Source organism: Kitasatospora sp. NA04385 (assembly GCF_013364235.1).
Lineage (GTDB): Bacteria > Actinomycetota > Actinomycetes > Streptomycetales > Streptomycetaceae > Kitasatospora.
Genome location: NZ_CP054919.1, coordinates 2,235,452 through 2,349,670, shown reverse-complemented (window position 1 = coordinate 2,349,670; position 114,219 = coordinate 2,235,452). Strand labels below are relative to the sequence as shown.

The following is a 114,219-nucleotide window of genomic DNA, read 5'->3' as shown; positions in this document are numbered from 1 at the left end:
GGGAGCCCCGCAGTGCTGACCGTCGATTTCTCCCGCTTCCCGCTCGCCCCCGGCGACCGGGTGCTCGACCTGGGCTGCGGCGGCGGCCGGCACGCGTTCGAGTGCTACCGGCGCGGCGCCAACGTGGTCGCCCTGGACCAGAACGCCGAGGAGATCGCCGAGGTCCGCAAGTGGTTCGCCGCGATGGAGGAGGCCGGCGAGGCCCCCGCCGGGGCCAGCGCCACCGCCGTGGAGGGCGACGCGCTCCACCTGCCCTTCGAGGACGGCACCTTCGACCGGATCATCATCTCCGAGGTGATGGAGCACATCCCCGACGACGAGGGCGTGCTCGCCGAGATGGTCCGCGTCCTCAAGCCCGGCGGGCTGCTCGCCGTCACCGTGCCCCGCTACCTGCCCGAGAAGATCTGCTGGGCGCTGTCCGACGAGTACCACGAGGTCGAGGGCGGCCACATCCGGATCTACAAGGGCGACGAACTCGTCGGGAAGGTCCGGGAGGCCGGCCTCACCCCGTACGGCACCCACCACGCGCACGCCCTGCACGCCCCCTACTGGTGGATCAAGTGCGCGGTCGGCGTCGACAACGACAAGGCGCTGCCGGTGCGCGCCTACCACCGGCTGCTGGTGTGGGACATCGTCGGCACCCCCGTCATCTCCACCCTCACCAAGGCCGCCGAGAAGGCCCTCAACCCCGTCCTCGGCAAGTCCTTCGTGGTCTACGCCAGCAAGCCGCACGAGCTCGAGGCCCGCGCGTGACGGCCGCCGTCCCCGCCGCCCTGCTGCTCGACGGCGTCCTGGACGCCGCGCAGGCCGCCGACACCGTCCGCTCGATCCTCGCCCACCAGCAGCCCGACGGCGCGATCCCCTGGTTCCACGGCGGCCACCTCGACCCCTGGGACCACACCGAGGCCGCGATGGCCCTCGACACCGCCGGCGAGCACGCCGCCGCCGAAGCCGCCTACCGCTGGCTCGCCGACCGGCAGAACCCCGACGGCTCCTGGTACGCCGCCTACGCCTACGGACAGCCCGGCACCGCCGACGGCACCGCCACCGACCTCGCCCGCGAGACCAACTTCTGCGCGTACGTCGCCGTCGGCGCCTGGCACCACCACCTGTCCACCGGCGACGACGGCTTCCTCGAACGGATCTGGCCCACCGTCAGCCGCGCCCTCGACCACACCGTCCGGCTCAGCCTCCCCGGCGGCGCCATCGCCTGGCGCCAGGACGAGGACGGCACCGCCGCCACCGAAGCGCTGCTCACCGGCTCCTGCTCGATCCTGCACGCCCTGCGCTGCGGACTCGCCGTCGCCGACCACCTCGACCGGCCGCAGCCCGACTGGGAGCTCGCCGCCGGACTCCTCCGGCACGCCATCGCCCGCCACCCCGAGCGGTTCCTCGACAAGGGCCGCTACTCCATGGACTGGTACTACCCCGTCCTCGGCACCGCCCTGCGCGGCCAGGACGCGGAGCGCCGGATCGCCGCCGACTGGGACCGCTTCGTCGTGCCCGGCCTCGGCGTCCGCTGCGTCAGCGACCGCCCCTGGGTCACCGGCGGCGAGAGCGCCGAACTCGCCCTCGCCCTGTGGGCCGCCGGACAGTCCGACCGGGCCGTCGAGATCCTCCGCTGGATCCAGCACCTGCGGCACGAGGACGGCTCCTACTGGACCGGCTACGTCTACGAGGACCACGCCGTCTGGCCCGAGGAGCGCACCACCTGGACCGCCGGCGCCCTGCTGCTCGCCGTCGCCGCCCTCGGCGGCGACCACGCGACGGTCAGCGTCTTCGGCGGCGAGCACCTGCCGGCGGGGCTGGCGGTCAACGACTGCTGCTAGACGGGCGGTCCCGAAGCCGGCCAGCGGCCGTGGGCGGCCGGTGAGCGGGTGAGGGGCCGGCGTACGGTGCTGCGGGGGGCCCGTCCCGCGCCCTCCCCCGCAGGACGGCGTTCACCGCTCACGACGGCACCCCCACCCGCTGCCAGTCGGCATACCCGCAGGTACTTCCCCGCAGGGGCCGCCCACCGCACCGGGAAGTACCTGCGGGTATGCCGACCCGGGCTTCCGCCACGCCACCGTCGTGGTGGACAATCCGACCGGCTCCACCTACCGCGTGACCCTGCCGGGCGGGACGTGGACCAAGGTCCTGGACACCACCGGCGCCGTCTCCGCCACCGGCAACGCCTGCGGCAGCCTGGCGGCGACCGTCTTCAGGAAGTCCTGACACCGGGCCCGGTCGGGTCGCCGCGGCGACCCGACGCCGAAGGGTCCGCCCCTCCCGGTGGAGGGGCGGACCCTTCGGTGCGGCGGTGGATCAGCCGCGCTGGATGCCGTTGGTGTCGTTCAGCAGGCCGTGGGTGCCGTCCGGGAGCTGGGCGACGAGCCCGGCGCCGCGCTGGTCGACGGCCAGGTACCAGGTGCCCGGGACGAGCTCGCCGACCGGCGGGGCGGCCGGGTTGTCCTTGTTGGCGAGCTGGCGCACCGCCGGGACGGCGAACCAGAACGGCGAGAACGGGCCGCCGGACTGCGCCGGGACCTGCTCCTGGACGGCCGGCTGCACCGCGGTGGGCAGCGGGGCGACCGCGGCGGCGGCCGCGGACGGCGCCGGGGCGGACTGGGCGGCCTGCGGGAAGCCGTAGCCGCCCGGGGCCGGCTGGGCCTGCACCGGGGGCTGCTGCTGGCCGGGGAACGACTGCTGCGGGGCGCCCGGGTAGCCGTAGGCGCCGGGAGCGCCCTGCTGCTGGCCGCCGTAGCCCGGGTACTGCTGGCCGACGGCCGGGGCACCCGGGGTGCCCGAGGTCAGCGGGGCCTGGAGGGCCGGCAGCGCGCGGCCGGCGATCACGATGCCGCCCATGACCAGCAGGCAGACCAGGGCGATCCAGGCGCCGGCGCCGATGTTCAGCTCGATGCCGCTGACCTTGGTGTAGCCGCCCAGCGACCACAGCATGTCCCACAGGGCGATCACGATCGCGGCGCTGCCCCACTGGTCGAGGCGCAGCCCGATGAACTCCTTGTTGCCCAGCGTCGCCTTCTGCAGGCGGGCCAGCAGGATCAGCACGGCACCGATGATGCCGAGCAGGAAGACCGACTGGAGGACCGGGAAGAAGTCCGACTCCCAGGCGTTGGCGGAGTTGTCCAGACCCCTGCAGCCGAGCGCGCCGCAGTCGACGCTGCGGTACGGCAGGAAGGACGAAATCAGGAGCAATACGGCCGCACCGGCGACGGCGGCGTCTCCCCTGGTGAGAGCGCGCAGATTCACTGACGTTCCCCTCATTGGTGTAGTCGTGGTCGGCGGGCGGTTGACCGGGCCCCCGTGGTACCGGGTCGGTACGACGGGGCAAAAGCCTAGAGCCAAGGCGACGCCGCGTGCACGGCACCCTCCGGATCCGCACCGAATCGGTACGGAAGGGGGGTGCCGGAAATCAGGGTGCTGCGGGGGTGTGACAGGGGTGGAGCGGAGGGCGGACGCGGTGGTTCACCCGGTGAGATAGCTGGTCAGGGCGTCCGCGAGGGCCTGGGCGGCACGCTGGCGCCACTGCGGATCGGACATGCGCCCGGCGTCGCCGGAGTTGCGCATGTTGCCGCATTCGATGAACACCTTCGGTACCTTTGACAGGTTCAGCCCACCGAGGTCGCTGCGGGTGTCCAGGCCCTCCCGGCCGATGTAGCTGGAGTAGGGCTCGCCGGTGCCCGACTTGAAGGCGTCGCGCAGCAGCACCCCCAGCCGGTGCGAGGGGTCGACGATGGCGGAGGTGTCGGCCGCCCCGTCGACCACCCGGGCGGGCATGATCACGTGGAAGCCGGTGCCGGAGGACGGCGCGCCGTCCGCGTGCACCGAGACCGCGGCGTCCGCCCGGGCCTCGTTGCCGATCCGGGCGCGCTCGTCGATGCACGGTCCCCAGGGGCGGTCGCCGTCCTGGGTGAGCACCACCTTCGCGCCCCGGTCCTGGAGGAGCTGCCGGGCCCGGTGCACCACGTCGAGGGTGAAGTCGGCCTCCGGGTAGCCGGCGTTGGTCTCGGTGCCCGTGGTGTCGCACTCCTTGCGGCTGTTGCCGATGTCCACCTTGCGGTTGATCTCGGTGGCGTGCCCGGCGTTGGCCGGGTTGTGGCCCGGGTCGAGCAGCACCGTCCGCCCGGCCAGCGGCTTCGGGCCCCCGCTCGGCGAGGCCGGTGCCGAGGACTCCGGGGCGGCCGCGGCGGACTGCGCCGACCCGGACGGGCTCCCGGGGGCCGCCGCGGGGGAGCCGCTCTCCGCGTCGCCCCCCACCTGCTCGCCCCCCACCTGGTCGCCCTCCGCGAAGCTCGGCGTGCGCGGCGCCGAGGCGTGCGGGCTCACGTCCCGCGAGCTGTTGGCCACGGCCTGCCAGCCCAGCCAGCCGATCAGGCACACCGGCAGCACCACGGCCGCGGCCTTCGCGGCCGGCCGCCAGCGGGCGGCCCGCCGCGCCGGGTCGGCGGACGGGTCCGGGTCCTGCGGGCCGTCGGGACGGACGTGGTGCGGGGTGGTACGGCCAGTCACGTGTTCCTCAGATCCTGTCCCCGGTACGGGGCGTCAGCCCGTACTGCTGGGCGATCGGTTTCCACTTCGCGGAGAAGTCCTGCTTCGCCTGGGTGGCCTTCGGGTTGAGGTCGTTGGCGCGGGCGAGGTCGGCCCCGCCGGGCGCCTGGTTGTTGGTGCAGCCCTTCTCCGAGACGGTGCGGGCCCAGGCCGCGTACGCCCGGTCGATGTCCGCGGAGGTCTGCCAGGCCGTCCGCAGCGAGGCCACCGCCGCGTCGCCGCCCGGCAGGCTGTCGGTCTTCAGCCCGGACAGCTGGGCCAGCAGCGCCTCGCGCTGCTGGGCGCCGGTGTCGAAGACCTGCGCGGCGCTGTCGACCTCCGCCTTGGCCGGGCAGCTGCGCACCTTCGCCACCGCGTTGGCGATCGGCGCCTTGGCGTTCTCGCCGTCGCCGAGCAGCGAGTCCAGCGCCTTCGCCTGGGCCTCCGCCTGCGGGCCCGCCGACGGCGAGCCGGACGCGGAGGCCGACGGGGACGCGGAGGCCGAGGCGGAGGCCGACGGCGCGCTGTCCTGGCTGCCGGCACCGGCGCTGTCGCCGCCCGCACTCGGCTGCGCCACCGTCGGGTTGGCGCTGTCCTTGGCGGCCGGGGCGTCCTTCGAGCCGCTGTTCTGCAGCACCAGCACCACGGCGCCGCCGATCAGCAGCACCAGGGCCACGGCCGCGCCGATCAGCAGCGGGGTGCGGCGGCGGCGCGGGTCGTCCTCGTAGTCGAACTCCGGCTCCTGGTAGGAGCCGTAGCCGCCCGGCTGGTTGTTGAACTGCTGGCCGCCGAAGCCCTGGTTCCCGCCGAAGGAGGGTCCTCCGGCGGGCGGTGGCGGGGTGAAGCCGGGCTGGCCGCCGAAGGTCTGCGGCTGCTGCGGGGGGAAGGGTTGCTGTTGGCCGCCGAAGCCCTGGTCGCCGCCGAAGGAGGGCCCTCCGCCGGGGGGCGGGGGCGTGAAGCCGGGCTGGCCGCCGAAGGTCTGCTGCTGCTGCTGCGGCTGCTGCTGGGGTTGTTGCGGGGGGAAGGGTTGCTGTTGGCCGCCGAAGCCCTGGTTCCCGCCGAAGGAGGGCCCTCCGCCGGGGGGCGGGGGCGTGAAGCCGGGCTGGCCGCCGAAGGTCTGCTGCTGCGGCTGTTGCGGCTGTTGCGGCTGTTGCGGCTGCTGGGCGGTCGGCGGCGGGACGGGAGCGGCCGGGGCGACCGGGCCGGGCGGGATCGGCGGTAGCGGGATCGCGGTGGTGGGCGGCCCCGCCGCAGCCGGGTCGTCCGCCACCGGCCGGCGGACCCAGCCGCCCGCGCCGTTGTTCGCGGTGGGGTCCCAGACCGCCCTCGCGGCACTGCCCTGTTCCGTCATGCCCTGTCCTCGCCCCCAACTGAACCGGTACCGCACCGGGTGGCCGGTGCCCCTGCGCCGAACGGGCCGCTCCCCGGACGGGCCGTTCGTCGTCTGCCGCCGACACCGTACCGGCCGCCGGCGGGGGCGGTCACGGCGGATCGGCAACGCGTCGTGGTGGGGACGACGCCGCAGCGGCGTCGATCGTTCCCGCCCGGGGCCGCGGAACCCGGGCCCGGACGGGGGCGCGGTCCGCCCGGCGGACGGTCAGCCGGACACCGCGGCCGGGCGGCGCAGCACCCGCAGCGAGCCGGTCACCGACACCTCCTCGAAGCCCTCGGCGAGCGCCCGCAGGTACACCCGGTACGGGGCCTGGCCGCCGTCCGCCGGGTCCGGGAAGACGTCGTGCACCACCAGCAGGCCGTCCGCGGCCAGGTGCGGCACCCAGCCCTCGTAGTCGCCGGTGGCGTGCTCGTCGGTGTGCCCGCCGTCCACGAACACCAGGGCCAGCCGGCCCTGCCACACCGCCGCGACCTGCGGCGACCGCCCGACCAGCGCCACCACGTGCTGCTCCAGACCGGCCGCGTGCAGGGTGCGGCGGAACCGCGGCAGGGTGTCCATCAGGCCGACCTCCGGGTCGACCAGGGACGGGTCGTGGTACTCCCAGCCGGGCTGCTGCTCCTCGGAGCCGCGGTGGTGGTCGACGGTCAGCGCGACCGTCCCGGCCCGGCGGGCCGCGTCCGCCAGCAGGACCGCCGAGCGCCCGCAGTACGTGCCGATCTCCAGCACCGGCAGGCCGGTGCGCCCGGCCGCGTCCAGCGCCGCCGCGTACAGCGCCAGGCCCTCGTCCTCCGGCATGAAGCCGGTGGCGGCCCGGAACGCGGCCAGGACCTGCGGGTCCGGGACCTGAGCGGTGGGGGTGGGGTCGGACATCGGGCGCTCCTGCCGGGCCGGGGGTGACTGCCCAGGACCCTACTGGATGGTAGGAACGCCGCCGGTGCGACCCGGGCGGGACGGTTACCGCAGCTCGGCGGCGATCCGGGCCCGGCTCGGGGCGAGCTCCGCCTCGATCGCGGCGGCCCGCCCGGCGTCCAGCACCAGCGGGGGACGGTCGGCCGGCGGGGCCGAGGCCAGCAGCCGCAGCCGTAGGTAGGTCGGCGGGTGCGAGGGGTCGGACGCCGACCCCTCCCGCTCGGACAGCCGCATCCGGCGCTCCACCTCGGTCGGCGGGACGGAGCGGACGGCCTCGGCCAGCGCCTCCCACAGGTCCGGCGCCGGGTTCGCGGCCGCCGCCGCCCGGGCCGCCCGGCCGCCGGCCCGGGGCAGGGTGCGCTGCCGGGTCAGCGCCGCCTCCAGGGTGGGCGCGCTGGACAGCGCCCGCAGCATGCCCTGCGCGTCCTGCGGGGAGGTGAGCCGCGCGGCCATCAGGTCGGCCCGGTGCTCGGCGGCCTGCCCGCTGCGCAGGTGCAGCCGGTGCATCAGCTCCGTCAGCGCCCGGACCCCGAGGTGGACCGCGCCCAGCACCAGGTTGACGGCGGCGGAGGCGAGGGCGACGGCCAGGTTGGCGTGCGAGGCGTTCCGGCGCGACGGCCGGGTCAGCCCGTGCCACCCGGCCAGCGCGCCGACGGCGGAGCCCGTCCACACCCCGCGCCGGGCGTCGCCGTTCACGCAGTGCCCGATCTCGTGCCCGAGCAGCGCGACCCGCTGCTGCCGGGTGAGCACCGTCCACAGCGGCAGGCCGATCGCCAACTGCCGGTGGCGGCGCAGCCCGTAGGTGCCGAAGGAGGCGTTGAAGGCGGAGGTCACCGCGATCGAGTCCACCGCCGGGGCGCCCAGCTCCGCCGCGACCCGGTCGACCAGCTCGTACAGCGCCGGGGCATCCTGCCGGGACAGCACCCCGGAGCGCTCCGGGCGGCCCAGCCGCGGGCGCAGCACGAACGCCACCGCCAGCACGACCGCGCCCAGCACCCGGGCCGGCCAGCTCGCCACCGGCCACCCGGCCAGCAGCCCCACCCCGAGCGCCAGCACCGCCAGCGACACCAGGTGCACCAGCCCCGCGAGCAGGAACGCCCCCACCGACGCGCCGTGCCGCAGTTCGGACCCGCCCTCCTCGACCAGCCGGAACACCCGCTCGCTGCGGGCCCTGACCTCCCGCCGCCGCTCCTCCGCGCGGCGCAGCGCCCGCTCGGCCCGGCGCCGGGCCCGCGGCGGGAGGCCGTCGGCGGACGGGCGGGGCGGCAGCAGGTTCCACTCGCAGGACGGGCACCAGGCGGGGAAGCGCGGGTCCGCGCTCTGCGGCGCACCGCACCCGGGGCAGGGGGGAACGGCCGGGGCGGCCGCTGCGGCGTCGTTGAGCTGCGGGTTCGCGGTCGGGGAGGGGGTTTCGGAGAGTGACACGGCGGCGGATCCTGCCACATCCGGCGACCGGGAGGGAAGCGCTTTCCCGCACCGCCGCCGCTCCGCCCCCGCACTGTCGCCGCCGCACCGGTCGGTCCGGTGGGCGCGGGGCATGCGCTATACAGGGACGGCCGTGGTGGAACGCGTTCCACCAGGTGCCGCCACCGGCGGCCGACCACCCTGGGAGCAGCCCCGTGCGCGCAGCGATCCTGCAGCAGACCGGACAGGACGCCCTGGACGTCCGCGACGACGTCGAGGCGGTCGGCTTCGGGCCGGGAAAGGTGCGGATCCGGATCCGGGCCGCCAGCCTCTGCCACTCCGACCTGTCCGCGATGGCCGGGGTCCTGCCGCAGCCCGCCCCGTTCGTGCCGGGCCACGAGGGCGCCGGCGAGGTGCTCGAGGTCGGCGCGGGCGTCACCGGCCTCGCCCCCGGCGACCGGGTGGTGCTCTGCTGGATGCCGCCCTGCGGCCGCTGCCCCGCCTGCCGGGCCGGCCGCACCCACCTGTGCACCGCCTCGATCCGCCGCCTGACCACCCCCGGCTTCCGGATCGGCGGCGCCACCGACGCGTACGGCTTCTACAGCACCGGCGCGTTCGCCGAGGAGGTCGTGGTCGCCGCCGACGCCGCCCTCCCGGTGCCCGCCGACCTGCCCTTCGAACTCGCCGCCCTGATCGGCTGCGGCGTCACCACCGGGCTCGGCGCGGTCGTCAACACCGCCCGGGTCCGGCCCGGCGAGACGGTCGCCGTGATCGGCGCGGGCGGCGTCGGCGTCGCCGCCGTCCAGGGCGCGCGGATCAGCGGAGCCGCCCGGATCACCGTCGTCGACCCCGTCGCCTCCCGGCGCGAGCGGGCCCTCGGCCTCGGCGCCACCGACGCCGTCGCCCCCGAGCAACTCAAGTCCGCCGCGCGCGAGTTGCCCGCCGGAGGCTACGACCACGTGTTCGAGGCGGTCGGCCGGGCCGACACCGTCCGGGCCGGCTACGACGCGGCCCGGCGCGGCGGCGCCGTCGTGGTGATCGGCGCCGGAGCCCGGGACGACCAGGTCTCCTTCAGCATGGGCGAACTCTTCTTCAACGAGAAGCGGCTGCTGCCCTCGATGTACGGCGGCGGCGACGTCCGCCGCACCGTCGACCTGGCGATCGAGCTGTGGCGCGCCGGCCGGCTCGACCTGGCCGGGATGGTCACCCACCGGCTGCCGCTGGAACGCGTCAACGAGGCGATCGGGCAGATGCGGGCCGGCGAGGCGCTGCGCACCGTCCTGCTCACGGACTGACCCGGTCGGCGGCCGACAGCCGACAGCTGGCGACCGGCGCCCCCGGTTCCCGTCAGGACGGTGACGGGGCGGGGGCGCCGGGCGGGTGCGGTGTGGTCTCTCTCCCGGGCCTCTCCGGGCCCTCCTGCGCGGTGGCCGGAGGGTCAGCGGCGGTGCCGCCCGTGCGGGTCCGCCTCCGGGGCGTCGTCGCTGGCGGTGGTTCCCCGGTGCCGGCCGTGCGCCCCGCCGTCGGCGGTCTCGTCGGCGCCCGGCGCGCGGTGGCCGTGCTCGGTGCTGTCGTCGATGGACTCGGACATCAGGTCAGTCTTCTCCGTGCGAAGGAAGCGGTCGTGGCCAGTGCCGCCGCAGGAATCCGGGCAGCACACGACCGGCCGTCGCGCAGCGGCCCGCACGGGGCCGCGACGACGGCCGAACATCATCGGAGCCTACCGAAACCCCAGCCGGGCGCACGGTGAACCTCCGCACGGGGCCGCAACGGCCGGAGAGCCCCGCCGGGGCCGCCGCGGGTGCAGTGCCGTCGGCGGCGCCCTCACCGGGCCTCCACGTACGCGTCCGTCGAACAGCAGGCCCGGTAGAACGGCGAGAGCACCTGGAGGTCGGCGTGGGTGGCCAGGAGCGGGCCCGCCGCGTCCAGCAGCAGGACGCGGTCGGCGCGCACCGCCGAGCCGATCCGGTGCGCGATCACCACCAGGGTGCCGGGGCGGGCCGCGAACGCCTCCTCGGCGCGGCGCTCGGCCTCCGCGTCCAGGTGGCAGGTGGCCTCGTCCAGCACGACGACCGGCGCGGGGGAGAGGAACGTCCGGGTCAGGGCCAGCAGTTGGCGCTCCCCGGCGGACAGCGCGGCCGGATCGGCGATCAGGCCGTCCGGCCCGCCGAGCCGGGCCAGCAGCCGGGACGAGCCCACCCGGTGCGCGGCGACGGCCAGTTCGGTGTCGGAGCACCCGCCGGACGGCCAGCACAGGTTCTCCCGGACGGTCCCCGCGAAGACGTACGCCTCCTGCGGGACGAGCGCCAACCGGGCCGCCCGGACCGGCCCGGGCAGCGCCGCCGGATCCAGGCCGCCGACCAGCACCCGGCCCTCGTCCGGGACCAGCAGCCCGGCCAGCAGCGCCGCCAGGGTCGACTTCCCCGCGCCGCTCGGACCGACCACCGCCAGGTGCGCGCCCGGCCGGAGGTCGAACCGCACCCCGTCCAGCACCGGCCGGGCCCCCCGCGCCCGGGCGAACCGCAGCCCCCGCACGCTCAGCGAGCCGTCACCCGGCGGCACCGGAGCGGACGCCGCCGACGGCACCGCCGGGGCGGTCGGTGCGGGGCAGGCCGCCGTCAACCGGTCCAGCACCACCGCCAGGTCCAGCAGCCAACTGCCCAGCATCCCGGCCAGGGCCCGCACCGCGGGCTCCAACTGCTGCAACAGGTAGGTCGCCACCCCGAGCACCTGGCCCGCCGACAGCCAGCCCCGGCCGACCATCCACGGCGCCGCGCAGACCACCGCCAGCAGCGGCAGCCGCCCGCCCACCGCCACCGCCAGCGACCGGGCCGCCGCCGCCCGGCCGACCGCCCGCACCGCCGCGCCCTGCGCCTCCACCAGCGCCGACAGGTGCGCCGACACCCGCTGCTGCGCCCCGCACGCCGCCACGTCCCGCAGCCCGGCGAACACCCGGCCCGCCTCGGCCGCGATCCGCTCGTCCGCCAGCACCACCGCCCGGCGGCGCGCCACCAGCGGCCCCAGCAGCCGGACGAACAGCGCCCCCGACAGCAGCAGCGGCACCAGCACCAGCGGCAGCACCGCCGGAGCCAGCAGCCCCAGACCCAGCAGCGCCGCCAGCAGCCCGAACCCCACCCCGCGCGCACTGCGCAGCAGCGTCGCGGTCAACTGCCGCGCGGACTCCACCTGTTCGGTGATCCGGGCGATCTCCGCCGGACCGTCCGGGTCCGGCCGCGACAGCGCCCCGTGCACCACCCGCGCCACCAGGGCGTCCCGCAGCGGCTCCACCACCTCCGCGAGGTGCGGGAACACCGCCCGCGCCGCGAGGGCGCGCAGCGCCGTCACCGCACCCAGCGCCCCCAGCCAGGCGAAACCGGCCCCCGGACGCCCCGCCAGGAACCCCCGGTCGGCCGCCGCCGCCACCAGCAGCCCCGAGCACAGCGCCGGCAGCGCCTCCACCGCCGACCACCCCGCCAACCCCCACACCGCCCGCCGGGGCACCGCCGCCGCCAACTCCCGCAGCCCCCGCCCGCCCAGCGCCCGCCGATGCCGCCCCACGAAAACCGCTCCTCGCGCCGTGTGCCGTGTGCCGTGTGCCGTGTGCCGTGATACCGAACCGGAGCCGATGCGCGCTCCGGCAGTGAACCGCCCGCAGACCCGGGCGCGCCGTTCCCGCCGAGCCCTTGAACGCGCCCTCTGCTACCGGGGCCGGGCTTCCAGGGCCGCGCCCGCGAGCGTCGTCCGGTAGGCCGGGTCGGCCAGCAGCTCGGCGTGGGTGGAGATCGCGCGGACCCGGCCGCCGTCCAGCCAGACCACCCGTTCGGCCCGGGCCGCGACCGCCGCGCGGTGGGTGACGACCAGGCGGGTGCGGCCCCGGGTGGACTCGTGCAGGGCCCGGTCCACCTGGTGCTCGGTCGCCGCGTCCAGACTGGACGTCGCGTCGTCGAGCACCACCACCCGGGCGTTCCCGGCCAGCAGCCTGGCCAGCCCGAGACGCTGCAACTCGCCGCCGGAGAGCCGGAGTTCACCCACCGGGGTACGGCCGCCGTGCGGCAGCCGGGACAGGAAGCCGTCCGCCCGGGCCGCCGCCAGCGCCGCCTGGTCCGCGCCCTCCAGCGCCTCGTCCAGGGACGGCCCGATCAGCAGCGGCCGCTCGAAGGCGTAGCCGACCGCGCGGCGGCGCTCCGCGACCGACAGGGCCGCCACCGGCACCCCGTCGACCAGCACCTCCCCGCCGTCCGGCAGCCGGAGGCCCCCCGCCAGCGCGGCCAGCAGCGACTTGCCCGACCCCGAGCGCCCCACCACCGCGACCGTCGCGCCGCCCGGCACCACCAGCTCCAGCGGGCCGAACACCACCGCGCCCCCGTCGTCCCGCACCAGCACCGAACGGAACACCAACTCGCCGGGACCGTCCGGCAGTTCACGCCCACCCGGGCCCGGGCCCGGCAGCTCGTCGACCTCCCGCACCCGGGCCAGCCCGGCCCGCGCGTGCGCCACCCCCACCAGGGCCTCCACCTGCTCGAAGAAGCCCAGCCCCAGCGCCGCCCACCCCGCCGCCGCCGCGAACGCCCCCGCCGGCAGCCGCCCCGCCGCCACCAGCTGGCCCGCCGTCCCCAGCACCGTCAGCTCCACCGCCGCCACCAGCAGCGTCACCTGACCCACCGTCCGGCGCTGCGCCCGCCACAACGCCCGCCCCGCGTCCCCCAGTTCGGGCAGCACCCCGAGCACCCGGGCCGCCTCCCGCCGCTGCGCCCCCGCCGCCCGCACCGTCCGGACCCCCGCCAGCGCGTCCGCCAACCGGTCGGCCAGTCGCCCCTGCGCCTCCTGGTAGCGGACGAACACGTCCTCCGCCGTCCGCATGAACAGCCGCACCAGCACCACCCCCGGCAGCACCCCCGCGAAGAACGCCGCCGCCAGCCACGGCGACAGCAGCCCCAGCCCCAGCACCGCCCCCGCCGAGGTCACCAGCGCCGTCGCCGCCCCCAGCCGGGCCGCCCGCGCCGCCCCCGCGTCCGCCGCCGCACCCACCAGCCGGGCCGTCAGGTCGCCCGGCCCCGGCCGCTCCCCGCACGACCGCTCCACCGCCGACGGGAACGGGCGCAGCCCCAGCACCCGCCGCACCAGCGCCCCGCGCAGCCCCACGGTGTCCGCCGCCGTGCAGGCCGGCCCGCCACCGCGGCCAGCGCCGACGCCGCCGCGCCCACCGCCAGCACCGCCGCCAACCCCCCGACCGCCCACCCCGCCGCACGGCCCGCCAGCACCGCGTCCAGCACCACCCCCGCCACCCCCGGCAGGGCCAGCGTCGCCGCCGCCTCCAGCGGCACCGACACCGTCAGCGCGACCGACGACCCACGCACGAGAACTCTCCTGGTCAACAAGGGGCGAACGAGCAGGACGGACGGCCGGGAGGGCCGTGCCCGCCCCCGCGGACGGGGACGGACACGGCCCGGTCGGGACGACCCGGGTCAGCTGACGGTGAAGATCAGACAGGTCAGGATCAGACAGGTGAACTGGCACCCGCCGCCGTGGCCGCCCAGCTCCACCGACTCCAGCTCCGGCAGCTCCTGCAGGGCCGCGAGGTCGGTCTCGAACGCGCTCGTGTGCTCCATGGTGTTTCCCTCCCTGTGGTTCCCGCCGGACACGGACGCGCCCGACGACCGCGGCGGCGCACCGCCGCCGGTCCTGCTCCCGCACGCGCACGGCGCCGGGAAATCCACGCGCTCCCCTGGCGGCCCGTCAGGTCGGGCGGCCGGTGCGCAGGAAGCCCGCCAGCAGCTCGTGCACCGCCGCCGCACCCTCCTCGGCCAGCACCTCGTGCCCCGCCCCCGTCGCCTCCACGTACCGGAAGTCGACGCCCTCCACCCGCCCCAGCCGCAGCAACTCGTGCCGCAGCGAACGGGACTGGCCCACCGGCACCACCTCGTCCCGGTCCCCGTGCACCACCAGCAGCGGCGCCCGCAGGCGGTCCGCCACCCGCAGCACGTCGCGCGGCCCCCGGGCGTCCCACAGCTCCCGGTCGCCGCCCAGCCGGGTGGTCAGCGCCCGCACCGGCGCCGACGCCTCCGCCAGCAGCCGCCCGCCGGACAGGAACGGCGCCACCACCGCGCACCGCGACACCGACCCGGCCGGGGCGTGCGCCGCCGCCAGCAGCGCCAGGAACGCGCCGTAGCTCACCCCGAACAGCGCCGGGGGCTCCAGCCCCGCCGCCGCCCGCCGCCCCGCCACGTCCGCCAGCAGGGCCAGCACGTCCTCCAGGTCCGGCCCGCCCCAGGCGCCCCGGATCGCCATCGCGTACTCCGGGCCGTACCCCGTCGAACCGCGCTGGTTCGGCGCCAGCACCGCCAGGCCGTCCGCCGCCATCCGCTGCAGCGCCGGATCGAACTCCAGCCGCCAGGCGTCCGCCGGGCCGCCGTGCAGCGCCAGCACCAGGTGCGGCGCCGACAGCCACCCGTCGCCGCCGTACACCACCGACTCCACCGGACCGGCCGGGCCGGGCAGCTCCAGGCACCGCGCGGACAGCCACCGGCCGCCGTCCCCCGGCACCGTCGAGCCGTCCAGCCGCCAGCCCGCCGGGGCCGACCCGGTTTCGAGGTCCGGCGCGTCCAGCAGCGCCGCCACGTCCAGCGTGGCCAGCGCCGCCGGGCGGTCCGGCGCCGAGTACGGCATCCGCAGCCCCGCCGCCGACCAGTGCCCCACCGCCCCCAGCCGACCCGGCGGCACCGGCAGCGGACGCACCTGCTTCTCGCCCGCCCGCCACAGCACCAGCGCCGACGCCGCGCCGTGGTCCACCTGCAGCACCACCTGCGGCTCCGCGCCCGGCAGCAGCCCGGGCGCCGACGCCACCGGGCGCAGCAGCCGACCCGGCTGGTGCAGGCAGTCCGGGAACCGCACCGGCTCGCCGCCGCCGATCAGCGCCCAGCCGAGCCGGTCCACCCCCGGCGCGTCACTGCGCAGCATCCCGAAGCCGGTCGCCGGATCGAACAGCACCAGCCGGTCGTTGCTGCTCTCGCCCAGCTCCAACAGCGGTGTCGCGGTGCCGAGTTCGAGATCCAGCACGACCGTCTTCACCATCCCGCCGACCACCCGGTCCAGCGCCAGCAGCCGCCCCGCGACGTCCAGCCAGACCCCGCCGCCGTGCAGCCCCGGCAGCTGCGCGACCTCCCGCGGCGCCGAACCGTCCGCCGCCAGCAGCCACACCGTCGTCACCGGCCGGGTGTCCGTGCCCAGCAGCACCGCGACCGGCGCCCCCGGCCCGGCGGCCGCCCCGCCCGGCACCGCGAGCATCCGCAGACCGGCCGTCCGCACCGCCGCCAGCGGCACCTCCGGCTCCCCGGCCGCCAGCAGCACCAGCGCGTGCCGGTCCCCGTCGTGCCGGCACACCAGCACCCGGCCGTCCGGCAGCGCGAGCAGCTGGGCCCGCAGCCCCTCCTCCGACGGCAGCGCGGTCGGCACGGCCGGCCCCTCGGCCGGAAGCCGCCAACTCTCCGCGTACCACCCGCCGTCGGCCCCGGCGGCGAGGCACGCGGCGTGCGAGCCGTCGCCGGCGAAGGTGAAGCTGAGCCGCCGCAACGCGAGGTGCACGGTCTGCGTGCTCATGGGGGATCACCTTTCGGTACGGGTGGGGTGTTCAGGGGCCCGGGGGCTCTCCGCCGGGGCGGCTCTCCGCCGTCAGGGGCTCCACATCCGGGGCCCGCCGTGGCGGAGGCGGAGCAGGAAGGCGAGCGGCCCGGCGGTGCCGGTGCCGTAGGCGGGGGTGGCGGTGGTGCCGGTCTCGTCGGGGAGGACCAGCAGGTCGTCGCGGAGGGCGGTGCGCGCGGCGATCAGGGCGGCGAGGTCCCGGGCGCCGTGCCGGAAGCGCCCCTCGCCGGTGGCCTCGGCCAGGTCGAGCAGGTACTCGCCGTTGCCCGCCAGGCCGTGGCAGGCGGTCACGCCGCTGTGCCAGCGGGCGTCCAGGACGGCCCGACCGGCGGCCAGGGCGAGGCGGTGGGAGTCGGGGTCGCCGGTGGCCAGCCAGTGCCGGACCAGGAAGCTGCCGACCCCGGAGGAGCCGCTGCACCAGTGGGCGAGGCGGACGTGTTCCGGGTCGCCGTGGCTCTGCGGCCACCACGCGGCGGGGCCGTCGGACCGGGCGGTGGCGGCCAGGGTGCGGGCGGCCCGGTCGGCCCCGGCCCGGGCGTCCGCCGCGGTGGCGGCGAGCGCGGGGTCGCCGCCGTCCGCGAGGACGCCCGCGGCGGCGAGCAGGAAGGCGCCGACACCGGCGACGCCGTGCGCGTGGCCGAGGTGGGTGGCGCCGGCCAGCGCGGAGTCGAAGTCGGCGGGCACCGGCCAGACCGTCCCGTACGGCTCGTCGCGGGCGGCGGCGAGCAGCCGGTGGACGCAGCGGGCGGTGCGGTCGAGGAAGGTGCGGGCGCCGGTGGCGCGGTGGGCGCGGAGCTGGGCGAGGCCGGCGCCCGCGACGCCGTGGCAGACGTCGGGGTTGGGCCAGTCGAGCGGGAGCTTCGCGGTGAGCCCGGCGGCGCGTTCGGCGAGGCCGGGGTCGTCGAGGGCCTCGGCGGCGTCGAACAGGGCCCAGGCGGTGCCGGCCCGGCCGAAGTGCAGTCCGGGGAGCACCACGGGTTCGGCGGCGCAGCGGCGCTCGACCCAGGCGGCGGCGACGGCGGCGGTGGCCCGGGCGCGTTCGCGGGCGGGTCCGGGCAGCGGCGCGCGGGCGGCCCGGGCGAGCAGGGCGAGGACGCCGGCCGCGCCGTGCTGGACGTTGCACGGGTCGGTGAGCAGGCCGCCCGGGACGGTCGGCCAGAGCCGGTCCGGGCGCTGCGGGGTGGCGCTGCGGGCGAGCAGGCGCAGCCCGTCGTGCAGCAACCGGTCCAGTGGGGGCGGGGCGACGGGTGCGGCGGGTGTGGTTCCGGGCGCGGCCCCGGCGGCGAGCGCGGTGCGGACGCGCTCCAGGCTCCAGCGCCGGTCGGCGGCCTCGGCGCGCAGGCCGAGCACCAGCGGGGCGAGCCGGCGGGCGGTGTCGCCCCCGCGGGCGGCCAGCGCCAGCCAGCGCCCCAGCCGGTCGGCGACCGGACGGGCCTGCGGCAGGTCGTCGGGCAGCAGCGGGTCGTGGCCGGTGGCGAGCAGGAAGTACAGGCCGCCGAGGGCGTACAGGTCGGTGCTGCGGGCGGCCCGGCCGGTCCGGTGCGGGCCGGAGTGCTCGGGGGCCCGGTAGCCGGGGGTGCCCGCGGAACCGGCCAGCACCCCGGCGGGGACGGCGAGTTCGAGGTCGACCAGGCGGACGTCGCCGTCCGGGGTGACCAGCACGTTCCCGGGGGAGAGGTCGCGCAGGACGAGGCCGCGGCGGTGCACCCGCTCGACCAGGTCGAGCAGGGCGAGCGCCATCGGGCCGGCCTCGGCCCACGGGACGTCCGGGGTGCCGTCGCGGCGCAGCCGGGCCGCGACCCAGCTGCCCAGGGCCTGGCCGGGGACGCGGTCCTGGACGAGGAACAGCGAGTCCTGCTGCTCGACCAGGGCGTGCACCCGGGGGGTGAGGCCGCTGTCGGCGAGCCGGCCGAGCAGTTCGGCCTCGTGGCGCAGGGCGGTGCGGGCGTCGGTGCCGGCCCGGTCCACCTCGATGTGCGCCCGGGCCTGCTTGACCACCACCTCGGCGCCGGTGATCCGGTCGCTGCCCAGGAACACCCCGCCCTTGGCGCCGTGCCGCAGCGCGGCGGTCAGGGCCCAGCGGCCGTCCAGCAGCACGCCGCCGGGTGCCCGCCCGCCGCCGGTGGTCGATCCCGCCCCCTCGACGGGGTCGGCCACCCAGGGCGGACGGCGGTAGACGGCGCCGCGCACGTCCTCGACCAGGGCGCCGCCGGGGGCGCGCAGCATCGAGCGGTAGGCGCCGTCGTTGCCGAGCACCGACCGGCCGGCGAACGCGCCGTAGCGGTAGTGCACCAGGCTGCCGGGACGGTACGGGCGGTCGGAGAGAATCACCGGCCCCGGCATTCCCGCGGTGGCGCGGTGGAGTTCCTCGGCGAGCCGCCGGAATTGCTCGTCGTCGCCCGGGTAGACGGTGAGGAATTTACCGGCGGATCCGCGTTCGCTGTTCCGGGAGTTCAGTTCGTGGAGTTTCTCCCGGTCGGCGGTGAATTTGAAGGCGCACGGGTCGTCGGCGACGGCCGCGGCGACCGCGGACAGCACCTCGACCGCCACCGAGGAGGCCGCGCTGACGTGCAGCTTCCAGCCCTGGGCGGGGAGTTCGCGGCCGGGCGGCCGCACCGTGCACCAGAAGCCCTCGACCGCGACCGTCCAGTCGCCGTCGCCTCCCCGGGCCCTGCTGCCGGCCACGGCCGCCCGTGCCACCTCCACCAACGTGCCGTCCACACCCGGCCCGTCGTCGACCTGGCTCGGCCCCCCGGCCCTGCGCAGCGGTGTGCCCGCCCCCATCTGCTTCACACCCCTTCGCGGTGGACCCGACCGAACGGTCTGCGGAAGTCACGAGAGCCTCGCTGACGCCCGGCGCATTCGCCCCGCGTTCCGCATCCGGATTCACGGGATTCCGCGCTCCGTGCGCGGGAATTACGGCCGGTCGCCTTTTTCGACCCCCCTGGTCGAGGCAACTCTCGTTCGCAGGACTAGAAGTTACTTTCGGGGCGGGTGTGACTCAACACCGGCCGGGTCACTTCACCCGTAAGGGTGATCGGGTTTCGTTTTCGAATGCGTTCGCCCCGGCCGGTGTGACCAGGGCGCCCCGCGCGGCCACCGGCCGGTTCCGCCCCGCGGGCCCGCCGGAGCGCCGCCGGAGCCGCCCGCCCACCGCCCCCACCGGGTTGACGCGCAGGTGTACGACGGCCGGGCCCGGTCCGCACGCCGGGAGCGCGACCGGCCCCGGCCCCGGCACGCGGTAGTCTCGACAGGTGCCGAAACTATCCGACGTCATCGCCGTGCTCGAAGAGGTCTACCCCCCGCAGTGGGCGGAGTCCTGGGACGCGGTGGGCCTGGTCTGCGGCGACCCCGGGGCGGAGGTGCGCCGGGTGCTGTTCGCCGTCGACCCCGTCCGGGCCGTGGTGGACGAGGCCGTCGAGTGGGGCGCCGACCTGCTGGTCACCCACCACCCCCTCTACCTGCGCGGCACCACCACCGTCGCCGCCACCGGCTTCAAGGGCCGGGTGGTGCACACCCTGATCAAGCACGACATCGCGCTGCACGTCGCGCACACCAACGCCGACCACGCCGCCCCCGGGGTCTCGGACGCGCTGGCCGAGGCCGTCGGGCTGAAGGTCACCGGACCGCTGGTGGCCGACCCGACCGACCCGGCGGGCCGCCGGGGCAGCGGCCGGATCGGCGAGCTCCCGCAGCCGCTGACCCTGGCCGCGTTCGCGGCGCAGGTCGCCGCCGGGCTGCCCGCCACCGCCGCGGGCGTGCGCGCCGCCGGCGACCCGGAGCGGCTCGTCCGCCGGGTCGCGGTCTGCGGCGGCTCCGGCGACTCCTTCCTGGCCGAGGCCCGCAAGGCCGGCGTGGACGCGTACGTCACCGCCGACCTGCGGCACCACCCGGTCTCCGAGGCCGTCGAGGCGGCCCCGGTCGCCCTGGTCGACGCCGCGCACTGGGCCACCGAGTGGCCCTGGCTCACCCTGGCCGCCCGCGAGCTCACCGGCCGCGCCGACAGCCGCGGCTGGCCGCTGGAGACCCGCGTCTCCACCCGGGTCACCGACCCGTGGACGGCGCACGCGCCGATGCCGTACGCCCTCTGAACCTTCCCGCCGAACCAACTCAACAGGAGCCCTGCCGCGTGAACGCCGCGCCCGCCGACCAGATCCGCCTGCTCGACCTGCAGGCCTTCGACTCCCGCCTCGACCAGCTGGCCCACCGGCGCCGCACCCTGCCCGAGCACGCCGAGATCGACAAGGCCACCGCCGACCACAACGCCCTCAAGGACCTGGTCGTCGCCGCCCAGGCCCAGCTCGGCGACACCACCCGCGAGCAGGCCAAGGCCGAGGCCGACGTCGAGCAGGTCCGCACCCGGGCCGCCCGCAACCAGCAGCGGATGGACTCCGGTGCGGTCTCGCCCAAGGACCTGGAGAACCTCCAGCACGAGAACACCTCGCTGGCCAAGCGCCAGGGCGACCTGGAGGACATCGTCCTGGAGGTGATGGAGCGCCTGGAGTCCGCCCAGACCCGGGTGGTCGAGCTCACCGCCCGCCTGGAGCACTCCTCCGTGGTCGTCGCCGAGGCCGAGGGCCGCCGGGACGCCAAGTTCGCCGAGATCGACGGCGAGGTCGAGAAGGCCCGCCGCGACCGCGAGGCCGTCGCCAACGTGATCCCCGCCGACCTGATGAAGAGCTACCTGCGCCTGCGCGAGCAGCAGGGCGGCGTCGGCGCGGCCCGCCTCTACCAGCGCCGCTGCGAGGGCTGCCGCACCGAGTTCTCGATCACCGAGTTCAACGCGATCAAGGCCGAGCCCGCCGACAAGGTGCTGCGCTGCGAGAACTGCGGCCGCATCCTGGTCCGCACCGGCGAGTCGGGCGTCTGACCCGGTGGCGGGCGCCAGGTACGTCGTCGAGGCCGACGGCGGCTCCCGGGGCAACCCGGGGCCGGCCGGCTACGGCGCGGTGGTCCGCGACGCCGACACCGGGCAGGTCCTGGTCGAGGCCGCCGAGTACATCGGCCACGCCACCAACAACGTCGCCGAGTACCGGGGCCTGATCGCCGGGCTGCGGGCCGCCCGCGACCTCGACCCGGACGCCCGGGTCGAGGTCCGGATGGACTCCAAGCTGGTCGTCGAGCAGATGTCCGGGCGCTGGCAGGTCAAGCACCCCGACATGCGGCCGCTGGCCGCCGAGGCCCGCGCCGTCCTCCCCGCCGGGCAGGTCACGTACGGGTGGATCCCGCGCGAGCGCAACAAGGCCGCCGACCGGCTCGCCAACGAGGCGATGGACGCGGGGCGACTCGGCCGCCAGTGGGAGCCCGCCCCCCGGGCCGCCGCGTCCGGGCCCGCCGCGTCCGGGTCCGCCGTGTCCGGGCCCGCCGTATCCGGGTCCGGCGTGCCCGGGCCCGTCGTGTCCGGCGCGGCCGACGAACCGCTGCCCGCCGCGTCGGCCGCGTCCGCTGCGTCCGCCCCCAGGGCGGGTTGGGCCGCGCCCGCCGACCTCGGCACCCCCACCACCCTGGTCCTGCTGCGGCACGGCGAGACCCCGCTCACCCCGCTCAAGCGCTTCTCCGGCGGCACCGGCAGCGACCCCGGCCTCTCCGAGAAGGGCCGCTGGCAGGCCGACCGCGCCGCCGAGGCCCTGGCTGCCCGCGGCACCGTGCAGGCCGTGGTGGCCTCCCCGATGCTGCGCACCCGGCAGACCGCCGAGGCCACCGCCCGCCGGCTCGGCCTGGAGGTGCGGATCGAGGAGGACCTGCGCGAACTCGACTTCGGCGCCTGGGAGGGGCTCACCTTCGCCGAGGTGATGGAACGCCACCCCGACGACCTCACCACCTGGCTCGGCTCGGCCAGGGCCAGGCCCACCGGCAGCGCCGAGTCCCTCACCACCCTGGCCCAGCGGGTGGCCCGGGCCCGCGACCGGATCATCGCCCGCCACCCCGGGCAGACCGTCCTGGTGGTCTCCCACGTCAGCCCGATCAAGAGCCTGGTCCGGCTCGCCCTCGGCGCCCCGCCGGACGCCGTGCACCGGATGGAACTCTCCGCGGCCTCGCTGTGCGCCGTGCAGTACTACAGCGACGGCAACGCCTCGCTGCGGCTGCTCAACGACACCTCGCACCTGCGCTGAGGCGCCGCGGGCCGCCGCTCAGTGGACGTCGGTCACCACGACGTCCAACTGCCACGGCTTGCGGTCGGTGCCGCGCGCCGAGACCTCCACCCGGTGGCCCAACTGCTCCAGCGCGTCCACCAGTTCACCGGGTACGGCCGGCTCCAGGCCCGCCGTGAGCAGGTCGCGCACCAGCCGGCCCTTGGTCGCCTTGTTGAAGTGCGACACCACCGAGCGCTTCAGCACCCCGTCCACCTCGCGCTCCTGCAGCACCCGCACCGTCACCGTCCGGCCCGCGACCTCCCCCGCGGGCTTCCACGCCGCCGCGTACGCCGCACTGCGCAGGTCCAGCACCAGGCCGTCCGCGACCTCCGGCAGCACCGCGGCCAGCTCGCCCCGCCAGTACGCGCCCAGCGCGCCCAGCGGCGGCAGCTTCACGCCCATCGAGCAGCGGTACGGCGGGATCCGGTCACCGATCCGCACCGCGCCCCACAGCCCCGAGAACACCAGCAGCGAACGCTCCGCCCGGGCGTACGCCGCCTCGTCCAGCTTGGCCAGGCCCAGGTTGTCGAACAGCACCCCGGTGTACACCTCGCCCGCCGGACGGGCCCCCGCCGTCGGCAGACCGGCGTTCTTGGCCACCTCCCCGCGCAGCCCCGCGCTCAGCCCCAGCACCCCGGCCGCCCGCTCCGCGTCCCCGGCGCACAGCTCCACCAGCGCGTCGAGCACCCGCCGCCGCGCCCCGGCCAGCCCCGGCAGCGACAGCCCCGCCAGTTCGACCGGCGCCCCCGCCTCCGGCGCGGCCTTCCCCTCCGACGGCGGCAGCAGAACCAGCACGACAACACCCCTTCAACAACCTGTGGCACCCGAACCCGACCACCCTAACGACCTCGCCGCCCACCCCCCGAATCCCGGCCCACCCGCCCGGGGGAGCGCGGAGCGCGGGCCCGGGCGGGGTCCGGCTGGTGGCGGGCGGGGAGCGGAGAGCGCGGACGCGGCGGCGTCGTTGCCGGGCCCCTCCGCACGGTCAATCCCCGTACGCCACAACCGCCTTCAGGGCTGTTTCAGCGCGCCTTCCACGCCACCGCCGCTTACGCTGCGACCATGCCGCGCCGACACCTCAGCGTCCGGGCCGCCCAGACCGCCAGGATCAACACCGAGCTCGCCGACCTCAGGACCCGACTGGAGATCCGCACCGACTGGTCGCCGGAGGTGCTCGCGGAGGCCGACCGGGCCGCCGCGCTGCCCCGGCTGCCGGAGTTCGACGCCACCGACCTGGACCTGTTCACCCTCGATCCGCCGGACTCCCGGGACCTCGACCAGGCGATGCAGCTGTCGCGCCGGGGCACCGGCTACCGGGTGCACTACGCGATCGCCGACGTCGGCGCGTACGTCACGCCGGGCGGGGCGGTCGACACCGAGGCCGCGCACCGGGTGCAGACGCTGTACTTCCCGGACGGGAACGTGCCGCTGCACCCGGCCCGGCTCTCCGAGGGGGCGGCCAGCCTGCTGCCCGGGGAGCTGCGGCCTGCCCTGCTCTGGCAGCTCGACCTGGACGCGGACGGCGCCCTGGTGCTGGCCGACCTGCGCCGGGCCCGGGTCCGCTCCCGGCGCCGGCTCGACTACGCGGGCGTCCAGACCCGGATCGACGCGGGCCGGGCCGACGAGCAGCTGGCCCTGCTCGCGGAGATCGGCGCCCTGCGCGAGGCGCAGGAGCGGGAGCGCGGCGGCGTCAGCCTGCCCGTGCCCGAGCAGGAGGTGAGCGCCGAGGACGGCGGCTACCGGCTCGGCTACCGGGCGCCGCGCCCCGCGGAGGGCTGGAACGCGCAGGTCTCGCTGCTGACCGGGATGGCCGCCGCCGAGCTGATGCTGGACGCCGGGACCGGCCTGCTGCGCACCCTGCCGGCCGCCCCCGAGTCCGCGTACGCCAGGCTGCGCCGCACCGCCGCCGCGCTCGGCGTGCACTGGCCGCCGGAGCTGCCCTACCCGGCGCTGATCCGCTCGCTGGACCCGGGCCGCACCGCCGACGCCGCCTTCCTCAGCGAGTGCACCGGCCTGCTGCGCGGCGCCGGGTACCGGGCCTTCGACACCGCCCGCGGCACCGCCCCCCCGCCGACCCGGGCCACGCCGCGCTGGCCGCCCCGTACGCGCACTGCACCGCGCCGCTGCGCCGGCTCGGCGACCGGTACGCGCTGGAGATCTGCGCGGCGGTGGCGGGCGGCACCGACGTGCCGGGCTGGGTGCGGGACGCCCTGCCGCTGGTGCCGGGGCTGATGGAGTCGGGCGACCGGCGGGCCCACGAGGTGGAGCGGGCCTGCGTGGACCTGGTGGAGACCGAGCTGCTGCGCGGCCGGGAGGGCGAGGAGTTCGAGGCGGTGGTGGTCGACGTGGACGAGCGCCGTCCCACCGTGGGCACGGTGCAGCTGCGCGACCCGGCGGTGGTCGCCAAGTGCGACGCCCCCGACCGGCTGCCGCTGGGCCATCGGGTCACCGTCCGGCTGACCCTGGCCGATCCGGCCACCCGCACCGTCCGGTTCGCGCTGGCGGCCGCCGGGTAGTCCCAGGATTCGTTCATGAGATGGTGGGATGATCGGATGATGAGCCGATCGATCACCGCGCCGGACCGCCGTCACAGGCTGCTGATCCTGGCCATCTGCTGCCTCAGCCTGTTCATCGTCGGCCTGGACAACACCGTCGTGAACATCGCGCTGCCCTCGATCCGCACGGACCTGGACGCGCCCGCCTCCGGCCTGCAGTGGGTGATCGACGCCTACACCCTGGTGCTGGCCTCGCTGCTGATGCTCTCCGGCTCGGTGGCCGACCGGATCGGCCGCAAGCGGGTCTTCATGACCGGGCTGGTGCTGTTCGTGCTCGGCTCGCTGCTGTGCAGCCTCGCCCCCGGGCTCGGCTGGCTGATCGGCTTCCGCGCGGTGCAGGCGGTCGGCGGCTCGATGATGAACCCGGTGGCGATGTCGATCATCACCAACACCTTCACCGACCCGAAGGAACGGGCCCGGGCGATCGGCGTCTGGGGCGGCGTGGTCGGCATCAGCATGGCGCTGGGCCCGCTGATCGGCGGCTTCCTGGTGGACACCGCGGGCTGGCCGTCGATCTTCCTGATCAACGTGCCGGTCGGCCTGGCCGCCTGCCTGCTGACCCACCGGTACGTCCCGGAGTCCCGGGCGCCCCGGGCCCGCCGGCTCGACCCGGTCGGGCAGTTGCTGATGCTGGTGCTGCTGGGCTGCGGCACCGCCGCGATCATCGAGGGTCCCGGCCACGGCTGGACCTCGCCCGGCATCCTCGTCCTGGCCGTGCTCGCGGTCGCCGCGCTGGTCGCCTTCCCGCTGTGGGAGCGGCGGGTCGCCGAGCCGCTGATCGACCCCCGGTTCTTCCGCAGCGCCCCGTTCGCCGGCGCCACCGTCACCGCGGTGTGCGCGTTCGCGGCGCTCGGCGGCTTCCTCTTCCTCAACACCCTCTACCTCCAGGAGGTCCGGCACTACACCCCGGTGGTGGCCGGCCTGTGGACGCTCCCGATGGCCGGCCTCACTCTGCTCGCCGCCCCGCTGTCCGGCCGGATCGTGGCCGGCCGCGGCCCGCGCCTGCCGCTGCTGGTGGCCGGCGCGGCGATCGCGGCCAGCGGACTGCTGCTGACCCGGCTGACCGACGACTCCTCCGCGCTCCTGCTGCTGCCCGCGTACGCCCTGTTCGGCGTCGGCTTCGGCCTGGTCAACGCCCCGATCACCAACTCCGCGGTCTCCGGCATGCCGCTGTCCCAGGCCGGGGTGGCCGCCGCGGTCGCCTCCACCAGCCGCCAGGTCGGCCAGTCGCTGGGCGTCGCGGTGATCGGCACCGTGGTCACCAGCGCGGTCGTCTCGGCCGGCGGCTTCACCCCCGCCACCCACGCCGGCTGGTGGATCATCACCGGCCTGGGCCTGACCGTCCTGCTCCTCGGCCTGCTCACCACCACCCCCTGGGCCACCGCCACCGCGGCCCGGGTCGCCGCCCGCTTCGACCAGCAGCCCCGGGGCGTCCGGCCGGACCCCGCCGGGCAGGCCCGCTGACCGACCGGCCCTCCGGCGGGCGGCGTGCGGGAGCACTCCGCCGAGCGGCTACGATGACCAGTACGGCGGACGAGCCGGCCGGGCGGTCGCGTCGGGTCCCTTCGGGGGCTCGCCGAGGAACGTCCGGGCTCCACAGAGCAGGGTGGTGGGTAACGCCCACCCGGGGTGACCCGCGGGACAGTGCCACAGAAAGCAGACCGCCTGCCGCTCCGGCGGCAGGTAAGGGTGAAACGGTGGTGTAAGAGACCACCAGCGACCGAGGTGACTCGGCCGGCTCGGTAAACCCCACTCGGAGCAAGGTCAAGATCGGTGCCCCCGGGCACCGTGCGCGGGTGTTCGAGGGCTGCTCGCCCGAGCTCGCGGGTAGACCGCACGAGGCTGTCGGCAACGGCAGCCCTAGATGGATGGCCGCCTCCCCCGGCCGCGCGAGCGGCCCGGGAGACAGAACCCGGCGTACAGGCCGACTCGTCCGCCGCCTCCGCCTCGAACGGCCCGGACGCGCAACCGCGTCCGGGCCGTTTCCGTCCCTTTCCCGGCGCGCTTTCCCGAGGTCGATCGTGGGCGATACGGAAGTCGCCGCCCGGAATCATCCCCCCGACGGGGCCGGCCCGTCGGGGGAGAACTCGGCAACGCCGTGGGGAGCGGCCGCGGACGGCCGCTCCCCACCTATGCTTCACTGCGGTTTTCCGTCCGCTCCAGGCGCCGGTGACCCGGTGCCCGGTGGGGTCAGGAACGGCCCCAGGTGTTGCTGGCCCACACGGCGCCGCCGGTGGTCGGGCCGCCGCCCTGCTTGTAGAGCACGACGTTGCCGTCCTCCTGGACCTTCACGTACGCGCCGTAGTTGGCCGTGGTGGTGGCCAGCCAGTACGTCGCGTTCGGGCTGGCCACGCCGAAGATGCCGTTCTCGGTCATGACCGCCAGCGCACCCGGGTGGTTGTAGGTGTTGCTCGCCCAGATGGCACCGCCGTCGCTCTTGCGGTAGAGCACCAGGTTGCCGTCGGCCTGCTGGATCAGAATGGTCTTGGTGGACTCCAGCCAGTTGTTCCCGCCGAGGGCCTGCTTGCCCTGGAGGTTGTCGGCCGGCTGGTCGACGTACTCGCCGTTGACCTTGGCCAGGACGAAGCCGCTGTCGTTGTGCCAGAACGGCTCCGGCTGGGTCAGGTCGCCGAGCATCAGGGCGCCGTCCACCAGGAGGAACACGGAGTTCGGCTTGCCCCAGGTGCCGGTGCTCCACAGGGCGCCGCCGGTGGTCGAGCCGCCGCCCTGCTTGTAGACGACGAAGTTGCCGTCCGTCTGCATGATCGCGTAGGCGCCGCTGTTGCCCCAGGTGCCGGTGCTCCACAGGACCTGGATGTGGTTGCCGTTGTTGGCGTTCAAGTAGAGCACCAGGTTGCCGTCGGCCTGCATCACCAGGGTGGTGTCGCCGACGGTGAGGGAGCCGCCGGACAGCAGGCTCTGCCCCGGGCTCAGCTGGGCGTAGGTCTCATCGGCCTGCGCGGCCTGGGGTGCGGCGGCGGACTTCGCCGACTTGTTCGCCTTGGCGGCCTTGGCCTTCGGCATGGTGTGCACGATGGGTGCGGGCGTGGTGCCGAGGACCGGCGCCGGGGCGGCAGAAGCCGTGGGTATGGTGACCGCGGCGATGGCGCCGGCGCCGATGAGCAGCGCGGCGGCACGCTTGAACATGCTGTTACGCATTTCTCCCCCTCCAAAGGATAACTGGGTCGCGATGATCCAGCGGAGAATTAATACACCCTTGCGAGGACAGTCGAACAGGAGGGGCGGGTACGCACAAAAATTCTGACAGTACGTCATCAAACGATCGCGCGTCCGCCACCGGTCAGCCGACCGAGGAGTTGTAGCCGTCGATGGCGGGCTGGAGCTCCTTCGCGGCGTCGGCCAGGGCCTGTTGGGCGGTCTTGGAGCCGGAGACGGTCTGCTCGATCGCGGTCTCCACGCCCTTGCGGGCCTGCGGCATCACGCCGAGCAGGCAGCCGGCCGTGGCGGGGGTGGGCTTGGTGGCGGCCAACTGGTCGATGGCGGTCTGGAACTGGGGGTACGTGGCGACCCACTGCTTGTCGGCGGCGACGTCCAGGGCCTTGGTGTTGACCGGGAAGTAGCCGGTGCCGGTGTGCCAGGCGGCCTGCTGCTCGGGGGCGGAGAGGAACTTCTCGAACTCCCAGGAGGCCCGCTTCTGGGCGTCCGAGTGGCCCGGCCCGGAGATCCACAGCGAGGCGCCGCCGATGACCGGGCCGCCCTGGTCGTCGGCGGCGGTCTTCGGGAACGGGGCGGTGCCGACGGTGAACTTGGCGGCCTCGGTGTAGCCGCGCAGCACGCCGGTGGACTCCAGGTGCATGGCCACCGTGCCGGCCTTGAACGCGGCCTGGGCGTCGGTGGTCTGGCGGCCGGTGTTGGCCGCGTAGCCGCCCTTGACCAGGTCGGCCCACCACTGGACGATCTCGGCGCCCTTGGCGGTGTCGAAGGAGACCTTGGCGGCCTTGCCGGTGCGGCCGTTGCCGCTGTCGCAGTAGAGCGAGCCGGACTCGGCCAGCAGCTCCTCGACGAACCAGCCGTAGACGGCCGCGCCGAAGCCGTACCTGACGGTCTGCCCGCCGCCGTCCTTCTTGGTCAGCTTCTTGGCCAGGTCGCCGAGTTCGGCCAGCGTGGCGGGCGGCCGGGCCGGGTCGAGGCCGGCCTCCCGGAAGGCGTCGGTGTTCAGGTAGAGCAGCGGCACCGAGGAGTTGAACGGCATCGAGGCGAGCTTGCCGTCGACCGAGTAGTAGTTGCGGATGTTGGGCTGCAGGTCGTCCAGCGAGTAGCCGTCCCGGTCGGCGAAGGCCTGGGCCGGGACGGTCTGCTTGGAGTCGATCATGAAGCGGGTGCCGATGTCGTAGACCTGCACCAGCGCCGGGGTGGCCTTCTGCTGCACGGACGCCTTGTACTTGGCGACCAGGTCGTCGTAGGAGCCCTGGAAGACCGGCTTCACCTCGATCTTCCCCTGGTGCGCGCTGTTGAACTGGTTCACCAGGGCGGTCAGCGCCTCGGCGTTCTTGCCCGTCATCGAGTGCCAGAACTCGACGGTGGTCACCCCGGACGCCTGGTCGAGGGCGGAGGCGGCGGGCGCGGCGGCGTCCCCGGAGGAACTGCCGCCGGAACCGCCGGAACTACAGGCCGTCAGGGCCAGGCCGGACACCAGCAGGGCGGCGAGCGCGCGGGCACTCTTCTTCACGGGCTTCTCTCTTCTGCGAGGGCGGGTACCGGGAGAGGCGAGCGGGAACATGGGGCGACGGCGCGTCAGGAGACTTCGCCGACACGGAAGTTGTGCCGGTGGACGGTGGCCGGTAGGCGGTGGCCGGTCGGTCAGCGGACGGCGCCGGTGGTCAGGCCGCGGACGATGAAGCGCTGGCCGAACAGCACCAGCACCAGGGTGGGCAGCAGCGACAGCACCACGCCGGCCAGGATCAGGCCGGGGTCGGCCATCTCCGAGTCGCGCAGCGTGGACAGGCCGATCTGCAGGGTCTGCATCTCCGCGGTGCGGGTGATGATCAACGGCCAGAAGTACTGGTTCCAGGCGGACAGGAACACGTAGACGGCGAGCGCCGCCAGCACCGGCCGGTTCAGCGGCACCAGGATCCGCCACAGGAACCGCCAGTGGCCCGCCCCGTCGATCCGGGCGGCGTCCCGCAGTTCGGCCGGGAACTGCCGGAACGACTGCCGCAGCAGGAACGTCCCGAACGCGGAGGCCAGGAACGGCAGCACCAGCCCGACGTACGTGTTGCCCAGCCCCCAGCCGGACAGCGTCAGGTAGTTGGGGATGACCACGGACTCCCACGGCACCATCAGGGTGGCCAGGAACAGCCCGAACACCACCCGGCGGGCCCGCAGCGGCAGGAAGACGAAGGCGTACGCGGCCAGCACCGAGGTGAACAGCTGCGCCGCGGTGATCACGCCCGCCACCAGCACCGAGTTGGCGTACTGGCGGACCAGCGGCACCGCGTGCACGGCGCCGGAGAAGTTCCGGCCGGTGAGCGAGTGCGGCACCAGCGCGGGCGGGTAGTCGGCGATCTCGTCCGGGCGCATGAACGCCCCGGCGAACACGTAGTAGACCGGGAAGAGCACCGTCAGCACGGCCGCGAGCAGCAGCAGGTACACCGCGGCGGTGGCGAGCGTGCCGCGCGGGCCCCGGCGGGGGCGGCGGGCGGTGCGGGCCGGGGCGGCGGGCGGGGGCGCGTCGGGGCCGGTGCCGGGGCCGGGTTCGGATTCGGCGAGGGTGGTCGTCATGCGTAGTGCACCTTCCGCTCCAGGACGCCGAACTGGACGGCGGTGCAGGCCAGGACGACGACCAGCAGCACCACGGCCTGCGCGCTGGCGGTGCCGAAGTCGCTGGAGCCGTAGGCGAAGGCCTTCTGGTAGACGGAGTAGACCAGGGTGCGGGTCGAGCCGTCCGGGCCGCCCCGGGTGAGGATGTGGATCTGGCCGAAGCTCTGCAGCGCGTTCACGGTGGAGACCACGGTCAGGAAGAACAGGCTGGGCCCGAGCAGCGGCACCGTGATCGAGCGGGCCAGCCGCAGCCCCGAGGCGCCGTCCAGCCGGGCGGCCTCGGTGATCTCGTCGGGGATCGAGCCGATGCCCGCGGACAGCACCAGCACGTTGTAGCCGAGGTTCATCCAGACCGTGGACGCGGCGACCGAGAGCAGCGCGTACCGCGTGTCGGTGAGCCAGCCGACCGGGCCCAGGTGGAACTGCGAGAGCAGCCCGTTGAGCACCCCGCTCGCCGGGTTGTAGAAGACCGAGAAGACCACCGAGGCGCTGGCCACCGAGAAGGCGAACGGCAGCGCGAAGGCCGAGCGCAGCAGCCGGACGCCGCGGATCCGGCCCTCCAGCAGCAGCACCACGGCCAGCGCCCCGAGCACCCCGGGGACGACCGTGAGCAGCACGAACAGGGCGGTGGTGAGCAGGGTGTCGCGGAACTCGGCGGAGGCCAGCAGGTCGGTGTAGTGCTTCGCCCCGACGTACCGCGAGGGTGCGCCGAACAGGTCGTTGGCGTGCGCGCTGAGGTACAGGGTGCGCCCGAGCGGATAGGCGGTGAACAGGGCGAAGACGACGACCGAGGGGAGCAGGAACGCCCAGGCGAGCCCGTGTTCCCCGAGGCGGCGCGGGCGCGCGGGCGGGGGCGGTGCGGGCGGGGGTGGTGCGGTCGGCATGGTGCGCGTCCGCCTTTCGTGACGTCGGTTCCGGCCAAACCGTGTCGCGCCCGAACGACAGGCCGGCGAGGGGGAGGTGAGCGAGGGGTGGCGCCTTTCTTACGCGTTCGCGTCAGAAGCGGAGGGCCCCGTGTGGCTACCCCTCTCCCGCCACTTCTGCACCTCCCGGAAGCCGTCGTTTCGTCAGGTCCCGTACGGAGGACGCCCGTTGGGGCCGGATCGGGAGTGTCCGTATCGGTTCGGCGCGGGTCCGGTGCCCGGTCGGCGCGGGCCCGGTGGCCGTCCGGTGCCCGGCCGGTGGCCGTTCGGTGTCGTCCGTGGCTGTGCGGTTGTCAAGGAGCGGTGGGAGGTGCGGGGAAGTCGTCAGCGCAGCAGTCGGCGCTCCTTGGCGATGGCCACCGCGCCGGAGCGGGTGTCCACGCCGAGCTTGGCGTAGATCCGGCCGAGGTGGGTCTTCACCGTCGCCTCGCTGATGAACAGCGCCCGGGCGATCTCCCGGTTGCCGAGCCCCTGGCCCAGCTGGTCGAGGATGTCCTGCTCGCGGTCGGTGAGTTGGGGCAGCGGGGAGCGCATCTGCGCCATCACCCGGGAGGCGACCGGCGGCGACAGCGCGGGTCGGCCCGCCGCCGCGGCGCGGATCGCGGCGAACAGTTCCTCCGGCTTCTCCGCCTTCAGCAGGTAGCCGGTCGCGCCCGCGTTGATCGCCCGGCTGATGTCGGTGTCGGTGTCGAAGGTGGTCAGCACCAGGACGTGGCTGCGACCGGCGTCGGCGAGGATCCGCCGGGTGGCCTCCACCCCGTCGATGCCCGGGCCGAGCTGGAGGTCCATCAGGACCACGTCCGGCCGGAGGGCGGCGGCCAGCGAGACGGCCTCCTCCCCGGTGCTGGCCTCGCCGACCACCTCGATCGCCGGATCGCTGGACAGCAGGGCCAGCAGCCCGGCCCGGACCATGGCGTGGTCGTCGCAGATGACCAGCCGGACGGTGTCGTTCATCGACAGCTCCTCTCGCGTCTCGCGTCTCGTGCTCGTGTTGCCGTCGGCGGCGCCGACTCCACCGGCGGCTCCACCTGCCCCGACCCCACCGGCGCCGAGGTCGCCCGGGCCGGTGCCCGGGGCGCGGTTCAGCGGCCCGCCAGCGGGATGGCCGCGGAGACCACCGTGCCCTCGCCCGGCGCGGACTCGATGGTGAGCGTGCCGCCGAGCTGGCGCAGCCGGGCCCGCATCGCCGGGAGCCCGTGCCCGCGACTCCCGCCGCCCGCCCGCTCGCCGTGCTCGCCGCGCTCGCCCCGGCCGGACCGGCCCGGGGTGAAGCCGCGGCCGTCGTCCGCGACGTCCAGCACCGCCTGGTCGCCCAGGTAGGAGAGCGTGATCGAGGCGTGCGCGGCCCGGGCGTGCTCCCTGGTGTTCGCCAGCGCGCCCTGCGCGATCCGCAGCAGGGCGGACTGCGCGGCGGCCGGCATCGGTATCGGCGGCCCGTCCAGGTGGAAGCGGACCGCCAGGCCGCTCTCGGCGGCCTCCCGGTCGGCCAGCGCCTCCAGGGCGGCCTCCAGGGTGCCCCGCTCCGCCAGGTCGGCCGGGGCGAGGTCGTGGACGAAGCGGCGGGCCTCCGCGAGGTTCCGCGCGGCGATCGAGGCGGCCGTCCGGACGTGGCCCAGGGCGGCCGCCGGATCCTGCCGCCACGTCCGCTCCGCGGCCTGGAGCAGCATCTGCTGGCTGGACAGGCCCTGGGCCAGCGTGTCGTGGATCTCCACCGACAGCCGCTCCCGCTCGGCCAGCGCGCCCTGTCGGCGCTCCACCGCGGCCAGCTCCCGCCGGGTGCGGATCAGGTCGACGATCAGCTTCCGCTGCCGGGCGCCCTGCCGCTGCATGTACAGGAACACCGCGGTGGCCAGCGCGGCGACGGCCGGCGGCAGCAGCAGCATCGTCGGGTCGAAGCCGCCCGGCAGCCGCAGTTCGGACACCACCACCAGCACCGTCAGCGCCGTCACCAGCGGGATCGCGGCCCGCGGCGGCAGCGCCCGGAGCACCGTGTACACCAGCGGGACGGCGCACCAGGCGAAGCTCGGCGCCATCAGCACCAGCACCGCCCAGCTCGCCAGCACCGCCGTCAGCCAGGCCGGCCGCCGCTCCGACAGCCCCGACAGGTGGCCCACGGCCAGCGCCAGGCTCAGCGCCGCCACCCAGGGCGTCAGCGGGCTGTACAGGTGGTGCGCCAGGTACCTGGCCAGCGAGGTGCCGAGCAGCAGCAGGAAGGCCAACCGCATCACGACGGTGAGCCAGCCCGCGTCCGGGTCGATGGCCCGGGACAGGGGTTGACGCATCACGGCGGCCTCCTTCGCGCTCTTCCATCCGGCTCCCGCCGGGCTCCCGGCGGGGCGACGCGGCGTGACGCTCGATCACGGAGGATCACCCTGCGTCACACCCGTCATAGCGATGGTGGACCGGGGCGGCCGCCCGCACATCCACCGATCGGTTGACACGGATGTCGTCCATCATGCTCCGCGGAGCGAGCCGGTCCGCCGATCCGGGGAGGGGGTGCCGGGGCGAAACATGGATTCCGAGGCCGGAGCGCACCGCGATCCGGCGCCGAACCGAGACCCACGACCCCGATACAGGAGCCGAAAATGAAGAAGCTGAGCACCCGCACCCGCGTCGCCACCGGTGCGGTCGCGGCCGCCGTGGTCGGTGCCGGCGTCGTCGGCGCCGTCTCCGCCAACGCCGAGACCCCGAACGCGGCCCCGGCCGCCGCGGTCAACTCCGACGTCCAGAACAAGAACACCTTCCAGTCCACCCACCTGACGGTCGAGGCCGCCACCAAGGCCGCCCGGGCCAGCCTGGACGCCGCCGCCAAGGCCGGCCAGAAGATCTCGGTCGCCGTGGTCGACCGCAACGGCAACGTGGTCGTCGAGCTGCGCGGCGACGGCGCCGGCCCGCAGTCCTTCGAGTCGGCCGAGCGCAAGGCCTACACCGCGGTGTCCTGGAACGCGCCGACCTCCGAGCTGGTCAAGCGCCTCGCCCAGGCCCCGAACCTGAAGGACATCCCCGGCACCCTGTTCCTGGGCGGCGGCGCCCCGGTCCAGGCCAAGGGCGCCCCGATCGCGGGCATCGGCGTGGCCGGCGCCCCGAGCGCGGACCAGGACGAGCAGTTCGCCCAGGCCGGCGTCGCGGCGCTCGACAAGTGACCCTCCCCGGGTGACGCCGCCCGGCCGACCCCCGCACCCGGGCGGCGCACAGCCCGCGGGCCCGCTCGACGACGAGCGGGCCCGCGGGGCCTCCGGTGCGCCCGGCCGGTGGTGCACCGGCCGCTCAGTCCTCCTGGTAGACCGCCAGCGCCCAGATCACGAAGACGTCCAGCGCGACGATCACCAGGGACCACAGCGGGTAGTACGGCAGGTCCAGGAAGTTCCCGATCAGCCCGAGCGAGACCAGGAAGATACCGACGATTCGGGCCCAGGCCGCCCCCTTGATCACGAAGAAGCCGACCACCGCGATCAGTGCGCCGAGCACCAGGTGGATCCAGCCCCAGGAGGTCAGATCGAACCTGAAGACGTACCGGGGCGTGGTGACGAACACGTCGTCCTCGGCGATCGCCATGATGCCGCGGAACACCTCCAGGAGGCCGCCCACCAGCATCATCACACCGGCGAACAGCACCAACCCGGAGACCCAGCCCTTGTTCTGCGGGGGCCTGGCGGCACCGGTGCGCGAACCGGCGGGCGGGGGTGTCGCGCTGGGACCAACGGACGAGCTCATGGAACCTCCTAGGCCGAAGCAGGTCTTGGGTCGACCCTCCGGCACCGCCCGCCCCGGGGCATTCGGGCGACTCCATCCGGGTGAACGCGGCCGCCCCGCTCCGGCCCGCCGAGCCCGCCCGGCACCGGATCGCCCCGATCCGCGCCGCTGTGTTTACTGGTCACAGTGCCGGGTCCACGGTGCCCGAGCACCCCGGCGAGGAGGTGCGCCAGCCATGGCCGACGAGCTCTGGAGCGCCCTGCCCCCGCCGCTGCGCCAGGTCCTGGACGGCACCGCCGCCGGCGTCGCGGTCCTCGACACCGGCCTGCGCTACCGCTACGTCAACCCCGCCCTGGCCGGGATGAACGGCGTCCCCGCCGACCTGCACCTCGGCCGCACCATCGCCGAACTCCTCCCCGACATCGACGCCCGGGAGGAGGTGCTGCGCGCCGTCCTCGCCGACGGCAGGGTCCGCGAGGTCACCTCCAGCGGCCACACCCGGGCCGCCTCCCCGCTGCGCCGCCGCTACTGGCACGGCGCCTACCACCGGATCGACGCCGAGGACGGCCGCCCGCTCGGCCTGGTCGGCATCGTCCTGGAGGTCACCGCCTCCCGCGAGCAGCAGCACGAGCTCGAACAGGCCAGGTCCCGGCTCGCCCTGCTGGACGCCGCGGCCACCCAGGTCGGCACCACCCTCGACGTCGACACCACCTGCGGCGAGCTCGCCGACTTCCTGGTCGAGCACCTCGCCGACGCCGCCACCGTCGAACTCCTCCCGCCCCCCGACAGCCGGCACGCCCGCCCCCGCCCCGACGGCGGCCGCCGACTGCACCGCGCCGCACTGGCCGCCGACCCCGCCCTGCTGCCCGGGGTCCGCGGGCTCGGCGACCGCGGCGAGCACGTCGACTACCAGCCCGGCTCCGCGATCCCGCGCTGCCTGGACAGCGGCCGCCCGGTCATCGAGAACCTGCTCGACGACGCCGCGCTGGCCCGCTCCGCCCCCAACGCCGAACGCGTCGCCCGCTACCGGGAGATCGGCATCCACTCCGGCATGATCGTGCCGCTCACCGCCCGCGGGCACCGGATCGGCACCGTCACGCTGATGCGGGCCGGCGCCTCCCCGGGCTTCACCGAGGACGACGCCGTCGCCGCCCAGGACCTGGCCGGACGCACCGCGATCACGCTCGACAACGCCGGCCGCTACAGCCGCGAGCACGCCGTCGCGGTCGACCTGCAGCGCGCCATGCTCGCCGAACCCGGCCGCCCGCACCCCGACCTCGACGTCGCCTTCCGCTACCGTCCGGCCGGCACCGGCGCCCTGGTCGGCGGCGACTGGTACGAGACGGTGGCGCTGCCCGACGGCCGCACCGTGCTGGCCATCGGCGACGTGATGGGCCACGGCATCGAGGCCGCCACCCACATGAGCCACTACCAGGCGATGCTGCGCGCCATGGCCCTGCTCGAACCCACCGCGGACCGGCTGCTGACCCGGCTCGACCACCTGGCCTGCGAGGTCCACGACTACCGGCCCTCCACCTGCCTGGTGGTCTACGCCGAACCCGCCCGCGGCCGGTACGCGCTGGCCAGCGCCGGCCACCTGCCGCCCGTCGTGGTCGGCCCCGGCGGGGAGGCGGCCCTGCTCCCGGTCGAGCCCGGGCCCCCGCTCGGCACCGGCCTGAACGGCTACGTCCGGACCACCGCCGTCCTCCCGCCCGGCCGCACCCTGCTGATGTACACCGACGGCCTGGTCGAGCGCCGCGACGAGGACATCGACCGCTCGCTGGCCCGGTTCACCGCCCGCCGCCTGCCCGCCGGAGCGGACCCGGCCCGCCTGCTGGACGCCGTCCTGGCCCGGGCCCCCGCCCCCGCCGAGGACGACATCGCGCTGCTCGCCGCCCGGGCCGCCCCACGCCCGGGCCGCCGCGGCCCCGGGGAGGTGCTCACCGTGCTGACCGGCGGCCGCTGGAACACACCCTGACCGGCTCGGCCCCGCCCGGCCGCCACGCCTTGGCCTGACTGGCCGCCGCGCCCCGACGCGCCCGGCCGCCGCGTCCTGGCCCGCTCGGTTTCGCTCGGTCCCGCCCGGCCGCCATGCCCTGGCCTGACCGGCTGCTACGCCTTGTCCCGCCCGGCCGCCGGGTCCTGGCCTGCTCGGTTTCGCTCGGCCCCGCCCGGCCGCCAGGCTCCGATCCGCCCGGCCGCCGCACCCGGGCCTGCCCTGTCCCGCCCGGCCGCCGCGTGCCCTGAGCCGCCCGGCCGCCGCGCCCCCGCCCCCCCGGCGTTCGGGCCGGTCGGTGCGGTCTCAGTTCCCGGGTAGCAGCGAGCGCAGGGCCAGGCCGCGCAGCCCGGCCAGCCGGGTGCGGTCCCAGCCGTGGTAGACGGCGTTGCTGCACAGCACCACGAAGCGGCCGGTGCGCGGGGCGAGGTACAGGCTGGTGCCGGTGAAACCGTGGTGGTAGGCCACCGCGCCGTCCGCGGTGACGATCCAGGCCAGGCCGCGGTGCAGGCCGGGTTCGACGGCGGCGCGCGGGCGGCGGCTCAGCGCGAACCATTCGGGCAGCGGCCCGTCCGCGCCGAGCAGGTGCTCGGCGAAGGAGGCGAGGTCCGCGGCGGAGGAGAACACCCCGGCGTGCCCGGCCACCCCGCCGAGCAGGGCCGCGCTCGGGTCGTGCGGGATGCCCCAGGTGCGGGGCGCGCCGCGCAGCCGCTGCTCGGTCGGGGCCAGGTGCGCGTCGCGCGGCAGCGGGCCGTACGCGGTGGCGTCCAGGCCGAGGCCGCGCCAGAGTTCGCCGGCGAGCAGGGGCAGCGGGCGGCCCAGCAGTTCGGGCAGCAGCAGGCCGAGCAGGATGAACCCGCGGTCGACGTACCGATGGTGCGCGCCGGGCGCGGAGACCAGCGGCTCGGCGCACAGGTGCTCGGCGAGCGGCCGCCCGGTGTGCTGGTAGCGGGCCAGGCCGGTCTGCGGGAGCAGCCCCGAGGTGTGGCTCAGCAGCTGGCCCGTGGTCAACTCGCCGCCGGGGGAGGGGAGTCCGGGGAAGGCGGCGCGCAGCGGGGCGTCCAGGTCGAGGAGCCCGGCGCGGACGGCGGCGCCGACCAGCGGCCAGGTGGCGAGCACCTTGGTGAGCGAGGCCAGGTCGTAGCGGGTGTGCTCGTCGGGCCGGGCCCCGCCGCACTCGGGGGCGACCAGCCCGCGGCCGACCACCGCCCGCCCGGCCCCGGTCTGGCCGACCACCAGGACCCCGCCCGGGAACTGCCCGCCGTCCACCGCCGCCCCGAGTTCCCGGCCCAGTGCGGCGGCGGTGGCGGGGATCCATTCGGCGGCGGGCTGCTGCGGATCGGCGGACACGGTGCCCCTCTCCTCCGGCCGGCGGTGCCTTCCCCCGGATTGTCGCCCGCGCTGGGCCCCGGGGGCCAGAGTGCCGGGCCGACGCGGGCTCAGGAGCGGGACGCCGCCAGTGCGTTGAGCGCCTCGACGGCCCGGTCCGCCTCGTGCGCGGGGACGAACAGGTGGTCGTGGTGGAAGCCGGCCACCACGTTGCAGCCGATCCCCTGCTCGGCGAGCGCGCCGGACACGGCGGCGGTCAGCCCGACCGCCTCCAGCGCCGAGTGCACCCGCAGGGTCAGCCAGGCGGCGACGTACGAGTACGGCAGCCCGAGCGAGTCGGCCTCCTCCTGCGCGACCACGAAGGTGACGCCCTCGGGCTCGGCCACGGTGACCACCGGCCGCAGCCCGGCGGGCAGCCGCCCGGGGAGGGTGCAGTACACGTACCGGCCCGGGTTGCGGACGGGGTGCATCCCGGAGAGCAGCCTGTCGAGGTCGCGTTCGCCTGCCATGCCGCCACGGTAGTGCGTCCCGGCGCCCCGCCCGCGGAAGCGGCGCCCCGCCCGCGGAAGCGGCGCCCCGCCCGGGGAAGCGGTGCGGCCCCGACGGTGGGCGGGTCATCGGAACGGGGTTGCCTTCCGATAGTTAGCGATATATCGTCGAGGTATCGAGATGCTTCGGTAAGCGGAGCGTCCATTCCTCTTGGAAGACAGGTGGTCGTCATGCGGTACGACAAGCGTTTTGACGGAGAAGGCCGGCGTCGCTGGGCCGGGGGTCCGGGTCGACCGGGCGTGCCCGGGGACGGGGACGGCGGCGGTTTCGGCGGACGGCCGGCGTTCGGGCCGTTCGGGGCGCCGGGGCGGCCGGGGCCGCCGTTCGGCCCCGGGTTCGGTCCGGGCGGCCGGGGGTTCGGCGGGCACGGCCCGCGCGGGCACGGCGGCCGGCGCGGCGGACGGGCCAGGCGGGGGGACGTGCGGGCCTCGCTGCTCGCCCTGCTGCTGGAGCGCCCGATGCACGGGTACGAGATGATCACCGAGATCGGTGAGCGCACCGGCGGGGTCTGGCGGCCCAGCCCCGGGTCGGTCTACCCCACGCTCCAGATGCTGGAGGAGGAGGGGCTGATCAAGGCCAACGAGGAGTCCGGCAAGAAGCTGTTCGAACTGACCGCGCAGGGCCGGGCCGAGGCCGAGCAGGCCGGGGCGTCCCCGTGGGACGAGGCCGGCCGGCGGGACGACTGGGAGGCCGTGCAGGAGGTCGGCGCCGCGCTCGCGGCGGTGGACCATGCGGTGCGGCAGGTCATGATGACCGGCTCCGAGGAGCAGCGCGCCAAGGGCCTCGCGGTGCTGGCCGAGGCGAAGAAGAAGCTGTACCTGATCCTGGCCGAGGAGGCCTGAGCCCCCGCGGGGGCGCGGCGGTCGGGCCCCGGTGCCTCAGGCCCCGGCGTCGTACTCGTAGCGCCAGCGGTAGCGCCCCTTGGCGTCGTACTCCTTGGCGCGGCGGTAGACCAGGGTGGTCGCCGGGGTGTCCCCGTGCGCGGGGACGGGCACCCGGTAGACCTTGGGGACGCTGTGCGTCATGCCCAGCAGGACCGGCAGGACCCGTCCGTCCAGCGGTCCCCCGACGAACTCGGTGTCGGCGCTCTTCACCCGTCCAGGGTAGGCGCGGCGCGGCGGGTCCGGAGCGGGCGGGTGTGTCCGTTCCGGGACGGGGGTGTGGAGCGGGTGTACGGGGGTGTGGAGCGGGTGTGACGGGGACGGCACCGCCCCCGGTCATCCGGAGCCCTCCGGGAGCCTTATCCTGCTACGTACGCCCCCGGGGTTCACCCGGGTCCGCGGGCCCGTACGGGTCGGGTGGGGCGCGCCGCGGTGCGCCCGCCCGCCGAGCACGACTCTCGTACTCCGTACCCGACCCCGGACGTCGGCGGCCCGGAGACCCCGGCGCCGGTCGGCGGCAGGACGCCCCCGCGCGCGGTGCCCCTCGGGAAGCAGCGAGTCGCTCCGTGCGTTGGCGTCGGTTGTTGCGTCGGTGGCCGTGCCGTACCTGGCACGGCAGCTCAGGCAGGTGCGTGCGGAAGGGGCCAGATGGAAGCCAGCGGCAGGTGGACCTCCTGGTGGCGGCGGGAGCGGCGGGAACGCCGGGAGGCCGGCGGAGGGGACGCGGCCGCGAGGCTGGATCTGCTGCTGGGGGCGGCCAGGGCGGGGTTCCCGGTGGCGCCCGCGGCGCACCCGGCCGGGCACCGGTGCTCGTGCGACCGGGTCGGCTGTCCGGCCCCGGCCCAGCACCCGCTGTCCTTCGCCTGGCAGTCCCAGGCCACCACCGACGCCGAGCAGTTGGAGCGCTGGCTCTCCCGGGACCCGGAGGCGAACTTCGTCACCGCGACCGGCCGCGCGCACGACGTGCTGGACGTGCCGGCCGAGGCCGGCGTGCTGGCCCTGGAGCGGCTGGAGGCGCTCGGCGCGGTCGGCCCGGTGGCCGCGGTCGGCGGCGACCGGTACCTGTTCTTCACCGCGACCCGCGGCACCCCGCAGGACGAGGACGAGTGGTGGACCAGCGCGCTGGACTCCACCCCCGACACCGTCTCCGAGCACCCCGGCCTGCGCTGGCACTGCCGCGGCTCGTACACCCTCGTCCCGCCGGCCGCGCTGCCGGACGGCTCCGAGGTGCGCTGGCTGCGCGGCCCCGAGCGCCCGCTGCCGGACCCGCTGCGGGTGCTGGACGTGCTGACCGACGCCTGCACCGAGGTCGGCGCGGTGGCCCAGGAGCAGTGGCTGATCGGCTGAACCGGCCACCGGAGCCCGCAGGAACGATACGGCGGCCCGCCACCCGCCCCGCGGTACGGGGGAGTGGCGGGCCGCCGCGTCGTCGCCGGGCACCCGGGCCGGTCAGGGCAGGGTGAGGACCTCCGCGCCGTCCGCGGTCACCAGCAGGGTGTGCTCGAACTGGGCGGTGCGCTTGCGGTCCTTGGTGACCACCGTCCAGCCGTCCGGCCAGATCTCGTAGTCGTAGGTGCCCAGGGTGAGCATCGGCTCGATGGTGAAGGTCATCCCGGGCCTGATCACCTGGGTGGCCCGGTCGCTGTCGTAGTGCGGGATGATCAGGCCGGAGTGGAACGAGGTGTTGATGCCGTGGCCGGTGAAGTCGCGCACCACCCCGTAGCCGAACCGCTTGGCGTACGACTCGATCACCCGGCCGATCACGTTGACCTGCCGGCCCGGCTTGACCGCCTTGATCGCCCGGTTCAGCGACTCCTCGGTGCGCTCGACCAGCAGCCGGGACTCCTCGTCCACCTCGCCGCACAGGTAGGTGGCGTTCAGGTCGCCGTGCACGCCGTGGATGTACGCGGTCGCGTCGATGTTGACGATGTCGCCGTCCCGCAGCACCGTCGAGTCCGGGATGCCGTGGCAGATCACCTCGTTGACCGAGGTGCAGATCGACTTGGGGAAGCCCCGGTAGCCGAGGTCCGACGGGTACGCGCCGTGGTCGCACATGTACGCGTGGGCGACGGCGTCCAGCTCGTCGGTGGTCACGCCCGGGGCGATCAGCTTCGCGGCCTCGGCCATCGCCCGCGCCGCGATCCGGCCGGCGATCCGCATCTTCTCGATCGTCTCGTCGTCCTGCACCTCGGGGCCGGTGTACGGCGTCGGCGCGGGCTTGCCGACGTACTCCGGACGCGCGATGTGCGCGGGGACCTTGCGGGTGGGGGACAGCGTGCCGGGTACCAGAGCCATGACGGCGAGTCTATCGGCCGCCCGCCGCGCCCCGGCCGTGTGTGCGGACCGGGCGGCGGGAAAGGATCACCACCGACCGCCGCGGCCCGCCGCGGCACCCACCAGGACGGAGAAGCAGACGATGGCGTTCGGCCGCAGCAAGCCCACCGGGCAGCCGGGGGAGTGGTTCTACTGCATCAAGCACCACAAGGTCGAGGAGGGCCCGGACTGCCCGGCCAAGGACCGGCTCGGCCCGTACGCCAGCCGGGAGGAGGCCGCGCGCGCCCTGGAGACCGCCGCCGAGCGCAACCAGGAGTGGCGGGACGACCCGCGCTGGAACGACGAGGAGCCGCCCGCCGGGGGCTGACGCCGGCTCAGGAGACGCCCGCGGCCTGGCGCTCGTGCTGGGCCCGCACCGCCAGCGCGTGCGGGTCGGTGCGCGAGTCCCAGGCCAGCAGCCGGGGGATCGCCGCGGTCAGCGCCAGCACGCCCGCCACGCACAGCAGCCCGCCCGCCCAGATCGAGCCGCGCACCCCCACCAGCGCCGCCATCCCGCCGGCCCGCACCTGGCCCAGCTGCGGGCCCACCGAGTACGAGAGCACCTCCACCCCGGCGAGCCGCCCGCGCAGCTCGTCGGGGATGGACTGGTTCCAGATCGTCGACCTGGCCACCCCGCTGACCTGGTCCGCCCCGCCGGCCACCGCCAGGAACAGCAGCACCAGCCAGACGTTCCCGGCCAGGCCCGCCAGCGCCATCGCCCCGCCCCAGCCGAGCGCCGCGAACAGCAGCATCCGCCCGTGCCGGTGCACCCGGGCCGTCCAGCCGCCGGTGGCCGCCACCAGCAGCGCCCCGGCCGCCGTCGCCCCGTACAGCAGGCCCAGCGCCCACTCGGCGTCCAACTCCGCCGCCAGGAACGGGTACAGCGCCACCGGGTAGGCGAACAGCATCGCCACCAGGTCGATCGCGTAGGTGCCCAGCAGGTCCTTGCGGCTCCAGGCGTACGACAGGCCCTGCCCGATGGTGCGCAGCGAGGGGGACTCGGCGCTCTCGGCGGGCGGCACCGGCCGCATCCGGACGATCAGCGCCAGCGAGAGCAGGAAGGTCAGCAGGTCCAGCGCGTAGGCGCTGCGGGCGCCGGAGACCGCGACCACCACGCCGGCCAGCGGCGGCCCGGCCACCGAGGCGACGTTGCGGTACAGCGAGTTGAGGGCGAACGCGGCGGGCAGCTGGTCGTGCGCCACCACCCGGGGCACCATCGAGTCCAGCGCCGGGCGCTGCAGGCCCGCCAGCGCCGCGGTCAGCGCCGCGACCAGGTAGATCGGCCACAGCAGCGGGTGCGGCAGCAGCGCGTTCGCCAGCAGCAGCGCCGCCAGCAGGGCCAGCCCGGCCTCGCTGAGCAGCACCAGGCGGCGCCGGTCCAGCGCGTCCGCCAGGGCGCCGCCCCACAGGCCGAACACCACCAGCGGCACCAGCTCGAACGCGCCGACCAGGCCCACCGCGAAGGTCGAACCCGTCAGCTCCTTGATCTGGATCGGCAGCGCCACGAACGACAGGAAGCTGCCGAACCCGGTGACGCACCCCGAGGCCCAGAGCAGCCGGAAGTCCCGGGAGGCACGCCAGGGCGTGAGATCCGGGAGGAGCCTGCGGAAGAACGGAGCGGTACCTGTCACATGGCCAGATGCTCCGTCACCGGGACGGCCCGGGGCAAGCGGTTTTCCCCGAGGTCAGGGCGGCCGCGGCGGCGCGGGCGGGGCGGGCGGGGCGGGTGGCGGGCCGGGCGGGGGCTACCAGCGCAGCACCGGCGAGGCGGTCAGCCGCTCCGTCAGCCGGGACAGCCGCGAGCGCGGCGCCGCCGCCGTGGTGGCCGAGCTGACCAGGTGCTGCACCAGTTCGAACGGCTCCGGCGCGGCCCCCGGCACGGTGAGCCGCTCGTGCGCCAGGTCCGCCAGGTCCGGGTCCCCGTCGTCCAGCGCCAGCAGCACCGCCCCGGCCCGGCGGGCGCCGTCCAGCCGCTCCAGCAGCGGCGCGTCCGCCGGGCCGGGCGCCACCAGCAGCACCGTCGCGCCCGCGCGCGCCTCCGCGAGCCGGGGCAGCCCGCAGGCCAGGTGCGCCGGCGCGCCCGCCGGGACGTCGTGCCGCAGCAGCGTCGGGGCCAGTTCCGGCAGGCCGCCGTACGCGGCCTCGTCGCTCAGGTGCGCCGCCAGGTGCCACGGCTCGTAGCGGGGGGTGCCGACCAGCAGCAGACCGCTCGCGCTGCGCCTGGTCACCGAACCGCGCAGCGCGGCGGCGAAGGCGCCCGCCCGCTCGGGCCAGCCGGTACCGGCCAGTGACTGCCGGAGTGCGGAAACTCTCACCGCGTCCATGCGCGACAGCATGCTGCCCCGGCAGCGGGTTTGGCAGGATCTTCGGCATGACGCAACCCGATTCAGTGAACGCGACGGCCGGGCCGGGCCGGAACCTGCCCGACGTCTCCCACCTGGTGGTGGGTGTCCTCGGCGGCACCGGGGACCAGGGCCGCGGCCTCGCCCTGCGGCTCGCCAAGGCCGGACAGCAGGTGGTGATCGGCTCCCGCAGCGCCGAACGCGCCGCGGCCTGCGCGGCCGAACTGGGCCTGGGCATCCGCGGCGCCGACAACGCGGCCTGCGCCGCCGACAGCGACGTGGTGATCGTCGCGGTGCCGTGGGACGGCCACGCCGAGACGCTCACCGCGCTGCGCGCCGAACTCGCCGGGAAGATCGTGGTCGACTGCGTCAACCCGCTGGGCTTCGACAAGCAGGGCGCCTACCCGCTGCAGGTCCCCGAGGGCTCGGCCGCCCAGCAGGCCGCCGCGCTGCTGCCCGACTCCACCGTCACCGCGGCCTTCCACCACCTGTCGGCGGTGCTGCTGCAGGACGAGAGCGTCGAGCGGATCGACACCGACGTGATGGTGCTGGGCGAGGACCGGGCCGCCACCGAGACCGTGCAGGCGCTGGCCTCCCGGATTCCCGGCATGCGCGGCATCTTCGCGGGCCGGCTGCGCAACGCCCACCAGGTGGAGTCGCTGGTCGCCAACCTGATCTCGGTCAACCGCCGCTACAAGGCCCACGCGGGTCTGCGGATCACCGACGTGTGAGCCCGGCGCGCGCCGCGGCCGCCCCCGCGCCCCCGGCGCGCGCCCGTTCCGCCACCACCCCCGGCCCCGGCCACCGCGTTCGGTCGGCGAGAATGGCCGGGCACACCACCGCCCCCGAGGAGCCCCGCCATGCCCCGCAACGCCCTGTACGCCTCGACCGTCCTCGTCCTGGCGGTGATCGCCGCGGTGGTCTCGTTCGCCAAGGGCAACTGGTACGGCGTGGTGTGGGTCCTGATGGCCGCCGTGGCCAGCAACATCGCCTGGTACCACCTGCGCAAGGACCGCATCGCCCGCCGCGCCGCGGCGGCCCCCGCCGAGCAGCGCTGAGCGAAGCCGGGCGGGGCCGGGGCCGCGGGGCCTAGTAGGTCTTCCAGAACGAGAACAGGATCCGGCCCAGGTCGATGTACCGGGAGTCGGCGCCGAACAGGCCGAAGATCCCCGACACCAGGTCGTACATCCACTGCCCGACCTTGCTCTGCCACATCAGCGCGAACAGCAGCAGCATGCCGTAGGGCGCGTACGGGGCGACCGCCCGCCGGACCTTGTACGACAGCCAGGGCTCGACGATGCCGTAGCCGTCCAGGCCCGGCACCGGCAGCAGGTTCAGGATCGCCGCCGTCACCTGCAGGTAGGCGAGGAAGCCCAGCGCGGCGGGCAGCGGCGAGAACCACAGGTCCTGGCCGTCGTAGTGGGCCGGTACGTCCGGGTTGTCGAACCAGCCCCGGCTGACCAGCACCAGCGTCACCACGCCGAAGGCGACGTTCACCAGCGGCCCGGCCGCCGAGATGAGGCTGTGCTTGAGCCGGCCCGCGATCCGGTCCCGCTCGATGTAGACCGCACCGCCGGGCAGGCCGATGCCGCCCATGATCACGAAGACCACCGGCAGCACGAAGCTCAGCACCACGTGCCCGTACTTCAGCGGGTTCAGCGTCAGGTAGCCCTTGGTGCCGACCGTGATGTCGCCGCCCGCCAGCGCGGTGCGCGCGTGCGCGTACTCGTGCAGGCAGAGCGAGACCATCCAGCCGGAGACCACGAACAGGAAGACGCCGAACCGGTCGTTGCCCCAGCCGGTGGCCAGCGCCCAGCCGGAGGCGAGCAGGATGGCGGCCAGGGCCAGGAAGATCGGGCTGACCCGGTTCTCCGCGCTGCGCTGGCCGGTGCTGGCGTAGGTCATGGCGAGGGGGCTCCGGAGGTGGTGGCGGGACGGGCGTCCGATCATGCCGCCCGGCGGGCGGGCGGGACAAGCGGCCCCGGGTGAACGTACCGGAGCGGCCGGGCGTTCCGCACAGGTGTGCCCGCGGCGCTCGGCGCGTCCCTCAGAATGGGCTGGTGCACTACGGCATCCTCGGCACCACCACCGCCCACCACGACGACGGCACCCCGGTCGCCCTCGGCGGCGCCCGGCTGCGCGCCCTGCTGGCCGCGCTCGCGCTGCGCCAGGGCCGCCCGGTGCCCGCCGAACTGCTCGCCGACGAGGTGTGGGCCGACGAGCCCCCGCAGGACGCGGCCGCCGCGCTGCAGACCCTGGTCGGCCGGCTGCGCCGGACCGTCGGCCGGGCCGAGATCGGCTCCGGGCCCGCCGGATACTGGCTGACCGACCCGCGCACCGACGTCGCCGAGTTCCAGCGCCGGGCCGCCGACGGCGCCCGCGCCCTGCAGGGCGGCGACCCGGCCGCCGCCGAGCAGCTCACCGCCGCGCTCGCGCTGTGGCGCGGCCCCGCCCTCGCCGACCTGCCCGACCGCACCGCCCCCGCCGCCCGGCTGGAGGCGCAGCGCGAGGAGGCCCGCCGGCACCGGCTGACCGCCGCCCTGGAACTCGGCCGCACCGCCGAGGTCACCGCCGAGCTCGCCGAACTCTGCCGCGACCACCCCTTCGACGAGCAGCTCCAGGCCCTCCAGCTGCGCGCCCTGCGCGCCGCCGGCCGGACCGCCGAGGCGCTCGGCCGCTACGAGGAGATCCGGCGCACCCTGGCCGAGGAGCTGGGCACCGACCCCGGGCCCGAACTGCGCTCCCTGCACCAGGAGTTGCTGCGGTCCGAGCCGGTCGCCGCCCCCGCGCCCGCGCCCGCCCCGCGCCCGCGCCCGCCCCGCGCCCGCCGCGCCGCCCGCCGCCCCGCGGCCGGCAACCTGCGCCCCGGCCGGACCAGCTTCGTCGGCCGGGACGGCGAACTCGCCACCGTCGCCGACGCCCTGACGGCCGGCCGGCTCACCACCCTGACCGGCCCCGGCGGCTCCGGCAAGACCCGGCTGTCGGTCGAGGCCGGCCGCCGCGAGCAGGACGCCGCCCGCTGGCCCGGCGGCGTCTGGCAGGTCGAACTCGCCCCGCTGGACGACCCGGCCGCCGTGCCCGACGCCGTCGCCTCCGCGCTCGGCCTGCGCGAGACGGTGCTGCACACCGGCGGCGCCGTCGCCGAGGCCATCGAGGGCGCCCGCAAGGACCCGGTCTCCCGGCTGGTCGACCACCTCGGCCGCCGCCGCGTCCTGCTGCTGCTCGACAACTGCGAGCACGTCGTCCAGGCCGCCGCCGACCTCGCCGACCGGCTGCTCGCCGACTGCCCCGGCGTCACCGTGCTCGCCACCAGCCGCGAACCGCTCGGCGTCCCCGGCGAGTCCGTGCTGCCGGTGGAGCCGCTGCCCGACCCGACCGCGCTGCGGCTGCTCGCCGAACGCGGCGCCGCCGCCCGCCCGGGCTTCCGCACCGACCAGGACCCGGACGCCTGCGCCGAACTCTGCCGCCGCCTGGACGGCCTGCCGCTGGCCATCGAGCTCGCCGCCGCCCGGCTGCGCGGCCTCACCCCCCGCCAGCTCGCCGACCGCCTCGACTCCCGGTTCGCCCTGCTCACCGCCGGATCGCGCACCCTGCTGCCCCGCCAGCAGACCCTGCGCGCCGTCGTCGACTGGTCCTGGGACCTGCTGGGCACCCGCGAGCGCGCCGTGCTGCGCCGGCTCTCGGTGTTCGCCGGCGGCTGCACCCTGGAGGCCGCCGAACAGGTCGTCGCCGACGGCGAACTGGTGCGCCGCGAGGACGTCGCGGACCTGCTGCTCTCGCTGGTCGACAAGTCCCTGCTGGTGGCCGGGCTGGGCGAACAGCCGCGCTACTGGATGCTGGAGACCATCCACGAGTACGCCGCCGAGCGCCTCGCCGAGGCCGGCGAGACCGAGGCCGGCGAGACCGGGGCCGGCGGCCGCCACACCGCCCACTACCGGGAACTCGGCCGCACCGCCTACCTGAACCTGCACGGCCCCGGGCAGCTCGACGAACTCGACCGCCTCGACCGCGAGCGGGAGAACGTCCGGGCCGCGCTGCGCCGCGCCGTGGACACCGGCCAGGAGCAGGAGGCCCTGGTCCTGGCGCTGTCGATGGCGGGCTACTGGATGCTGCGCGACTACCGCGACGAGTCCGTCGCCTGGTACGAGGCGGTCGCCGCGCTCTGCCCCGACCCGTACGCCGACGACGCCCCGCCGCCCGTCCCGCTCACCGCGGGCCCGCTGGACGCGCCGCTGCCGATGCCGCCCGAAATGCTCCAGGAGGCCCGCCGCCAACTGGTGCTCGTCCGGCTGCTCAGCCTGTTCTCCGGGGACATGAGCATGCTGGACAGCCAGGACACCCTGGGCACCGCCCAGCGCGTCCTGGCGACCTACACCCCCGACCTGCCGCAGTCCTACCGGCAGCCGGTGCTCGGCCGGATCTTCGCGGTCTTCCTCACCGGCGAGATGGAGCGCACCCGCGTGGTGATGGACGACGCGGTGGCCGGCGCCCGGGTGCACGGCGGCCCGCTGGACCTGGCGTTCGCCCTGCAACTGCGCGCCCGGCTGCTCAACGACCTGGCCGGCTCGCTCGACCAGGCGATCGTCGACAGCGAGGAGGCGCTGGCCCTGTACAGCGCGCTGGGCGACCGCTGGGGCATGGCCGACGCGCTCTCCTGCAAGGCCGAGAACGCCACCAAGTCCGGCCACTCCCGGCAGGCCGAGGCGGCCTTCCGGCAGGCCATCGAGCTCTCCGTCCAGCTCGGCGCCTACCAGGAGGTCCCGATGATGCGGGCCCGGCTCGGCGAGGTGGTGGCCGAACGCGACCCGGAGACCGGCGAACGGATGGTCCGCGAGGCGGTCGAGGCCGTCCCCGAGACCGACTCCGAGGGCGCCCGGCTGTACGGGCGGCTGGTGCTGTGCAACCTGGCCACCCGGCGCGGCGCGTACGCCGAGGCGCTCGCCGCGCTCGACGGGCTCCCCGCCGATCAGGGCCCGGGCGGCCTCGTCCCCACGGTGTTCACCGGCATCACCGCCTGCATCCGCGGCTGGGTGGTGGCCCTGGCCGGTGACCCGGCGGCCGGTCTGGAGCTGATCCGCGGGGGCCGCCGGACGATGGCCGAGTCCGAGGGCGGCGTCAGCGTCTTCGTCGAGCACATGGCGATGATGCTGATGATCCCGCTGGCCGGCGCTCTGGTCGAGTACGCCCGGCTCCACGACGACCCGGGCGCCGCCCGCCGCGCGGCCGAACTGCTCGGCGCCCACCAGGGGCTGAGCGGCACGCCCGGCTCGTTCACCGAGCGCTGGGAGTGCGGCCGGGCCACCGCCGCCGCCCGCGCCCTGCTCGGCGCCGACGACTACCTGGCCGCGTACGAACGGGGCGGACGCCTCACGCACCGTGAGGCGTCCGCCCTGCTCGACGATCCCGGGTCGTACCGGCCCGGGGCCGGCTGACCCACCGTCAGGTGCGCTTGCGGAAGCGGGCCACCGCCAGCGGCGCGGTCACCACGGTGATCGCCGCCGACCAGATCAGCACCGTGAGGACCGAGTTGCCGACCGGCTGGTCGTTGATCAGCGCCCGGCAGGCGTCGGCCAGCGCGGACAGCGGGTTGTGCTTGGTGAAGGCCTGCAGCCAGCCCGGCATGGTGGTCGGGTCGGCGAAGATCGAGCTGCCGAACTGGAGCGGCATCATCACCAGCATCGACATGCCCTGCACCGCCTGGGCGCTGCGCAGCGACATGCCCAGCAGCATCGACACCCACATCAGCGAGGAGCCGAACACCAGCGACAGGCCGACCGCGGCGACCAGCTTCAGCGGGCCGCCGTCGATGTCCATGCCGAGGATCATCGAGAAGCCGATCAGCACCGCGAAGGCGACGACCGCCCGCAGCGTCTCGGCGATCATCTTCGACAGCAGCACCGCCGAGCGCCCGATCGGCAGGGTGCGGAAGCGGTCCATCACGCCGGTCTGGAAGTCGGTGTTCAGGCCGGTGCCCAGCGCCATCGCCAGGTTCAGGCCGGTGGTGCCGAGCAGGCCGGGCACCATGTACTGCATGTACTCGTGCTGGTTGTGGGCCATCGCGCCGCCGAACACGTAGACGAACAGCACGATCATGATGACCGGGATCAGCAGCGCGTCCAGCATCGACTCGGGGTCGGCCTTGATCCGCATCAGGTTGCGGCGGGTCAGCGCGCCCAGGTGGCGCAGGTTGGCCCGCAGGCCGATCCGGGTGTCGTCCTCGCCGGCGGGGGCCGCGGCGGGAGCGGGGTTCAGGGTGGCGGTGCTCATGCGACGGGCTCCTTGTCACGCGGCCGGGCGGGGACGGCGGACTTGCCGCCGGTGATGGTCAGGAACACCTCGTCCAGGCTGGGCAGCTTGGTGTCGATGCCGGCGATCCCGAACCCGCGGGTGCCCAGCACCCCGATCACGGTGGTCAGTTGGGCGTCGTCGGTCAGGTGCACCGACAGCAGCTCCGACTCGGCGGAGAAGGTGGCTGCGATGCCCGCCTCCCGCAGGCAGCGGGCCATCTCGGCGAGCTGCGCGGGGTCGGTCGGCCGCACCTGCAGGCTCTGGCCGCCGACCTGGGCCTTCAGTTCCTGGACGCCGCCGTTGGCGATCACCCGGCCCTTGTCGATCACGGTCAGCGCGTGGGCGAGCTGCTCGGCCTCCTCCATGTACTGGGTGGTCAGCAGCACCGTCGAGCCCTCGCCGACCATCCGCTGCACCTCGTCCCACACCTCGTTGCGGGTGCGCGGGTCCAGGCCGGTGGTCGGCTCGTCCAGGTACAGCACCTTCGGGCGGCCGATCATCGACGCGGCGAGGTCGAGGCGGCGCCGCATGCCGCCGGAGTAGCCCTTGGCCGGGCGCTTGGCCGCCTCGGTGAGCGAGAACCGCTCCAGCAGTTCGGCGGCGCGGGCCTTGGCGGCCTTGGCGGAGAGGTCGAGCAGGCGCCCGATCAGGTACAGGTTCTCGTAGCCGGACAGCAGCTCGTCCACCGAGGCGTACTGGCCGGTCAGTCCGATGGTGCGGCGCAGCTGCTTGGGCTGGCGCAGCACGTCGTAGCCGCCGACGAAGGCGGTGCCCGCGTCCGGCTTGATCAGCGTGGACAGCACCCGCACCAGCGTGGTCTTCCCGGCCCCGTTCGGACCGAGCAGACCCAGGACCGTCCCCTCGCGCACCGTCAGGTCGACCCCGTCCAGGGCCTTGGTCTCCCCGTAGTGCTTCACGATGCCGTGGACCTCCACGGCGTTCCGCTCGATTCGTGTCATGGGAACACCGTGCCGGGGCCGGCTGTCAGCCCGCTGTCACGGCGCTGTCAGCCGGCCTTCAGGGCCTCTCGTCCCGCTAGCTGAAGGAGTGCTCCGGGCCCGGGAAGGTGCCCTCGCGGACGTCGGTGGCGAACTCGGTCGCGGCCCGGGTCAGCGTCGAGCGCAGGTCGGCGTACTGCTTGACGAACTTGGGGACGCGGCCGGCCGTCATGCCGGCGAAGTCGGTCCAGACCAGGACCTGCGCGTCGGTGCCGGGGCCGCCGCCGATGCCGACGGTGGGGATCGCGGAGTGCTCGGTGACCTGCGCGGCCAGCTCGGCGGGGACGGCCTCCAGGACGACCGAGAAGGCGCCGGCCTGCTGGACGGCCTTCGCGTCCCGCAGCAGCCGGTGCGCGGCCTCGTCGCCGCGGCCCTGGACGGGGTAGCCGCCGAAGGCGTGCACGGACTGCGGGGTGAGGCCGATGTGGGCCATCACCGGGATGCCGGCGTCGACCAGCAGCTCGATGGTGCGGGCGCTGCGCTCGCCGCCCTCCAGCTTGACGGCCTGGACGCCGGCCTCCTTCATCAGGCGGGCCGCGTTGTGCATGGCCTGGGCGGGGGACTCCTGGTAGGAGCCGAACGGCAGGTCGGCGACGACCAGGGCGCGCTTGGTGCCGCGGACCACGGCGGCGGACATCATCACCATCTGGTCCATGGTCACCGGCACGGTGGTCTCGTAGCCGAGGTGGCAGTTGCCGGCCGAGTCGCCGACCAGCAGGACGGGGATGCCGGCCTCGTCGAACACCCCGGCGGTGAGGGCGTCGTAGGCGGTGAGCATCGCCCAGCGCTCGCCGTTGCGCTTGGCCTTGGCGAGGTCCCGGACGGTGATCCGGCGGTTGGTGACACCCCCGTAGAGGGTGGCGCCGACGGATGCGTCCGGCGTCTGGGCAGGCTGAAGCGGAGAGGCGTTGTTCATCGAACAGGCTCCTGGTGTGTGTCGTCTCGTGGCGCCGTACGGCGTCCCCGGATCTGGCTCCATGCTTGCACGCCGCGGGCCGTCCGCAAAGAGCGCGGGAGCCCGGTCGTGTCCGGCGCGGCCCGCCGGGTCCCTTGGGGAAGTCTTTGCCGTTCCTTGCCCTCGCACATGCGATACGAGACCGTCTCGTATTGAAAAGGGGGTTAGGCTGTTCGCATGACCTCGCCGACCGCAGCTGTCCAGGCCCCCCGGGTGCCGGAAGCCGTACACCGCCGACGCTGGTGGATCCTGGGCACCCTGGTGCTCGCCCTGCTCGTCGTCGTCCTCGACAACTCGATCCTCAACGTGGCGATGAAGACCATCGCCACCCCCGCCCCGGTCGGCCTCGGCGCGAGCCAGAGCGACCTGGAATGGGCGATCAACTCCTACACCCTGGTCTTCGCGGGCCTGCTGTTCACCGCCGGCCTGCTCGGCGACCGCTTCGGCCGCAAGTGGACGCTGCTGGCCGGCATGCTGGTCTTCGGCCTCGGCTCGCTGCTGTCCGCGCTGGCCGCCAGCCCGGGCGAACTGATCGGCTACCGCGCGGTGATGGGCCTCGGCGGCGCCTTCGTGATGCCCGCCACGCTGGCCATCATCATGAACGTCTTCGAGCGCAACGAGCAGCCCAAGGCGATCGGCATCTGGGCCGGCGCGGTCGGCCTGGCCATCGCCATCGGCCCGATCACCGGCGGCCTGCTGATCGAGCACTTCTGGTGGGGCTCGGTCTTCCTGGTCAACGTCCCGATCGTGATCGTGGCGCTCGGCCTGATGGGCTGGCTCGTCCCCGACTCCAAGGACCCCAACCCCGGCAAGCTCGACCCGGTCGGCGTGCTGCTGTCCATCGTCGGCCTGGTGGCGCTGATCTACGGCATCATCAAGGGCGGCGAACTCGCCGACTTCACCGACCCGAAGGCCTGGGTCCCGACCCTGGTCGGCGTGCTCGCCCTGGTCGCCTTCGTGCTGTTCGAGAAGCACACCCGGTACCCGGCGCTGGACGTCACCTGGTTCCGCAACAAGGTGTTCTCGGCCTCGATCGGCGTGGTCGGCATCGTGTTCTTCGCGCTGATGGGCGTCTCGTTCTTCGGCGTCTTCTACACCCAGAGCGTGCGCGGCTACAGCGCCCTGGAGGCCGGCGAACTGATGCTGCCGCTGGCCGTCGCCCAGCTGGTCTTCGCGCCGCGGGCCCGGCTGGTGGTCGACCGGTTCGGCGTCCGGCTGACCTGCGCCGGCGGCATGCTGCTGGTCACCCTCGGCTTCCTCGGCTACGCCTTCCTGACCGCGACCAGCCCGATCTGGCTGCTGATCGTGCTCGGCTTCGTGATGGGCGCCGGCATGGCGCACGTGATGCCGCCGGTGACCGTCGCCATCATGGGCGCGCTGCCGCGCGAGAAGGCCGGCGCCGGCTCCGCGCTGAACAACACCTTCCGCCAGGTCGGCGGCTCGCTCGGCATCGCGGTGCTCGGCGCGCTGCTGTCCACGGTCTACCGCAACGGCATGGACGACCACCTGGCCGCCGTCCCGGCCCCGGTCCGCGACCGGGCCGGCGAGTCGATCGAGTCCACCCTCGGGGTGGCCGAGCGGCTCCACCTGCCCGCCCTGGTCGACCCGGCGAAGGACGCCTTCATCCACGCCATGCACGTGGTCTCCGGCGTCTCGGCCGGCGTCACCGTGCTCGGCGCGCTGCTGGCGCTGCTCCTGCTGCCCGGCAAGGGCGCCGCACCGGCCGGGCCCGGCGGCCCGGGCGCCGCGGCGGCCGGCCCGCAGGACCGCGAGGACTCCGGCGCGAGCACCGCCAAGGTGTGATCGCGAGGGTGGAGAATAGGGCCATGACGAGCGCCGACACTCCGCTCCAGCCGTGCCACGGCCCCGCCGCGGAGCAGGACGCCCCGCGGCGGGGCCGCCCGCGCAGCGAGGCCGCCGAACAGGCGATCTACGCCGCGGTGGAGAAGCTGATGGAGGACGGCACCGGCCTGTCCCAGCTGTCTATCGAGCGGATCGCCGCCGAGGCGGGCGTCGGCAAGGCCACCATCTACCGGCGCTGGCCCAACAAGGAGGCCCTGCTGGTGGACGTGGTGGCCCGGCTGGAGGAGCCGCTGCCCCCGATGCTCGGCCCCACCTACCGCGACGACCTGATCAACGCCGTCGACTACATGCGCCGGCGCGGCCTGATCAAGCGCTCCCGGTGGGTCGTCCGGTCCGCGCTCGGGCAGATGAACGCCTGGCCCGAGCTCAAGCAGACCTACCAGGAGCGGGTGGTGCAGCCCCGCCGCGAGCTGGTCCGGCAGATCGTCCGGCGCGGCGTCACGGCGGGCGAACTGCGCGCCGACCTGGACGTCGAGCTGCTCTGCGAGCTGCTGATCGGCCCGATCCTGCTGCGCACCGTCCTGTGGGACGACGCCCCGCTGGAGGACCCGGACCTGCCCCGGCAGATGGTCGACGCCGCCCTCCAGGGCATCGGCGCCGGCGCGGCCCCGTCCGCCGCGCGCTGACGCCCTCCCGGCCCGCCCGGTCCGGCGCGGGCCGGTCGCTTTCGCCCCCGTTCGGTGCAGGACCGGAACTTTCCCGGCACTTCGCCGCGTCCATCCCGTCATAGGCTGAGCCGAGAATCGGATCGGAGCAGGTCGGGGACGGGGCCGGAGGGCAGACCGGCCGGGCGCGGCGGCGAGGAGCGGGCGATGGTGCGGGCGGACGGCCCGGCGGTACTGGTGCAGGAACCCGAGCGGCCCGAGGGCCGGCGGGAGCGGCTGCGCCGCTGGTTCGCCTGGCGGCGCGGGTGGCCGCTCACCGTGCTCGGCCTGCTGGTCACCGCGGTGCTGGTGGGCCACGCCCAGGTGCCCAACGCGGTCGGCAACCTGGGCAGCCTGCTGGAGACCTTCCTGCCCTGGCTGGGCCTGTGCGTCCCGGTGCTGCTGGCGCTCGCGCTGTGGCGCCGCGCCGGGGTGGCGCTGGTCGCGGCGCTGCTGCCCGGCGCGGTGTGGCTGAACCTGTTCGGCGCGCTGCTGGTCGACAAGGGCAGCGGGCCCGGCGACTTCACCGTGCTCACCCACAACGTGGCCGCCGCCAACGACGACCCGCAGGGCACCATCCGGATGCTCTCCGGCTCCGGCGCCGAGATCGTCGCGCTGGAGGAGCTGTCCGCGTCCGCCGCCCCGGTGTACGCGAAGGGGCTGGCCGAAGCCTTCCCGTACCACGTGGTGGAGGGCACCGTCGGCCTGTGGTCCAGCTACCCGATCGACGGCGTGTCCGTGGTCGACATCAAGATGGGCTGGACCAGGGCCTTCCGCGCCCGGGTCACCACCCCCCGGGGCCCGCTCGCGGTGTACGTCGCGCACCTGCCCTCGGTGCGGGTCAAGTTCGACAGCGGCTTCACGGCCGGTCGGCGCGACGTCAGCGCGCAGGCCCTCGGCGACGCGATCGAGCGCGAGCCGCTGGGCCGGGTGCTGCTGCTCGGCGACCTCAACGGCACCATGAACGACCGCAGCCTGGCCCCGATCACCTCGCAGATGCGCTCCGCCCAGGGCGCGGTCGGCGACGGCTTCGGCTTCTCCTGGCCGGCCTCCTTCCCGACCGCCCGGATCGACCAGATCCTCAGCAAGGGCGGCCTGGTCCCCACCGACTCCCGCACCCTCCCGGCCGACGCCAGCGACCACCTCGCGGTGGCCGCCGACTACCGCTACTGACGCCTCCGGCCGACCACCACGGTGGCGTCCCGCTCCGCGTCCTGCGCGGTGCGCACCGCCAGCCCCCGGGCGGCCAGCAGCGCGGCCGTCGCCGGGGCCTGCCGCCCGCTGGTCTCGATCAGCAGGCGGCCGCCGGGCGCCAGCCAGCGCGGCGCGGCCGCCGCGACCCGGCGCTGCACCGCCAGGCCGTCCGCCCGCCGTCCAGCGCCGCGGCGGGCTCGTGGTCGCGGGCCTCCGGGGGCAGCAGCGGGATCTCGCCGGTCGGCACGTACGGGGCGTTGACCACCAGCAGGTCGACCCGGCCGAGCAGGGTGCGCGGCAGCGGGGCGTCCAGGTCGCCCAGGTGGACCAGCCCGCCGTACGGCGCCAGGTTGCGGCGGGCGCAGGCCACCGCCGCCGGGTCGACGTCCGCGGCGTGCAGTTCGACGCCGGGGCCGAGCCGGGCGGCCAGCGCCGCGCCGATCGCGCCGGAGCCGCAGCACAGGTCGAGCAGCACCGCGCCGGGGCCGCCCAGCGCGGCCGCCCGCTCGACCAGGAACTCGCTGCGTCGGCGCGGCACGAACACCCCGGGGGCGAGCGCGACCCGCACCCCGGCGAACTCGGCGAAACCCACCACCTGCTCCAGCGGGTGCCCGGCGCAGCGGAGCCCGACCATCTCGTCGAGCCGGGCGGGGCCGTCGGCCGCGGCCAGCAGCAGCCGGGCCTCGTCCTCGGCGAAGACGCACCCGGCCGCGCGCAGCCGGTCGACCAGCCGGTCGATCAGCGGGGAAGGGGGAAGTGACAACGGGGACCTCTCGGAGAGCCTGGCGGGCTCCCCGGCCGGTCAGGCCGCGGCCCGGCGGCGGGGGAGCACCTCGACGACCTGCACGGTGATCTCTCCCACCTCCTCGGTCCGGGCGCGCCGGGCGTGTCACGGGCGCGCGCTGCGGCGCTCACCCTAACCCTTCGCGCCCCCGCTGTCAGCCGCGCCCCGCGGGCTCCCCGCGGGGCGCCCGCGCCCCGCTCAGCCCTGCCGCCAGCGGTTGGTGATGGGCAGCCGGCGGTCGCGGCCGAAGTTCTTCGGCGAGACCTTCGGGCCCGGCGGGTACTGCCGCCGCTTGTACTCGGCGGTGTCCACCAGCCGCACCACCCGGTCCACCACCTCGGCCGGGTACCCGGCGGCGACGATCGCGTCCCGGCCCTCGTCGCCCTCCACGTACCTGGTCAGGACGGCGTCCAGCAGGTCGTAGTCGGGCAGCGAGTCGGTGTCCTTCTGGTCCGGCCGCAGTTCCGCCGACGGCGGCTTGGAGATGGTGTTCTCCGGGATCGGCGGCACCTCGCCGCGCGCCTCGGCCTGTGCGTTGCGCCAGCGCGCCAGCCGGAAGACCAGCGTCTTGTACACGTCCTTGATCGGCCCGTACGCGCCCACCGAGTCGCCGTACAGCGTCGAGTAGCCGACCGCCAGCTCGCTCTTGTTGCCCGGCGCCAGGACGATCTGCCCCTCCTGGTTGGAGATCGCCATCAGCAGCGTGCCGCGCAGCCGGGACTGCAGGTTCTCCTCGGCCAGGCCGGTCAGCTCGGTGGCGCCCAGGTAGGCGTCGAACATCGGGGCGATCGACACCGTGCGGAAGTGCAGGCCGGTGCGGCGGGCCAGCTCGGCGGCGTCGTCCCGGGAGTGCTGCGAGGAGTAGCGCGAGGGCATCGAGACGCCGTACACGTTCTCCGCGCCGATCGCGTCCACCGCGATCGCCGCGACCAGCGCCGAGTCGATGCCGCCGGACAGGCCGATCAGCACCGAGCGCATTCCGTTCTTGCGGACGTACGCCCGGGTGCCCTCGACCAGTGCCGCGTACACCTCGGCCTCGTCGTCCAGCCGCTCGGCGACCTCCGGGTCGAGCGGTGCGGCGGGCCGCTCCTTCGGCGCGCCGCCCAGGTCGACCCGGGTCAGCCGCAGGCCGTCGGCGAGCACCGTGCCGTCCGGCAGGCCGTCCTCGTTCGCGGCCGGCAGGTCCAGGTCGACGACCAGCAGCGCCTCCTCGAACTGCGGCCCGCGGGCCAGCAGTTCGCCGCCCTCGGTGACCACCATCGACTCGCCGTCGAAGACCAGCTCGTCCTGCGCGCCGACCATGTTCAGGTACACCAGCGGGCAGCCCGCCTCGGCGGCCCGGCGCCGGACCAGCTCCAGCCGGACGTCGTCCTTGTCGCGCTCGTACGGCGAACCGTTCAGCGACAGCAGCAGGCCCGCGGCCGCCTGGCCGGTGGCGGCGACCCGGCCGCCCTCCTGCCAGATGTCCTCGCAGATCGCCAGCGCGACGTCCACGCCGTGCAGCCGCAGCACCGTCAGCTGGTCGCCCGGCACGAAGTAGCGGTACTCGTCGAACACGCCGTAGTTCGGCAGGAAGTGCTTGGCGAACCTGGTCACCACCTCGCCGCCGCGCAGCACCGCCGCGCAGTTCTGCGGGCGGCCGGCGTACCGGGTGCCCGGCTCGCCGCGGCCCAGGTAGCCGACCACCACCGGGGTGTCGCCCAGGCCCTCGGCGGCCAGCTTCGCCGCCAGGTCGACCAGCGCGGCGCGCGAGCCCTCGACGAACGAGCCCCGGAAGGCCAGGTCCTCCACCGGGTACCCGGTCAGCACCATCTCCGGGAAGGCGATCAGGTCGGCGCCGGACTCGGCGGCCCGCTTCGACCAGCGCAGCACCTCCTCGCTGTTGCGGGCGAGGTCACCGACCCAGGGGTCGATCTGGCACAGGGCGAGACGCAGATTCGGCATGCCCACGAGTGTAATCGTCTAACTGACGCTATGTCGCGGGGGTGCCCCCCGGGCGGTGGGTCCGGCGCCCGGATTCACCCCTTTTCCACCCTCTTGCGGCCGCTTCCGTGCTCGGACGTCACCCCGCGGACCCCGGACGCCGCCCCGGGCCGCTCCCCCGGATCCGCCAGGGATCGGCAAGCGGGCGATGATCCGCCATGATGGGGGACGACGCGGTCCGTGCGAGGTCTTCGCCGGTCCGGGCCGGCCGGTGCGGGCGGCGTAACACGGGCGTAAAGAGCAGAGGTGAGACTTTCCCCATGGGCAAGCAGCAGGAGTTCGTGCTTCGCACGCTCGAAGAGCGTGACATCCGGTTCGTCCGACTGTGGTTCACCGACGTGCTCGGGTTCCTCAAGTCCGTGGCGGTCGCTCCGGCGGAACTGGAACAGGCCTTCGAGGAGGGCATCGGCTTCGACGGCTCGGCGATCGAGGGCTTCGCCCGGGTCTACGAGTCCGACATGATCGCGAAGCCGGACCCGACCACCTTCCAGATACTGCCGTGGCGCTCCGAGAACCCCGGAACCGCCCGGATGTTCTGCGACATCCTGATGCCCGACGGCTCGCCCTCCTACGCGGACCCGCGCTACGTCCTCAAGCGCACCCTGGAGAAGGCCTCCAACCTCGGCTTCACCTTCTACACCCACCCCGAGATCGAGTTCTTCCTCCTCAAGGACCTCCCCGGCGACGGCACCGCGCCGACCCCCGCCGACCAGTCCGGCTACTTCGACCACACCCCGCGCGGCATCGGCCACGACTTCCGCCGCCAGGCCATCACCATGCTCGAATCCATGGGCATCTCGGTCGAGTTCAGCCACCACGAGGGCGCCCCCGGCCAGCAGGAGATCGACCTGCGCTACGCCGACGCGCTCTCCACCGCCGACAACATCATGACCTTCCGCCTGGTCATGAAGGAGGTCGCCCTCGAACAGGGCGTCCACGCCAGCTTCATGCCCAAGCCGTTCTCCAACCACCCCGGCTCCGGCATGCACACCCACGTCTCCCTCTTCGAGGGCGACCGCAACGCCTTCCACGAGTCCGGCGCCGAGTACCAGCTCTCCAAGGTCGGCCGCTCCTTCATCGCCGGCCTGCTCAAGTACGCCGCCGAGACCGCCGCCGTCACCAACCAGTGGGTCAACTCCTACAAGCGCATCTGGGGCGGCTCCCAGCGCACCGCCGGCGCCGGCGGCGAGGCCCCCTCCTACATCTGCTGGGGCCACAACAACCGCTCCGCCCTGATCCGCGTCCCCATGTACAAGCCCGGCAAGCAGGGCTCCACCCGCATCGAGGTCCGCTCCCTCGACACCGGCTGCAACCCCTACCTCGCCTACGCCGTCACCCTCGCCGCCGGCCTCAAGGGCATCGAGGACAACCTCGAACTCCCCCCGGGCGCCGACGACGACGTCTGGGCCCTCACCGACGCCGAGCGCCGCGCCCTCGGCATCCAGCCCATGCCGCAGAACCTCGGCGAGGCCATCGACCTCATGCAGCGCAGCGAACTCGTCGCCGAGACCCTGGGCGAGCACGTCTTCGACTTCTTCCTGCGCAACAAGCGCCAGGAGTGGGAGGAGTACCGCTCCGAGGTCACCCCGTTCGAGCTGCGCAAGGTGCTCCAGGTGCTGTGAGTACGGCGACGGCCCGTCCGGCCCCGCTCCGAGCCGCGTGCTCGGGGCGGGGCCCGGCCGTTTTCGGGGCGGGCCGTGTACGGGGGTGGGGCGGGGGGAAGCGGAACCCTGTCGATCGTCACGGGCCGGGAGGGCAGATGGAGTTGCGGTTGCGGTACGCGCCGGAGGCGGTGAACGCCGGGAGGTTCGCGGCGGACATCGTGGTGTCGGCGGCGCAGGTGAGCGGGGCCGAACTGGACTACTCGGTGCGGAGTCTGGCGGTGGTGGACGGGATCATCGAGGACTTCCGGGCGAACGGGATCGTCAGTGCCCAGCTCGGCGAGACGCTGTTCGGGTTCGGCTGCTACGTCGGTGAGGTGATGGTCCGGCAGGGCGGCGCCGCCTGGCGGCCGGTGGCCGGGGAGGACGTCGCGGCGTTCGGCTTCCCGCTGGTGGTGGCGCTGCCGAGCGGGCAGGTGTGCAACCCGATCGGGAAGGTGTTCCGGCGGCTGGAGAACGGGCCCGAGGACAGCCTGCCGCACTTCTACACGGTGTTCGCGGAGCCCTGGCGGCGGGTGTAGGACGGACCGGGCGAGTGCGGTCGCGGGCGGGTGCGGTCACCGTCCGCGGCTGCGCTGCGGGTGCGGGTGCGGGTGCGCGGTGGTGGAGGACGGCGGGGCCTGGCGGGGGCCGGGCGGTCGCGGAGGAGGCGTTCCAGGGGTTGTTCGACGAGGTGGTGGAGGGCGGCGGCCAGGGCGAGGGAGGCGGTGGCCAGCAGGAGCCAGGTGGCGGCGGTGGGGAGGCCGGGGGAGGGGTGGCCGTGGTGGTGGAGCCAGGGGCGGAAGGTGATCTCGTGGACCAGGTACCAGGCGAAGGACCAGTCGCCGAGCAGCAGCCAGGGGCGGCGGGTGAGCGGGCCGCCGGGGCGGTGCAGGTCGGCCTGGGCGGCGGCGGTGATCAGGGCGGCGAACAGCGGGGCGGAGAGGAGCTGGGAGGCGATGTAGGGGCTGTGCCAGGCCGGGTCGGGGACGGCGTGGTGCCAGGGGACCAGGGCGAGGTGGAAGGCCGCGACCGCGAGGGCGGTGGGGAGCAGCGGCAGGACGGGCAGCCGGCCGTGGCGGAGGGCCAGGGCGAGGGCGACGCCGAGCAGGAACTGCGGGGTGCGGCTGAGCGGCAGGTAGTCCAGCAGCCAGCTGCGCAGGGACGGGTCGGCGACGGCCGAGCCGGCCAGCCACAGCAGCGGGCCGCTCGCGCAGCACAGCGCGGCGGTGCGCAGCCCCGGGCGCAGGCGCAGCAGGAGGGGGAACAGCAGGTAGAACCAGCCCTCGTCGCCGAGCGACCAGCCGGCCGGGTTGCCGCCCATCACGGTGCTCCGCCCCCACGGGTGCAGCAGCGGCAGCGACCACAGCGCGGCGGTGACCGGCACGGCCGCGCCGAGCGCGGCGTACACGGCGAGCGAGGCGCCGGTGGTCAGGGCGTGCAGCGGCCAGATCCGGGCCAGGCGGCGGCGGTAGAAGCGGCGGGCCGGGACGGCGGCGTCCGCGTACGTCCAGGCGAGCACGAAACCGGACAGCACGAAGAAGAACGTCACGCCCGAACGCCCGTACCAGGCGAGGGGGCTGAGCACCGGGAGGGTGCCGACCTGGCGGGACAGGTGGTAGCAGACCACCAGCAGCGCGGCCAGGAAGCGCAGCCCGGTGAGCGAGGGCAGCCGGGCGGGGAGGGCGGAAGGGAGCGGAGGGGAAGGGAGGGAGGAGGGCCGGAGGAAGGGGGTCACCCCGTGGCCAACGAGCCGGGCGGCGGGGGTGTCACGGGCGGGCGCGCGAGCCGGGCGGCGGGGGTGTCACGGGCGGGCGCGGGGGACGGGGCCCGGCCGACGGTGCGTCACGGGGCGCGTGCGGGGCGGGTGGGAACGTACCCTTCGGGCAGGGAGCGGACTCCTCGGACGGGGTGCGGGTCCTCCGGGCAGCGATCGGGTACGGGAGGCGGGACGACGGTGGAGGAACGGGCCGGGAGCCGGATCAGCCGGCTGGAGACCCGACTGGTGCGGCGGGGCTTCTCCGACCCCGACCAGGCGGTGCGGCTGCTCGGCGAACCGGCGCTGCAGGGCCTCGCCGCCGACCCGGTGCTGCTGGACGCACTGGGCGCCGCCGCCGACCCGGACCAGGCGCTGTTCGGCCTGGCCCGGCTGCTGGAGGCGCTCGACCCGCACGAGCGGCACACCCTGCGCGACACCCTGACCACCTCCAAGCCGCTGCGCGACCGGCTGCTCGGCGTCCTCGGCGCGTCCACCGCGCTCTGCGACCACCTGGCCCGGCACCCCCGCGACTGGCACGCCCTGGTCTCCTTCGAGCTGCGCGACATCCACCCCGGACGGAGCGACTTCCTCGGCGAACTCACCCGCCGGGTGTGGTCGCCGGACGGGGGCGACCGGGCCGACGCGCTGCGCGCCGCCTACCGGCGCTGCCTGCTCGCCATCGCCGCCCGCGACCTCTCCGGCACCACCGACCTGCCGCAGGCCGCCGCCGAGCTCGCCGACCTGGCCGGCGCCACCCTGCAGACCGCCCTGGACATCGCCGCCGAACAGGACCCGGAGGCCGCGGCCGCCTGCCGGCTCGCCGTCATCGGCATGGGCAAGTGCGGCGGCCGCGAGCTCAACTACGTCTCCGACGTGGACGTGATCTTCGTCGCGGAGGCGCGCGAGGGCGTCGAGGAGCAGCGGGCGGTGCAGGCCGCCACCCGGCTCGCCGCGCACGCCATGCGGCTGTGCTCGGACACCACCGGCGAGGGCACCATCTGGCCGGTGGACGCCAACCTGCGCCCCGAGGGCCGCAACGGTCCGCTGGTGCGCACCCTGGCCAGCCACCTCGCCTACTACCAGCGCTGGGCCAAGACCTGGGAGTTCCAGGCCCTGCTGAAGGCCCGCCCGATCGCCGGCGACGCCGAACTCGGCCGCGCCTACGCCGAGGCCATCGCCCCGCTGGTGTGGCAGGCCGCCGCCCGGGAGAACTTCGTCACCGACGTCCAGCAGATGCGCCGCCGGGTGGTCGACGCCATCCCGGCCGGCGAGGTCGACCGGCAGCTGAAGCTCGGCCCCGGCGGCCTGCGCGACGTCGAGTTCGCCGTCCAGCTGCTGCAACTCGTCCACGGGCGCACCGACGAGACGCTCAGGAGCGGCAACACCCTGGAGGCGCTGGCCGCGCTCAGCGCCGGCGGCTACGTCGGGCGGGCCGACGCCGCCTCGCTGGACACCGCCTACCGCTTCCTGCGCACCCTGGAGCACCGCATCCAGCTGCAACGGCTGCGCCGCACCCACCTGATGCCCACCGACCCGGCCGACCTGCGCCGACTGGCCCGCACCATGGCCCCGCTGATCCGGGGCGAGAGCCGGGACGACCCGGTCGCGGCGCTGCAGCGCGAGTGGCGGCGGCACGCGGTGGAGGTGCGGCGGCTGCACGAGCGGCTGTTCTACCGGCCGCTGCTGGACGCCGTCGCCGAACTGCCGGTCGCCGAACTGCGGGTCACCGGCTCCGGCACCGCCGGGCTCAGCACCGAGGCCGCCAAGCAGCGCCTGGCCGCCCTCGGGTACGCCGACCCGGCCGCCGCGCTGCGGCACATCTCCGCGCTCGCCTCCGGCGTCAGCCGCAAGGCCGCGATCCAGCGCACCCTGCTGCCGGTGCTGCTCGGCTGGTTCGCCGACTCCGCCGACCCGGACGCCGGGCTGCTCAACTTCCGGCAGGTCTCCGACGCGCTCGGCCGCACCCCCTGGTACCTGCGGCTGCTGCGCGACGAGGGCGCCGCCGCCGAACAGCTCGCCCGGGTGCTGTCCGCCGGGCGGCTGGCGCCCGACCTGCTGCTGCGCGCCCCCGAGGCGGTCGCCATGCTCGGCGACGCGGGCGGCCTCGTCCCGCGCGGCCGGGCCGCCCTGGAGTCGGAGGTGCTGGCCGCCGTCGGCCGGGCCGGCGACCCGGCCGCGGCGGTGGCGGCCGTCCGGGCGGTCCGGCGCCGCGAGCTGTTCCGCACCGCCGCCGCCGACGTGCTCGGCCGGCTCGACGAGGACCCGGCCCGCGCCCTCGACCTGGCCGGGGAGGCGCTCACCTCGATCACCGCGGCCACCCTGCAGGGCGCGCTGCGCGCCGCGGCCAACGGCTGGGAGGCCCGCAACGGCGAACTGCCCACCCGGATCGCGATCATCGCGATGGGCCGGTTCGGCGGCCACGAACTCGGCTACGGCTCCGACGCGGACGTGCTGTTCGTCCACGAGCCGCGGCTCGGCGCGCTCGACGAGGACGCGGCGCGGGCCGCCCGCGAGGTGGTCGGCGAGCTGCGCACGCTGCTGGCCGCGCCCTCCGTGGAGCCCCCGCTGCTGGTCGACGCGGACCTGCGGCCCGAGGGCCGCAACGGCCCGCTGGTGCGCACCCTCAGCTCGTACGCGGCCTACTACGCGCGCTGGTCGCACGCCTGGGAGAGCCAGGCGCTGCTGCGGGCCGAGCCGATGGCGGGCGACGAGGAGCTGGGCGCGCGCTTCCGCGGCCTGATCGACCCGCTGCGCTACCCCGGCGCCGGCGTCCCCGACCGGGACCTGGTGGAGATCCGCCGGATCAAGGCCCGGATCGAGTCCGAGCGGCTGCCGCGCGGCGCCGACCCCACCACCCACACCAAGATCGGCCGCGGCGGCCTGGCGGACGTCGAGTGGACGGTGCAGCTGCTGCAGTTGCAGCACGGCCACGAGCTGCCGGAGCTGCGCACCACCCGCACCCGGGCGGCGCTGGCCGCCGCGACGGCGGCCGGGCTGGTCGAGAGGGAGGACGCGGAGGTGCTGGACGCGGCCTGGGTGCTGGCCTCCCGGGTGCGGGCCGCGGTGATGCTGGTGCGCGGCCGGGCCGGCGACAGCTTCCCCGGCGACGCGCGGGAGCTGGCGGGGGTGGCGCGCTACCTGGGGTACGGGGTGGGGCACTCGGGGGAGCTGGTGGACGAGTACCGGCGGACGACGCGGCGCGCGCGCCGGGTGGTGGAGCGGCTGTTCTACGGCTCGGAGTAGCGCAGGCACGAAAAAACCGGGGGCGCGGTTCCCCGCGCCCCCGGTGGTGCGTTCCCCGGGCGCTCGCGCTACGCGCTGACCTTGGTGTCCCACTGGGCGGGGACGGTGAGCTCCCGGTCGGTCGGGTCGCCGGGCCGCCGGGGCAGGTGGTAGACCCAGGTGTGGTAGATCAGGCGGGCGGCGAGGAAGCCGACGGCCAGGCAGACCAGGCCGCCGACCGCGTCCAGCCAGAAGTGGTTGGCGGTGGAGACGATGACACTGAGGGTCACCACGGGGTAGGCGAGGCCGAGCAGCCGGACCCAGCTGCGGCGGGCCAGGAAGAAGATGGTCAGGCCGCACCAGGTGGACCAGCCGATGTGCATCGAGGGCATCGCGGCGAACTGGTTGGAGACCGTCGCCCCGGCGCCGGAGGCCAGCGAGCCCCAGGTGTGGTGCACGCTGACGGTGTCGATGAAGCCGCCGTCGGTCATCAGGCGGGGCGGGGCCAGCGGGAAGCAGTAGAAGCCGACCAGGGCGATGCCGGTGGTGATGAACAGCACCGTCCGGGAGGCGGCGTAGCGGCCGGGGTGGGAGCGGTAGAGCCAGACCAGCACGCCGATGGTGATGATGAAGTGCAGGGTGGCGTAGTAGTAGTTCATCCCGACGATGAGCCAGGTCACCGAGTTGACGCCGTGGTTGACCGAGCGCTCGACGGCGATGCCGAGGGTGTGTTCCAGGTGCCAGACCCAGCCGGCGTGCTTCTGGGCGATCTCGCGCTGCTCGGGGACCGCGTTGCGGACCAGCGAGTACAGCCAGTAACTGAGGCCGATCAGGCCGAGTTCGAAGATCAGGCGCGGACGGCGCGGCGTGCGGCGCTGCTCGCGCAGGCGGCTGCGGACGGCGGCGGCGGGTGACTGGGCGACGCGGGTGGCTCCGCCGGGCGTGCGGGCGGTGTGGTCCGGGCCCGGGTCGGAACCGGTGTGCGTGGTCCGGTCGGCGCGTTCGGCGCCGGCTGTCTGGATCTCGGTCGGTTCCCCCATGGGGGAGAAGTCTGCCAGACCAGGTGTGGCCGCTTGCTCATCCTCTGGTCGGGGATTCTTCACCGACTGTCCCCCTACGGGGGTAGGGGTCGATCGGTTTTCGAGGCGCATGCGGTCCATTGTGGCGCGCGGGTTACCAGGGGTCGAACCGGGGTCTGGTTCGGGTACGGACGCCGGTGGCGGGGGCGGCGGGGCTCAGGTCACGACTCGGTACGACTCCGGGCCGAAACACCTTTCGCATCTTGCTGAAACATCTTGCAGAGCGCTAGGTTCCACGCCACCCACCCTTGCCCGAGCGCCCCCGAGGGAGAGCCCTGCCGTGGCCGACGCCCCGTTCCGCCCCCAGCGCCGCACCACCCCGTACCGCCGTCCCGGACGGGCCGCCGTCCTGGTCGCGACCTCGCTGATCGCCGCCACCCTGGGCGCCGCCCCGCTGGCCGCGGCCGCGTCCACCCCGCCCGCCCCGCCGTCCGACCGGGACCTGGCGGCCACCGCGGCCCGGCACGACCTGACCCGCGAGCAGTTCTACTTCGTGCTGCCGGACCGCTTCGCCAACGGCAGCACCGGCAACGACACCGGCGGCATCACCGGCGGCCGGCTGGACAACGGCCTCGACCCGGCCGACAAGGGCTTCTACCACGGCGGTGACCTCAAGGGCCTGATCGACAAGCTCGACTACATCCAGGACCTGGGCACCACCGCGATCTGGATGGCGCCGATCTTCAAGAACCGGCCCGTACAGGGCGCCGGGGCGGACACCTCGGCCGGCTACCACGGCTACTGGATCACCGACTTCACCCAGGTCGACCCGCACTTCGGCACCAACGCCCAGCTCAAGGAGCTGATCGACAAGGCGCACCGGCGCGGCATCAAGGTCTTCTTCGACGTCATCACCAACCACACCGCGGACGTCATCGACTACGCGGAGAAGAGCTACGACTACCGCTCCGAGGGCGCCTACCCGACCCTCGACGCGGACGGCAACCCGGTCGACGAGACCGCGATCGCCGACGCCCGGGCGCAGTGGCCGAGCACCGGCAAGGACTCCTTCCCCTACACCCCGGTCTTCCGCGACAAGGCGGGCGCCACCGCGAAGACCCCGTCCTGGCTGAACGACCCCGCGCTCTACCACAACCGCGGCAACTCGACCTTCGTCGGCGAGTCCGCGACCGAGGGCGACTTCTCCGGCCTGGACGACCTGGACACCCAGAACCCGAAGGTCGTCGCCGGGATGGAGAAGATCTACCAGCAGTGGGTCGCCGAGACCGGCGTCGACGGCTTCCGGATCGACACCGTCAAGCACGTCAACCTGGCGTTCTGGGAGCAGTGGGCGCCCGCGCTGAAGCAGTTCGCCGCCCGGCAGGGCAACAAGAAGTTCTTCATGTTCGGCGAGGTGTACTCGGGCGACCCGGCGGTCACCTCCCCGTACGTCACCCAGGGCAAGCTCCAGGCCACCCTGGACTTCGCCTTCCAGGAGGCGGCCCGGAAGTACGTCTCGCAGAACGGCTCGGCCAAGGCGCTCAGCGAGCTGTACGCGCAGGACTACCGCTACACCACGGCCGACACCGACGCCTACGAGCTGCCGACCTTCCTCGGCAACCACGACATGGGCCGGTTCGGCTCCTTCCTGCAGAGCGACAACCCGGGCGCCCCGGGCGACGCGCTGCTGGCCAAGGACCGGCTCGCCAACGAGCTGCAGTTCCTCACCCGCGGCCAGCCGGTGGTCTACTACGGCGACGAGCAGGGCTTCACCGGCGCGGGCGGCGACAAGGACGCCCGGCAGGACATGTTCGCCTCCAGGACCCCCTCGTACAACACCGACACCGTGATCGGCGGCGCCTCCGGCTCCAAGGACCGCTACGGCGAGGACGGCGCGCTCTACCGGGGCATCGCGGGCCTGGCGAAGCTGCGCAAGGACAACCCGGCGCTGGCCGACGGCGCGCAGGTCGAGCGGTACGCGGCGGACGGGCCGGGCGTGTACGCGTTCTCCCGGATCGACGCCAAGGAGCAGGTCGAGTACCTGGCGGCGGTCAACAACGCGGCCGAGGCGAAGACCGTCACGCTGGACACCTTCTCCGCGGGCATGGACTTCGACGGCCTGTACGGCTTCCGGGGCAGGGTCACCAGCGGCGCCGACGGCAGGGTGACGCTCACCGTGCCCGCGATGTCCTCGCTGGTGCTGAAGGCCGCGCACAAGCTGGCCAAGCCCGCCACCGGTCCGTCGGTCACCGTCAGCGCCCCCGACAACGGTTCGTACGGGACGGTCACGCTGGGCGCGGACGTGCCCGGCGGCGGGTTCAACCGGGTCACCTTCGCCGCGCAGGTCGGGAACGGGGCCTGGCAGACGCTCGGCACCGCCGACAACGGCACGTCCGGCCCCGCCGGCCACGTCACCTTCAAGGTGACGCAGAACCTCGACGGCGTCGCGCCCGGCACGGTCGTCCGGTTCAAGGCCGTCGTCCAGGACTCGGCGGGCCGACTGGCCTCCGCCACCGGGCAGTTCACCACCGGGCAGCAGGCCCCGACGCCCGCGCCGAGCGCGGTCACCCGCGAGTACGCGGTGGTGCACTACCAGCGCGAGGACGGGAACTACGACGGCTGGAACCTGTACACCTGGGGCGACATCGCCGACGGCGAGGCGACCACCTGGCCGGAGGGCCACGGCTTCGTCGGGCGGGACGCCTACGGCGCGTTCGCGTACGTGAAGCTCAAGGGCGGGGCGTCCGACGTCGGGTTCGTGGTGGAGAAGGGCGGCACCAAGGACGTCGACCAGGACCGGCACATCGACGTCTCGGCCACCGGCGAGGTGTGGATCAAGGAGGGCGACGCCACCGTCCGCACCGCGAACCCGGACGGGGCGCAGCCGGTGCCGGCGGGCAGGGCGGTCATCCACTACCGGCGGGCCGACGGCGACTACACCGGCTGGGGCCTGCACGACTGGACCGGTGCGGCCACCCCCACCGACTGGGGCAACCCGCTGATGCCCGCCCGGCAGGACGCGTTCGGCGCGGTCTTCGAGGTGCCGCTGGCCGAGGGCGCGACCAGCCTCAGCTACATCATCCACAACGGCGGCGACAAGGACCTCCCGCAGGACCAGTCGCTGGACTTCGCCACCTCCGGCCGGGAGATCTGGATCATCGGCGGGCAGGAGGGCCACCTGCTGCCGCAGAGCGCCGGCACCTCCTCGCAGCTCGACCTGGGCTCGGCCAAGGCCCAGTGGATCGACGCCAGGACCGTCGTGGTGCCCGCCGACTACGGTGCGGCGGACGCCCAGTTGAAGGGCGGCACCAGCGCCCAGCTGATCTACGACCCCGAGGGCGGGCTGAGCGTCGACAAGGGCGTGCTGTCCAAGCCGGGCCACTGGATCCGGCTCAACCCGGCGGCCGGCCTCACCGACGCGCAGAAGGCGAAGTTCCCGCACCTGGCCGGGTACCGGGCGTTCACCGTCGACCCGCGCGACGCCGGCCGGACCACCGCCGCGCTGCGCGCCCAGCTGGTGTTCACCGAGCACCTGCCGAACGGCGCCGCGCTGGCCGCCACCGGCGTGCAGACCCCCGGGGTGCTGGACGACCTGTACGCGGCCAAGGCGGCCTCCGCGCAGCTCGGCCCGGTCTACTCGGGCGACCGGGGCCGGGGCGACGACGGCCACGGCCACGGCGACGACGGCCACGGCGACAACGGTCACGGCAAGGACAAGGGCGACCGGCGCAAGGTGACGCTGTCGCTGTGGGCGCCGACCGCCACCGACGTGGCGGTGCAGCTGTTCGACCGGGCGAGCGGCGGCACCCCGAGGACCGTGCCGCTCAAGCGGGACGACGCGTCCGGCGTCTGGTCGCTGACCGGGGACGCCAAGGACCTGGACGGGAAGTACTACCTGTACCAGGTGAAGGTGTGGGCGCCCAGCGTCCAGAGGACGGTCACCAACCTGGTCACCGACCCGTACTCGACCGCGCTGGCCGCCGACTCCAAGCGCAGCCTGGTCGCCGACCTGTCCTCGGCCGCCACCAAGCCCGAGGGCTGGGACCAGCACCGCAGCCCGGAGGCGATCCCGGCCGTCAAGCAGCAGATCCAGGAGCTGCACGTGCGGGACTTCTCGTCCGCCGACAGCACCGTGCCGGCCGACGAGCGCGGCACCTACCTGGCGTTCACGCAGTCCAGGTCGGCGGGCATGCAGCACCTGAAGGACCTGGCCAAGGCCGGGGTGACCACCGTCCACCTGCTGCCGACCTTCGACATCGCCACCATCCGGGAGAACCGGGCCGACCAGAAGCTCCCGGCCTGCGACCTGGCCGCGCTGGCCGCCGACTCGGACCAGCAGCAGGAGTGCGTGGCGGCCGTGCAGGCCGACGACGCCTACAACTGGGGCTACGACCCGCTGCACTACACCGTGCCGGAGGGCTCGTACGCCACCGACCCGAACGGCACCGCGCGCACGGAGGAGTTCCGCGCGATGGTGCAGGCGATGCACGAGGCGGGCCTGCGGGTGGTGCTGGACGTGGTGTACAACCACACCGCGGCCGCCGGGCAGGACGACAAGTCGGTGCTCGACAAGGTCGTCCCCGGCTACTACCAGCGGCTCAGCGACAGCGGCAAGGTCACCACCGACTCCTGCTGCGCGGACACCGCGCCCGAGCACGCCATGATGAACAAGCTGGTCGTGGACTCGGTGGTGACCTGGGCCAAGCAGTACCGGGTGGACGGCTTCCGGTTCGACCTGATGGGCCTGGACCCGAAGTCGACCATGCTGGACGTGCAGTCGGCGCTGCGGGCGCTGACCCCGCAGAAGGACGGCGTCGACGGCAAGAACGTCTTCCTGTACGGCGAGGGCTGGAACTTCGGGACGGTCGCCGACGACGCCCGGTTCGTCCAGGCCACCCAGGCCAACATGGCCGGGACCGGCATCGCCACCTTCAACGACCGGATCCGGGACGCCGGGCGCGGCGGCAACTACGAGCTGTCCTCGGCCCCGCAGCAGGGCTTCGCCTCCGGCCTGTTCACCGACCCGAACGGCTCGGCCGACAACGGCACCCCCGAGCAGCAGAAGGCCCGGCTGCTGCACCAGATGGACCAGGTCAAGGTCGGCCTGACCGGCAACCTGTCCGGGTTCAGGTTCACCGACAGCAGCGGCAAGCCGGTCACCGGCGGCGGCGTCGACTACAACGGCGCGCCGACCGGCTACGCGGCCAACCCCGGCGAGGCGGTGGAGTACCTGGACGCGCACGACAACGCTGACCTGTACGACGCGCTGGCCTTCAAGCTGCCGCAGGGCACCTCGCCCGCCGACCGGGCCCGGATGCAGGCGCTCGGCCTGTCGCTGACCGCGCTGAGCCAGGGCCCGGGCTTCGCCCAGGCCGGCAGCGACCTGCTGCGCTCCAAGTCGCTGGACGCCAACTCCTTCGACTCCGGCGACTGGTTCAACTCCATTTCCTGGGACTGCAAGCAGGGCAACGGCTGGGGCCGCGGCCTGCCGCTCGCGGCCGACAACCAGTCGATGTGGGCCCGCGACAAGCAGTTGCTGGCCGACCCGAAGCTGCGGATGGGCTGCAACGAGATGGGCGCCGGCACCGCCCTCTACCAGCAGTTCCTGAAGATCCGTCAGTCCTCGCCGCTGTTCGCGCTGGCCAGCACGGCGGAGGTGCAGCGCCGGCTGTCCTTCCCGCTGTCCGGCACGGCGGGGGAGAACCCGGGCGTGATCACCATGCACCTGGACGGCAGCGGGCTGAAGGGCGCCGAGAAGGGCCTCACGGTGGTCTTCAACGCCACCCCGACCGCGCAGACCCAGACCGTGGCGGGCCTGCGCGGCAGCAGGCAGGCGCTGCACGAGGTGCAGGCGAAGGGCAACGACCCGGTGGTGAAGCAGGCAGCCTTCGACCCGGCCTCGGGCACCTTCACGGTGCCGGGCCGGACGGTGGCGGTGTTCGTCCAGAAGTGATGGTTTCCCTGCGGTAACAGGGGTCTCACCTCCGGGTGGGGCCCCTGTCCGGGTTGGCCGAAAACCGACGCCGCGCGACGGGGCGCGGCACGGACCTTCCCGGTGCCGTCCCACATGCCGGACCATGAGGGGCCGTCGGGGCGGCCCGGGGGCGGTCGTTAATCAGTCATTCCATGGCATGCATCTGTCATTCGCCGGGTGTTTGCTGCCACGATTCCCCCGGCTGCGGACCGACAAGCAACCCCAACTCCCGCCGACCGGGCCCTCCCCGAGGCCGCCGGCGCCCGCAGCCCGGCACGCGCACCCCACGTGCCCGGCACCGCGTACGTGCACCGCACCCCGCGCCGCGAACCGGCGGCAGGGGCCCCCGCTGCGCCGCAACCGCGGCCAGATCACTCTCAACCGCTCGTGACCCCGCGACGGTCGGTAAAGAGGAGTCCCGCATGTCTCGCCCCACGCATGCCCGCGTGAGCATGGCCGCCCTGGCGGCCACCACCGCCCTGCTGGTGACCGCGATACCCGTGGCGGTGGCCCAGGCCACTCCGTCCGTTCCCCTGGCGACCGGTCAGGTCGCCGCCCAGCAGGCCGCCGCCGGGCACGCCCAGCTGGTCTCCGACGCGGGCAGCCGCTCCGCCGGGTTCGCGCAGAGCCTGGGCCTGGGCTCCCAGGAGAAGCTGGTGGTCAAGGACGCCTCCAAGGACGCCGACGGCACCCAGCACTTCCGCTACGAGCGCACCTACGGCGGACTCCCCGTCCTCGGCGGCGACCTGATCGTCCACCAGGCCGCCAACGGCACCACCAAGAGCGTCGACCGGGCCTCCACCGCCTCGCTGGACGGCCTGTCCACCACCCCCAAGCTGGCCGCCGCCAAGGGCCAGGCCGCCGCGCTGGCCGCGCAGTCGGGCTCCGCCCTGGACACCGCGCCCCGGCTGGTCGTCTGGGCCGCCGACAACAACCCGCGGCTCGCCTGGGAGACCGTGGTCTCCGGCGTCCAGGAGGACGGCACCCCGAGCAAGCTCCACGTGGTCACCGACGCCACCAGCGGTGCCGTGATCCAGAAGTGGGAGGGCGTGCAGACCGGCACCGGCAACGGCGTCTTCGTCGGCAACGTCACCCTCGGCACCTCGCAGTCGGGCTCCAACTACCAGCTCAAGGACCCGACCCGCGGCGGGATGTACACCACCAACCTGTCCAACGGCACCAGCGGCAACGGCACGCTGTACTCCAAGTCCACCGACACCTGGGGCAACGGCACCGTCTCCAACGGCGAGTCCGCGGCCGTCGACGCCCACTACGGCGTCGCGATGACCTGGGACTACTACAAGAACACCTTCGGCCGCAGCGGCATCCGCAACGACGGCGTCGGCGCGTACAGCCGGGTGCACTACGGCAGCAACTACGTCAACGCGTTCTGGGACGACAGCTGCTTCTGCATGACCTACGGCGACGGCTCGGGCAACACCCACCCGCTGACCGAACTCGACGTCGCGGGCCACGAGATGACGCACGGCGTCACCTCCAACACGGCCGGTCTGAACTACTCCGGCGAGTCCGGCGGCCTGAACGAGTCCACCTCGGACGTGTTCGGCACCATGGTCGAGTTCTACGCGAACCTGCCCACCGACAACCCGGACTACCTGATCGGCGAGCTGATCAACATCAACGGCGACGGCACGCCGCTGCGCTACATGGACAAGCCGTCCAAGGACGGCTCCTCGGCCGACAGCTGGTCCTCCACCGTCGGCAACAAGGACGTCCACTACTCGTCCGGCGTCGGCAACCACGCCTTCTACCTGCTGGCCGAGGGCAGCGGCGCCAAGACCATCAACGGCGTCAGCTACAACTCGCCGACGGTCAACGGCATCACCGTCACCGGCATCGGCCGGGACAAGGCCGCCGCCATCTGGTACCGGGCGCTGACCACCTACTGGACCTCCACCACCAACTACGCCAGCGCCCGGGCCGGCATGCTCTCCGCCGCCACCGACCTGTACGGCGCGGGCTCGGCCGAGTACAACGCCACCGCCACCGCCTGGGCCGCCGTCAACGTCGGCTCGCTGCCCAGCACCGGCGGCCCGACCGTCACCAGCCCGGGCAACCAGTCGACGGCGGTCAACGGTTCGGTCAACCTGCAGATCGCGGCCTCCGGGGGCACCGCGCCGCTGAGCTACTCGGCGACCGGGCTGCCCACCGGCCTGTCGATCAACGCCTCCACCGGCGTGATCAGCGGCACCGCCACCGCGGCCGGCACCTACAACGTGACCGTCACCGCCAAGGACGCCGCCAACAAGACCGGCACCGCCTCCTTCACCTGGACCGTCACCTCCGGCGGCGGCACCGGCTGCACCCCGGCCCAGCTGCTCGGCAACCCCGGCTTCGAGACCGGCACCGCCGGCCCCTGGACCGCCACCTCGGGCGTCGTCAACAACTCCTCCTCCCAGGCCGCGCACGGCGGCTCCTGGAAGGCCTGGCTGGACGGCTACGGCTCCGCCCACACCGACACGCTCTCGCAGACCGTCACCATCCCGGCCGGCTGCAAGGCCACGCTGAGCTACTGGCTGCACATCGACACCGCGGAGACCACCACCTCCACCGCCTACGACAAGCTCACCGTCACCGTCAACGGCACCACGGTCGCCTCGTACTCCAACCTCAACAAGGCCACCGGCTACACCCAGAAGACCGTCGACCTGTCGGCCTACGCCGGCCAGAGCGTCACGGTGAAGTTCAACGCCGTCGAGGACGCCTCGCTGCAGACCTCCTTCGTCATCGACGACACCGCCGTCCAGACCGGCTGAACCCACTGACGGCCTGAACGGCCGAACCCACTGAACGGCCGAACCGTCGGGGCCCGGCAGCCGCACCACACCGGCTGCCGGGCCCCGGCGCGTCCCGGCGCACCGCCGCCGCCCGCCGCGCCGGTTCCCGGGTGTCCGAACGGTGAGATCCCGGAAACCCCCGGGCAACACGAAACACCGTGGAAACACCGGTGACGGCGGCGCGAAATCCGGCCCGGCGACACTCCCCGCATGCTCCTCGCTGACTCCCCACCCACCCTGGACAGCGGCGACACCGCCTGGCTGCTGGCCTGCACCGCGCTCGTGCTGCTGATGACGCCGGGCCTGGCGCTGTTCTACGGCGGCATGGTGCGCACCAAGAGCGTGCTCAACATGATCATGATGAGCTTCGTGTCGATCGCCGTGGTCACCGTGGTCTGGCTGCTCGCGGGCTACTCGCTGGCCTTCGGCCGGGACTCCGGCTGGGGGCTGATCGGCTCCCTCGACCACCTCGGCATGGCCGGGATCGCCCCGCACGACCTCACCGGCGACGTCCCCACCCTGCTGTTCGCCACCTTCCAGCTGACCTTCGCGATCATCACCGCCGCGCTGATCTCCGGCGCCATCGCCGACCGGGCCCGGTTCGGCTCCTGGGTCGCCTTCACCGCCGTGTGGACGCTGCTGGTCTACGTGCCGGTCGCGCACTGGGTGTTCGCCCCCGACGGCTGGATCCTCAAGCACCTCGGCGCCCTCGACTTCGCCGGCGGCACCGTCGTCGAGGTCAACTGCGGCGCCAGCGGCCTCGCCCTGGCCCTGCTGCTCGGCCCGCGCCTGGGCTTCAAGAAGGAGGCCATGCGCCCGCACAACCTGCCGCTGGTGCTGCTCGGCGCCGGACTGCTCTGGTTCGGCTGGTTCGGCTTCAACGGCGGCTCCGCGATGGGCGCCAACGGGCTGGCCGCCGCCGCGGTCCTCAACACCCAGGCGGCCGGCTGCGCGGGCCTGCTCGGCTGGCTGGTGGTCGAGAAGAAGCGCGACGGCCACGCCACCACCCTCGGCGCCGCCTCCGGCGCGGTCGCCGGACTGGTCGCCATCACCCCCTCCTGCGGCAGCGTCGACCTGTTCGGCGCGCTGGTCATCGGCCTGGCCGCCGGCCTGGTCTGCTGCTACGCCGTCAGCTGGAAGTTCCGCCTCGGCTACGACGACTCGCTGGACGTGGTCGGCGTGCACTTCGTGGCCGGCGTCCTGGGCACCCTGCTGATCGGCGTGTTCGCCACCGCCGTGATGACCGGCGGCCCCGCCGGGCTGCTGCACGGCGGCGGGCTCGGCCAGCTCGGCAAGCAGTTGGTCGCGGTGCTGGTGGTCGCCGGGTACGCGTTCGGCGCGACGTACGGCATCGGCCGGGCGATCGACCGGCTGATGGGCTTCCGGGCCGCACCGGAACACGAACTCACCGGCCTGGACCTCGCCGTGCACGCCGAGAACGCGTACGATCACGGCGTCCTGGGCCACGGCTCCGCCACCGCCCACGCCAGTGTGCACCAGCACGGTGCGCCCGCCTCCGACAGGACCCGCTCCGCATGAAGCTGATCACCGCCGTCGTCAAGCCGTTCAAGCTGGACGAGGTCAAGACCGCGCTGCAGGAACTCGGCGTGCACGGCCTGACCGTCACCGAGGCCAGCGGCTACGGACGGCAGCACGGCCACACCGAGGTGTACCGGGGCGCGGAGTACCGGATCGACCTGGTGCCGAAGGTCCGGATCGAGGTGGTGGTGGAGGACGAGGACGCCGACCGGGTGACCGACGCCGTCGTGGCCGCCGCCCGGACCGGGAAGATCGGCGACGGCAAGGTGTGGGTGGTGCCGGTGGACGGCATCGTCCGGGTCCGCACCGGCGAGCGCGGGCCGGACGCGGTCTGACGGTACGTCAATCCGCTTACTTCCCGCGGGTGTTGCGGCGCCCCGAGGTCGGGCGCGCGCGGTAATTCGCGTGCGGCCCGACCGGTTCCGGGTTAGGGTCCCGGCATGTCCTCCTTCCGCCAGATCTACGGCTGACGCGGCCGGGGCAGCGCCCCGAGCCCACGCGTCCCGCCCGCCCGCGCTCCGCCACGACGGAGCCCCGGCGGCGCGGTGTGTTGTCCACGCCCCCGTAGAACGGAAGCAGGTGCTCCCCGCATGACCCGTGCGCCCCGTCGCGCCCACATCGCCATGATCGGCATCCCGGCCGTCAGCCACGTCCGCCCGAGCCTGGAGGTGATCCGCGCACTCGTCGCCCGCGGCCACCGGGTGACGTACGCCAACGACCCCGCCGTCGCCGAGCTGATCGCCCCCACCGGCGCCGAGCTCGTCCCGTACCCCTCCACCCTCCCGGTCGCCGACCAGGACTGGCCCGAGGACGCGATCGGCGCCATGCGGGTCTTCCTGGAGGACGCGATCGCGATGCTGCCCCGGCTGCGGGCGCACTACGACGCCGACCCGGCCGACCTCTACCTGTACGACATCGGTGCCTACGCGGCCCGGGTGCTCGCCGAGGCGCAGCGGCGGCCGGTCGTGCAGCTCTCGCCGACGATCGTCGGCTGGGACGGCTACCAGCAGGAGATCGGCGCCGGGCTGCGGCAACTGCCCGGCGCCGAGGCCTACTTCGACCGGTTCGCCGAGTGGCTGGCGGGCAGCGGCGCCCGCACGCTCGACGTGGACGACTTCTCCGGGCGGCCGGCCCGGGCCATCGCGATGATCACCGAGGCGATGCAGCCGCACGCCGACCGGGTCGACCGGGAGGCGGTGGACTTCGTCGGCCCGTGCTTCGACCTGCGGGCCGAGCGGGGGAGCTGGCGGCGCCCGGCCGGGGCGGAGAAGGTGCTGCTGGTGTCGCTGGGCTCGGCGTTCACCCGGCAGCCGGAGTTCTACCGCGCCTGCCTGGCGGCCTTCGGCGGCCGGCCCGGTTGGCACCTCGTGCTGCAGATCGGCAGGCACACCGACCCGGCGGAGCTGGGCGAGGTCCCGCCCGGCGTCGAGGTGCACCCCTGGGTGCCGCAGCGGGCGGTGCTGGCGCAGGCCGACGCCTTCGTCACGCACGCCGGGATGGGCGGCTGCGGGGAGGGCCTGCTCGCCGGGGTGCCGATGATCGCGGTGCCGCAGGCCGCCGAGCAGTTCATGAACGCCGACCGGCTGGTCGAGCTCGGCGTGGCCCGCCGGATCGACACGGCGGACGCCACCCCGCGGGCCCTGCGGGCGGCGCTGGACGGGCTGCTCGCGGACTCGCGGGTGGCGGCGCGCTCGCGCGAGCTGCGCGCGCGGGCGCAGGCCGAGGGCGGCACCGCCCGCGCCTGCGAGCTGATCGAGCAGCAGCTGGGCTGACCTCCCCGCAGCCCGGGGCGCGCCGGTCCGCCGTCGACGAACTGTCAGCGGCGGGCCGGCGCGCCCGTTTTTCTCCCCCGGAACGGGCCGCGACCTCCCTTGACGGCCGTCCGGGCGGACCCTATGGTCATGCCACTGCAAGTTTCCAGCAAGTTTCAACGATCTTGCAGCGTCCTTGCAGTAGCGACCCTCCCCCCGTCGCGCTGACGGCGCCACCCCGGCCGTCGCGGCCCCCCACCCTGCCGCCTCCCGTTCCGCGACCCGCGTCCGCGGTCCGGGCCTCCCCCAGGAGCGCTCCCTTGCCCACCTCCGCCCCCGCCCGCAGAAGGCGGCTCGCCGCCGCCACCACCGCGCTCGCGGCGCTCGGCCTCTCGGTCGGCGCCGGGCTCACGCTCGCGCCCACCGCCACCGCCACCCCGCCGAGCAGCAAGGACGTCACCGCCACCCTGTTCGAGTGGAGGTTCGACTCGGTGGCCAAGGCGTGCACCGACACCCTCGGCCCCAAGGGCTACGGCTTCGTCGAGGTCTCCCCGGCCCAGGAGCACATCCAGGGCGCCCAGTGGTGGACCTCCTACCAGCCCGTCAGCTACCAGATCGCCGGTCGGCTCGGCGACCGCGCCTCGTTCCGGAACATGGTCAACACCTGCCACGCCGCGGGCGTCAAGGTGATCGCCGACGCGGTGGTCAACCACATGAGCGCGGGCAGCGGCACCGGCACCGGCGGCACCGCCTACACCAAGTACACCTACCCGGGTTACTACCAGGACCAGGACTTCCACTCCTGCCGGACGTCGATCAGCAACTACGGCGACCGCTCCAACGTGCAGAACTGCGAGCTGGTCGGCCTCGCCGACCTGAACACCGGCTCCGGCTACGTCCAGCAGACCATCGCCGCCTACCTGAACGACCTGCTGACCCTGGGCGTCGACGGCTTCCGGATCGACGCGGCCAAGCACATCGCGGCGAGCGACCTGGCCGCCATCAAGTCCAAGGTGAGCAACCCGAACGCGTACTGGGTGCAGGAGGTCATCTACGGCGCGGGCGAGGCCGTCCAGCCCTCCGAGTACACCGGCAACGGGGACGTCGACGAGTTCCGCTCGGCGACCTGGCTGAAGAGCGCCTTCAACGGCGGCAAGATCTCCGACCTGCAGAGCTGGGGCAGCGGCCTGCTCGGCTCCGCCCAGGCCCGCACCTTCGTCGACAACTGGGACACCGAGCGCAACGGCTCGACCCTGAACTACAAGTACGGCTCCGCCTACACGCTGGCCAACGTCTTCCTGCTGGCCGACCCGTACGGCTCGCCGAACGTCTACTCCGGCTACGCGTTCGGCGGCAACGACGACGGCCCGCCGAACGGCGGCACGGTCGACGCCTGCTACCAGGACGGCTGGAACTGCACCCACGCCTGGCGCCAGGTGGCCAACATGGTCGGCTTCCGCAACGCGGTCTCCGGCACCGGCATGACCAACTGGTGGTCCAACGGCAACAACGCGATCGGCTTCGGCCGCGGCAGCAAGGGCTACGTGGCGATCAACCGGGAGTCCGGCCCGATCACCCAGACTTTCCAGACCTCGCTGCCGGCCGGCACCTACTGCGACGTCCAGCACGGCGACCCGGTGAACGGCGGCTGCACCGGCCAGACCTACACCGTCGGTTCGGACGGCAGGTTCACCGCCACCGTCGGCGCGGGCGACGCGGTCGCCCTGTACGTCGGCGCGGGTGGCGGCTCCACCGCGAGCCCGACCCCGACCCCGTCGGCCTCGGCCTCGCCGTCCGGCAGCGGCAACAGCGCCACCGTCTTCTACGCGACCGACAGGAACTGGTCGGCCTACGACCTGCACTACGCGCCCACCGGCGGTGCCTGGACCACCGTGCCCGGCGTGGCCATGGAGGCGGCCTGCACCGGCTGGGTGAAGAAGACCGTCAGCCTCGGCACCGCCACCGGCCTCGCCGCCACCTTCAACAACGGCAACGGCACCTGGGACAACAACGGCGGCAACAACTACGCCCTGGGCACCGGGAACGTCACCGTCAAGGGCGGCGCGACCGGCTCCGGCGACCCGTGTGCCACCGCCTCGCCGTCGGCCACCGCCACCCCCTCGGCGTCCGCGTCCCCGTCGGTCGGTTCCGGCGCGTCCTTCGCGGTCACCGCCACCACCGTGGTCGGCCAGAACGTCTACGTGGTCGGCGACGCGGCCGAGCTGGGCGGCTGGGACACCGCCAAGGCGCTGCCGCTGTCCTCCGCCGCCTACCCGGTCTGGAAGCTGGACGTGGCGCTGAACGCCGGCACCGCCGTCCAGTACAAGTACGTCCGCAAGGACGCCGCCGGGAACGTCACCTGGGAGAGCGGCGCCAACCGCACCGCGACCGTCCCCGCCTCCGGCAAGGTCGTCCTGAACGACACCTGGCGCAGCTGAGCCCGGCCGGGCCGGAGGCCGTGGCCCGGAGGTCACGGCCCGGGCGGTCAAACCGCCCGAACGGATGGAATCCCGGCTCCGGGGGAGCCGGGATTCCATCCGCGCTGGAAGCATCGGGCGGGTGAGCACCACCACCCCCACCCCTACCCTCCAGCCCCCCAACCCCGTCCTGGACGTCGAACTCTGCGGCGGCCGCTGGGACGGGCACCGCAAGCGGGTCCGTCCCGGCGCGCCGCCGCCGTCGTTGCGGATGGTGCTGCGCGCCGAACTCCCCGACCCGGCGCGCGGCGAGCAGTGGCCCACCACCAGCGTGTACCGCTTCGACCCGGACGGGCCGCGGCCGCGCTACCGCCACTCGCACGACGAGTGAGGGGCCCGGCCCCCGCGGCCCGGCCCCGTCCTCAGCCCCGGCCCCGTCCTCAGCCCCGGCCGATGTACGGCATCGCGGTGGCCATCACGGTGGCGAACTGCACGTTCGCCTCCAGCGGCAGTTCCGCCATGTGACGCACCGTCCGGGCCACGTCCGCGACGTCCATGGTCGGTTCGGGCGCGGTCCGGCCGTCCGCCTGCCGCACCCCCGCGCCCATCGCCGCCGTCATGTCGGTGGCCGCGTTGCCGATGTCGATCTGCCCGCAGGCGATCCGGTACGGGCGGCCCTCCAGCGACAGGGCGCGGGTCAGGCCGGTGACGGCGTGCTTGGTCGCGGTGTAGGCGACGGCGTGCGGGCGGGGCACGTGCGCCGAGATCGAGCCGTTGTTGACGATCCGTCCGCCCTGCGGGTCCTGCTCCTTCATCCGGCGGAAGGCGGCCCGCGCGCAGAGGAACGCGCCGGTCAGGTTGAGGTCGACCACGGCCCGCCAGTCGGCCGCCGACACCTCCTCCACCGGGGCGGGGCGGCCGAACGTCCCGGCGTTGTTGAACAGCAGGTCGATCCGGCCGAAGTGCCCGGTCGCGGCGTCGAACAGCGCCTCCACCCGCTCCTCGTCGGTGACGTCGGCGGGCACCACCAGCACCCGGTCCGGTCCGAGCCCGGCGGCGGTCTCCGCCAGCGGGGCGGCCCGGCGCCCGGCCAGCACCAGCCGCCAGCCGGCCGAGGCGAGTTCGCGGGCCACGGCGCGGCCGACGCCGCTGCCCGCACCGGTGATCACGGCAACCTGCTGGGACACGCGCACACTCCTCGGGGTGGTCTCCGGACCGGGAACCCCCATGATCGCCGGGTCGGGGCGCCGCGTCAGCCGGAGGAACGTCCAATCCGGGGCGCGCCGGGCACCCCGCCGACCGGCCGGGCACCCCGCCGACCGGCCGCGCAGCCCTGCCGGGCACCCCCGCCGACCGGCCGCGCACCCCGCCGGGCACCCCCGCCGACCGGCCGGAACCACCCCCGCCGACCGGCGGGTCGTGGGCCCTGTCGCAACCGGTTCCGGGGGGCGGTACGTCATAGGATCACGGGAGGTCCGGACCGGCGCAGCGCGCCAGGCCGGGCCGCACCCGGGATGTGCCGGTGGCAGTGTCGCGGCCGTCCCGACACTCACTGACCAGGGCCTGCACCCGGTTGCCGGGCCGGCCCCCCTGCCCGGAGAGAACCACCGTGCTGCCGCAGCCCCGCTCCGTCGTCCGTCGCCCGTGGGCGGCCGCCGCCGCCCTGCTCGCCCTCGCCGTGCCGCTCGCCGCCTGCGGCGGGTCCGGCGGCGCGGGCGACGCCCGGGCGGCGATCACCACCGACCACGGCCCCGCGAAGTCCGCCGCCCCGGCGAGCAGCGCGCCGCCGCCGAAGCCGTCCAAGGTGCTGATGCCGACCGGCCCGGCGGCCCAGCTCTCCAAGGTCCGGGACACCAAGGCGGGCCCGATCATGATGACCACCCTGCAGGGCGCCAAGTCCGGGGTCAGCGGCAAGGTCTGGGTCTGGCTGCCGCCGCAGTACGACGACCCGAAGTACGCGAAGACCGGCTTCCCGGTGCTGACCCTGTACGCGGGCGGGCAGAGCGCGGGCTACAACACCTGGACCGACAACCAGCTGCCGATCCAGGAGGTCGACCAGCAGCTGGTCGAGCAGGGCCGGGCCCACCCGTTCATCATGATCATGCCGGTGCAGAACCTGGACTCCAACGAGGCCAAGGCGCTGGAGTGCGCCGACATCCCCGGCCAGCCGAAGATCGGCACCTGGATGGCCGAGGACGTCCCGGACTTCGTCCGCGCCAACTTCCGCACGGTCCGGGGCCGGGACGGCTGGTCCGTGATGGGCGCCTCCACCGGCGCGTTCTGCAGTGCCAAGCTCGCCCTCCAGCACCCCGACGTGTTCCGGGCCGCGGTGCCGATCGACGGCTACTGGAACCCGGACTCGCCGCTGTGGAAGGGCCACGAGCAGGAGCGGCTGGCCAACAGCCCCGACCAGCTGATCGGTGCCGGCACCGCGGACGTGCGGATGCTGGCCACCGCGGGCGGCGCCAACGCGTACGAGACCAAGCTGGTGAAGAACTGGGTGGCCAAGGCCAAGGCCCCCACCACGGTCGAGTACTACGAGCAGCCCGGCGGCAAGCACCTCACCTCGGACTTCAAGAAGATGATCCCGAACGCGCTGGAGTGGCTGACCGCCAACACCGCCGGACCGGAGTCCGACTGAGCCCGAACCATCGCCCGCGAACGAAGGTAAAGCTTCGTCAAAAACCGTCACGGGACGCCTGGAAAACGCCCTGACCTGCCCATCAATCGGTCGTTCATTCGCCCCTGATGGAGTGTGGTCACCCTGGAGCCGTGGACCGGAGAACTGGACCGGGGTGCCGCACCGCGGCTCCCGCTCCGGCCAGCCCCAGACCGTCGTGAAGAGAGCGCCATGTCCCGTCACCTGCTGCCCGTCGGCCCCGCGACCACCCCCGCCCCGCGCGGGAACGGCACTGCCGTCCGGCCGGGCGGGGTGCCCGCCGCCCCGGCCGCCGAGCTCGTGCCGTTCGCCGGACTGCGCCTGGTGCACGCCGCCGTCCGGCGCGACCTCGCCCGCATCCCGCAGGCGCTGCGCCTGCTCCAGCCCGAGGACCACGAGTCGGCCGAGGCGCTCAAGCGGCACTGGGACTTCGTCACCGCCATGGTCACCTGCCACCACGAGCAGCAGGACACCCGGCTGTGGCCGGTGCTGCGCCGCTTCGCGCCCGAGCTGCGGCTGCTGCTGAACTGGCTGGAGTCCGACCACCACAACCTCGACCAGTGCTTCACCCGCACCACCACCCTGGTCGGCATCGCCACCCGCGACCCGGCCAGCGCCTGGCCCGTCTCGTACGCGGTCGAGGAGCTGGCCGCCCGGGTGGAGACCCACCTGCGGATCGAGGAGCGCCAGCTGCTGCCCCGGATGGAGGGCGTCTTCCAGCCCGGCTCCCGGATCGGCACCCTGCCCGAACTGCTCGACCTGCTGCGCTTCGCCGACGGCCCGTCCGCGTCCGACGCCCTGGTGTGGCTGCTGGAGGGCGTCGACCCGGCGCAGGTCGACCGGCTGCTCGCCGACTGCGACGACGAGACGGCGCGGCACTGGCCGCACTGGCGCGACACCTACGCCCGCTGCACCGACCGGCTGTGGGGGCCGGCCGGGCAGTGAACGGCGCCCCGGAGCCGTCCGGGGCGTGAGCAGCACGACCCGGACGTGATGTCCCGGCGGGACTGATGTCCCGCCGGGACATTTTCAGGAGTACGGTGGGGCCATGAGCACCGACCAGCCCGCACCGCAGGCCGCGCCCGGCACCGGGCCCGGCCCCGGAACGGGCACCCCCGGCGCTCCCGCCGAGGCCGGGCGGCGCGACCGCAAGGCCCGCCGCACCCGCGAGACGATGGCCGCCGCCGCCCTGCGCCTCACCCTGGCGCACGGCCTCGCCGCCCTCGCCGTCGAGGACGTCACCGACGCCGCCGACGTCTCCCGGCGCACCTTCAGCCGGCACTTCGCCTCCCGCGAGGACGCCGTGCTGGACTGCCTGCGCGCCGACTTCGCCCGGATCAACGCCGCCCTGGCCGCCCGGCCCGCCGCCGAGCCGCCGGTCGCCGCCTACCGGGCCGCCGTCGCCGCCTGGGTGCACGACCCCGACCCCGAGCACCCCGCCTGGCACCGCCGCCCCGGCATGCGCGACCTGTTCGTCCTGATCGACGAGGAGCCCGCGCTGACCGCCGCCTTCCGGCGGATCGCGGTCGCCGAGGAGGAGCGCTCGATCCGGCTGGTCGCCGACCGCCTCGGCCTGCACCCGGAGACCGACCTGCGCCCCGCCGTCGCCGTCGGCCTCGGCGTGGCCGCCCTGCACGCCGCCACCCGCACCTGGGTGCGCGACCCCGCGGGCGACCTGCCCACCCTGCTCGACCGCGCCTTCGACCTGGCGGCGGCCGAACCCCCGAGCTGACCGACCGTCGGCCCGCGGACCGCACCGGCACCACCCGCGCCCACCCCTGCGCGGCGTACGAGAGGAACCACCCATGACCACCCAGGAGCCCGCCACCCGGGAGTTCGCCGACCGGGAGTTCGCCGGCCGCACCGCCTTCGTCACCGGAGGTGCCTCCGGCATCGGCCTGGCGATCGCCACCCTGCTCGCCGAGCGCGGCGCGAACGTCGCCGTCGCCGACTACGACCTGGACGGCGCCCGCGAAGCCGCCGCCGCCATCGGGGCCACCGGCGCCCGGGCACTGGCCGTGCAGCTCGACGTCACCGACCCGGCCTCGGTGCAGGCCGCCGTCCGGGCCACCGTCGAGGGCCTCGGCCCGCTCAGCCTCGCCGTCAACAACGCGGGCATCGGCGGCCCGGTCGCCCCCACCGGCGAGTACGACCCCGAGGCGTGGCGCCGGGTGCTGGCCACCAACCTGGACGGCGTCTTCTACTCGCTGCGCCACGAACTGCCGGAGATCCTGGCGGCCGGCGGCGGCTCGGTCGTCAACATGGCCTCCATCCTCGGCACCAACGGCTTCGCCGGCTCGCCCGCGTACGTCGCCGCCAAGCACGGCGTGGTCGGCCTCACCAAGACCGCCGCGATCGAGTACGCCGCGCAGGGCGTGCGGGTCAACGCGGTCGGCCCCGGCTTCATCGACACCCCGCTGCTCAAGGACACCGACCCGGCCGGCCGCGAACTGCTGATCTCGCTGCACCCCGCCGGGCGGCTCGGCCGCGCCGAGGAGGTCGCCGAGCTGACCGCCTTCCTGCTGTCCGACCGGGCGTCCTTCGTCACCGGCAGCTACCACCTGGTCGACGGCGGCTACGCCGCCCGCTGACCCGTCGTCGGGGGGCCCGTCCGCGGGGGGATCCGCGCGCGAAGGAGCGTCGAACATGAAGGCAGTCCAGTACCGCACCGTCGGCGGCCACCCCGAGGTGGTCACCGTCCCCGACCCCGAACCCGGCCCCGGGCAGGTCCTGCTGAAGGTCACCGCCGCGGGCGTCTGCCACTCCGACATCGCGGTGATGAGCTGGTCGGCCGAGCAGCTGCCCTTCCCGCTGCCGCTGACCCTCGGCCACGAGGGCGTCGGCACCGTCGCCGCCCTCGGCGCGGGCGTCACCGGCTTCACCGAGGGCGAGTCGGTCGCCGTGTACGGCCCGTGGGGCTGCGGCAGCTGCGCCAAGTGCGCGGAGGGCAAGGAGAACTACTGCCTGCGCGCGAACGACCTCGGCATCATGCCGCCCGGGCTGGGCGCGCCCGGCGCGATGGCCGAGTACATGGTGGTCGACGACCCGCGGCACCTCGTCCCGCTCGGCGACCTCGACCCGGTGCGCACCGTCCCGCTCACCGACGCCGGGCTGACGCCGTACCACGCGATCAAGCGCTCGCTGCCCAAGCTCGTCCCCGGCTCCACGGCGGTCGTCATCGGCACCGGCGGCCTCGGGCACGTCGCGATCCAGCTGCTGCGGGCGATGACCGCGGCCCGGGTGATCGCGCTCGACGTCACCGAGGAGAAGCTCGCGCTGGCCCGTGCCGTCGGCGCGCACGAGGCGGTGCTCTCGGACGCCGCGGCGGCCGGCAAGGTGCGCGAACTCACCGCCGGGCTGGGCGCGCAGGCCGTCCTCGACTTCGTCGGCGCCCCGCCCACCACCGCCCTGGCCGGGCAGTTGGCCGCCGTCGAGGGCGACGTCACCATCGTCGGCATCGGCGGCGGCACCCTGGCGGTCGGCTTCGGCGCGCTCCCGTACGAGGTCTCCGTCACCTCCCCGTACTGGGGCAGCCGCTCCGAGCTGATCGAGGTCCTCGACCTGGCCCGGGCCGGCGCGGTCGACGTGCACGTCGAGACGTACGGCATCGACGAGGCGCCGCTCGCCTACGAGCGGCTGCACGCCGGGAAGATCAACGGCCGGGCGGTGATCCTGCCCAACGGCTGACCCGGTCCGGGGTGCGGCAGCGGCGGAGCCGGGCGCCGTCGCACCCCGCGCCTACACTCGGGCGCATGGAGACCTACATCGCCTTCCTGCGGGCGGTCAACGTCGGCGGCCGCACCGTGAAGATGGACCGGTTGCGGGAGCTGTTCGCGGAGCTGGGCCTGGAGGGCGTGCGGACGTACATCCAGAGCGGGAACGTCTTCTTCCGCACCGCCGAGACCGACCGGGCGGCGCTGGGCGCCCGGATCGAGGCGGCCCTGGAGGCCGGGCTCGGGTACCCGGTGCCGGTGATGCTGCGCACGGTCGAGGAGGTCGAGGCGCTGCTCGCGCTCGACCCGTTCGCGGCGGTGGAGGTCACCGAGGACGAGCGGCTGTGCGTGCTGTTCCTGTCCGAGCCGCTGCCGGAGGAGGTCACGGCCGCGCTGCCGGTCGCCTCGCCGAAGGGCGACTGGGAGATGATCGGCGCCACCGCGGGCGCGGCGTTCGTGGTGATGCACGTGCGCAACGGCCGGCTGAACAGCAACCCGGCCACCGCGTTCCCCACGTCGTACCGGGGGCAGGCGACTTCGCGCTTCTTCCACACCACGGCGAAGATCGCCGCGGCGGCCCGCAAGGGCTGAGGGCGCAGGCCGCAGGCCGGGGTGGTCAGGTCCCGTCGCCCCGGGCCGAGGCGGCGAGCCGTTCGGCCAGCGCCGCGACCAGTGCGCGGAGTTCGGCCGGCCGGTCGATCGTGAACGGGCGGTCGAGGGCGGCCAGCACGCCCGGCACCCAGTCGAGCCGGGCCACCCGCAGGTCGACCTCCGACCAGCCGTCGGCGTCCGGCCCTCCGACCAGGGCCAGGCCGGCCGGGAAGTGCGCGCGGATCCGCGCGGCGTCCGCCCGGATCCGCAGCCGGACGTGGTGGCGGTGCGGGGCGGTGGCCAGGGCGTGCAGGACGCGGTCGGCCGGATCGGGGCCGGGCGGCGGGACGAAGGTGCCGGGCAGCGGGCGGGGCGCGGCCAGCCGGTCGAGGCGGAACAGGCGCTCGGCGCGGGCGTCGGTGTCCCGGCCGGTCAGGTACCAGCGGCCCGCGTGCAGCACCAACCCGTGCGGCTGGACGGCCCGTTCACCGCTGCGGCCGTCCGCCGAGGTGTAGCGGAAGGCGAGCGGGCGGCGGTGGCGCACCGCGTCGGCGACGGTCAGCAGCGCCTCCGGGTCGGGAGGGGCGGACGCGGCGGGGGCCTCGGGTACGGCGGGGGCGGCGCCGGGCGCGGCGGGCTCGGTGGGTGCGGTGGGTGCTGGTCTGGCGGTGAAGGTCAGCGTCTCCCGCAGGGCGTCCAGGCGGTGGGCGAGCCGGCGGGGCAGCACCCGGCGGATCTTCGCGGCCGCCGTCCCGCTCGCGGCGGCGGGGACGACGGACAGCCCGGCCCGGTCCGCGAGGTCCAGGCCGAGCAGGACGGCCAGCGCCTCCTCGTCGCTGAGCATCAGCGGCGGCATCCGGTGCCCGGGCGCGAGCCGGTAGCCGCCGTAGCGGCCGCGCACCGACTCCACCGGCAGGTCGAGGTCGACCAGCTGGGAGACGTACCGGCGGACGGTGCGCTCGTCCACCTCCAGCCGTTCGGCCAGCTCCGCGACGGTGCGGACGCCGCCGGACTGCAGCAGCTCCAGCAGGGCGAGGACACGGGCCACGGGTCTGGTCATGCCGTCGATCCTCCCTCCGATACCGGGCGGATTCCGCCCGGTATCCCCTCTAGCGTCGGACCGACCGCACCGGAACGCCACCCCGGCGCGGCGTGCCGGAACGCCGGGGCGCCGCGCCGGAACACCGCAAGGGAGCCCTCGCATGCACCTCGTCTCCGTCCGCCTGATCACCGCCGACGTCGACCGGCTGGTCGCGTTCTACGAGCGGGCCACCGGCCTGACCGCCGTCCGGGCCACCCCGGACTTCGCCGAACTGCGCACCCCGGTCGGCACGTTGGCGATCGGCAGCGTCCGCACCGTGCCGCTGTTCGCGCCGGGCTCGGCCGAACCGGCCGCGAACCGCAGCGCGATCGTCGAGTTCCTGGTCGAGGACGTCGACCTGCTGCACCGCCGACTCGCCGACGGCGGCGCGGAGTTCGTCAGCGGGCCGGTGACTCTCCCGTGGGGCAACCGTGCGCTGCTGCTCCGCGACCCGGACGGCACCCTGGTCAACTTCTTCACACCCGTGACGCCGGAGGCCCGCGCCCGGCAGGGGCTCTGACGATCCGTCAGGCCGGAGTGGGCCGGTCCGGCTGCTGTAGGGTGCGCAGCCACACCAGCAGCAGCGCCGTCTCCGCCTCGCCCAGCGCGGTGGCGCGCTGCTTCAGTTGCGCCTCCAACTGGCGGGCGGCGGCGGTGAGCCGGTCCTCGGCGGGGGCGGGCGCGGCGGCCGACTCGTCCAGGCAGGAGGCGAAGACCGCGTCCCGGACCCGGGTCGGCAGGGCGGGGTCGGCGAACCGCTCCGGCTGGGAGAGCAGGCTCAGGGTGACGCCGACGTTGGCCGCCAGGATCGCCTGCGCGGCCTCCTCGGCGGGGATCCGCAGCGCGCCGACCGCCGCGCACCGCTCCAGGGTGCGCTTGAGCAACTCGAAGATCCGGTCGGCGGTTTCGGGCACCTCGGGCAGCACGGGGGAGAACATCAGCCGGTACAGCGCCCGGTGGGACAGCGCGAAGTCCACGTGGTCGTCCCAGCCCGCGCGCAGGTCGGCCACCGGGTCGCCGGTGACGGCCAGGCTCTGCTTGCGGCCGACGTAGCGCTCGAAGCCGTGCGCGACCAGCGCGGTCAGCAGGCCGTTCTTGTCGCCGAACAGCCGGTACAGGACGGGCTGCTTCACGCCGACCGCCTCGCACACCGCGCGGGTCGAGACGTCGTTGTCGGGGGACTCGGCGAGCAGGTCCTCGGCGGCTTCGAGCATCCGGGAGCGGAGGTCGCCGGTGCCCCTGGGGGCGGTGGCGGCGCTGGCGTCACTCATGACCTGTGCTCGCTTCCTTCCTGGGGGCTGGGTGGGGGCCGGGGGCCGGGGGCTCGGGGGCGCTGGACCCGGGCCAGCGTAGTGGAGCGCGGCCCGGGCCCGGAGCGGAGCGGCGGGTGGTGGCGGGGACGGGGTGGGGGTCAGACGATGCCGCCGTTGCTGCGGATGTTCTGGCCGTTGACCCAGCGGCCCGCCGGGCCGGCCAGGAAGGCGGCCAGTTCGGCGATGTCCTCGGGGGTGCCCAGGCGCTCCAGCGGGGGCTGGGCGGCCAGCCGGTCGACGGTGGCCTGGTCCTTGCCGTCCAGGAAGAGCGGCGTGGCGGTGGGGCCGGGGGCGATCGCGTTGACGGTGACGTCCCGGCCGCGCAGTTCGCGGGCGAGCACCAGGGTGATCGCCTCGACGGCGCCCTTGGTGGCGACGTACGCGCCGTAGGCCGGGAACTGGAGCCCGACCACCGAGGTGGAGAAGTTGACCAGCGCCCCGCCCCGGCGCAGCCGGCGGGCGGCCTGCTGGGCGACCACGAAGGTGCCGCGGACGTTGGTGCGGTGCATCGCGTCGAACGCGTCCAGGTCGAGTTCGGCGATCGGGGCGAGGTGCATGGTGCCGGCGGTGTGCACCACCACGTCCAGCCCGCCGAACTCGGCCTCGACCAGGTCGAAGGCGGCGGCCATGGCCTGCTCGTCCGCGACGTCGCCGCCGACGGTCAGGGCCCGGCCGCCCGCCGCGACGACCTCCTCGGCCAGGGCCTCGGCCTTGGCCCGGTTGCCCGCGTAGTGGATCGCCACGGCCTGGCCCTCCCGGGCCAGCCGCCGGACCACGGCACGGCCGATGCCGCCGGAGCCGCCGGTGACGAGGGCGACCCGGGCCGGTGCGTCGGTGTGGGACATGGCGGAACCTCCAGCGTTGCGGCGCACCGGGTTTTCGATGCTACGGCTCTGACGCTTTCAACGATAACACGGGATCGTTTCAATGATACGGATCTGCTGTTATCGGTGAAACGTGGCTGCGCGCCGCCGGTCCTGCCGCCGCTCCGGCCCGACTACCACCCCCCGCTGATCGGGCCCCGGTCGGCCGGTGCGCCCCCGCCGTCCGCCGGGCCCAGCTCGGCCGCGATCCGGTCCAGCAGGGGCAGTGCCCGGGCCAGCAGGAGCTGTTCGGACGCGTCCAGGCTCGCGGTGAGCGCCCGGGCCAGCAGGCCCACCCGCTGCCCCCGGTCGGCCTCGATCGCGCCGCGCCCCCGCGCGGTCAGGGTCAGCACCTTCTTGCGGGCGTCGTCCGGGTGCGGCCCGGCGGTCAGGTGGCCGGCCTCGGTGAGCTCCTTGACCGTGGCGGCCATGGTCTGGTGCCGCACGCCGCGGCTCGCCGCCAGCTCCGCGGTGGTCATCGGGCCCTGCCGGTCGAGCAGGTCCAGCACCGTCGCCGGGATGGGGGCGAGCCGGTCGTGCGGTCGGCCGGCCCGGACCAGGGCGCTGATCGACGTCCGCAGCTCGGCCGCGAGCCGCTCCGCCGCGGGCTGCTCCGGTCCGGCGGGGGGTTCGGGGGAGGGGTGTGCCATGCGGTCACGCTACCAGTTGCACAGGTGGCACTGTACAGTCCAAACTGCACAGCCTTGCCTGTACATTTCCGGTGGACCCGCCGAAAGGACTCTCCGATGCGGCTGACCAAGCACGCCCACGCCTGCGTGACGCTCACCAAGGACGGCACCCGGATGGTCGTCGACCCCGGCGCCTTCACGCCCGACGCCGCGCAGGCGGTGGCCGCCGCGGAGGCGGTGCTGATCACCCACGAGCACTTCGACCACTTCGACGAGGAGCTGATCGGCGCGGCCCTGGCGGCCCGCCCCGAACTGCGGGTCTACGGCCCCGCCGCGGTGGTCGAGCGGTGGACGGCGGCCCGGCGCGGCCAGGTGACGGCCGTCGCCGCCGGGGACGGGTTCACCGCCGCCGGCTTCGAGGTCACCGTCCACGGCGACCTGCACGCCGCCATCCACCGCGACATCCCGCGCGTCGCCAACCTCGGCTACCTGGTCGACGGGCGGGTCTACCACCCGGGCGACGCCTACCACGTGCCCGAGGCCCCGGTCGGCACGCTGCTGCTGCCCGCCGCCGGGCCGTGGACCAGGACCGGCGAGGCCGCCGACTACGTCCGGGCGGTCGCCCCCGGGCGGCTGGTGCAGATCCACGAGGCGATGCTCAGCGAGATCGGCCAGCAGTCCACGGCCCGGCTGCTCGGCCCCGGGATGCTCACCGACGTCCAACTGGAGATCGTGCCGCCCGGCGACAGCATCGAGGTCTAGCACCGCGGTCCAGCACCGCGGTCCAGTGCCACGGTCCAGCGCCGCGCCGGGCGCGCGCAGCCCTCAGTGCGGGAAGGCCCGGGCCGGGCGGTGCCGGGGGAGCTCCTCGCGGAAGTCGGCGATCACGGAGGCGATCTCCCGGGTCGTGGTGGTGCCCTCCAGCCGGTCCAGGTAGAGGTTCCGGGCGGCCAGGGCCTCGACCGTGACGCCGAAGTAGAGCGTCATCAGCGGGTTGACGAACAGCGTGCTGTCACCGGTGTGCTCGGTGAAGCGGACATCGCCGAACTCGCCGCGCAGCGCCGCCGCGACCGATCCCTGCACGATGCTGGCCCGCTCGGGGCGCGCGTCGCGGGCGCGGGCCACGGCGTCCAGGTAGCAGGCGGCCTCCGGGGAGTCGGCGGGGACGGAGAACGCGCCGAGGTAGCCGCCGTCGCGTTGCAGGGCGGCCAGGTTCTCCAGCACCAGGCTGTGGCTGACGCCGTGGTGGGCATCGACGCCGAAACCCAGGCAGGCGACCAGGCGCTGCGGCACGTTGCGCAGCCCGGCGACCGCGGCCAGCGAGGCCATGTCCTCCTCGGGAGTGCCGAGTCCGGCCTCGTCGCCGCGCAGCAGGATGTCGGTGCCGCCGTCGACCAGCAGGATCGCGTCGATCCCGAGCCGCCGCACCAGCGTCCGGTAGGCGGCCCGCAGCGGCTTCACCCCGGTCGAGGCCAACGCCCAGACGGTGTCCGGCAGTTCGTGGTCCCGCAGCCAGCGGGCCAGCGAGCGCTCGGGGAACCCGGGCTCGGCGGACGGGGTGTCGGGCGTGATCCGAGCCAGGTGCGGCCCTGCCCAGGCAGCGCCGTCCAGACCGTAGTGGTGGGTGAACGACAGGTTCGCGAGGTGCACTTCGCGCCCGGCGGCCCGCAGCGCGAGTGCGATCGGCAGCCCCGCGTACACGTCGTGGCCGCCGCCCGCGCCCGCGACCAGGATGCGTTCGGCGCTCAACAGCCGGGTGAGCAGCGGGGGCTGGAGGAATGCGTCGGTGGTCATCGAGGGCGGACGGTAGCAGCCGAGCCGGGCCGGGCGGCAGCGGTTTTCCCCGCCGCTCCTCCTCCCGTTCCCGGGCGCCCGCAGCCCGCAGCCCTCAGCCCGCAGCCCTCAGTGCGGGAAGGCCCGGGGCTGGCGCTGTCGGGGCAGCGAGTCCTGGAAGCGGGCGATGGCGGAGGCGACCTGCCCGATCAGCACGGTGTGCTCCAGCCGGTCCAGGTAGAGGTTCCGGGCGGCCAGGGCCTCGACCGTGACGCCGAAGTAGAGCGTCATCAGCGGGTTGACGAACAGCGTGCTGCCGCGGGTGCGTTCGGTGAAGCGGACGTCGCCGAACTCGCCGCGCAGCGCCGCCGCGACCGATCCCTGCACGATGCTGGCCCGCTCGGGGCGCGCGTCGCGGGCGCGGGCGACGGCGTCCAGGTAGCGGGCGGCCTCGGGGGAGTCGGCGGGGCCGGGCCCGGTCGCCGAGGTGCTCGACCGGGCGGTGCGCGACGGGCGGTGGTCGCTGGTCCGGGCCGCGCTGGGGTCGCTGCGGCGGTTCGGCCCGGCGGCGGCGCCCGCGCTGCCCGCGGTCCGGGCCCTGGCGGCGCCCGCGGGCCAGGGGCGCCGAGACGGCGCTCGCCGCGGTCGGCACGCTCTGGGCGGTCGCCGCCGACCCGGACGAGGTGCTGCCGCTGCTGCTGCCCGGGCTGGACGAGGACGGCGGGCCGTTCCGTGCCCACGACCTCGACGACGTCGCGGACCTGCTCGGCGCGATCGGCCCCGCGGCCGCCGCCGCCCTGCCGCGCCTGCGCGCGCACGCGGTGGGCCGGGGTGGACGTCCGTGCACTGCGCGGCCGCCCTCCAGGCGGTCGGCGGCGCGGCCGAGGCACCGGCGGTGCTGGACGTCCTGCTCCCGGCCTGGGCGGAGAACGTCCACACCGCCCGCGTCGCCGTGCCCTGCCTGGAGCGGATGGGCCCCGCCGCGGCCCCGGCCGTCCCGCTGCTGCGGGCCTGGCTGGCGCGGCCCGACCGCGGCGGCGCGTTCAGCCGGAGTGATCGGGACGAGGAACTGCGGCACACCGCCCGCGCCACCCTCGCCGGGCTCGGTGCGGACCCCGCGTCGGACGCCCCGGACGCCGCGGACGCCCCGGCCGGCTGGCCGACCCGGTAACGCCCGGCCGACCCGGTAACGCCCGGCGGGAGGCGGGGCCGGGGGCGGCCGGTGGTCAGTGGGAGAGGACGTCCTTCAGCGCGTCCGGCGTGCGCCCGATGACGGTGTAGCCGTCGTCCGCGGTGACGATCGGCCGCTGGATCAGCTCCGGGTGCGCGGCCATCGCCGCCACCCAGCGGGCCCGGTCGGCCTCCGTCCGGCCCCAGGAGCGCAGGCCCAGCTCCTCGGCCACCGCCTCGTCCGGGCGCGCCACGTCCCACGGTTCGAGGCCCAACCGGCCCAGCACCTCGGTGAGTTCGGCGGCGGTGGGCGGGTCGTCCAGGTAGCGGCGGACGGTGTACTCCACGCCCGCCGCGTCGAGCTCGCCCAGGGCGGTGCGGCACTTGCTGCACCGCGGGTTGATCCAGATCTCCATGGCCGACCAGCGTACCCAGCGCCCGCCGCCCGCCCGGCCCCGCGACGCGGGGAACCCGGGCGGCCGGCCGGGCCGTTACCGGGCGGGGAGCGGCCGCCGGACGGGCGGGCGCCGGGCCCGGGGAGGCGCCGTGTTCGAGGCCGCGGACATCGTCGACGAGCTGATGGCCCCGGCGGGCCGCCGGGACCCGTACCCGCTGTACGAGCGGCTGCGCGCGCTCGGGCCGGTGGTGCGGGTAGACCCGTCCCTGGTGGTGGTGACGGGGTACCCGGAGGCGGAGGAGGTGCTGCGCGCACCGGGCTTCCTGGTCGCGGACGCCGCCCTGCGCGCCCAGTACGAGCCGGACTTCCTCGACCACCCCGGCCAGTACCTGCTCACCCCGTCGGTCCTGCAGCGCAACGCGCCCCACCACGGCCGGATGCGCACCCTGATCGCCTCGGTGTTCACCCCGCGCCGGGTCGCCGCGCTGGCCCCGGCCGTCACCGCCGCCGTCGAGGGCCTGCTCGACGGGTGGGCGGACCGGGCCGGCGACGGGCCGGTCGACTTCCTGGACGGCTTCGCCTTCCGGCTGCCGATCGGCGTGATCTGCGAACTGCTCGGCGTCCCGGCGGCGGACCGGCACCTGTTCCGCCCGCTCGCCGCCGACCTGACGGCCACCCTGGAGGCGACGCTGGAACCGGACGAGCTGGCCGCCGCCGACCGGGCCGCCGTCGAACTCGCCGACTACTTCGCCGCGCTGGCCGCCGAGCGGCGCGCCGACCCGCGGGACGACCTGGTCAGCGTCCTGGTGCGGACCGCCGACGCGGACCCGGGCCGGCTGTCCGACCGGGAGCTGATCGCCAACCTCGCGCTACTGCTGGTCGCCGGGTTCGAGACCACCGGCAACCTGCTCGGCAACGCCCTGGCCCGGCTGTTCGCGCACCCGGAGGCCGCCGACGCCCTGCGGGACGGCACCCTCGACGCGGGCGCGCTGGTCGACGAGGTGCTGCGGCACGACCCGCCCGTCCAGCTGACCTCCCGGATCTCCGCCGACGGCGACCGCACCGTCGCGGGCCACCCCGTCGGCCGGCACACCGGCGTCCTGCTGCTGCTCGGCGCCGCCAACCGGGATCCGCGCCGCTACCGCGACCCGGCCCGCTTCGACCCCTGGCGCTTCCAGCCCGCCACCGGCCCCGGGGCGGACCCGGACCGGCCCGCCGGGCGCCCGCTCAGCTTCGGCAGCGGGCCGCACTACTGCCTCGGCGCCCGGCTCGCCCGGCTGGAGGCCGCCACCGCGCTGCCCGCCCTGCTGCGCCGCTTCCCCGCGCTCGCCCCCGCGGGGCCGGCCGCCCGCCGGGACCGGCTGGTCCTGCGCGGTCACCGGACCCTCCCGGTGCACCTCGGGCCGCCCGGACGGTGACGCAGCTCACGGCACACCGCCCGGCCGGCCGGAACGGGCCGAAGGTCCCGAACCGTCGGGACCTTGGCGGGCGGTGACCGGGCCGGACCGCGCGCGACGATGGGAGCAGCACCGTACCCGCCCCGGCCGTCGAGGAGGTCAGCATGACAGCGCCGCCCGCCCCCGCCGACCGGCACCGGCACCGGCTCCGGTCCGTGCCCGCCCGCGCCCGCACCCGAGCCGGTCGGGACGCCCGGGACGCCCGAGCCGGCCGGAGCCGCCGGGGCCGCCGGGGCCCGCTGGGAGGCCGCGATGGCCGCGGCGCTGCGCACCCCCGCCTGGGTGCGGCTGCTGCCGGTCCTGCTGCTGGTCGCCGACCTGGTCCTGGAGTGGGCCGTCCCGCGCACCGTCGCGGCGGGCTTCCTGCTCACCGTGGCCCCGGTGGTGGTCGCGTTCAGCGCCGGCCCCGCGCTGGTCGTCGGCGCCACCGCCGCCACCGTCGCCCTGCAGGGCCTGCTCGCGCTGCGGGCCGGCCACCTCGCCGAGCAGCACCACATGTGGACGTACCTGGCCACCGCGCTGGCCGGCGCGATGGGCGCCGGACTCGCCGCGCAGCGCCGCCGCCAGGCCCGCGACCTGGTCCGGGTGCGGGCCGTCGCCGACACCCTCCAGCACACCGTGCTGCGCCCCGTCCCCGCCCGGGCCGGCGGCCTGCGCACCGCCGGGCTCTACCGCCCCGCGCAGGCGGACGTCGGCATCGGCGGCGACCTGTACGAGGTGTGCGAGACCCGGTACGGCACCCGCATCCTGCTGGGCGACGTCCGCGGCAAGGGCCTGGACGCCGTGCGCACCGTCGCCGACGTGATCGGCGCGTTCCGGGTCTCCGCCCACGAGACCGCCGACCTGGGCGAGCTCGCCGACAAGCTGGACCGGCACGTGCGCCGCGCCGCCGAACAGGACGGCGACCGCGAGCTGTTCGTCACCGCGGTGCTGGTCCAGCACCGCCCCGGCGCGGACCGGATCGACCTGGTCAACCGGGGCCACCTGGCGCCGCTGCTGCTCGCCCCGGGCAGCGTCGGCACCGCGTCCTGCCCCGAGGGCCTCCCGCTGGGCCTGGGCCACCTCGCCGCCGGCCCCGCCGAGCCGCCCGCCACCGTCCCGCTGCCGCCCGACCGCACCCTGCTGCTGCACACCGACGGCCTCACCGAGGCCCGCGACCGCACCGGCGCGTTCTACCCGCTCGCCGCCCGGCTGGCCACCCTGGCCGCCACCGGACCGGAGGCCGTCGTCGCCTTCCTGGACCGGGACGTCCGCCGCCACGCCGGCTCGCTGACCGACGACGTGGCGGTCCTGGCCTTCACCACCGGCTGAACCGCCCGGGATCCCCCGCGCGGCCCCCTCGCGGCCGGGCCCCCGCGCGGCCCCCTCGCGGCCGGGCCCCCGCACGGGCCCGGGCCGCCCTACGCGCCGTTGGTGACCGAGTTCTGGATCGCCCCGGCGGTCAGCTGGTGGTCGTCCAGCACCTGGTCGTAGGTACCCTCGGTGATCAGCCGGTTCATCGCCCGCATCAGCGCGTCGCGCAGCTGCTGGTCGTCCTTGCGCAGCGCGATGCCGAACGGCCGGGGCTGCAGCTGCGGCCCGCCGATCTCGAAGGCGCTGCCGTTGCCGACGGTCTGCACCGCGTAGGTGGCCTTCGGGTAGTCGGTGATGAAGGCGTCCGCCGGGCCCTTGAGGTTCTCGATCGCGGCGTTGTCGCTGTCCGTCTCCAGCACGGTCAGCGGGTTCCCCTCGCGCGCGCAGACCGGCTGCTGGCGCAGCACCAGGTCGTCGTGGGTGGTGCCCTTCTTGACCGTGACGGTGTGCCCGCACAGCCCCTCGATGCTGATGATGTGCTTCGGGTTGCCCTTGTCGACGGCGATGCCGATGCCCGCCATGAAGTAGTCGACGAAGTCCACGCCCGGGTTGACCTGCGCGCCGTCCTTGCCGAGGCCCTGCTCGCGCTCCTTGGTGTCGGTGATCCCGGACATCGCGACGTCGTACTTGCGGTCCAGCAGGCCCGGCAGCACGTTCGCGAACGGCCCGGCGTCCTGGAACTCCAGCTTGATGCCCAGCAGCGCGCCGAGCTTCTCCGCCAGGTGCGGGTCGAGCCCGTCCGGCTCGTTGCGGTCGTTGCGGTAGACCACCGGCGCCGCGGTGAACGAGGCGCCGACCGTCAGCACCCCCGACTTGCGCACCCGTTCCGGCAGCAGCGACCGCAGGTCCGTCTGCCGGTGCGCGGAGTCCCCGCCCCCGCCGACGACACCGCAACCGCTCGCCAGCAACGTCGCGCCTACGACGGCGGCGAGCGCGCTGCGCCCCCGCCCGGTGAACTGAACCATGGCCCGTCTCTTCCCCGTGGACGAAGCGGAACGGGACGAGCCCAGGGGCGACGGACGGCACGGCAGCACGGCGACGGAACGCGGCATGGCGATACCGAGGAAGACCCTCGGCCGGCCGCCGTTCCGGCTAGATCGTCCCGACTATAGCCAGCATGGTCACGACAGCCCAATGCCACCCGCCCATCACCCTCCGTCAGTTGCCCCTCGGCGCCCGATCAGGACCGATCGGCCCGGATCTGTCCTGACGGTGCGTGACGTCCCGCGCGGCGCGGGCGGATCGCCGCCCCGGCAGTCCGACGCGGCGTCAGGACCAGGCCGGATCGCGGAACCGGGGCATCGTGTCGAGGCTCCCGTCCGCGCCGGTCGGCAGCGGGCTGGGGGCGGGGCCGAACGGCGCGATGCCGCCCGGGTCCGGCACCCAGGCGCCGGCCACCACCGTGACGTTGCCCGGCACGCCGACGGTGACCGTCACCCCGGTGCCGTCCGGGGCGGCCGCGGACGCCTCGTCGGGGGAGTCCGTCGCGGGCAGGGCGTAGCCGAGGCCCTGCCAGTACGCCCGGACCTGCGCCAGCAGCCGGGGCCGGTTGGCGGCGGAGACCTCGGTCAGCACGTACCGGCGCAGGGTCAGCCGGGCGGTGCCGTCGTCGTCGCGGGCGGCGTTCTCGTGCGGCACGGCCCGGAACGCGTCGTCGGCGTACCGCACCGCGGGGGTGAGCGCCCCGGTGGTGCCGTCCACCAGCTGCTGCAACCGGGTGCGGGCGGTGTCCAGCGCGAGCACCCGGCGGTCGGCGGCGCCGCCGGACGAGCCGCAGCCCGCCGCGCCCAGCGCCAGGGCCAGCACCGCCGCGGCACCCGCTGTTCGCCGCCTCATCCGACTCCCTCTCCCCGCAGGCCCCGTCCCGGCACGCCCCCGGCACGCCCCCCCGCCCCGACCCTAGACCGACCAGAACGGATCCTGCCGCCGGGGGACGGTGTCCATCAGCCCGTCCGTCCCGATCGGCACCGTGCTGGCACCGCCGAACGGGTACGAGGCGACGGGCGCGGACAGCCCGTCGACGCGGGCCAGCAGCGTGCCGTTGCCCGCGAAGCCGATCCGGAACTCGGCCGTCCCGTACGGGGACTTCGCCCGCAGCACCGGCAGCACCGGGTCGTCCTCGCTTTCCACCACCCAGCCGCGCTCCCGCCAGGCCCGCCCGAGCTGGGCCAGCAGCTCGGGGTAGCGGTGTTCGGCCACCCGGGTCAGCAGGTAGCGCCGCTTCTCCAGGTGCGCGGTGCCGTCCGGCTCCCGGGTGAAGGCGTGCTCGTGCGCGACCGCGACGTACGGGCCGTCCGCCCAGACCGCCGGGGGGGTGAGCGCGGCGGGGGCGGAGTCCAGCAGCTCGTCCAGCGCGGACCGGGCCGCGAGCAGGTCGGGCGCCAGGTCGTCGTTCATCGGTACTCCTGTCCGGACGCCCGGTCGCCGTGGCCGGAGACGATCAAGCCCATGTTGCGCAGCGAGTGCCCGTCCCGGCCGTCGCCCTGGTTCCAGTAGTCGGAGTGCGAGTCGAAGCCCAGCGGCCCGTCCGCGACGTCGAAGCGGTGCGCCCCGAACTCGCGGCTGGCCGGGTCCTGGCCGAACCACAGCTCGTTCGGGTCGCCGCTGCCGCCGACCTTGTCACCGAGGAACCCGCCGGCCACCGCGCCCAGCGGCCCGGCCAGCACGCCGCCGATGCCCGCGCCGATCCCGATGCCCTTGGCCTCGTCGTGGCTGGGCAGGTGTGAGACCGGGTCGTGCTCGGCCGCGCCCACCCACACGTGGTCCGCGCCGACGCCCAGCTCCGAGGCCCGCTGCGCACCGGTGCCGGGGGAGCCGACCAGGATGACGTCGTCCGCCGGGATGCCGCCGGGGCGCTGCGCGGCCTGCCCGACGGTGAACGAGCCGTACGAGTGGCCCAGCGCGGTCAGGTGCGCGGGCTGCCCCTCGTGCGAGGCGCGCAGGCCCTGGAGGAAGCCCTGGTAGGCCGCGCCGCCCTGCTCGGCCCGCTCGTCGTCGGCCACCGCGAACATGTCGGGACTGAGGCCCTTGACCTGCGGGGTGTCGTAGCCGAGCCAGGCGATCGAGGCGGTGGAGCGGCTCGGGTCGGTGTCGTGCGCGGCCTGCCACAGGTCGCGGGCCCGGTTGGCGTCGCCGCCGGCCATGTTCTTGACCTCGGTGTTCAGGCCGGGCACGTACGCCACCACGTCGTCCGCGGTGTCCGGGTTGCCGTAGGCGATGGCGGCCCGGCCCTGGCCCTGGTCGCCGATCACCATCAGGTAGGCGGGGGGCTGCTTGCCCTGCTCCTCGGCCAGCCGGCCCTGGATCGCCCGGAAGCCCTCCAGCTTCTTCCGGTCCCAGTCGGAGAGGTCGTCGCGGGAGGACAGGTCGGCGACCATCCGGTCCAGGTTGATCCGGTTGGCCTGGTCGCGGGCGGGCGTCGGCATGCCGTCGCGGTTGCCGAGCTCCTGCGGGTAGGCCCGGAGCAGGCGCTGCTGCTCGTCCGGCGGGAGCGCCTTCCACCAGGCGTTCACCTCGGTCGGCGGGGCGTCCTTGCCGGGCATGCCGGCGTGCACCAGGTCCTCGGGGCCGCCGAACGGGTTGACCGCGTCGAGGACGGCGCTGTTCAGCCGCAGCGCGGCGGTGGCCGGGTCCAGGCCGGCGCCGCTGCGGGCGTCCTCGGTGTACTGCCGCAGGCGCTGCGCGGTGACCTGGTCGGCGTGCGCGGCCTCGGAGAGCGCGTCGGCGATCCGGTCGCGCAGGTCGGTGCCCTGCCGGGAGCGGTCCGGCGCGTCCGGGTCGTGGCGCTCGGCGGCGCTCGGCGGCGGCCAGGAGACGCCGCCGTCGTCGGCGACGGTGAAGCCGTTCGCGTCGGCGTCGGTCAGCGCGGCCCGCAGTTTGGAGCGGGCCAGCAGGAACGCCTCGGCGCCCTCCCGCAGTACGGGGGCGATCCGGGCCAGTTCCAGGTGCGCGGCGGTGAGCTTGCCGGTGGTCCGGGACAGCGAGCGCCGGGCGCCGTCCGCGGCGGTGCCGGTCCAGCCGGAGGCGCTCACCCGGCCGTCGACGCCGCCGCGCCAGGTGTCGGCGTGGCCGGAGAACTCGGCGGCCAGCGCGGCGTAGGCGTCGGCGGCGGTGAACAGCCGGTTCGGGTCCGCGTCGCGGAGCGTGGGGACGTCCATGCTCACCGCCCCGTCAGCCCGGTGGCGGCGTCCTGCTCGGCGCGGCGGTAGTTCGCCGCGGTGCGCCGCAGGTTGTCGCCCTGGCGGTCCATCTCGGCGGAGAGCTCGTCCAGCAGCCGCTTCCACTGGCCGGTGCAGGCGTCGAGCTCGCCCCCGGTCGTCCAGCCGCGCAGCCCCGCCTCGGCCTCGTCGGAGGCGCCCAGCACCCGCGTCGTCCCGCCGGGCACCCGTTCGGCGACGCCGCCCGCGGTCTGCCCCGCCCCGTCCAACTCGTCCGGCTCCACCCGGAACCCGCCGCCACTGCCGCCGCTGCCGCCGCCGCCGTCCGGCTCCACGCTCAGCACGCCATCCCCCACCACCGGTGTCGGTCCGACCACTTGAGCGCGCCATGCTAGCGAACGCACCGGCCGCAACCGCCGTCGTTCACCACATTCGCACCCCCTTTCCCGCCCGGCCGCTTGCCCGACCCTTGGCCGTTCCTTTGGCCGGTCCTTTACTGGAACGGCGGCTGCCCCTTGACCGGAACGAGCGAACGCCGCCCCCGCCGCCCGCGTCCACCCGTCCGGTCTTCTGGCGGAATCTGCGGTCAGCCGGAGGAGTGGACTTCGCTCCAGACGGTTTCGTGGGCGGTGCCGTTGTTGCGGGAGGGCGGGGAGTAGCGGTGTCCCCAGCGGTCGCCGAGGGCGAGGGCGTCCAGGACGGCCCGGTGGTCGTCGGGGCTGGGGGAGCCGTCGGCGGGGCGGAGGATGTCGAGTTCGACCCGGTAGCCGTCCGGGGTCACGGTCAGCCGGGCCTCCCCGCCGCCCCCGGCCCTGGTGAGCCGTTCGGCGATCTCCCAGGCGCGCTGCCGCAGCATCTCGCTCACGAGGCGGCCCCCAGCGCGCAGGCGCCCGACTGAACGGGCAACTCGCCGCGCAGGTAGGCCAGTTCGACCAGCGACTCGGCCAGCCGCTGCACCCACGGCAGCCCGACGCAGCCCAGCGCGACGGCACCGAACTCCGGCAGCACGTCGTCCCGGTAGATGGGCGACAGCCCCGCTGGTGGGTCCAACCTCGCTGCCCGGAAGGCCCGTTCCAGCAGATCGGCGGCCCGCTCGGCCTCGGTGAACCTGCCGCGCAGGAACCGCCGGAGGACATCGGTCTCCTCCAACGGCTGTCCGGTGTACAGCACTTGCTCTCCCTTCTCGATACTGTGTTGGAACGTGTTCAGTCTGTGTCGACGGTGCAGCGCAGGCAGGCACAGGCCGGCCAGTTCAGGGCCGAGACCAGCGGCAGGACCTCCTCCTCGTCCGAGAAGCAGGCGGAGACCTGCACCCGAGTTCCGTCGGGCCGCACCAAGTAGACGCGGATCGTCAACCTGGCAGTCGGACCCGGCCTCTCTGGCGGGGGTCGGTGCGTCGTCATGGCTACTGCTCCGTGGTGCGGGGTCGTTCGTATGGGCCGGCCGTGAGCGGTTCGTCGGGTTCCGGTCCAGGCCGCCCTCGATGCCGGCGCTTCTCCGGCCGGTGTCCGGGTTGCTGGCGGCGACGGGGCTTGCCTGCCCGGCCGCGTACTGTTGGTGGCATCGTCCACTCAACTGGAAAGTTCCAGGATCAGTTGACACGGAAGTTGCACAGCATGCCTTTCCACGAAGTGAACTGACGGATCGACAGTTCGCGCCATGGGAAAGTGGAGAGCATGGAGAGCACACCAAGCGCGGGCGAGAACATCGCGGTGCTACGGAAGGCGAGGGGGCTGGGGCAACGGGCCTTGGCGGCAAGCGCCGGGATCTCGGTGTCCTATCTCACGAAGATCGAAACCGGGCTCCGCCCTGCCACGCCTCCCGTGATCGCAGGCATCGCGAAGGTGCTTCACGTCACCACGGCGCGCATCAACGGACAACCCTTTCTGGGCCCGTCGGAACAGGCGGACCTCCTTGACGACCTCCGGGCTGCCGTGCGCCGGTACAGGCTGCCCCGCGAGGGCGAGATCCCTCCGAGCCGGCTGATCGCGGAGGTGCGGCGGGCAGCGGACCTTCGAGCCGGCGCCCGCTACCTAGAGCTCCTGCGGATACTCCCTGAGTTGCTCGGGAAGGCCACTGCAAGTGCCTTTGCCGCAGGGGGCGACGCAACCGCCTGGGGGCTCGTCGCCAATCTCTACGGGTGTGCGTACGCGCTGGCCCACCGGCTCGGACAGCCCGATCTGGCGGACATGATCGTCTCCAGACAGACGTGGGCGGCGCAGCAGACCTGGAATCCGCAAGCAGAAGCGGCAGCAGCCTGGAACGAGGCCGGAACCTTCCAGTCCGCGGGGCAGTACGAGGGCGGGCTGGCGGTTGTGGAGCGGGCCATCGCGCAGTTCGAATCGTCCAGAGCGCAAGGGGCGGAGCGCGCGATTCACCTGGGCTCTCTCCACCTTCGCGGTGTGGTGCTTGCCTCACGGGCCAAGGACGCCACAGCCACCCAGGACCACCTGCGAAGGGCGTGGGCACTTGCAGCCACGCTTCCCGGAGACCAACTCCTCAACAACCTCACCTTCGGTGCCGGGAACACTGCCCTGTACGAGCTTGCATCACATGTGGAACTCGGTAAGCCGGACAGGGCAGCAGAGATGTCCGCACCACTGGTCACCGCACCGCCCTCCGGGCTCAAGCCGAACCGGGTCGGCCGGCTCTACATCGACGTAGCAAGAGCGAGACTGAGCCTGAAGGACCTTGCCGGAGCGGAGGAGGCGCTGAAAGCAGCCTTCCAGGTCGCGCCCCAACTCTCGGAAGTGCACCCGATGAGCCGTGAGGTGCTGCGCGTGCTCTTCGTGCTCCACCAAAGAGCGAGGCCAGAGCTCCTGTCCATGGCTAAACGAGCTGGCCTGGCTGTCTGACCCCACCGCCGGACCCTGCGCCACCGCACGAGACGGTTCGGGCGGCGCCGCGATCGGATTCGCGAACCCGTCCCGCCCGCGTCCACCCGTCCGGCCGGCGGAGGGCCGGGCGGGGCGTCAGGCGGGTTGCGGAACGGCGGACTCGGCGGGTGCGGCCGTCGGGGCGGGGCGCAGCAGCAGGGCGACCAGGACGGCGGTGGCGGCCAGGGCGGCGGAGCCGCAGCGCAGGGCGAGGTGGAGGGCGTCGACGAACGAGGCGTCGACGGCGGCCGACACCGGGGCCGGGGCGGCGGCGGTACCGGCCCCGGCGTGGCCGGTGAGGGCGGAGACCGCGTGCGGGACGCCGTCGACGGGCAGGCCGCGCCGTTGCAGGGTCTCGGTCAGCGCGCCGGTCAGCCGGTCGGTCAGAACGGCGCCGAGGACGGCGATGCCCAGCACGCCGCCGAGTTCGCGCAGCGTGTTGATGGTGGCGGAGGCCATGCCGGTGCGCTCCGGGGCGACCCGCCGGAGCACCGCGATCGACACCGGGGTGAAGGTCAGGCCCATGCCGAAGCCGAGCAGCACCAGCGTCCACGCGTACGACCAGTAGTGCGCCTGCCCCGAGTACAGCGACAGCCCGCCGAGCCCGGCCGCGCACAGCGCGATGCCCAGCACCAGCGGCGTGCGCGGTCCGTGACGGCCGGTCAGCCGCCCCGACAGCGGGGCCGCGAACACGATCACGCCGCTCAGCGGCAGCCCCGCGTACCCGGCGTCGGTCGGCGCCCAGCGCATCACGCCCTGGAGCATCAGCGGCAGGAAGAACAGTGCGCCGAACATCCCGAAGCTCACCATCAGCCCGCTCAGCAGCGCCCCCGACAGCACCCGGTCGCCGAACATCCGCAGGTCCAGCATCGGTTCCGCGACCCGCAGTTCGACCAGCACGAAGAGCGCCAGCAGCACCAGCGCGGCCGCCCCGCAGGCCAGCACCCGGGCGTCCGTCCAGCCCCGGCCCGGACCCTCGATCAGGCCGTACACCAGCGCGCCCAGCCCGGCCGCGGACAGCGCCAGGCCCGGCAGGTCCACCCGCCGCTCGCGCGGTGCGACCACCGGCAGCAGCCGGTGGGCCGCGACCAGGGCGAGCAGCCCGATCGGGACGTTGATCCAGAACACGCTGGCCCAGCCGAACGCGTCCACCATCGGGCCGCCGAGCACCGGCCCGACGGACAGGCCCAGCGCGGAGACGCCCGACCACAGGCCGATCGCCCGGGCCCGCTCCCGCTCGTCGGTGAACACGTGCCGCAGGATCGCCAGGCTGCCCGGCGTCAGCAGCGCCGCGCCCACGCCCTGCAGCATCCGGGCCGCGACCAGCGCGCCGATGCCGCCGGCCAGCGCGGCCGCCGCCGAGCCCAGGGTGAACAGGGCCAGCCCGAGCCGGTACACCCGGGTGCGGCCGTAGCGGTCGCCGAGCGCGCCGCCGGTCAGCAGCAGCGCCGCGTACACCAGGCTGTAGCCCTCGGCGACCCACTGCAGCCCGCTGATGCCCGCGTCCAGGTCCCGGCCGATCCGGGGGAGCGCGATGGTGACGATGACGTTGTCGAGCATCGCCATGAACATCGTGACGCAGAGCGTGGCGAGCGCCTGCCACCTGTGCCGGGCGCTCCGGGTGCCGTCCATCGTTTCCCCCTCCGGGTCCGCCGAACGGCCCCTAACGGTGTTAGGGGCCGCGATTGCGCACCCAGCATCGCCCTAACGGTGTTAGATTGCAAGTGCGAACCGCACCCGCCGCCACCCCAGGAGCACCCGTGGCCCAGCCCCCCTCGCGCACCCTCACCCGCGAGTGCATCGCCGCCGCCGCCCTGACCGTCCTCGAACGCGAGGGGCTCGCCGGGCTCTCCATGCGCAAGGTCGCCACCGAGGTGGGCGTGCAGGCCGCCTCGCTCTACTGGCACGTCCGCAACAAGGAGGAGCTCCTCGACCTGCTCGGCGACGCGATCATCGCCGACGCCGAGATCCCGCCCCGCACCGGCGACTGGCGCGCGCAGTACCTCGAGTACGGCCGCCGCTACCGCGCCCTGCTGCTGGCCAGGCGCGACGCCGCGAAGGTCGTCGCCGGCCGCCTCACCACCGGCCCGCGCGTCCTCGCCGTCCTGGAGGACCAGCTCGACCGCCTGCGCGCGGCCGGCTTCACCGACGCCGACGCCGCGATGGCCTCCTACCTGCTCTCCGCCTACGTCCAGGGCTTCGTCCTGCAGGAGCAGTCCCCGCTCTCCGCCGCCGAAGCCGCCGGCGCCAGCCGCGGCCAGGCCGCCCGCGCCGCCGGCGAGACCTTCCGCACCCTCCCCGCCGCGACCTACCCCAACCTGGTCGCCCTCGCCGACGACCTCACCGACCCCGACATGGACACCCGCTTCGAGTTCGGCCTGCACCGCCTCGCGGACGGCCTCGCGACCCTGCTCGCGTAGGGGGAAAACCAGGGGCTCGGGGAACGGCGAGGGCGTGCTGCTGACGGCCGGAGCCCGTCGGAGGTTCGTGCTGCTGCGTGTCTTCAAGGGAACCCGAAGCCGATGCGCGCTCCGGCAGTGCACCGTCGGCAGACCCGGGCCCGCCGTTCCCCGAGCCCCTGAACACACCGCCCCTACTGCCCCAGGTACGGGCTGTACAGCGCCGACAGGAAGCGCGTCGCGAGCTGGTCGCGCAGCCGCGGGGGCAGGGCGTCCAGCAGGCGGTTGACGCCGGCCATCCGGGTGGTGGTGCCGGGGGAGAGGTCGAGGCCGGTGGCGGGCAGCAGGGCGGCGAAGGCGGCGTCGTCCAGGGCGGCGAAGTCGAGGCCGTCGAGCAGGGCGAGGATCTCGGTGGGCGGGGCGACCGGCCCCCGGGCCCGGACCGCGGCGACGCTCTCGCGCAGGGCCGCGAGCAGCGCGTCCACGCCCTCCCCGCTGACGCCGGTGAGCGTGACGTGCAGGCTGGCGGGCAGGCCGTCGACGCTCAGCTGGGGCTGGAGGAAGAAGCCCCGGGCGCGCGACTCGTCGGCCAACTCCCAGAGGTCCAGCGGGTCTTCGCCCTCGGTACCGATGGCGACCAGCGTCGCGTCCGGCGTGCCGAGCACCCGCAGCCCGTCGACCGCCCCGACGCCCGCGACCAGCCGCCGGGTGGCGTCGAGTGCCGAGCGCCCCAACTCCCGGTAGCCGTCGGCCCCGAGGGCGTGCAGGGTGGCCCAGGCGCCGGCCAGCGGGCCGGCGCCCTTGCTGCTCTGGACGGTGGAGTTGACCACCGGGTAGCCGGGCCACTGCGCGCAGGCGAAGTACGCGGACAGCCGCATCGCCTGCTCGCGGAAGAGCAGCACCGACGCCCCCTTGGGCGCGTACCCGAACTTGTGCAGGTCGCAGGAGAGCGAGGTGACGCCGGGCACCGACAGGTCGAACGGCGGCACCTCGGCGCCGGCCTCGGCGAGCCAGGGCAGCAGCCAGCCGCCCACGCAGGCGTCCACGTGGCAGGGCAGGCCGCGCTCGGCCGCCGCCGCGGCGATCTCCGCGACCGGGTCGACCACGCCGTGCGCGTACGAGGGTGCGGAGGCGACCACCAGCACCGTCCGCTCGGTGCAGGCCGCGGCCAGCGCGGCCGGCACCGCCCGGAAGGTCTCCGGGTCGACCGGCACCGCGACGACCTTGACCTTCAGGTACGTCCCGGCCTTGAAGAACGCGGCGTGCGCCGTCGCGGGCACCACGATCTCCGGCTCGGCGACCTCGGGCCGGGCGTCCCGGGCGGCCTTGACCGCCAGCAGGATCGACTCGGTGCCGCCGCTGGTGAAGATGCCGGGGGTGGCGGCGTCCCCGCCGAGCCGGGCGGCGACCGCGCCGACCACCTGCCGCTCCAGCGCGACGATGCTGGGGAAGGCCGTCGGGTCCAGCCCGTTGACCTCCAGCATGGCCAGGTACGCGCCCTCGGCGGCGGCCCGCACCTCGGGCCGCCCGGCGTCGTAGGTGTAGGCGGTGGTGCGCCCGCCGCGGGTGGGCAGGTCGGCGGCGGTGAGCGCGCGCAGCTCGGCGAGCAGCTCCTCGGCGGGGCGTCCGGCGTCCGGGAGCCCGGTCTGGCGGTCGGTCATGAGAGTTCTCCAGCAAGCGGTTCGACGACAACGGCGGGGGCGGATGCCCGGCGGCGCCCGTACGCGCGCAGGGCGGGCAGCGAGGCCAGCATCAGCAGGGCCGGCACCAGGCTGAAGCCGAGCAGGACGCCCGCCCGGGCGGCCGGGGTCTGCGCGACGGGGTGGTCGGTGGTGGAGGAGACGAACCCGGCGGCGGCCAGCGCCAGCGAGAACAGGCCCGGCCCGGCGGCCAGCCCGGCGGTCTCGCCCGCCGTCCACAGCCCGGTGAACGCCCCGGACTGCAGCCGCCCGGTGCGCGCCGCGTCCGCGTGCACGGTGTCCGGCAGCAGCGACAGCGGCAGCACCTGGAGCGCCGCGTACGCCACGCCCAGCACCGCGCACAGCGCCAACGTCGCGGCGACGTGCGCCGTCCCCGTCCCGGCGGCGGGCCAGAGCGCGGCGGAGGCGAGGACGAACAGCGCGGTCGCCGCGCCCAGGCAGCGCAGCCGGCCCCAGCGGGCGGCGGCCCGCCCCCACAGCGGGACGGCGACGGCGCTCGGTGCGACCAGGCAGACGAACAGCACCGAGGTCAGCCCGTACCCGCCCAGCCAGTAGGCGGCGGTGTACGGCGCGGCCGCCAGCATGATCGCCACCGCGGCGGCCTGCAGCACGAACGCGCCCAACAGCGCGAAGAACGCCCGGTTGCCGCGCGCGGTGCGCAGCGCCGCCCGCAGCCCGAGCGGCTCCGGGCCCGGTCGGGCGGGCACCCGGCGCGAACCCAGCGCGGGCACCAGCAGCGTCGCCAGCAGCAGGACCGCGACCACCGCGCCCATCACCGCGTACCCGCGCCGCCCGTCCCCGGCCAGCGACACCACGGCGGGGGCGAGGCCGCCCGCGACCAGGATGCCGACGGTCAGGCAGACGATCCGCCACACCATGATCCGGGTGCGCACCTCGGGCCGGTCCGACATCTCGGCGGGCAGCGCCACGTACGGGACCTGGAACAGGGCGAAGGCGCTGGACGCCAGCACGAAGGTGACCGCCACCCAGGCGGCGGCGCCCGCGCCGGTCAGCGGGGACAGGAACATCGCGGCGAACGCGACCGGCAGCGCCAGCGCCCCGGCCAGCAGGATCCGGGTGCGGCGGCCGGTGCGCAGCGCCTCCCGGTCGCTGGCGGCGCCGACGGTCGGGTTGAACAGCGCGTCCCAGGCCTTGGGCAGCGCCACGACCAGGCCCGCGACCCCGGCGGGCACGCCCAGCGCGTCGGTCATGAAGTACAGCAGCAGCAGGCCGGGGACGGTCGAGTGGATGCCCGTGCCGACCGAGCCGAGCGCGTACCCGGCGAGCTGCCGCCGGCCCATGCCGCCCGGGCCGCCGCTCACCACCCGTCCCCGATCCCCAGCTCGCGCACCACCAGGCCGTGCAGGTGGGCGCGGAACCGCGGCACCTGGGCGCTGATCACCGACCGGCAGAAGCCGTGCACCGTCCACAGCACCGTCCACACCGCCAACTCGGCCCGCTCCGGCGGCACTCCGGGCAGCGCGGCGGCCAGCGCGTCGCGCACCGACTCCAGCAGCGGCCGGGCGTACTCCTCCTCCAGCCCGGCGAACTCGGCGGCGTCCGCCAGCCAGCGGCGCATCCACAGCGCGGGGACGTGCGGCTGCTCCAGGCAGAAGTCCAGGTACCGGTCGGCGAAGGCGGCCGCGGCCCCCGCCGGGTCCGCCGCGGCCCGCGCCCCGAACCCGTCCAGCGCCGCGTCCACCGCGGCCCGCTCGGCCTCGTGCGCCCGCCGCATCACCTCGCGGTACAGGTCGGCCTTGCCCCCCACGTGGTAGGCGACGGTGGCCACGTTCAACCCCGCCGCGGCGGCGATCGTCCGGGTGGTGGTCCCGTCGTAGCCGTGCTCGGCGAACAGCGCGGTGGCCGCCGCGACGATCCGCTCCCGGCTCAGGTCGGCCTGGCTCGGCGGCGTGCCCGGGGCGGCGCCCGGGTGCGTGGGCTCGGTCATGGCGGGGAGCGTACGCGCGCCACCTCCATCAATCAACCGTTTGATTGATGACGGTTCCGTGAAATCCGCAGCGGCCGCGGAGGCCGACGGGCCCCGCCGCGGGGTGCGGCGGGGCCCGTCGGGGGAGCGGGGGGTGTCAGCAGTGCGAGACGGCCTCGCAGTCCTCCCAGCGGGTGCCGGTGTAGGCGTTGGCGTCGTTCGCGGCCGGGGCGGCCGGCGACTTGGCCCGCTGCTGGGCGGCGGGGGCGGCGGTGGCGGGGCCGGTGGCGAGGCGGACGGCGATCGCGTCCAGCACCGGGCGGGGGCTGGTGCCCGCGTAGTCGTTGATCAGCACGGCGAAGACCAGCCGGCGGCCGTCCGGCGCGGTGGCGTAGCCGACCAGGTTGTCGACGCCGCCCATCGAACCGCTCTTGGCGTGCACGTTGTCCTCCGCCTTGGTGCCGCGCATCCGGGTGGCCAGCGTGCCGCCGACCATCCGGGCCGGGTTGCCCGCCACCGGCAGCGCGTCGTACCAGGCGCCGAACCAGGGCTTGTCCTGGGCGAGGTCGAGCAGGCCGGCCATCTTGGCCGGGGTGATCAGGTCGTAGCGGGACAGCCCGGAGCCGTCGACCTGCCGCCCGGCGGGGGTGCCCAGCCCGTTGGCCTTCAGGAAGTTCTGCACCTGGGCGACGCCGGTCGCCCAGTCGCCGCGGCCGCCCTTGACCTTGCCGATCTCCTTGGTCAGGTGCTCGGCCATGCCGTTGTTGCTGGTCTTCAGCATCGGGACGATCAGCTCGGCCAGCGGCTGCGACCGATGCGACACCAGCGGCTGCGAGCTCTCCGCGCCGGTCGCCGCGTCCACCCCGCGCACCACCCGCACGCCGTGCCGGGCCAGCGCGCCCTCGAACACCCGGCCCGCGTACGTCGACGGGTCCTCCACCGTCACCCAGGAGGTCACCGGCGCGGAGCCGGCCGCGATGCTCCCCGACAGCGCCAGCTCGTTGGCGCCGCGCCGCCGGTCCACCCCGACGGACGAGCCGCTGCCCGCCGCACCCGTGGTGATCCTCCCGGTGAACGACATCGGCGCCTGCGCCGGGTCCAGCGTGATCGCCGCCGGCTGCCCGGCCGCCCCCGGGGTGACCGTGACCCGCACGGTGTCCATCAGGTACTCGGGGTCGTTGGCGACGGTCAGGCCGGCGATCTGCGGGCTGTACGAGTACGGCTCGTCGTCCCACGCCCAGCCCGGCCCGAGCGGCGTCGCGTCGTACCGGCTGCCGTCGGCCAGCACCCGGCCGGTGACGGTGGTGATCCCGGACGCGGCGACCTGCCCGGCCAGGTCGTCCAGGTCCGTCGCCAGCAGGGTCGGGTCGCCGCCGCCGCGCAGCACCAGGTCGCCGACCACCGTGCCGCCGGCCCGGGTGCCGGAGGTGCGCACCTCGGTGGTGAACCGGTAGTCCGCCCCGAGCAGGTCGAGCGCCGCCGCCGAGGTCACCGTCTTCAGGGTGGAGGCCGGGGTGAGCAGCGCCTGCGGCTGCCGGGCGTACAGCACCTGCCCGGTGGCGGCGTCCAGCACCTCGACGCCGGTCTGGGCGTTGGCCAGCCGGGCGTCGGACAGCAGCGCGTCGAGGTCGGCGGTCAGGGTGGCGTCGGCCGGTGCCGGGTCGTCGGCCTGCGCCGAGCCGGCGAGCAGGGAGACGGCCAGGACCGCGGCCGCGAACGGCAGGCTGCGGCGGTACGGGCGGTGGCGGGACGGGCGTCCGGGCAAGGGAGCTCCAGGGTGCGGGTCGGTGGGGGCGCACGTCACCCACGCCCCCGTTTTGCCATGTACATTACCATTTGACGGGATATCAGACGATCTACGACCCCGGCCTCCGCCGGCCCCGCCTCCCCGTCGCTCCGTACGCACGCGTCACCCCGTACGCACGCGCCACTCCGTACTCACGCGCCATCGCGCCGAAAGGTCGCACCCGCGCCGAAAGGTCGCACCCGCGACGGAAAACCGCCCCTCGCGGACCCCGATAAACTCGACCTCCGCTCGAAGGGCCACGCACAGGACGGGGAACATGGCTGCGCACGCAGGGCTGACGGTCGAACGCATCACCCGCGCCGCCGCCGAACTCGCCGACCGGGTCGGCATCGAGAAGGTCACCGTCTCCGCCCTGGCCCGGCAGTTCGGCGTCAAGGACGCCAGCTTCTACTCGCACGTCAGGAACCTGCACGAGATCCGCACCCGGGTCGCCCTGCTGGCCTCCGACGAGATGAACCAGGCCCTCGCCGCCGCCATCGCCGGCCGCTCCGGCGCCCAGGCCCTGGCCGCCTTCGCCGACGCCTACCGCGACTACGCGCTGGCCCACCCCGGGCGCTACGCCGCCACCCAACTCCGCCTCGACCCGGCCGACTTCGCCGACACCGCGGTCCTCGCCCGGAGCGTCGAACTCACCTACGCGGTGATGCGCCACTACCGCCTGGAAGAGCCCGCCCGCACCGACGCCGCCCGGCTCCTGCGGAGCACCTTCCACGGCTTCATCAGCATCGAGGCGGCGGGCGGCTTCAACCACCCCCGCGCCGCCGCCGACTCCTGGCACCGCATCGTCACCGGCCTCCACCACCTCCTGGACACCTGGCCCTCCGCGTAGCCGCGCAGGAGGGCCCCGCCGAAGGCCGGTGCTGCTGCGGGCCTTTCGGCGGCAGCACCCCGAGAAGCAGTCCCGGCCCTCCTGCCCCGGCCCTCCTGCCCCGCCTTCCGCCCCGCCTTCCGCCCCGCCGACAGGAACGCCGCCGCCCCGCCCGCCGCTCACGGCGTCAGCACCCGGGTCAGGAACGCTGCCAGGTTCGCCCTGGTCCGGGCGGCCCGCTCCTCGGTGCTCAGGCTCTCCCGCATCCGCACCCCGCCCGCCGGGGCCCGCTTGCGCCCCCGCACGTACAGCGAGCAGGCCAGGTCGTCGCAGAAGTACTCGCCCGCCGAG

The 114,219-nt window shown here is 75.0% G+C and carries 97 protein-coding genes, 1 other RNA gene and 3 pseudogenes (1 of these 101 running past the window's edge); 45 read left to right on the top strand and 56 right to left on the bottom strand.

Annotation, left to right across the window (positions count from 1 at the left end; genetic code table 11):
- The first annotated feature begins 12 nt into the window (after positions 1-12).
- From HUT16_RS10200 to HUT16_RS10190, 3 genes are all read left to right on the top strand, one after another.
- Positions 13-753, top strand: coding sequence for a class I SAM-dependent methyltransferase (locus tag HUT16_RS10200; RefSeq protein ID WP_176187563.1), 741 nt, complete (start codon positions 13-15; stop codon positions 751-753).
- Positions 750-1,829, top strand: coding sequence for a prenyltransferase/squalene oxidase repeat-containing protein (locus HUT16_RS10195; RefSeq protein ID WP_176187561.1), 1,080 nt, complete (start codon positions 750-752; stop codon positions 1,827-1,829). Before HUT16_RS10200 ends, HUT16_RS10195 begins: the two co-directional genes overlap by 4 nt.
- Positions 1,830-2,070: 241 nt before the next feature.
- Positions 2,071-2,214: a hypothetical protein gene (locus HUT16_RS10190; protein WP_217712048.1), complete on the top strand. Its 144-nt coding sequence runs from the start codon at positions 2,071-2,073 to the stop codon at positions 2,212-2,214.
- 90 nt (positions 2,215-2,304) lie between these two features.
- On the opposite strand, the gene HUT16_RS10185 is transcribed toward HUT16_RS10190, so the two are convergent.
- The 5 genes from HUT16_RS10185 to HUT16_RS39195 form a co-directional block, all read right to left on the bottom strand.
- A complete protein-coding gene (locus tag HUT16_RS10185; protein ID WP_368662678.1) occupies positions 2,305-3,195 on the bottom strand; it encodes a hypothetical protein in 891 nt (296 codons plus the stop codon).
- Positions 3,196-3,465: 270 nt separating this feature from the next.
- Positions 3,466-4,509 carry an N-acetylmuramoyl-L-alanine amidase gene (locus tag HUT16_RS10180; RefSeq protein WP_176187555.1) on the bottom strand — a complete coding sequence of 348 codons (1,044 nt, stop codon included), beginning with the start codon at positions 4,507-4,509 and terminating at the stop codon, positions 3,466-3,468.
- A 7-nt stretch (positions 4,510-4,516) separates the two neighbouring features.
- A complete protein-coding gene (locus HUT16_RS10175) occupies positions 4,517-5,878 on the bottom strand; it encodes a hypothetical protein (RefSeq protein WP_176187553.1) in 1,362 nt (453 codons plus the stop codon).
- 246 nt (positions 5,879-6,124) lie between these two features.
- A complete protein-coding gene (locus HUT16_RS10170; RefSeq protein WP_176187551.1) occupies positions 6,125-6,790 on the bottom strand; it encodes a class I SAM-dependent methyltransferase in 666 nt (221 codons plus the stop codon).
- A gap of 84 nt (positions 6,791-6,874) precedes the next feature.
- Positions 6,875-8,254 (bottom strand): M48 family metallopeptidase, encoded by a 1,380-nt coding sequence (locus HUT16_RS39195; protein ID WP_176187549.1) that lies wholly within the window; start codon positions 8,252-8,254, stop codon positions 6,875-6,877.
- Between the two features lie 194 nt (positions 8,255-8,448).
- Between HUT16_RS39195 and HUT16_RS10160 the strand changes: the two genes are divergently transcribed.
- Positions 8,449-9,528 carry an alcohol dehydrogenase catalytic domain-containing protein gene (locus HUT16_RS10160; RefSeq protein WP_176187547.1) on the top strand — a complete coding sequence of 360 codons (1,080 nt, stop codon included), beginning with the start codon at positions 8,449-8,451 and terminating at the stop codon, positions 9,526-9,528.
- A 143-nt stretch (positions 9,529-9,671) separates the two neighbouring features.
- Here the strand turns inward: HUT16_RS10160 and HUT16_RS10155 are convergent, their stop codons facing one another.
- The 7 genes from HUT16_RS10155 to lanL all read right to left on the bottom strand — a co-directional run bounded on the left by HUT16_RS10155 (position 9,672) and on the right by lanL (position 18,655).
- Positions 9,672-9,824, bottom strand: coding sequence for a hypothetical protein (locus tag HUT16_RS10155; protein ID WP_176184162.1), 153 nt, complete (start codon positions 9,822-9,824; stop codon positions 9,672-9,674).
- Between the two features lie 233 nt (positions 9,825-10,057).
- A complete protein-coding gene (locus HUT16_RS10150; protein WP_176187545.1) occupies positions 10,058-11,791 on the bottom strand; it encodes an ABC transporter ATP-binding protein in 1,734 nt (577 codons plus the stop codon).
- Between the two features lie 141 nt (positions 11,792-11,932).
- Positions 11,933-13,375: an ABC transporter ATP-binding protein gene (locus tag HUT16_RS10145; protein WP_176187543.1), complete on the bottom strand. Its 1,443-nt coding sequence runs from the start codon at positions 13,373-13,375 to the stop codon at positions 11,933-11,935.
- Complete coding sequence (locus tag HUT16_RS10140; protein ID WP_176187541.1) at positions 13,273-13,590, bottom strand: hypothetical protein; 318 nt, start codon at positions 13,588-13,590, stop codon at positions 13,273-13,275. The genes HUT16_RS10145 and HUT16_RS10140 overlap by 103 nt, the downstream gene beginning before the upstream one ends.
- Positions 13,591-13,698: 108 nt before the next feature.
- A complete protein-coding gene (locus tag HUT16_RS10135; protein WP_176187539.1) occupies positions 13,699-13,842 on the bottom strand; it encodes a VenA family class IV lanthipeptide in 144 nt (47 codons plus the stop codon).
- A 127-nt stretch (positions 13,843-13,969) separates the two neighbouring features.
- Positions 13,970-15,829, bottom strand: coding sequence for a S9 family peptidase (locus HUT16_RS10130; RefSeq protein ID WP_176187537.1), 1,860 nt, complete (start codon positions 15,827-15,829; stop codon positions 13,970-13,972).
- Positions 15,830-15,901: 72 nt separating this feature from the next.
- Positions 15,902-18,655: a class IV lanthionine synthetase LanL gene (gene lanL / locus HUT16_RS10125; protein WP_176187535.1), complete on the bottom strand. Its 2,754-nt coding sequence runs from the start codon at positions 18,653-18,655 to the stop codon at positions 15,902-15,904.
- Between the two features lie 470 nt (positions 18,656-19,125).
- On the opposite strand from lanL, the gene HUT16_RS10120 reads away from it, so the two are divergent.
- Genes HUT16_RS10120 through HUT16_RS10110 form a run of 3 tightly spaced genes read left to right on the top strand, consistent with a single transcriptional unit; the run spans position 19,126 to position 21,984 of the window.
- Complete coding sequence (locus tag HUT16_RS10120; RefSeq protein ID WP_176187533.1) at positions 19,126-19,962, top strand: Nif3-like dinuclear metal center hexameric protein; 837 nt, start codon at positions 19,126-19,128, stop codon at positions 19,960-19,962.
- Positions 19,963-20,000: 38 nt separating this feature from the next.
- The gene (locus HUT16_RS10115) at positions 20,001-20,741 is read left to right on the top strand and encodes a zinc ribbon domain-containing protein (RefSeq protein WP_176187531.1); all 741 of its coding nucleotides are present in this window, start codon (positions 20,001-20,003) and stop codon (positions 20,739-20,741) included.
- Positions 20,742-20,745: 4 nt separating this feature from the next.
- The gene (locus HUT16_RS10110; protein WP_176187529.1) at positions 20,746-21,984 is read left to right on the top strand and encodes a bifunctional RNase H/acid phosphatase; all 1,239 of its coding nucleotides are present in this window, start codon (positions 20,746-20,748) and stop codon (positions 21,982-21,984) included.
- 18 nt (positions 21,985-22,002) lie between these two features.
- On the opposite strand, the gene yaaA is transcribed toward HUT16_RS10110, so the two are convergent.
- Positions 22,003-22,800 (bottom strand): peroxide stress protein YaaA, encoded by a 798-nt coding sequence (yaaA, locus tag HUT16_RS10105; protein WP_176187527.1) that lies wholly within the window; start codon positions 22,798-22,800, stop codon positions 22,003-22,005.
- Positions 22,801-23,067: 267 nt separating this feature from the next.
- Between yaaA and HUT16_RS10100 the strand changes: the two are divergent.
- The 3 genes and pseudogenes from HUT16_RS10100 to rnpB all read left to right on the top strand — a co-directional run bounded on the left by HUT16_RS10100 (position 23,068) and on the right by rnpB (position 26,496).
- Positions 23,068-24,521, top strand: a pseudogene (locus HUT16_RS10100) (RNB domain-containing ribonuclease).
- A 39-nt stretch (positions 24,522-24,560) separates the two neighbouring features.
- Positions 24,561-26,024, top strand: coding sequence for an MFS transporter (locus HUT16_RS10095; RefSeq protein WP_176187525.1), 1,464 nt, complete (start codon positions 24,561-24,563; stop codon positions 26,022-26,024).
- A gap of 70 nt (positions 26,025-26,094) precedes the next feature.
- An RNA gene (gene rnpB, locus HUT16_RS10090) (RNase P RNA component class A) lies at positions 26,095-26,496 on the top strand.
- A gap of 254 nt (positions 26,497-26,750) precedes the next feature.
- Here rnpB and HUT16_RS10085 read toward each other — a convergent pair.
- The 6 genes from HUT16_RS10085 to HUT16_RS10060 form a co-directional block, all read right to left on the bottom strand.
- The gene (locus HUT16_RS10085; RefSeq protein ID WP_176187523.1) at positions 26,751-27,719 is read right to left on the bottom strand and encodes a hypothetical protein; all 969 of its coding nucleotides are present in this window, start codon (positions 27,717-27,719) and stop codon (positions 26,751-26,753) included.
- 142 nt (positions 27,720-27,861) lie between these two features.
- Positions 27,862-29,250: an ABC transporter substrate-binding protein gene (locus tag HUT16_RS10080; RefSeq protein ID WP_217712047.1), complete on the bottom strand. Its 1,389-nt coding sequence runs from the start codon at positions 29,248-29,250 to the stop codon at positions 27,862-27,864.
- A 131-nt stretch (positions 29,251-29,381) separates the two neighbouring features.
- Complete coding sequence (locus tag HUT16_RS10075) at positions 29,382-30,302, bottom strand: carbohydrate ABC transporter permease (RefSeq protein ID WP_176187519.1); 921 nt, start codon at positions 30,300-30,302, stop codon at positions 29,382-29,384.
- The gene (locus tag HUT16_RS10070; protein ID WP_176187517.1) at positions 30,299-31,225 is read right to left on the bottom strand and encodes a carbohydrate ABC transporter permease; all 927 of its coding nucleotides are present in this window, start codon (positions 31,223-31,225) and stop codon (positions 30,299-30,301) included. Before HUT16_RS10070 ends, HUT16_RS10075 begins: the two co-directional genes overlap by 4 nt.
- Before the next feature lie 363 nt (positions 31,226-31,588).
- On the bottom strand, positions 31,589-32,218 hold the full coding sequence (locus tag HUT16_RS10065) for a response regulator transcription factor (protein WP_176187515.1): 630 nt from the start codon (positions 32,216-32,218) through the stop codon (positions 31,589-31,591).
- 128 nt (positions 32,219-32,346) lie between these two features.
- The gene (locus HUT16_RS10060; RefSeq protein ID WP_176192595.1) at positions 32,347-33,546 is read right to left on the bottom strand and encodes a sensor histidine kinase; all 1,200 of its coding nucleotides are present in this window, start codon (positions 33,544-33,546) and stop codon (positions 32,347-32,349) included.
- A 303-nt stretch (positions 33,547-33,849) separates the two neighbouring features.
- Here HUT16_RS10060 and HUT16_RS10055 point away from each other — a divergent pair, with 303 nt between their 5' ends.
- Complete coding sequence (locus tag HUT16_RS10055; protein WP_176187513.1) at positions 33,850-34,407, top strand: heme-binding protein; 558 nt, start codon at positions 33,850-33,852, stop codon at positions 34,405-34,407.
- A 124-nt stretch (positions 34,408-34,531) separates the two neighbouring features.
- Here the strand turns inward: HUT16_RS10055 and HUT16_RS10050 are convergent, their stop codons facing one another.
- Positions 34,532-34,978 (bottom strand): hypothetical protein, encoded by a 447-nt coding sequence (locus HUT16_RS10050; RefSeq protein WP_254897738.1) that lies wholly within the window; start codon positions 34,976-34,978, stop codon positions 34,532-34,534.
- A 214-nt stretch (positions 34,979-35,192) separates the two neighbouring features.
- On the opposite strand from HUT16_RS10050, the gene HUT16_RS10045 reads away from it, so the two are divergent.
- Positions 35,193-36,935: a SpoIIE family protein phosphatase gene (locus tag HUT16_RS10045; protein WP_176187511.1), complete on the top strand. Its 1,743-nt coding sequence runs from the start codon at positions 35,193-35,195 to the stop codon at positions 36,933-36,935.
- Positions 36,936-37,259: 324 nt separating this feature from the next.
- Here HUT16_RS10045 and HUT16_RS10040 read toward each other — a convergent pair whose 3' ends face one another.
- Both HUT16_RS10040 and HUT16_RS10035 read right to left on the bottom strand, forming a co-directional pair.
- Entirely contained in the window at positions 37,260-38,303 is a 1,044-nt protein-coding gene (locus HUT16_RS10040; protein ID WP_254897737.1) for a serine hydrolase, read from the bottom strand.
- Between the two features lie 89 nt (positions 38,304-38,392).
- Positions 38,393-38,791 (bottom strand): ACT domain-containing protein, encoded by a 399-nt coding sequence (locus tag HUT16_RS10035; protein WP_176187509.1) that lies wholly within the window; start codon positions 38,789-38,791, stop codon positions 38,393-38,395.
- Positions 38,792-39,001: 210 nt separating this feature from the next.
- Here HUT16_RS10035 and HUT16_RS10030 point away from each other — a divergent pair, with 210 nt between their 5' ends.
- Positions 39,002-39,673, top strand: a complete 672-nt coding sequence (locus tag HUT16_RS10030) for a PadR family transcriptional regulator (protein WP_176187507.1) — start codon at positions 39,002-39,004, stop codon at positions 39,671-39,673.
- 36 nt (positions 39,674-39,709) lie between these two features.
- On the opposite strand, the gene HUT16_RS10025 is transcribed toward HUT16_RS10030, so the two are convergent.
- Positions 39,710-39,925 (bottom strand): hypothetical protein, encoded by a 216-nt coding sequence (locus HUT16_RS10025; protein ID WP_033218298.1) that lies wholly within the window; start codon positions 39,923-39,925, stop codon positions 39,710-39,712.
- A gap of 435 nt (positions 39,926-40,360) precedes the next feature.
- On the opposite strand from HUT16_RS10025, the gene HUT16_RS10020 reads away from it, so the two are divergent.
- A complete protein-coding gene (locus tag HUT16_RS10020) occupies positions 40,361-41,059 on the top strand; it encodes a bifunctional DNA primase/polymerase (protein WP_176187505.1) in 699 nt (232 codons plus the stop codon).
- 102 nt (positions 41,060-41,161) lie between these two features.
- On the opposite strand, the gene map is transcribed toward HUT16_RS10020, so the two are convergent.
- Positions 41,162-42,007 carry a type I methionyl aminopeptidase gene (map, locus tag HUT16_RS10015; RefSeq protein ID WP_176187503.1) on the bottom strand — a complete coding sequence of 282 codons (846 nt, stop codon included), beginning with the start codon at positions 42,005-42,007 and terminating at the stop codon, positions 41,162-41,164.
- 121 nt (positions 42,008-42,128) lie between these two features.
- On the opposite strand from map, the gene HUT16_RS10010 reads away from it, so the two are divergent.
- Positions 42,129-42,353: a hypothetical protein gene (locus HUT16_RS10010; protein ID WP_176187501.1), complete on the top strand. Its 225-nt coding sequence runs from the start codon at positions 42,129-42,131 to the stop codon at positions 42,351-42,353.
- 7 nt (positions 42,354-42,360) lie between these two features.
- Here HUT16_RS10010 and HUT16_RS10005 read toward each other — a convergent pair whose 3' ends face one another.
- Together HUT16_RS10005 and HUT16_RS10000 are read right to left on the bottom strand one after the other, a co-directional pair.
- The gene (locus tag HUT16_RS10005; protein ID WP_176187499.1) at positions 42,361-43,656 is read right to left on the bottom strand and encodes an MFS transporter; all 1,296 of its coding nucleotides are present in this window, start codon (positions 43,654-43,656) and stop codon (positions 42,361-42,363) included.
- Positions 43,657-43,770: 114 nt separating this feature from the next.
- Complete coding sequence (locus tag HUT16_RS10000; protein ID WP_176187497.1) at positions 43,771-44,349, bottom strand: hypothetical protein; 579 nt, start codon at positions 44,347-44,349, stop codon at positions 43,771-43,773.
- A gap of 47 nt (positions 44,350-44,396) precedes the next feature.
- On the opposite strand from HUT16_RS10000, the gene npdG reads away from it, so the two are divergent.
- Positions 44,397-45,098: an NADPH-dependent F420 reductase gene (gene npdG / locus HUT16_RS09995; protein ID WP_176187495.1), complete on the top strand. Its 702-nt coding sequence runs from the start codon at positions 44,397-44,399 to the stop codon at positions 45,096-45,098.
- 129 nt (positions 45,099-45,227) lie between these two features.
- The gene (locus HUT16_RS09990) at positions 45,228-45,425 is read left to right on the top strand and encodes a hypothetical protein (RefSeq protein ID WP_176187493.1); all 198 of its coding nucleotides are present in this window, start codon (positions 45,228-45,230) and stop codon (positions 45,423-45,425) included.
- Positions 45,426-45,456: 31 nt separating this feature from the next.
- On the opposite strand, the gene HUT16_RS09985 is transcribed toward HUT16_RS09990, so the two are convergent.
- Positions 45,457-46,272: a site-2 protease family protein gene (locus HUT16_RS09985; protein ID WP_176187491.1), complete on the bottom strand. Its 816-nt coding sequence runs from the start codon at positions 46,270-46,272 to the stop codon at positions 45,457-45,459.
- Positions 46,273-46,427: 155 nt separating this feature from the next.
- Here HUT16_RS09985 and HUT16_RS09980 point away from each other — a divergent pair, with 155 nt between their 5' ends.
- Positions 46,428-49,799: a BTAD domain-containing putative transcriptional regulator gene (locus HUT16_RS09980; protein ID WP_176187489.1), complete on the top strand. Its 3,372-nt coding sequence runs from the start codon at positions 46,428-46,430 to the stop codon at positions 49,797-49,799.
- A gap of 7 nt (positions 49,800-49,806) precedes the next feature.
- Here HUT16_RS09980 and HUT16_RS09975 read toward each other — a convergent pair whose 3' ends face one another.
- From HUT16_RS09975 to panB, 3 genes are all read right to left on the bottom strand, one after another.
- Complete coding sequence (locus HUT16_RS09975) at positions 49,807-50,634, bottom strand: ABC transporter permease (RefSeq protein ID WP_176187487.1); 828 nt, start codon at positions 50,632-50,634, stop codon at positions 49,807-49,809.
- A complete protein-coding gene (locus HUT16_RS09970; RefSeq protein ID WP_176187485.1) occupies positions 50,631-51,614 on the bottom strand; it encodes an ATP-binding cassette domain-containing protein in 984 nt (327 codons plus the stop codon). Before HUT16_RS09970 ends, HUT16_RS09975 begins: the two co-directional genes overlap by 4 nt.
- Positions 51,615-51,690: 76 nt before the next feature.
- Positions 51,691-52,569, bottom strand: a complete 879-nt coding sequence (panB, locus tag HUT16_RS09965) for a 3-methyl-2-oxobutanoate hydroxymethyltransferase (protein ID WP_176187483.1) — start codon at positions 52,567-52,569, stop codon at positions 51,691-51,693.
- Positions 52,570-52,785: 216 nt separating this feature from the next.
- On the opposite strand from panB, the gene HUT16_RS09960 reads away from it, so the two are divergent.
- From HUT16_RS09960 to HUT16_RS09950, 3 genes are all read left to right on the top strand, one after another.
- Positions 52,786-54,411, top strand: coding sequence for an MFS transporter (locus tag HUT16_RS09960; RefSeq protein ID WP_176187481.1), 1,626 nt, complete (start codon positions 52,786-52,788; stop codon positions 54,409-54,411).
- A 23-nt stretch (positions 54,412-54,434) separates the two neighbouring features.
- The gene (locus HUT16_RS09955; protein WP_176187479.1) at positions 54,435-55,097 is read left to right on the top strand and encodes a TetR/AcrR family transcriptional regulator; all 663 of its coding nucleotides are present in this window, start codon (positions 54,435-54,437) and stop codon (positions 55,095-55,097) included.
- A 186-nt stretch (positions 55,098-55,283) separates the two neighbouring features.
- Positions 55,284-56,288, top strand: coding sequence for an endonuclease/exonuclease/phosphatase family protein (locus HUT16_RS09950; protein WP_176187477.1), 1,005 nt, complete (start codon positions 55,284-55,286; stop codon positions 56,286-56,288).
- Here HUT16_RS09950 and HUT16_RS09945 read toward each other — a convergent pair.
- A pseudogene (locus HUT16_RS09945) lies at positions 56,282-57,051 on the bottom strand (putative protein N(5)-glutamine methyltransferase). The gene HUT16_RS09950 and the pseudogene HUT16_RS09945 overlap by 7 nt on opposite strands.
- 240 nt (positions 57,052-57,291) lie before the next feature.
- Complete coding sequence (locus HUT16_RS09940) at positions 57,292-59,037, bottom strand: NAD+ synthase (protein ID WP_176187475.1); 1,746 nt, start codon at positions 59,035-59,037, stop codon at positions 57,292-57,294.
- A 299-nt stretch (positions 59,038-59,336) separates the two neighbouring features.
- On the opposite strand from HUT16_RS09940, the gene glnA reads away from it, so the two are divergent.
- A complete protein-coding gene (gene glnA, locus HUT16_RS09935; RefSeq protein ID WP_176187473.1) occupies positions 59,337-60,698 on the top strand; it encodes a type I glutamate--ammonia ligase in 1,362 nt (453 codons plus the stop codon).
- A gap of 137 nt (positions 60,699-60,835) precedes the next feature.
- Complete coding sequence (locus HUT16_RS09930) at positions 60,836-61,258, top strand: hypothetical protein (protein ID WP_176187471.1); 423 nt, start codon at positions 60,836-60,838, stop codon at positions 61,256-61,258.
- On the opposite strand, the gene HUT16_RS09925 is transcribed toward HUT16_RS09930, so the two are convergent.
- Complete coding sequence (locus HUT16_RS09925) at positions 61,222-62,454, bottom strand: acyltransferase (protein WP_176187469.1); 1,233 nt, start codon at positions 62,452-62,454, stop codon at positions 61,222-61,224. The two genes, HUT16_RS09930 and HUT16_RS09925, sit on opposite strands and share 37 nt — an antisense overlap.
- A gap of 219 nt (positions 62,455-62,673) precedes the next feature.
- On the opposite strand from HUT16_RS09925, the gene HUT16_RS09920 reads away from it, so the two are divergent.
- Positions 62,674-65,718 carry a bifunctional [glutamine synthetase] adenylyltransferase/[glutamine synthetase]-adenylyl-L-tyrosine phosphorylase gene (locus HUT16_RS09920; protein WP_176187467.1) on the top strand — a complete coding sequence of 1,015 codons (3,045 nt, stop codon included), beginning with the start codon at positions 62,674-62,676 and terminating at the stop codon, positions 65,716-65,718.
- 68 nt (positions 65,719-65,786) lie between these two features.
- Here the strand turns inward: HUT16_RS09920 and HUT16_RS09915 are convergent, their stop codons facing one another.
- Positions 65,787-66,737 carry a phosphatase PAP2 family protein gene (locus tag HUT16_RS09915; RefSeq protein ID WP_176187465.1) on the bottom strand — a complete coding sequence of 317 codons (951 nt, stop codon included), beginning with the start codon at positions 66,735-66,737 and terminating at the stop codon, positions 65,787-65,789.
- Between the two features lie 319 nt (positions 66,738-67,056).
- Here HUT16_RS09915 and pulA point away from each other — a divergent pair, with 319 nt between their 5' ends.
- From pulA to HUT16_RS09875, 7 genes are all read left to right on the top strand, one after another.
- Positions 67,057-72,669 (top strand): pullulanase-type alpha-1,6-glucosidase, encoded by a 5,613-nt coding sequence (gene pulA / locus HUT16_RS09910; RefSeq protein WP_176187463.1) that lies wholly within the window; start codon positions 67,057-67,059, stop codon positions 72,667-72,669.
- A gap of 473 nt (positions 72,670-73,142) precedes the next feature.
- Complete coding sequence (locus HUT16_RS09905) at positions 73,143-75,467, top strand: M4 family metallopeptidase (protein ID WP_254898279.1); 2,325 nt, start codon at positions 73,143-73,145, stop codon at positions 75,465-75,467.
- A 231-nt stretch (positions 75,468-75,698) separates the two neighbouring features.
- Complete coding sequence (locus tag HUT16_RS09900; RefSeq protein WP_176187459.1) at positions 75,699-77,027, top strand: ammonium transporter; 1,329 nt, start codon at positions 75,699-75,701, stop codon at positions 77,025-77,027.
- Positions 77,024-77,362: a P-II family nitrogen regulator gene (locus HUT16_RS09895; protein ID WP_176187457.1), complete on the top strand. Its 339-nt coding sequence runs from the start codon at positions 77,024-77,026 to the stop codon at positions 77,360-77,362. The genes HUT16_RS09900 and HUT16_RS09895 overlap by 4 nt, the downstream gene beginning before the upstream one ends.
- Positions 77,363-77,617: 255 nt before the next feature.
- Entirely contained in the window at positions 77,618-78,799 is a 1,182-nt protein-coding gene (locus HUT16_RS09890; protein WP_176187455.1) for a macrolide family glycosyltransferase, read from the top strand.
- A gap of 446 nt (positions 78,800-79,245) precedes the next feature.
- Positions 79,246-81,216, top strand: coding sequence for a carbohydrate-binding module family 20 domain-containing protein (locus tag HUT16_RS38075; protein ID WP_254898278.1), 1,971 nt, complete (start codon positions 79,246-79,248; stop codon positions 81,214-81,216).
- 121 nt (positions 81,217-81,337) lie between these two features.
- Complete coding sequence (locus tag HUT16_RS09875) at positions 81,338-81,586, top strand: hypothetical protein (RefSeq protein WP_176187453.1); 249 nt, start codon at positions 81,338-81,340, stop codon at positions 81,584-81,586.
- A 49-nt stretch (positions 81,587-81,635) separates the two neighbouring features.
- On the opposite strand, the gene HUT16_RS09870 is transcribed toward HUT16_RS09875, so the two are convergent.
- On the bottom strand, positions 81,636-82,424 hold the full coding sequence (locus HUT16_RS09870; protein WP_176187451.1) for an SDR family oxidoreductase: 789 nt from the start codon (positions 82,422-82,424) through the stop codon (positions 81,636-81,638).
- A 380-nt stretch (positions 82,425-82,804) separates the two neighbouring features.
- Here HUT16_RS09870 and HUT16_RS09865 point away from each other — a divergent pair, with 380 nt between their 5' ends.
- The 6 genes from HUT16_RS09865 to HUT16_RS09840 all read left to right on the top strand — a co-directional run bounded on the left by HUT16_RS09865 (position 82,805) and on the right by HUT16_RS09840 (position 88,158).
- Positions 82,805-83,836 carry an esterase family protein gene (locus HUT16_RS09865; RefSeq protein ID WP_176187450.1) on the top strand — a complete coding sequence of 344 codons (1,032 nt, stop codon included), beginning with the start codon at positions 82,805-82,807 and terminating at the stop codon, positions 83,834-83,836.
- A gap of 210 nt (positions 83,837-84,046) precedes the next feature.
- Positions 84,047-84,799 carry a hemerythrin domain-containing protein gene (locus HUT16_RS09860; RefSeq protein WP_176187448.1) on the top strand — a complete coding sequence of 251 codons (753 nt, stop codon included), beginning with the start codon at positions 84,047-84,049 and terminating at the stop codon, positions 84,797-84,799.
- Between the two features lie 103 nt (positions 84,800-84,902).
- The gene (locus HUT16_RS09855) at positions 84,903-85,586 is read left to right on the top strand and encodes a TetR family transcriptional regulator (protein ID WP_176187446.1); all 684 of its coding nucleotides are present in this window, start codon (positions 84,903-84,905) and stop codon (positions 85,584-85,586) included.
- A gap of 73 nt (positions 85,587-85,659) precedes the next feature.
- Positions 85,660-86,445: an SDR family NAD(P)-dependent oxidoreductase gene (locus HUT16_RS09850; protein ID WP_176187444.1), complete on the top strand. Its 786-nt coding sequence runs from the start codon at positions 85,660-85,662 to the stop codon at positions 86,443-86,445.
- A 55-nt stretch (positions 86,446-86,500) separates the two neighbouring features.
- Complete coding sequence (locus HUT16_RS09845) at positions 86,501-87,541, top strand: NAD(P)-dependent alcohol dehydrogenase (protein WP_176187442.1); 1,041 nt, start codon at positions 86,501-86,503, stop codon at positions 87,539-87,541.
- Positions 87,542-87,606: 65 nt separating this feature from the next.
- A complete protein-coding gene (locus tag HUT16_RS09840; RefSeq protein WP_176187440.1) occupies positions 87,607-88,158 on the top strand; it encodes a DUF1697 domain-containing protein in 552 nt (183 codons plus the stop codon).
- A gap of 25 nt (positions 88,159-88,183) precedes the next feature.
- Here HUT16_RS09840 and HUT16_RS09835 read toward each other — a convergent pair whose 3' ends face one another.
- Complete coding sequence (locus HUT16_RS09835) at positions 88,184-89,218, bottom strand: YafY family protein (protein ID WP_176187438.1); 1,035 nt, start codon at positions 89,216-89,218, stop codon at positions 88,184-88,186.
- A gap of 142 nt (positions 89,219-89,360) precedes the next feature.
- Here HUT16_RS09835 and HUT16_RS09830 point away from each other — a divergent pair, with 142 nt between their 5' ends.
- The gene (locus HUT16_RS09830; protein WP_176187436.1) at positions 89,361-89,759 is read left to right on the top strand and encodes a VOC family protein; all 399 of its coding nucleotides are present in this window, start codon (positions 89,361-89,363) and stop codon (positions 89,757-89,759) included.
- A 7-nt stretch (positions 89,760-89,766) separates the two neighbouring features.
- Here HUT16_RS09830 and HUT16_RS09825 read toward each other — a convergent pair whose 3' ends face one another.
- The 3 genes from HUT16_RS09825 to HUT16_RS09815 form a co-directional block, all read right to left on the bottom strand.
- Positions 89,767-90,510 (bottom strand): TetR/AcrR family transcriptional regulator, encoded by a 744-nt coding sequence (locus tag HUT16_RS09825; RefSeq protein WP_176187434.1) that lies wholly within the window; start codon positions 90,508-90,510, stop codon positions 89,767-89,769.
- 140 nt (positions 90,511-90,650) lie between these two features.
- Positions 90,651-91,397 (bottom strand): SDR family oxidoreductase, encoded by a 747-nt coding sequence (locus tag HUT16_RS09820; protein ID WP_176187432.1) that lies wholly within the window; start codon positions 91,395-91,397, stop codon positions 90,651-90,653.
- A 152-nt stretch (positions 91,398-91,549) separates the two neighbouring features.
- Positions 91,550-92,065: a MarR family winged helix-turn-helix transcriptional regulator gene (locus tag HUT16_RS09815; RefSeq protein WP_176187430.1), complete on the bottom strand. Its 516-nt coding sequence runs from the start codon at positions 92,063-92,065 to the stop codon at positions 91,550-91,552.
- Between the two features lie 96 nt (positions 92,066-92,161).
- Between HUT16_RS09815 and HUT16_RS09810 the strand changes: the two genes are divergently transcribed.
- Positions 92,162-92,806, top strand: a complete 645-nt coding sequence (locus HUT16_RS09810) for an MBL fold metallo-hydrolase (protein ID WP_176187428.1) — start codon at positions 92,162-92,164, stop codon at positions 92,804-92,806.
- A gap of 63 nt (positions 92,807-92,869) precedes the next feature.
- On the opposite strand, the gene HUT16_RS09805 is transcribed toward HUT16_RS09810, so the two are convergent.
- Together HUT16_RS09805 and HUT16_RS09800 are read right to left on the bottom strand one after the other, a co-directional pair.
- Positions 92,870-93,838: a DUF1152 domain-containing protein gene (locus HUT16_RS09805; RefSeq protein WP_176187426.1), complete on the bottom strand. Its 969-nt coding sequence runs from the start codon at positions 93,836-93,838 to the stop codon at positions 92,870-92,872.
- 108 nt (positions 93,839-93,946) lie between these two features.
- Positions 93,947-94,276: pseudogene (locus tag HUT16_RS09800) on the bottom strand (hypothetical protein); the annotation flags it as partial.
- A gap of 382 nt (positions 94,277-94,658) precedes the next feature.
- Between HUT16_RS09800 and HUT16_RS09795 the strand changes: the two are divergent.
- A complete protein-coding gene (locus tag HUT16_RS09795) occupies positions 94,659-94,988 on the top strand; it encodes a hypothetical protein (protein ID WP_176184160.1) in 330 nt (109 codons plus the stop codon).
- A 55-nt stretch (positions 94,989-95,043) separates the two neighbouring features.
- Here HUT16_RS09795 and HUT16_RS09790 read toward each other — a convergent pair whose 3' ends face one another.
- Positions 95,044-95,403: an arsenate reductase family protein gene (locus tag HUT16_RS09790; RefSeq protein ID WP_176187424.1), complete on the bottom strand. Its 360-nt coding sequence runs from the start codon at positions 95,401-95,403 to the stop codon at positions 95,044-95,046.
- Positions 95,404-95,533: 130 nt separating this feature from the next.
- Between HUT16_RS09790 and HUT16_RS09785 the strand changes: the two genes are divergently transcribed.
- Both HUT16_RS09785 and HUT16_RS09780 read left to right on the top strand, forming a co-directional pair.
- Positions 95,534-96,802 (top strand): cytochrome P450, encoded by a 1,269-nt coding sequence (locus tag HUT16_RS09785; RefSeq protein ID WP_254897736.1) that lies wholly within the window; start codon positions 95,534-95,536, stop codon positions 96,800-96,802.
- Between the two features lie 291 nt (positions 96,803-97,093).
- Positions 97,094-98,152, top strand: a complete 1,059-nt coding sequence (locus tag HUT16_RS09780) for a PP2C family protein-serine/threonine phosphatase (protein ID WP_176187422.1) — start codon at positions 97,094-97,096, stop codon at positions 98,150-98,152.
- Between the two features lie 89 nt (positions 98,153-98,241).
- Here HUT16_RS09780 and HUT16_RS09775 read toward each other — a convergent pair whose 3' ends face one another.
- The 8 genes from HUT16_RS09775 to HUT16_RS09740 form a co-directional block, all read right to left on the bottom strand.
- Positions 98,242-99,159, bottom strand: coding sequence for an ABC transporter substrate-binding protein (locus HUT16_RS09775; RefSeq protein ID WP_176187420.1), 918 nt, complete (start codon positions 99,157-99,159; stop codon positions 98,242-98,244).
- A gap of 304 nt (positions 99,160-99,463) precedes the next feature.
- Positions 99,464-100,030 carry a hypothetical protein gene (locus tag HUT16_RS09770; protein ID WP_176187418.1) on the bottom strand — a complete coding sequence of 189 codons (567 nt, stop codon included), beginning with the start codon at positions 100,028-100,030 and terminating at the stop codon, positions 99,464-99,466.
- A 63-nt stretch (positions 100,031-100,093) separates the two neighbouring features.
- The gene (locus tag HUT16_RS09765; protein ID WP_176187416.1) at positions 100,094-100,591 is read right to left on the bottom strand and encodes a hypothetical protein; all 498 of its coding nucleotides are present in this window, start codon (positions 100,589-100,591) and stop codon (positions 100,094-100,096) included.
- Positions 100,588-102,351 carry an alpha/beta hydrolase gene (locus HUT16_RS09760; RefSeq protein WP_176187414.1) on the bottom strand — a complete coding sequence of 588 codons (1,764 nt, stop codon included), beginning with the start codon at positions 102,349-102,351 and terminating at the stop codon, positions 100,588-100,590. Before HUT16_RS09760 ends, HUT16_RS09765 begins: the two co-directional genes overlap by 4 nt.
- Positions 102,352-102,353: 2 nt before the next feature.
- The gene (locus HUT16_RS09755) at positions 102,354-102,695 is read right to left on the bottom strand and encodes a type VII secretion target (RefSeq protein ID WP_176187413.1); all 342 of its coding nucleotides are present in this window, start codon (positions 102,693-102,695) and stop codon (positions 102,354-102,356) included.
- Between the two features lie 242 nt (positions 102,696-102,937).
- Positions 102,938-103,216: a hypothetical protein gene (locus HUT16_RS09750; protein WP_176187411.1), complete on the bottom strand. Its 279-nt coding sequence runs from the start codon at positions 103,214-103,216 to the stop codon at positions 102,938-102,940.
- A complete protein-coding gene (locus tag HUT16_RS09745; RefSeq protein WP_176187409.1) occupies positions 103,213-103,521 on the bottom strand; it encodes a hypothetical protein in 309 nt (102 codons plus the stop codon). Before HUT16_RS09745 ends, HUT16_RS09750 begins: the two co-directional genes overlap by 4 nt.
- A 35-nt stretch (positions 103,522-103,556) precedes the next feature.
- Positions 103,557-103,706 (bottom strand): hypothetical protein, encoded by a 150-nt coding sequence (locus tag HUT16_RS09740; protein WP_176187407.1) that lies wholly within the window; start codon positions 103,704-103,706, stop codon positions 103,557-103,559.
- Positions 103,707-104,027: 321 nt separating this feature from the next.
- Here HUT16_RS09740 and HUT16_RS09735 point away from each other — a divergent pair, with 321 nt between their 5' ends.
- Positions 104,028-105,206: a helix-turn-helix domain-containing protein gene (locus HUT16_RS09735; protein ID WP_176187405.1), complete on the top strand. Its 1,179-nt coding sequence runs from the start codon at positions 104,028-104,030 to the stop codon at positions 105,204-105,206.
- 117 nt (positions 105,207-105,323) lie between these two features.
- Here HUT16_RS09735 and HUT16_RS09730 read toward each other — a convergent pair whose 3' ends face one another.
- The gene (locus tag HUT16_RS09730; RefSeq protein WP_176187403.1) at positions 105,324-106,859 is read right to left on the bottom strand and encodes an MFS transporter; all 1,536 of its coding nucleotides are present in this window, start codon (positions 106,857-106,859) and stop codon (positions 105,324-105,326) included.
- Positions 106,860-106,987: 128 nt separating this feature from the next.
- On the opposite strand from HUT16_RS09730, the gene HUT16_RS09725 reads away from it, so the two are divergent.
- Positions 106,988-107,647, top strand: a complete 660-nt coding sequence (locus HUT16_RS09725) for a TetR/AcrR family transcriptional regulator (RefSeq protein WP_176187401.1) — start codon at positions 106,988-106,990, stop codon at positions 107,645-107,647.
- Between the two features lie 173 nt (positions 107,648-107,820).
- Here the strand turns inward: HUT16_RS09725 and HUT16_RS09720 are convergent, their stop codons facing one another.
- From HUT16_RS09720 to dacB, 4 genes are all read right to left on the bottom strand, one after another.
- Positions 107,821-109,287: an aminotransferase class V-fold PLP-dependent enzyme gene (locus tag HUT16_RS09720; RefSeq protein ID WP_176187399.1), complete on the bottom strand. Its 1,467-nt coding sequence runs from the start codon at positions 109,285-109,287 to the stop codon at positions 107,821-107,823.
- Positions 109,284-110,648, bottom strand: coding sequence for an MFS transporter (locus HUT16_RS09715; protein WP_254897735.1), 1,365 nt, complete (start codon positions 110,646-110,648; stop codon positions 109,284-109,286). Before HUT16_RS09715 ends, HUT16_RS09720 begins: the two co-directional genes overlap by 4 nt.
- Positions 110,645-111,274, bottom strand: coding sequence for a TetR/AcrR family transcriptional regulator (locus HUT16_RS09710; protein ID WP_176187397.1), 630 nt, complete (start codon positions 111,272-111,274; stop codon positions 110,645-110,647). The genes HUT16_RS09715 and HUT16_RS09710 overlap by 4 nt, the downstream gene beginning before the upstream one ends.
- 136 nt (positions 111,275-111,410) lie before the next feature.
- Positions 111,411-113,018, bottom strand: coding sequence for a D-alanyl-D-alanine carboxypeptidase/D-alanyl-D-alanine-endopeptidase (dacB, locus tag HUT16_RS09705; protein ID WP_176187395.1), 1,608 nt, complete (start codon positions 113,016-113,018; stop codon positions 111,411-111,413).
- A gap of 298 nt (positions 113,019-113,316) precedes the next feature.
- Here dacB and HUT16_RS09700 point away from each other — a divergent pair, with 298 nt between their 5' ends.
- Positions 113,317-113,889, top strand: coding sequence for a TetR/AcrR family transcriptional regulator (locus HUT16_RS09700; RefSeq protein ID WP_176187393.1), 573 nt, complete (start codon positions 113,317-113,319; stop codon positions 113,887-113,889).
- A 158-nt stretch (positions 113,890-114,047) separates the two neighbouring features.
- Here the strand turns inward: HUT16_RS09700 and HUT16_RS09695 are convergent, their stop codons facing one another.
- A protein-coding gene (locus HUT16_RS09695; RefSeq protein WP_176187391.1) for an FBP domain-containing protein crosses the window boundary here: on the bottom strand, positions 114,048-114,219 show its end. The gene runs 335 nt beyond the window's last position; only the last 172 of its 507 coding nucleotides appear in the window; its start codon lies beyond the right edge, outside the window; its stop codon occupies positions 114,048-114,050.

Excerpts from the sequence above, each read along its gene's own strand:
- lanL (WP_176187535.1), bottom strand. The coding sequence starts at position 18,655 with ATGGGGGCGGGCACACCGCTGCGCAGGGCCGGGGGGCCGAGCCAGGTC.
- HUT16_RS10095 (WP_176187525.1), top strand. The coding sequence starts at position 24,561 with ATGAGCCGATCGATCACCGCGCCGGACCGCCGTCACAGGCTGCTGATC.
- HUT16_RS09890 (WP_176187455.1), top strand. The coding sequence starts at position 77,618 with ATGACCCGTGCGCCCCGTCGCGCCCACATCGCCATGATCGGCATCCCG.
- HUT16_RS10035 (WP_176187509.1), bottom strand. The coding sequence starts at position 38,791 with ATGGCAGGCGAACGCGACCTCGACAGGCTGCTCTCCGGGATGCACCCC.
- HUT16_RS09830 (WP_176187436.1), top strand. The coding sequence starts at position 89,361 with ATGCACCTCGTCTCCGTCCGCCTGATCACCGCCGACGTCGACCGGCTG.
- HUT16_RS09915 (WP_176187465.1), bottom strand. The coding sequence starts at position 66,737 with ATGGGGGAACCGACCGAGATCCAGACAGCCGGCGCCGAACGCGCCGAC.
- HUT16_RS10070 (WP_176187517.1), bottom strand. The coding sequence starts at position 31,225 with ATGCCGACCGCACCACCCCCGCCCGCACCGCCCCCGCCCGCGCGCCCG.
- HUT16_RS09975 (WP_176187487.1), bottom strand. The coding sequence starts at position 50,634 with ATGAGCACCGCCACCCTGAACCCCGCTCCCGCCGCGGCCCCCGCCGGC.
- HUT16_RS09780 (WP_176187422.1), top strand. The coding sequence starts at position 97,094 with ATGGCCGCGGCGCTGCGCACCCCCGCCTGGGTGCGGCTGCTGCCGGTC.
- HUT16_RS09905 (WP_254898279.1), top strand. The coding sequence starts at position 73,143 with ATGGCCGCCCTGGCGGCCACCACCGCCCTGCTGGTGACCGCGATACCC.
- npdG (WP_176187495.1), top strand. The coding sequence starts at position 44,397 with ATGACGCAACCCGATTCAGTGAACGCGACGGCCGGGCCGGGCCGGAAC.
- HUT16_RS10010 (WP_176187501.1), top strand. The coding sequence starts at position 42,129 with ATGGCGTTCGGCCGCAGCAAGCCCACCGGGCAGCCGGGGGAGTGGTTC.
- HUT16_RS09820 (WP_176187432.1), bottom strand. The coding sequence starts at position 91,397 with ATGTCCCACACCGACGCACCGGCCCGGGTCGCCCTCGTCACCGGCGGC.
- HUT16_RS09900 (WP_176187459.1), top strand. The coding sequence starts at position 75,699 with ATGCTCCTCGCTGACTCCCCACCCACCCTGGACAGCGGCGACACCGCC.
- HUT16_RS09810 (WP_176187428.1), top strand. The coding sequence starts at position 92,162 with ATGCGGCTGACCAAGCACGCCCACGCCTGCGTGACGCTCACCAAGGAC.
- HUT16_RS10155 (WP_176184162.1), bottom strand. The coding sequence starts at position 9,824 with ATGTCCGAGTCCATCGACGACAGCACCGAGCACGGCCACCGCGCGCCG.
- HUT16_RS09775 (WP_176187420.1), bottom strand. The coding sequence starts at position 99,159 with ATGGTTCAGTTCACCGGGCGGGGGCGCAGCGCGCTCGCCGCCGTCGTA.
- HUT16_RS09985 (WP_176187491.1), bottom strand. The coding sequence starts at position 46,272 with ATGACCTACGCCAGCACCGGCCAGCGCAGCGCGGAGAACCGGGTCAGC.
- HUT16_RS09960 (WP_176187481.1), top strand. The coding sequence starts at position 52,786 with ATGACCTCGCCGACCGCAGCTGTCCAGGCCCCCCGGGTGCCGGAAGCC.
- HUT16_RS09835 (WP_176187438.1), bottom strand. The coding sequence starts at position 89,218 with ATGACCAGACCCGTGGCCCGTGTCCTCGCCCTGCTGGAGCTGCTGCAG.
- HUT16_RS10000 (WP_176187497.1), bottom strand. The coding sequence starts at position 44,349 with ATGGACGCGGTGAGAGTTTCCGCACTCCGGCAGTCACTGGCCGGTACC.
- HUT16_RS10065 (WP_176187515.1), bottom strand. The coding sequence starts at position 32,218 with ATGAACGACACCGTCCGGCTGGTCATCTGCGACGACCACGCCATGGTC.
- HUT16_RS09790 (WP_176187424.1), bottom strand. The coding sequence starts at position 95,403 with ATGGAGATCTGGATCAACCCGCGGTGCAGCAAGTGCCGCACCGCCCTG.
- HUT16_RS10170 (WP_176187551.1), bottom strand. The coding sequence starts at position 6,790 with ATGTCCGACCCCACCCCCACCGCTCAGGTCCCGGACCCGCAGGTCCTG.
- HUT16_RS10085 (WP_176187523.1), bottom strand. The coding sequence starts at position 27,719 with ATGCGTAACAGCATGTTCAAGCGTGCCGCCGCGCTGCTCATCGGCGCC.
- glnA (WP_176187473.1), top strand. The coding sequence starts at position 59,337 with ATGGGCAAGCAGCAGGAGTTCGTGCTTCGCACGCTCGAAGAGCGTGAC.
- HUT16_RS09940 (WP_176187475.1), bottom strand. The coding sequence starts at position 59,037 with ATGCCGAATCTGCGTCTCGCCCTGTGCCAGATCGACCCCTGGGTCGGT.
- map (WP_176187503.1), bottom strand. The coding sequence starts at position 42,007 with ATGGCTCTGGTACCCGGCACGCTGTCCCCCACCCGCAAGGTCCCCGCG.
- HUT16_RS09770 (WP_176187418.1), bottom strand. The coding sequence starts at position 100,030 with ATGAGGCGGCGAACAGCGGGTGCCGCGGCGGTGCTGGCCCTGGCGCTG.
- HUT16_RS09760 (WP_176187414.1), bottom strand. The coding sequence starts at position 102,351 with ATGGACGTCCCCACGCTCCGCGACGCGGACCCGAACCGGCTGTTCACC.
- HUT16_RS09850 (WP_176187444.1), top strand. The coding sequence starts at position 85,660 with ATGACCACCCAGGAGCCCGCCACCCGGGAGTTCGCCGACCGGGAGTTC.
- HUT16_RS09765 (WP_176187416.1), bottom strand. The coding sequence starts at position 100,591 with ATGAACGACGACCTGGCGCCCGACCTGCTCGCGGCCCGGTCCGCGCTG.
- HUT16_RS09720 (WP_176187399.1), bottom strand. The coding sequence starts at position 109,287 with ATGACCGACCGCCAGACCGGGCTCCCGGACGCCGGACGCCCCGCCGAG.
- HUT16_RS09730 (WP_176187403.1), bottom strand. The coding sequence starts at position 106,859 with ATGGACGGCACCCGGAGCGCCCGGCACAGGTGGCAGGCGCTCGCCACG.
- HUT16_RS09805 (WP_176187426.1), bottom strand. The coding sequence starts at position 93,838 with ATGACCACCGACGCATTCCTCCAGCCCCCGCTGCTCACCCGGCTGTTG.
- HUT16_RS09825 (WP_176187434.1), bottom strand. The coding sequence starts at position 90,510 with ATGAGTGACGCCAGCGCCGCCACCGCCCCCAGGGGCACCGGCGACCTC.
- HUT16_RS10045 (WP_176187511.1), top strand. The coding sequence starts at position 35,193 with ATGGCCGACGAGCTCTGGAGCGCCCTGCCCCCGCCGCTGCGCCAGGTC.
- HUT16_RS10075 (WP_176187519.1), bottom strand. The coding sequence starts at position 30,302 with ATGACGACCACCCTCGCCGAATCCGAACCCGGCCCCGGCACCGGCCCC.
- HUT16_RS09735 (WP_176187405.1), top strand. The coding sequence starts at position 104,028 with ATGGAGAGCACACCAAGCGCGGGCGAGAACATCGCGGTGCTACGGAAG.
- HUT16_RS10055 (WP_176187513.1), top strand. The coding sequence starts at position 33,850 with ATGAAGAAGCTGAGCACCCGCACCCGCGTCGCCACCGGTGCGGTCGCG.
- HUT16_RS09815 (WP_176187430.1), bottom strand. The coding sequence starts at position 92,065 with ATGGCACACCCCTCCCCCGAACCCCCCGCCGGACCGGAGCAGCCCGCG.
- HUT16_RS09970 (WP_176187485.1), bottom strand. The coding sequence starts at position 51,614 with ATGACACGAATCGAGCGGAACGCCGTGGAGGTCCACGGCATCGTGAAG.
- HUT16_RS09855 (WP_176187446.1), top strand. The coding sequence starts at position 84,903 with ATGAGCACCGACCAGCCCGCACCGCAGGCCGCGCCCGGCACCGGGCCC.
- HUT16_RS09950 (WP_176187477.1), top strand. The coding sequence starts at position 55,284 with ATGGTGCGGGCGGACGGCCCGGCGGTACTGGTGCAGGAACCCGAGCGG.
- HUT16_RS09990 (WP_176187493.1), top strand. The coding sequence starts at position 45,228 with ATGCCCCGCAACGCCCTGTACGCCTCGACCGTCCTCGTCCTGGCGGTG.
- HUT16_RS09955 (WP_176187479.1), top strand. The coding sequence starts at position 54,435 with ATGACGAGCGCCGACACTCCGCTCCAGCCGTGCCACGGCCCCGCCGCG.
- HUT16_RS10030 (WP_176187507.1), top strand. The coding sequence starts at position 39,002 with ATGCGGTACGACAAGCGTTTTGACGGAGAAGGCCGGCGTCGCTGGGCC.
- HUT16_RS09700 (WP_176187393.1), top strand. The coding sequence starts at position 113,317 with ATGGCTGCGCACGCAGGGCTGACGGTCGAACGCATCACCCGCGCCGCC.
- HUT16_RS09870 (WP_176187451.1), bottom strand. The coding sequence starts at position 82,424 with ATGGGGGTTCCCGGTCCGGAGACCACCCCGAGGAGTGTGCGCGTGTCC.
- HUT16_RS09840 (WP_176187440.1), top strand. The coding sequence starts at position 87,607 with ATGGAGACCTACATCGCCTTCCTGCGGGCGGTCAACGTCGGCGGCCGC.
- HUT16_RS09930 (WP_176187471.1), top strand. The coding sequence starts at position 60,836 with ATGGAGTTGCGGTTGCGGTACGCGCCGGAGGCGGTGAACGCCGGGAGG.
- HUT16_RS10130 (WP_176187537.1), bottom strand. The coding sequence starts at position 15,829 with ATGAGCACGCAGACCGTGCACCTCGCGTTGCGGCGGCTCAGCTTCACC.
- HUT16_RS10175 (WP_176187553.1), bottom strand. The coding sequence starts at position 5,878 with ATGACGGAACAGGGCAGTGCCGCGAGGGCGGTCTGGGACCCCACCGCG.
- HUT16_RS10060 (WP_176192595.1), bottom strand. The coding sequence starts at position 33,546 with ATGCGTCAACCCCTGTCCCGGGCCATCGACCCGGACGCGGGCTGGCTC.
- HUT16_RS10020 (WP_176187505.1), top strand. The coding sequence starts at position 40,361 with ATGGAAGCCAGCGGCAGGTGGACCTCCTGGTGGCGGCGGGAGCGGCGG.
- HUT16_RS09895 (WP_176187457.1), top strand. The coding sequence starts at position 77,024 with ATGAAGCTGATCACCGCCGTCGTCAAGCCGTTCAAGCTGGACGAGGTC.
- HUT16_RS09845 (WP_176187442.1), top strand. The coding sequence starts at position 86,501 with ATGAAGGCAGTCCAGTACCGCACCGTCGGCGGCCACCCCGAGGTGGTC.
- HUT16_RS10135 (WP_176187539.1), bottom strand. The coding sequence starts at position 13,842 with ATGGAGCACACGAGCGCGTTCGAGACCGACCTCGCGGCCCTGCAGGAG.
- HUT16_RS10050 (WP_254897738.1), bottom strand. The coding sequence starts at position 34,978 with ATGAGCTCGTCCGTTGGTCCCAGCGCGACACCCCCGCCCGCCGGTTCG.
- panB (WP_176187483.1), bottom strand. The coding sequence starts at position 52,569 with ATGAACAACGCCTCTCCGCTTCAGCCTGCCCAGACGCCGGACGCATCC.
- HUT16_RS09710 (WP_176187397.1), bottom strand. The coding sequence starts at position 111,274 with ATGACCGAGCCCACGCACCCGGGCGCCGCCCCGGGCACGCCGCCGAGC.
- HUT16_RS09860 (WP_176187448.1), top strand. The coding sequence starts at position 84,047 with ATGTCCCGTCACCTGCTGCCCGTCGGCCCCGCGACCACCCCCGCCCCG.